The 114,935-nt window shown below is 71.2% G+C and carries 94 protein-coding genes and 5 pseudogenes (1 of these 99 running past the window's edge); 51 read left to right on the top strand and 48 right to left on the bottom strand.

What is annotated here, in order from left to right:
• Window positions 1-242: the 3' portion of a divalent-cation tolerance protein CutA gene (cutA, locus tag ACLB9X_RS27670; RefSeq protein ID WP_410363136.1), read on the top strand. Its footprint begins 94 nt before the window's first position; only the last 242 of its 336 coding nucleotides appear in the window; its start codon lies beyond the left edge, outside the window; its stop codon occupies window positions 240-242.
• 4 nt (window positions 243-246) lie between these two features.
• On the opposite strand, the gene ACLB9X_RS27665 is transcribed toward cutA, so the two are convergent.
• Window positions 247-1,491, bottom strand: coding sequence for a helix-turn-helix domain-containing protein (locus tag ACLB9X_RS27665; RefSeq protein WP_410363135.1), 1,245 nt, complete (start codon window positions 1,489-1,491; stop codon window positions 247-249).
• Between the two features lie 129 nt (window positions 1,492-1,620).
• Here ACLB9X_RS27665 and ACLB9X_RS27660 point away from each other — a divergent pair, with 129 nt between their 5' ends.
• The 5 genes and pseudogenes from ACLB9X_RS27660 to ACLB9X_RS27640 all read left to right on the top strand — a co-directional run bounded on the left by ACLB9X_RS27660 (window position 1,621) and on the right by ACLB9X_RS27640 (window position 5,377).
• Window positions 1,621-2,217, top strand: a complete 597-nt coding sequence (locus ACLB9X_RS27660; protein WP_410363134.1) for a hypothetical protein — start codon at window positions 1,621-1,623, stop codon at window positions 2,215-2,217.
• A complete protein-coding gene (locus ACLB9X_RS27655; protein WP_410363133.1) occupies window positions 2,217-2,696 on the top strand; it encodes a DUF6415 family natural product biosynthesis protein in 480 nt (159 codons plus the stop codon). The genes ACLB9X_RS27660 and ACLB9X_RS27655 overlap by 1 nt, the downstream gene beginning before the upstream one ends.
• On the top strand, window positions 2,693-3,136 hold the full coding sequence (locus ACLB9X_RS27650) for a DUF6302 family protein (protein WP_410363132.1): 444 nt from the start codon (window positions 2,693-2,695) through the stop codon (window positions 3,134-3,136). Before ACLB9X_RS27655 ends, ACLB9X_RS27650 begins: the two co-directional genes overlap by 4 nt.
• A 53-nt stretch (window positions 3,137-3,189) precedes the next feature.
• A pseudogene (locus ACLB9X_RS27645) lies at window positions 3,190-3,375 on the top strand (DUF5999 family protein); the annotation flags it as partial.
• Window positions 3,376-4,453: 1,078 nt separating this feature from the next.
• Window positions 4,454-5,377: a TauD/TfdA family dioxygenase gene (locus ACLB9X_RS27640; protein ID WP_410363131.1), complete on the top strand. Its 924-nt coding sequence runs from the start codon at window positions 4,454-4,456 to the stop codon at window positions 5,375-5,377.
• A gap of 119 nt (window positions 5,378-5,496) precedes the next feature.
• Here ACLB9X_RS27640 and ACLB9X_RS27635 read toward each other — a convergent pair whose 3' ends face one another.
• The gene (locus ACLB9X_RS27635; RefSeq protein WP_410363130.1) at window positions 5,497-6,270 is read right to left on the bottom strand and encodes a glycosyltransferase family 2 protein; all 774 of its coding nucleotides are present in this window, start codon (window positions 6,268-6,270) and stop codon (window positions 5,497-5,499) included.
• Window positions 6,271-6,336: 66 nt separating this feature from the next.
• Between ACLB9X_RS27635 and ACLB9X_RS27630 the strand changes: the two genes are divergently transcribed.
• The 6 genes from ACLB9X_RS27630 to ACLB9X_RS27605 all read left to right on the top strand — a co-directional run bounded on the left by ACLB9X_RS27630 (window position 6,337) and on the right by ACLB9X_RS27605 (window position 13,421).
• On the top strand, window positions 6,337-7,587 hold the full coding sequence (locus ACLB9X_RS27630) for a nucleotide sugar dehydrogenase (protein WP_410363129.1): 1,251 nt from the start codon (window positions 6,337-6,339) through the stop codon (window positions 7,585-7,587).
• 53 nt (window positions 7,588-7,640) lie between these two features.
• Entirely contained in the window at window positions 7,641-9,029 is a 1,389-nt protein-coding gene (locus ACLB9X_RS27625) for a hypothetical protein (RefSeq protein ID WP_410363128.1), read from the top strand.
• Window positions 9,026-10,189, top strand: coding sequence for a glycosyltransferase family 4 protein (locus tag ACLB9X_RS27620; RefSeq protein ID WP_410363127.1), 1,164 nt, complete (start codon window positions 9,026-9,028; stop codon window positions 10,187-10,189). Before ACLB9X_RS27625 ends, ACLB9X_RS27620 begins: the two co-directional genes overlap by 4 nt.
• A gap of 83 nt (window positions 10,190-10,272) precedes the next feature.
• A complete protein-coding gene (locus ACLB9X_RS27615) occupies window positions 10,273-10,653 on the top strand; it encodes a hypothetical protein (RefSeq protein ID WP_410363126.1) in 381 nt (126 codons plus the stop codon).
• A 189-nt stretch (window positions 10,654-10,842) separates the two neighbouring features.
• A complete protein-coding gene (locus ACLB9X_RS27610) occupies window positions 10,843-13,158 on the top strand; it encodes a phage portal protein (protein WP_410363125.1) in 2,316 nt (771 codons plus the stop codon).
• 50 nt (window positions 13,159-13,208) lie between these two features.
• Window positions 13,209-13,421, top strand: coding sequence for a hypothetical protein (locus ACLB9X_RS27605; protein ID WP_410363124.1), 213 nt, complete (start codon window positions 13,209-13,211; stop codon window positions 13,419-13,421).
• On the opposite strand, the gene ACLB9X_RS27600 is transcribed toward ACLB9X_RS27605, so the two are convergent.
• Window positions 13,405-14,202: a DUF5677 domain-containing protein gene (locus ACLB9X_RS27600; RefSeq protein WP_410363123.1), complete on the bottom strand. Its 798-nt coding sequence runs from the start codon at window positions 14,200-14,202 to the stop codon at window positions 13,405-13,407. The two genes, ACLB9X_RS27605 and ACLB9X_RS27600, sit on opposite strands and share 17 nt — an antisense overlap.
• A 123-nt stretch (window positions 14,203-14,325) precedes the next feature.
• Here ACLB9X_RS27600 and ACLB9X_RS27595 point away from each other — a divergent pair, with 123 nt between their 5' ends.
• Both ACLB9X_RS27595 and ACLB9X_RS27590 read left to right on the top strand, forming a co-directional pair.
• On the top strand, window positions 14,326-17,955 hold the full coding sequence (locus ACLB9X_RS27595; protein WP_410363122.1) for a hypothetical protein: 3,630 nt from the start codon (window positions 14,326-14,328) through the stop codon (window positions 17,953-17,955).
• Window positions 17,956-18,182: 227 nt separating this feature from the next.
• Window positions 18,183-21,761 (top strand): annotated as a pseudogene (locus ACLB9X_RS27590) (DEAD/DEAH box helicase family protein); the annotation flags it as partial.
• A gap of 304 nt (window positions 21,762-22,065) precedes the next feature.
• On the opposite strand, the pseudogene ACLB9X_RS27585 reads toward ACLB9X_RS27590, so the two are convergent.
• Together ACLB9X_RS27585 and ACLB9X_RS27580 are read right to left on the bottom strand one after the other, a co-directional pair.
• A pseudogene (locus ACLB9X_RS27585) lies at window positions 22,066-22,398 on the bottom strand (hypothetical protein); the annotation flags it as partial.
• A gap of 30 nt (window positions 22,399-22,428) precedes the next feature.
• Window positions 22,429-22,731 carry a hypothetical protein gene (locus tag ACLB9X_RS27580; protein ID WP_410363121.1) on the bottom strand — a complete coding sequence of 101 codons (303 nt, stop codon included), beginning with the start codon at window positions 22,729-22,731 and terminating at the stop codon, window positions 22,429-22,431.
• A 249-nt stretch (window positions 22,732-22,980) separates the two neighbouring features.
• Between ACLB9X_RS27580 and ACLB9X_RS27575 the strand changes: the two genes are divergently transcribed.
• Together ACLB9X_RS27575 and ACLB9X_RS27570 are read left to right on the top strand one after the other, a co-directional pair.
• Complete coding sequence (locus tag ACLB9X_RS27575) at window positions 22,981-23,886, top strand: LysR substrate-binding domain-containing protein (protein WP_410363120.1); 906 nt, start codon at window positions 22,981-22,983, stop codon at window positions 23,884-23,886.
• A gap of 90 nt (window positions 23,887-23,976) precedes the next feature.
• Window positions 23,977-24,549 carry a cysteine dioxygenase gene (locus ACLB9X_RS27570; RefSeq protein WP_410363119.1) on the top strand — a complete coding sequence of 191 codons (573 nt, stop codon included), beginning with the start codon at window positions 23,977-23,979 and terminating at the stop codon, window positions 24,547-24,549.
• A gap of 55 nt (window positions 24,550-24,604) precedes the next feature.
• On the opposite strand, the gene zwf is transcribed toward ACLB9X_RS27570, so the two are convergent.
• From zwf to ACLB9X_RS27555, 3 genes are all read right to left on the bottom strand, one after another.
• Window positions 24,605-26,014: a glucose-6-phosphate dehydrogenase gene (gene zwf / locus ACLB9X_RS27565; RefSeq protein ID WP_410363118.1), complete on the bottom strand. Its 1,410-nt coding sequence runs from the start codon at window positions 26,012-26,014 to the stop codon at window positions 24,605-24,607.
• A gap of 34 nt (window positions 26,015-26,048) precedes the next feature.
• Window positions 26,049-27,623: a GMC oxidoreductase gene (locus tag ACLB9X_RS27560; RefSeq protein WP_410363117.1), complete on the bottom strand. Its 1,575-nt coding sequence runs from the start codon at window positions 27,621-27,623 to the stop codon at window positions 26,049-26,051.
• A gap of 140 nt (window positions 27,624-27,763) precedes the next feature.
• Window positions 27,764-29,674, bottom strand: coding sequence for a glycoside hydrolase family 15 protein (locus ACLB9X_RS27555; protein ID WP_410363116.1), 1,911 nt, complete (start codon window positions 29,672-29,674; stop codon window positions 27,764-27,766).
• 359 nt (window positions 29,675-30,033) lie between these two features.
• On the opposite strand from ACLB9X_RS27555, the gene ACLB9X_RS27550 reads away from it, so the two are divergent.
• On the top strand, window positions 30,034-32,022 hold the full coding sequence (locus tag ACLB9X_RS27550) for an FUSC family protein (protein WP_410363115.1): 1,989 nt from the start codon (window positions 30,034-30,036) through the stop codon (window positions 32,020-32,022).
• Window positions 32,023-32,165: 143 nt separating this feature from the next.
• Here the strand turns inward: ACLB9X_RS27550 and ACLB9X_RS27545 are convergent, their stop codons facing one another.
• Window positions 32,166-35,075 (bottom strand): LuxR C-terminal-related transcriptional regulator, encoded by a 2,910-nt coding sequence (locus ACLB9X_RS27545; RefSeq protein ID WP_410363114.1) that lies wholly within the window; start codon window positions 35,073-35,075, stop codon window positions 32,166-32,168.
• Between the two features lie 294 nt (window positions 35,076-35,369).
• Between ACLB9X_RS27545 and ACLB9X_RS27540 the strand changes: the two genes are divergently transcribed.
• Window positions 35,370-35,924 (top strand): ATP-binding protein, encoded by a 555-nt coding sequence (locus tag ACLB9X_RS27540; RefSeq protein ID WP_410363113.1) that lies wholly within the window; start codon window positions 35,370-35,372, stop codon window positions 35,922-35,924.
• Window positions 35,925-35,978: 54 nt separating this feature from the next.
• Here ACLB9X_RS27540 and xylB read toward each other — a convergent pair whose 3' ends face one another.
• Window positions 35,979-37,463, bottom strand: coding sequence for a xylulokinase (gene xylB / locus ACLB9X_RS27535; RefSeq protein WP_410363112.1), 1,485 nt, complete (start codon window positions 37,461-37,463; stop codon window positions 35,979-35,981).
• A gap of 166 nt (window positions 37,464-37,629) precedes the next feature.
• Between xylB and xylA the strand changes: the two genes are divergently transcribed.
• Both xylA and ACLB9X_RS27525 read left to right on the top strand, forming a co-directional pair.
• Window positions 37,630-38,799 carry a xylose isomerase gene (gene xylA / locus ACLB9X_RS27530; RefSeq protein ID WP_410363111.1) on the top strand — a complete coding sequence of 390 codons (1,170 nt, stop codon included), beginning with the start codon at window positions 37,630-37,632 and terminating at the stop codon, window positions 38,797-38,799.
• Between the two features lie 189 nt (window positions 38,800-38,988).
• Entirely contained in the window at window positions 38,989-40,491 is a 1,503-nt protein-coding gene (locus ACLB9X_RS27525; protein WP_410363110.1) for an APC family permease, read from the top strand.
• A 128-nt stretch (window positions 40,492-40,619) separates the two neighbouring features.
• On the opposite strand, the gene ACLB9X_RS27520 is transcribed toward ACLB9X_RS27525, so the two are convergent.
• Window positions 40,620-42,287 (bottom strand): PucR family transcriptional regulator, encoded by a 1,668-nt coding sequence (locus ACLB9X_RS27520; protein ID WP_410363109.1) that lies wholly within the window; start codon window positions 42,285-42,287, stop codon window positions 40,620-40,622.
• 93 nt (window positions 42,288-42,380) lie between these two features.
• Between ACLB9X_RS27520 and lysA the strand changes: the two genes are divergently transcribed.
• The 5 genes from lysA (at window position 42,381) to ACLB9X_RS27495 (ending at window position 47,448) form a co-directional block, all read left to right on the top strand.
• Window positions 42,381-43,688 carry a diaminopimelate decarboxylase gene (gene lysA, locus ACLB9X_RS27515; protein WP_410363108.1) on the top strand — a complete coding sequence of 436 codons (1,308 nt, stop codon included), beginning with the start codon at window positions 42,381-42,383 and terminating at the stop codon, window positions 43,686-43,688.
• A gap of 301 nt (window positions 43,689-43,989) precedes the next feature.
• The gene (locus tag ACLB9X_RS27510) at window positions 43,990-44,328 is read left to right on the top strand and encodes an antibiotic biosynthesis monooxygenase family protein (RefSeq protein WP_410363107.1); all 339 of its coding nucleotides are present in this window, start codon (window positions 43,990-43,992) and stop codon (window positions 44,326-44,328) included.
• Window positions 44,325-45,227 carry an NAD(P)-dependent oxidoreductase gene (locus tag ACLB9X_RS27505; protein ID WP_410363106.1) on the top strand — a complete coding sequence of 301 codons (903 nt, stop codon included), beginning with the start codon at window positions 44,325-44,327 and terminating at the stop codon, window positions 45,225-45,227. The genes ACLB9X_RS27510 and ACLB9X_RS27505 overlap by 4 nt, the downstream gene beginning before the upstream one ends.
• Window positions 45,224-46,213, top strand: a complete 990-nt coding sequence (locus tag ACLB9X_RS27500) for an amidohydrolase family protein (protein WP_410363105.1) — start codon at window positions 45,224-45,226, stop codon at window positions 46,211-46,213. The genes ACLB9X_RS27505 and ACLB9X_RS27500 overlap by 4 nt, the downstream gene beginning before the upstream one ends.
• The gene (locus tag ACLB9X_RS27495; protein WP_410363104.1) at window positions 46,210-47,448 is read left to right on the top strand and encodes a cytochrome P450 family protein; all 1,239 of its coding nucleotides are present in this window, start codon (window positions 46,210-46,212) and stop codon (window positions 47,446-47,448) included. Before ACLB9X_RS27500 ends, ACLB9X_RS27495 begins: the two co-directional genes overlap by 4 nt.
• A gap of 115 nt (window positions 47,449-47,563) precedes the next feature.
• Here the strand turns inward: ACLB9X_RS27495 and ACLB9X_RS27490 are convergent, their stop codons facing one another.
• From ACLB9X_RS27490 to ACLB9X_RS27470, 5 genes are all read right to left on the bottom strand, one after another.
• The gene (locus tag ACLB9X_RS27490) at window positions 47,564-48,841 is read right to left on the bottom strand and encodes an ROK family protein (RefSeq protein WP_410363103.1); all 1,278 of its coding nucleotides are present in this window, start codon (window positions 48,839-48,841) and stop codon (window positions 47,564-47,566) included.
• Window positions 48,842-49,144: 303 nt separating this feature from the next.
• Window positions 49,145-50,587 (bottom strand): NAD(P)/FAD-dependent oxidoreductase, encoded by a 1,443-nt coding sequence (locus ACLB9X_RS27485; protein WP_410363102.1) that lies wholly within the window; start codon window positions 50,585-50,587, stop codon window positions 49,145-49,147.
• Window positions 50,584-51,771 (bottom strand): MAB_1171c family putative transporter, encoded by a 1,188-nt coding sequence (locus ACLB9X_RS27480; RefSeq protein WP_410363101.1) that lies wholly within the window; start codon window positions 51,769-51,771, stop codon window positions 50,584-50,586. Before ACLB9X_RS27480 ends, ACLB9X_RS27485 begins: the two co-directional genes overlap by 4 nt.
• Before the next feature lie 3 nt (window positions 51,772-51,774).
• Window positions 51,775-52,305: a toxin-antitoxin system, toxin component gene (locus ACLB9X_RS27475; protein ID WP_410363145.1), complete on the bottom strand. Its 531-nt coding sequence runs from the start codon at window positions 52,303-52,305 to the stop codon at window positions 51,775-51,777.
• Window positions 52,306-52,384: 79 nt separating this feature from the next.
• Window positions 52,385-53,017 (bottom strand): helix-turn-helix domain-containing protein, encoded by a 633-nt coding sequence (locus ACLB9X_RS27470; RefSeq protein ID WP_410363100.1) that lies wholly within the window; start codon window positions 53,015-53,017, stop codon window positions 52,385-52,387.
• Between the two features lie 254 nt (window positions 53,018-53,271).
• Here ACLB9X_RS27470 and ACLB9X_RS27465 point away from each other — a divergent pair, with 254 nt between their 5' ends.
• Window positions 53,272-54,189: a transcriptional regulator gene (locus tag ACLB9X_RS27465; protein WP_410363099.1), complete on the top strand. Its 918-nt coding sequence runs from the start codon at window positions 53,272-53,274 to the stop codon at window positions 54,187-54,189.
• A 53-nt stretch (window positions 54,190-54,242) separates the two neighbouring features.
• Here the strand turns inward: ACLB9X_RS27465 and ACLB9X_RS27460 are convergent, their stop codons facing one another.
• Complete coding sequence (locus tag ACLB9X_RS27460; protein WP_410363098.1) at window positions 54,243-54,536, bottom strand: hypothetical protein; 294 nt, start codon at window positions 54,534-54,536, stop codon at window positions 54,243-54,245.
• A 43-nt stretch (window positions 54,537-54,579) separates the two neighbouring features.
• A complete protein-coding gene (locus ACLB9X_RS27455; RefSeq protein ID WP_410363097.1) occupies window positions 54,580-55,062 on the bottom strand; it encodes an ATP-binding protein in 483 nt (160 codons plus the stop codon).
• Between the two features lie 126 nt (window positions 55,063-55,188).
• On the opposite strand from ACLB9X_RS27455, the gene ACLB9X_RS27450 reads away from it, so the two are divergent.
• Entirely contained in the window at window positions 55,189-56,049 is an 861-nt protein-coding gene (locus ACLB9X_RS27450) for a helix-turn-helix domain-containing protein (RefSeq protein ID WP_410363096.1), read from the top strand.
• Window positions 56,050-56,286 carry a DUF397 domain-containing protein gene (locus tag ACLB9X_RS27445; protein WP_410363095.1) on the top strand — a complete coding sequence of 79 codons (237 nt, stop codon included), beginning with the start codon at window positions 56,050-56,052 and terminating at the stop codon, window positions 56,284-56,286. It begins immediately after the preceding gene.
• Here ACLB9X_RS27445 and ACLB9X_RS27440 read toward each other — a convergent pair.
• The 4 genes from ACLB9X_RS27440 to ACLB9X_RS27425 form a co-directional block, all read right to left on the bottom strand.
• Window positions 56,279-58,198, bottom strand: coding sequence for a M64 family metallopeptidase (locus ACLB9X_RS27440; RefSeq protein WP_410363094.1), 1,920 nt, complete (start codon window positions 58,196-58,198; stop codon window positions 56,279-56,281). The two genes, ACLB9X_RS27445 and ACLB9X_RS27440, sit on opposite strands and share 8 nt — an antisense overlap.
• A 23-nt stretch (window positions 58,199-58,221) precedes the next feature.
• The gene (locus ACLB9X_RS27435) at window positions 58,222-59,394 is read right to left on the bottom strand and encodes an anhydro-N-acetylmuramic acid kinase (protein WP_410363093.1); all 1,173 of its coding nucleotides are present in this window, start codon (window positions 59,392-59,394) and stop codon (window positions 58,222-58,224) included.
• Window positions 59,391-60,683, bottom strand: coding sequence for an MFS transporter (locus ACLB9X_RS27430; protein ID WP_410363092.1), 1,293 nt, complete (start codon window positions 60,681-60,683; stop codon window positions 59,391-59,393). The genes ACLB9X_RS27435 and ACLB9X_RS27430 overlap by 4 nt, the downstream gene beginning before the upstream one ends.
• Before the next feature lie 111 nt (window positions 60,684-60,794).
• A complete protein-coding gene (locus ACLB9X_RS27425) occupies window positions 60,795-61,397 on the bottom strand; it encodes an NADPH-dependent FMN reductase (RefSeq protein WP_410363091.1) in 603 nt (200 codons plus the stop codon).
• A 145-nt stretch (window positions 61,398-61,542) separates the two neighbouring features.
• Between ACLB9X_RS27425 and ACLB9X_RS27420 the strand changes: the two genes are divergently transcribed.
• Window positions 61,543-62,403: a helix-turn-helix transcriptional regulator gene (locus ACLB9X_RS27420; RefSeq protein ID WP_410363090.1), complete on the top strand. Its 861-nt coding sequence runs from the start codon at window positions 61,543-61,545 to the stop codon at window positions 62,401-62,403.
• A gap of 153 nt (window positions 62,404-62,556) precedes the next feature.
• Here ACLB9X_RS27420 and ACLB9X_RS27415 read toward each other — a convergent pair whose 3' ends face one another.
• Entirely contained in the window at window positions 62,557-63,894 is a 1,338-nt protein-coding gene (locus tag ACLB9X_RS27415) for a 6-phospho-beta-glucosidase (protein WP_410363089.1), read from the bottom strand.
• A gap of 182 nt (window positions 63,895-64,076) precedes the next feature.
• Between ACLB9X_RS27415 and ACLB9X_RS27410 the strand changes: the two genes are divergently transcribed.
• Together ACLB9X_RS27410 and ACLB9X_RS27405 are read left to right on the top strand one after the other, a co-directional pair.
• Entirely contained in the window at window positions 64,077-65,441 is a 1,365-nt protein-coding gene (locus tag ACLB9X_RS27410; RefSeq protein WP_410363088.1) for an MFS transporter, read from the top strand.
• Window positions 65,344-66,603, top strand: a complete 1,260-nt coding sequence (locus ACLB9X_RS27405) for an ATP-grasp domain-containing protein (protein WP_410363144.1) — start codon at window positions 65,344-65,346, stop codon at window positions 66,601-66,603. The genes ACLB9X_RS27410 and ACLB9X_RS27405 overlap by 98 nt, the downstream gene beginning before the upstream one ends.
• Before the next feature lie 3 nt (window positions 66,604-66,606).
• On the opposite strand, the gene ACLB9X_RS27400 is transcribed toward ACLB9X_RS27405, so the two are convergent.
• Entirely contained in the window at window positions 66,607-68,400 is a 1,794-nt protein-coding gene (locus tag ACLB9X_RS27400; RefSeq protein WP_410363087.1) for an FAD-dependent oxidoreductase, read from the bottom strand.
• 114 nt (window positions 68,401-68,514) lie between these two features.
• Between ACLB9X_RS27400 and ACLB9X_RS27395 the strand changes: the two genes are divergently transcribed.
• On the top strand, window positions 68,515-68,949 hold the full coding sequence (locus ACLB9X_RS27395; protein ID WP_410363086.1) for a YchJ family protein: 435 nt from the start codon (window positions 68,515-68,517) through the stop codon (window positions 68,947-68,949).
• Window positions 68,950-69,008: 59 nt separating this feature from the next.
• On the opposite strand, the gene ACLB9X_RS27390 is transcribed toward ACLB9X_RS27395, so the two are convergent.
• Window positions 69,009-69,266, bottom strand: coding sequence for a hypothetical protein (locus ACLB9X_RS27390; RefSeq protein ID WP_410363085.1), 258 nt, complete (start codon window positions 69,264-69,266; stop codon window positions 69,009-69,011).
• A gap of 236 nt (window positions 69,267-69,502) precedes the next feature.
• Between ACLB9X_RS27390 and ACLB9X_RS27385 the strand changes: the two genes are divergently transcribed.
• Entirely contained in the window at window positions 69,503-71,419 is a 1,917-nt protein-coding gene (locus tag ACLB9X_RS27385) for an AMP-dependent synthetase/ligase (protein WP_410363084.1), read from the top strand.
• A gap of 46 nt (window positions 71,420-71,465) precedes the next feature.
• On the opposite strand, the gene ACLB9X_RS27380 is transcribed toward ACLB9X_RS27385, so the two are convergent.
• Window positions 71,466-72,536, bottom strand: coding sequence for an ATP-dependent DNA ligase (locus tag ACLB9X_RS27380; RefSeq protein WP_410363083.1), 1,071 nt, complete (start codon window positions 72,534-72,536; stop codon window positions 71,466-71,468).
• 52 nt (window positions 72,537-72,588) lie between these two features.
• Between ACLB9X_RS27380 and ligD the strand changes: the two genes are divergently transcribed.
• Window positions 72,589-73,602, top strand: coding sequence for a non-homologous end-joining DNA ligase (ligD, locus tag ACLB9X_RS27375; RefSeq protein WP_410363082.1), 1,014 nt, complete (start codon window positions 72,589-72,591; stop codon window positions 73,600-73,602).
• A gap of 75 nt (window positions 73,603-73,677) precedes the next feature.
• Here ligD and ACLB9X_RS27370 read toward each other — a convergent pair whose 3' ends face one another.
• Together ACLB9X_RS27370 and ACLB9X_RS27365 are read right to left on the bottom strand one after the other, a co-directional pair.
• Window positions 73,678-75,867 carry an OmpL47-type beta-barrel domain-containing protein gene (locus tag ACLB9X_RS27370; protein WP_410363081.1) on the bottom strand — a complete coding sequence of 730 codons (2,190 nt, stop codon included), beginning with the start codon at window positions 75,865-75,867 and terminating at the stop codon, window positions 73,678-73,680.
• A gap of 17 nt (window positions 75,868-75,884) precedes the next feature.
• Window positions 75,885-78,365, bottom strand: a complete 2,481-nt coding sequence (locus ACLB9X_RS27365) for a ThuA domain-containing protein (RefSeq protein ID WP_410363080.1) — start codon at window positions 78,363-78,365, stop codon at window positions 75,885-75,887.
• A 199-nt stretch (window positions 78,366-78,564) separates the two neighbouring features.
• Between ACLB9X_RS27365 and ACLB9X_RS27360 the strand changes: the two genes are divergently transcribed.
• A complete protein-coding gene (locus tag ACLB9X_RS27360) occupies window positions 78,565-79,551 on the top strand; it encodes a multicopper oxidase domain-containing protein (RefSeq protein WP_410363079.1) in 987 nt (328 codons plus the stop codon).
• 9 nt (window positions 79,552-79,560) lie between these two features.
• On the opposite strand, the gene ACLB9X_RS27355 is transcribed toward ACLB9X_RS27360, so the two are convergent.
• The 7 genes from ACLB9X_RS27355 to ACLB9X_RS27325 all read right to left on the bottom strand — a co-directional run bounded on the left by ACLB9X_RS27355 (window position 79,561) and on the right by ACLB9X_RS27325 (window position 86,682).
• Window positions 79,561-79,902 carry a hypothetical protein gene (locus ACLB9X_RS27355; RefSeq protein WP_410363143.1) on the bottom strand — a complete coding sequence of 114 codons (342 nt, stop codon included), beginning with the start codon at window positions 79,900-79,902 and terminating at the stop codon, window positions 79,561-79,563.
• A gap of 220 nt (window positions 79,903-80,122) precedes the next feature.
• On the bottom strand, window positions 80,123-80,812 hold the full coding sequence (locus ACLB9X_RS27350) for a response regulator transcription factor (protein WP_410363078.1): 690 nt from the start codon (window positions 80,810-80,812) through the stop codon (window positions 80,123-80,125).
• The gene (locus ACLB9X_RS27345) at window positions 80,809-82,443 is read right to left on the bottom strand and encodes a sensor histidine kinase (RefSeq protein WP_410363077.1); all 1,635 of its coding nucleotides are present in this window, start codon (window positions 82,441-82,443) and stop codon (window positions 80,809-80,811) included. Before ACLB9X_RS27345 ends, ACLB9X_RS27350 begins: the two co-directional genes overlap by 4 nt.
• Window positions 82,430-82,897 (bottom strand): hypothetical protein, encoded by a 468-nt coding sequence (locus ACLB9X_RS27340; RefSeq protein ID WP_410363076.1) that lies wholly within the window; start codon window positions 82,895-82,897, stop codon window positions 82,430-82,432. Before ACLB9X_RS27340 ends, ACLB9X_RS27345 begins: the two co-directional genes overlap by 14 nt.
• A gap of 180 nt (window positions 82,898-83,077) precedes the next feature.
• On the bottom strand, window positions 83,078-84,532 hold the full coding sequence (locus ACLB9X_RS27335; protein WP_410363075.1) for a SulP family inorganic anion transporter: 1,455 nt from the start codon (window positions 84,530-84,532) through the stop codon (window positions 83,078-83,080).
• A gap of 7 nt (window positions 84,533-84,539) precedes the next feature.
• Window positions 84,540-85,118, bottom strand: a complete 579-nt coding sequence (locus tag ACLB9X_RS27330) for a carbonic anhydrase (RefSeq protein WP_410363074.1) — start codon at window positions 85,116-85,118, stop codon at window positions 84,540-84,542.
• Window positions 85,119-85,242: 124 nt separating this feature from the next.
• On the bottom strand, window positions 85,243-86,682 hold the full coding sequence (locus tag ACLB9X_RS27325; protein WP_410363073.1) for an alkaline phosphatase PhoX: 1,440 nt from the start codon (window positions 86,680-86,682) through the stop codon (window positions 85,243-85,245).
• A 281-nt stretch (window positions 86,683-86,963) separates the two neighbouring features.
• On the opposite strand from ACLB9X_RS27325, the gene ACLB9X_RS27320 reads away from it, so the two are divergent.
• Window positions 86,964-87,269 (top strand): hypothetical protein, encoded by a 306-nt coding sequence (locus ACLB9X_RS27320; RefSeq protein ID WP_410363072.1) that lies wholly within the window; start codon window positions 86,964-86,966, stop codon window positions 87,267-87,269.
• Window positions 87,270-87,471: 202 nt separating this feature from the next.
• On the opposite strand, the gene ACLB9X_RS27315 is transcribed toward ACLB9X_RS27320, so the two are convergent.
• Window positions 87,472-87,726, bottom strand: a complete 255-nt coding sequence (locus tag ACLB9X_RS27315; RefSeq protein ID WP_410363142.1) for a hypothetical protein — start codon at window positions 87,724-87,726, stop codon at window positions 87,472-87,474.
• Between ACLB9X_RS27315 and ACLB9X_RS27310 the strand changes: the two genes are divergently transcribed.
• The 6 genes from ACLB9X_RS27310 (at window position 87,725) to ACLB9X_RS27285 (ending at window position 92,455) form a co-directional block, all read left to right on the top strand.
• Window positions 87,725-88,132, top strand: a complete 408-nt coding sequence (locus tag ACLB9X_RS27310) for a DUF6194 family protein (protein WP_410363071.1) — start codon at window positions 87,725-87,727, stop codon at window positions 88,130-88,132. The two genes, ACLB9X_RS27315 and ACLB9X_RS27310, sit on opposite strands and share 2 nt — an antisense overlap.
• A gap of 220 nt (window positions 88,133-88,352) precedes the next feature.
• Window positions 88,353-88,706 carry a hypothetical protein gene (locus tag ACLB9X_RS27305; protein WP_410363070.1) on the top strand — a complete coding sequence of 118 codons (354 nt, stop codon included), beginning with the start codon at window positions 88,353-88,355 and terminating at the stop codon, window positions 88,704-88,706.
• 183 nt (window positions 88,707-88,889) lie between these two features.
• A complete protein-coding gene (locus ACLB9X_RS27300) occupies window positions 88,890-89,684 on the top strand; it encodes a VOC family protein (RefSeq protein WP_410363069.1) in 795 nt (264 codons plus the stop codon).
• Window positions 89,685-89,788: 104 nt separating this feature from the next.
• Window positions 89,789-90,043 (top strand): WhiB family transcriptional regulator, encoded by a 255-nt coding sequence (locus tag ACLB9X_RS27295; RefSeq protein WP_410363068.1) that lies wholly within the window; start codon window positions 89,789-89,791, stop codon window positions 90,041-90,043.
• 297 nt (window positions 90,044-90,340) lie between these two features.
• Window positions 90,341-91,903 carry a hypothetical protein gene (locus tag ACLB9X_RS27290; RefSeq protein WP_410363067.1) on the top strand — a complete coding sequence of 521 codons (1,563 nt, stop codon included), beginning with the start codon at window positions 90,341-90,343 and terminating at the stop codon, window positions 91,901-91,903.
• 126 nt (window positions 91,904-92,029) lie between these two features.
• A complete protein-coding gene (locus ACLB9X_RS27285; protein ID WP_410363066.1) occupies window positions 92,030-92,455 on the top strand; it encodes a carboxypeptidase-like regulatory domain-containing protein in 426 nt (141 codons plus the stop codon).
• Window positions 92,456-92,569: 114 nt separating this feature from the next.
• On the opposite strand, the gene ACLB9X_RS27280 is transcribed toward ACLB9X_RS27285, so the two are convergent.
• The 3 genes from ACLB9X_RS27280 to ACLB9X_RS27270 form a co-directional block, all read right to left on the bottom strand.
• Entirely contained in the window at window positions 92,570-93,544 is a 975-nt protein-coding gene (locus ACLB9X_RS27280) for an acyl-ACP desaturase (RefSeq protein WP_410363065.1), read from the bottom strand.
• Window positions 93,545-93,747: 203 nt separating this feature from the next.
• Entirely contained in the window at window positions 93,748-95,394 is a 1,647-nt protein-coding gene (locus tag ACLB9X_RS27275; protein ID WP_410363064.1) for an ABC-F family ATP-binding cassette domain-containing protein, read from the bottom strand.
• A gap of 263 nt (window positions 95,395-95,657) precedes the next feature.
• On the bottom strand, window positions 95,658-95,810 hold the full coding sequence (locus ACLB9X_RS27270; RefSeq protein WP_410363063.1) for a hypothetical protein: 153 nt from the start codon (window positions 95,808-95,810) through the stop codon (window positions 95,658-95,660).
• On the opposite strand from ACLB9X_RS27270, the gene ACLB9X_RS27265 reads away from it, so the two are divergent.
• Window positions 95,809-96,633 carry an isocitrate lyase/phosphoenolpyruvate mutase family protein gene (locus ACLB9X_RS27265; RefSeq protein ID WP_410363062.1) on the top strand — a complete coding sequence of 275 codons (825 nt, stop codon included), beginning with the start codon at window positions 95,809-95,811 and terminating at the stop codon, window positions 96,631-96,633. The two genes, ACLB9X_RS27270 and ACLB9X_RS27265, sit on opposite strands and share 2 nt — an antisense overlap.
• Window positions 96,634-96,647: 14 nt before the next feature.
• On the opposite strand, the gene ACLB9X_RS27260 is transcribed toward ACLB9X_RS27265, so the two are convergent.
• Window positions 96,648-97,064: an SsgA family sporulation/cell division regulator gene (locus ACLB9X_RS27260; RefSeq protein ID WP_410363061.1), complete on the bottom strand. Its 417-nt coding sequence runs from the start codon at window positions 97,062-97,064 to the stop codon at window positions 96,648-96,650.
• A gap of 218 nt (window positions 97,065-97,282) precedes the next feature.
• Between ACLB9X_RS27260 and ACLB9X_RS27255 the strand changes: the two genes are divergently transcribed.
• Window positions 97,283-98,356 (top strand): WD40/YVTN/BNR-like repeat-containing protein, encoded by a 1,074-nt coding sequence (locus ACLB9X_RS27255; protein ID WP_410363141.1) that lies wholly within the window; start codon window positions 97,283-97,285, stop codon window positions 98,354-98,356.
• 10 nt (window positions 98,357-98,366) lie between these two features.
• Here ACLB9X_RS27255 and ACLB9X_RS27250 read toward each other — a convergent pair whose 3' ends face one another.
• Window positions 98,367-98,666 (bottom strand): YciI family protein, encoded by a 300-nt coding sequence (locus ACLB9X_RS27250; protein ID WP_410363060.1) that lies wholly within the window; start codon window positions 98,664-98,666, stop codon window positions 98,367-98,369.
• A 41-nt stretch (window positions 98,667-98,707) separates the two neighbouring features.
• Here ACLB9X_RS27250 and ACLB9X_RS27245 point away from each other — a divergent pair, with 41 nt between their 5' ends.
• Window positions 98,708-99,403 carry an endonuclease V gene (locus ACLB9X_RS27245; RefSeq protein WP_410363059.1) on the top strand — a complete coding sequence of 232 codons (696 nt, stop codon included), beginning with the start codon at window positions 98,708-98,710 and terminating at the stop codon, window positions 99,401-99,403.
• Window positions 99,404-99,692: 289 nt separating this feature from the next.
• On the opposite strand, the gene ACLB9X_RS27240 is transcribed toward ACLB9X_RS27245, so the two are convergent.
• Window positions 99,693-100,892: a saccharopine dehydrogenase family protein gene (locus ACLB9X_RS27240; protein ID WP_410363058.1), complete on the bottom strand. Its 1,200-nt coding sequence runs from the start codon at window positions 100,890-100,892 to the stop codon at window positions 99,693-99,695.
• A gap of 232 nt (window positions 100,893-101,124) precedes the next feature.
• Here ACLB9X_RS27240 and ACLB9X_RS27235 point away from each other — a divergent pair, with 232 nt between their 5' ends.
• From ACLB9X_RS27235 to ACLB9X_RS27220, 4 genes are read left to right on the top strand one after another with little or no spacing between them, the layout of a single operon-like run.
• Window positions 101,125-102,258 (top strand): CaiB/BaiF CoA transferase family protein, encoded by a 1,134-nt coding sequence (locus ACLB9X_RS27235; protein WP_410363057.1) that lies wholly within the window; start codon window positions 101,125-101,127, stop codon window positions 102,256-102,258.
• Window positions 102,255-103,397, top strand: coding sequence for an acyl-CoA dehydrogenase family protein (locus ACLB9X_RS27230; protein WP_410363056.1), 1,143 nt, complete (start codon window positions 102,255-102,257; stop codon window positions 103,395-103,397). The genes ACLB9X_RS27235 and ACLB9X_RS27230 overlap by 4 nt, the downstream gene beginning before the upstream one ends.
• 43 nt (window positions 103,398-103,440) lie before the next feature.
• A complete protein-coding gene (locus ACLB9X_RS27225) occupies window positions 103,441-104,655 on the top strand; it encodes an acetyl-CoA C-acetyltransferase (RefSeq protein ID WP_410363055.1) in 1,215 nt (404 codons plus the stop codon).
• Window positions 104,656-104,693: 38 nt separating this feature from the next.
• Window positions 104,694-106,883, top strand: a complete 2,190-nt coding sequence (locus ACLB9X_RS27220) for a 3-hydroxyacyl-CoA dehydrogenase NAD-binding domain-containing protein (protein ID WP_410363054.1) — start codon at window positions 104,694-104,696, stop codon at window positions 106,881-106,883.
• A 310-nt stretch (window positions 106,884-107,193) separates the two neighbouring features.
• On the opposite strand, the gene ACLB9X_RS27215 is transcribed toward ACLB9X_RS27220, so the two are convergent.
• The 3 genes and pseudogenes from ACLB9X_RS27215 to ACLB9X_RS27205 all read right to left on the bottom strand — a co-directional run bounded on the left by ACLB9X_RS27215 (window position 107,194) and on the right by ACLB9X_RS27205 (window position 110,183).
• Complete coding sequence (locus ACLB9X_RS27215; RefSeq protein ID WP_410363053.1) at window positions 107,194-108,249, bottom strand: aldehyde dehydrogenase family protein; 1,056 nt, start codon at window positions 108,247-108,249, stop codon at window positions 107,194-107,196.
• Window positions 108,206-108,706: pseudogene (locus ACLB9X_RS27210) on the bottom strand (NADP-dependent oxidoreductase); the annotation flags it as partial. The gene ACLB9X_RS27215 and the pseudogene ACLB9X_RS27210, both read right to left, overlap by 44 nt.
• Window positions 108,684-110,183, bottom strand: a complete 1,500-nt coding sequence (locus tag ACLB9X_RS27205) for an MFS transporter (RefSeq protein WP_410363052.1) — start codon at window positions 110,181-110,183, stop codon at window positions 108,684-108,686. The pseudogene ACLB9X_RS27210 and the gene ACLB9X_RS27205, both read right to left, overlap by 23 nt.
• Before the next feature lie 150 nt (window positions 110,184-110,333).
• On the opposite strand from ACLB9X_RS27205, the gene ACLB9X_RS27200 reads away from it, so the two are divergent.
• Window positions 110,334-110,804 carry a MarR family winged helix-turn-helix transcriptional regulator gene (locus ACLB9X_RS27200; protein ID WP_410363051.1) on the top strand — a complete coding sequence of 157 codons (471 nt, stop codon included), beginning with the start codon at window positions 110,334-110,336 and terminating at the stop codon, window positions 110,802-110,804.
• Between the two features lie 143 nt (window positions 110,805-110,947).
• On the opposite strand, the gene ACLB9X_RS27195 is transcribed toward ACLB9X_RS27200, so the two are convergent.
• Window positions 110,948-111,697, bottom strand: a complete 750-nt coding sequence (locus tag ACLB9X_RS27195) for a MerR family transcriptional regulator (protein WP_410363050.1) — start codon at window positions 111,695-111,697, stop codon at window positions 110,948-110,950.
• Between the two features lie 113 nt (window positions 111,698-111,810).
• Between ACLB9X_RS27195 and ACLB9X_RS27190 the strand changes: the two are divergent.
• A pseudogene (locus ACLB9X_RS27190) lies at window positions 111,811-112,286 on the top strand (macro domain-containing protein).
• A 99-nt stretch (window positions 112,287-112,385) separates the two neighbouring features.
• Here the strand turns inward: ACLB9X_RS27190 and ACLB9X_RS27185 are convergent.
• Window positions 112,386-113,474, bottom strand: coding sequence for a S1 family peptidase (locus tag ACLB9X_RS27185; RefSeq protein ID WP_410363049.1), 1,089 nt, complete (start codon window positions 113,472-113,474; stop codon window positions 112,386-112,388).
• Between the two features lie 135 nt (window positions 113,475-113,609).
• On the bottom strand, window positions 113,610-114,452 hold the full coding sequence (sph, locus tag ACLB9X_RS27180; RefSeq protein ID WP_410363048.1) for a sphingomyelin phosphodiesterase: 843 nt from the start codon (window positions 114,450-114,452) through the stop codon (window positions 113,610-113,612).
• Window positions 114,453-114,935 lie beyond the last annotated feature (483 nt).

Raw genomic sequence — 114,935 nt, 5'->3', positions numbered from 1 at the left:
CCTGCGCCCACATCGACCAGCCGTTCACCGCGGTGTACAGGTGGAAGGGCGCCATCGAGACCGCTCAGGAGTGGCGGATCTCGTACAAGACGACCACAGACCGACTTCCGGAGCTGGAGGCCTGGGTTGCCCAGCAGCACAGCTACGAGGTTCCTGAATGGATCACTCTTCCGGTGGCCGGTGGTTCCGAGGCCTATCTGAAGTGGGTCGTCGAAGAGTCCTCGTCGCAGTCCGGCGAGTGACCCCTCACGCTGCGAACTGCTGAAGATGCCTTGCGAGTTCACGCTCGCTGCCCGGAAGCTGCGCTGCGACGGCTTGGGCGCGTGCTCGCCCCATGGTGGTGGGGCGAGCCTCGCTCGCTGCGGCGAACTGACGTGACACGTAGACGCCTTGGTCCACGTCGCCTCCGCGCAGCAGCGCAGTCGCCAGGTCGCCAAGAACCACAACGCCTGAGTCTGGCAGTTCCCTGCCCAGTCTGTTAACTGCCTGGTCCGCGGTCTCGGCCAGTTCCTGCCTCCCGAGCTGTCCGTACACGGACAGCGCCAGGGAATCCATTCGGTAGGGGGTCACGAAGCGCACCCATGCCTGCTCGTTGGTGTGATCGGCGAAGTCGTAGGCGAAGCGGGCCCGGTCCAGGGCGCGGAGGGCGTTTTTGTCATCGCCGGCGCTCGCAGCCTCTTCCGCAAGCCTGCCGTAGATCCAGGCGGCGGCGGCCGCGTTGCCTGGGCCTCGCACATCCTTGGCGGCTTGGGCCAGCAGCGCCGCAGCCTTTTCAGGAGTAGCTGCCCCGTAGCTCGCGTAGGCCAGCGCTAGGGCCCGCAGGGGCGCGTGGCCAGTGTCCTTCGCGCAGTCCGTGGTGACCTCGTAGTAGGCGTGGGCCCGAGCTTGGTCTCCTAGGTCCCATGCCACCCATCCGGCCAAGGCTGCGGTTTCTCCGGCCGCGATCGTCAATGCTCGTTCGTTCTGGCCAGATCGCGGTAGCGCGGCCGTGATCGCGTCGAGGTGTGACTCAACTTCGCTCTGCAGTTCCCGAGCGGTCAGGTGGCCCTCTCTTACGTGAAGGGCAGAGGCGCGATCGACAAGGGTGGCAGCTGATTTCGCGTCGATCTCCTTTCCCCTGCTGAGGGCGTGCGCGAGGCGTTCCCACGGCTCGGTAGCGGCGGCTGCACCAACGACGGCACCTCCAAGCAGCGTGCGGCGTTTCACGTCGTCCTGGTCCTCCCCTTCAGGCCGGGCGCTCTTCCTGCGCCTGGCGCGGGCGGCTGTGGCCTCCCGCTGTAGGTCTTCAGGGGATAAGCCGCAAGCCACCGCGATATGCGCGAGCGTGTGGTTCGTCGGGATGTTCTCGCCGTGTTCGTAGCGGTTGATCTCCCGCCGGGTCATGGTGTCCCGGCCTGAGACCGCGTTGATCGCGGCTGCCTGCTCCTCCTGCGTCCGCCCGGCGTCCTTACGGAGCCGGAGGAGCAGCTCAGCGAACTCGTCCGTTGCCATGAGTGTGACCTCGTCCTCGGGTGGAAACCAATCATGGCCCCAACTTCCCCCGCCAGTTTCCCCCTTGACAGATTTTTCCCCCTCTGATTTCCCCTGGCAGAGCATTCGGACTCGCGAAACGGTGAGTCCATGACCACGATCCGTAAGGCACTCGTCTCCGAGAGCCCGCATGCTCTCAGCCGAGCCGACTTGGGCCGGCTCAGCCTGGCGCAGCGGATCACTGCCTTCCTTGACAGCATTCCTGTCATACCGATGCCGGGTGAGCTGGAAGGCGGCATCGACGACTCGTGGTGGGACGTCACCGAGCAGCCTCGCATCCCGGCGAATCAGCACGCCCGCCTCGGCCGACTCCGCCGTACGGCGGTGGACACGGCCATCACAAAGCCCGGCGCCCCCTTCAAAGTCGTGCTGTACGCCACGGCGCCGGCCGGACAGGACCCTGCGCCCGCCCTCACGCTGGCGGAGAGGTACTCCCACGAGCGCGGCTGGCACGTGGTTGGCCGGTTCGTCGACGAGGCCGCAGACACGCCCCCCTGGACGCGCGAGGAGTGGCCCAAGGCCCTCCGAACCCTCCGCGGCGGCTTCGCCCAGGGTCTCGTGACCATCGACCGTACAGCGGTCTCACCCGCGGACGAGCCGTACGAGAAGACCCTGCACTGGCTCCTCGACCACTTCAGCTTCGTAGCCCACGTACGGCCATACCCCGCCGTGACGGTGTGTGCGTGATGGCCACTCCCACCGGTCCCGAAGGAAGGCACCCCATGTGCCCCACTGCTAGCCACCCGACGCTCGAGACCCGGGTTCCTGACCGAACCGGTAAGAAGGTGCGCGGCGTGCGGGACTGGACGCCGCCGCACCAGCGGGAAGACCTCGAACGGCTCTTGGAACGGCTCCGGGCTGGTCTCCCGGTCGACGCCGCGTATGACGACCTGGACGCGGTCCTGGGCGGCGGGCCCATGCCTCGGGATGACGAGGTCCTGGAGCTCACGGAGCGATTCCGCGGCAACCTCATGATCCTCGTCGACCACGTGCTGGAACGTCAGTCGGGCACCGCTGAGGAGAGGGACCCACTCGTCGAACGTGCCCGAACGCTCCGCCAGGCAGAGCCCGCAGCGGGAGTCACCCCCCTCGCGTTCCTTCGCCGACTCGCCCTCACGGCAGAGAGCCTTCTGGAGCTGCTCCTGCCCGACGAGGAGTCCGCATGAGCACCGCGAGTCGGCTGGAGACCCCGAGCATCGCCGTCCTTCCCCCCGGCGAGGCCTACGACTACGACTACTTCCGGGCTCGACTCGGCGACGAGGAACTGTTGTCGCGCAGCGTCGCCATCCGGGTGTTCCGCATGCCGTTCCTGGCCGTACCCGCTGGCGGTACTCGGCGGGGCGGCTGCTTCCCCACCGACAGCATGGCCCTCGCCCTGGCCGTCCGGGACGCCCTCAAGTCGTACAACGGCTTCCCCGCGCTGCGCGTCGGCTGGCTGTGCTCCCCCGTCGCCTCGTGGGGCGTCGCGTGGGGGGACCGACCGCCCGTTACCTGGGATGACGAATCTCAGCGCCTGAATTTTTACGGACTGCACGCCCCTGCGGCCCCCGGCCGCTCACTGACGCCCTCTCCGGCCGTTCTCAGCTGTTCCCCCACGGCTTCGTAGATCGCCGGAGAGGGCCCCTCCGCCCCGTACACGCACCCGAGAGGAAGAGCTTCATGTGTCGGCACGCTCCCCCCTGTCCTACTGCCGAAGCGGCTGATGGTGACGCCGCGGCGGTCGTCGCCCGGCACGACGAGCAGGGGTGGTCGCTGCTGTGCAACGGCATCGTGCACTTCGACGACACCGGCGAGCTCCTGCCCGACGGTCGGATCGTGCCGCCTCATCGGCCCGTCCCGGCGGGCGGCTGCCGCGTGAGCGCGACACGGCCTCGCCAGTACGACTGGAGAGGCGTGCGGGTGCCGTTCATCGCGCCGTGGTCCCGCGAGTCGCAAATCCCCGTCCCTCTGGTGCGGCGCCCCGACCTCATCGGGGGTGGGATCGCGTATGCCGATGAGATTGCCAGCATGGACCGCCGCAACGGCGTGCTGTGGGTCAGGATGCCGGCGGTTCGTGGAGCCGGAGAACCGCGCCTCGCCCGGGTGCACGCGCTCCGGCAGCGTCAGGCGATGCATCACATGCTGTGCCTGGTGTGCGGGACGTCCACGTTCGGCAGGAAGGACGGCCGGCATCTGTTCCTCCTGGGCGAGCGCCGGAACCGGCCGATCGCTGAAGGAGAGATCACGGCCGTGCCTCCCCTGCATGAGGAGTGCGCTGCCGAATCCCTTCGGGACTGCCCGCACCTGGGGCGCGGGGCCGTAGCGGCGTGGGTGAAGAATCCGCTGCCCTGGGGCGTCGCCGGCATCGTCCACGACCCACGCACCCTCGCGCCGATTCCCGCCCGCAAGGGAGAGGAACTGACCTTCCTGTCGTTCGGATCCTCACAGTTGCCGTGGACCATCGCGGCCCGCGACGTCATCTCTCTCAACGGCTGCACGCCCGTCGCCCTCGACGAGCTGCTGCCCAACGGCAAGATCATCGCCCCGCAAAGGCCCGCTCATCAGGTTGGGAGCGCCGCGTGACCACCCCCATCGCATACAGCCATCCGCAGATAGGCATGTTCCTGGCCTCCCAGCTGCTACGCGAATTGCGGGACTACAAGGTCGTCAATCTGGACGATCTTGTGCCCGCCGCCTAGACGGCCGTCCGGCGGTCCTGATGTGACGGATCGGACCGTCGGACGGCTTTCCACCGGCGCCAGACGTCTCGCGCGCCGTCCGCTACGGCCCGGCGGCCCCGGATGAGCCGACGAGAACGAAGAACGCCCGCCGATAGCCTCCCCGGCCCACCGGCACGCTCATGCCGGCCCCTCGAACACGTACGACCGAAGGAACTCGTCGGCTCGCGACACCCCGAAAACCCCAAGAGAGAAGGAAGCTCCGCGTGTTCATCGACATCCCGAGCGAACTCGAAGCCGCTCTGATCGACCTTCCTCTCCCGACGTGGGAACTGGACGGTTCGTTCCTGGCGCAGCCCACCATGGAGCGGTACCGGACCGAGCTGACTGCCACCCCGCGGTTCGAGGAGACCGCCGCGACGCTGCGCCACGCGCTGACCGGGGAAGGCGGAGGATACGCCGTGCTGCGCCTGGGGAACCTCGTCAAGGCGCTGGGGACCGACGACGACCGGTTCCTGCGGCTGGTGACGGGCTTCGCGGCCGAGGTGGCGGTCCCCTTCTCGCCCTTCCCGCGGTGGCCCCTGTGGAAGGACATCGGGGTCAAGGTCGACAAGGACCCAGGCAAGTCCAGCGGCATCGGGTACAACGCGTTCCACATGGACCTGGTGAACGGGACCCTGCCCCCGGACTACACCACGCTCCTGTGCGTTCGCCCCGACCCGCTCGGCGGCGGCCCCAGCATCCTCTCCGACGCCCACGCGGCGGTGGCGCGGCTGTCGGAGGACAGCCGCGCCCTGTTGGCCGAGTCGGCCTACCACTACGGGACTTTCTTCGACCTGTTCGGCGTGGGCGAGGAGTACAAGCCGTTCCCGATCTTGGATGGCTCCGAGCCGGGCGAGGGGTTCGTCCGGTTCACCGCCAAGATGCTGGAGCGGTCCCAGCTCGGCCAGGCGCACGCCGACGCCGCCAGGAAACTCGCTGAGGAGCTTGTCCGGGGTCAGGTCTCCTTCATGCTCCAGCCCGGCGACTACCTCATCGTGAACCAGCGCCGCTTCCTGCACGGCCGGGAGGCGCTCCACAGCGGTCAGGAGACCGTTCCGGTCTCCGACCGGCGGCTGCTCCTCCAGTCGTTCCTGCGCGCGAGGACTGGCGACGGCTCGGCCCGCGTAGCCGACCGACGGAACCGGTGACCTGCCGAGTCCCGCCCCCGGGCCCAGCCCTCGAGCACCTGGCACGGCCACGGGGCGGGGCCCGGTCGGGCACCCCCGGAGACGGTCGCGCACATGGCTTCCCGCGCCCGCGCACGGACCTATATGCGCGAGTTGTACAGCGACTGCCACACAGCGCCGGCGAGCGCCCGCGTCGCCCGCGGGACCGACAGGCGCTCGTGCCGGCGGTACAGGGCCCAGTTGTATTGCACGAGCGACAGCTTGTTGGAGGAGAGCGATCCCGCCTGGTGGGCCCTGTACACCGCGAGCGGCTCAGCCAGGCCCCGGGCGTCCGCGCCGTCCCGCATGATCGACAGCCAGAGGGCGTAGTCCTGGCGCTTGCGCATCTCCGGCATCAGCCTCGTGCCCAGGGCCTTGCGGTCGTACATGGCCGTCAAGGCGCCGATGTAGTCCCGGCGCAACATCGCGCGGTAGTCCACGTGCTCCCGCGCACGAACCACCCGCCCGTTCGGGACCCAGTCGGTGCTCTCGCCGTCGTAGTCGGCGTCCATCTTGAAGTACGAGGTGAACGTCAAAGGCGCAGTGCCCTCTGCAGCGAAGGCGAGCTGCTTCTCGGTCTTCTCCGGAAGCCACATGTCGTCGCTGTCGAGAAAGGCGATGTAGTCCCCGCGGGCCCGCTGAATCGCCAGGTTGCGGGCCCGGCCCGCACCGCCCCGCTCGGGCGCCGACTCCGGCAGGACGCGCTCGTCCTGCGCGGCGAACTCGCGGAGCAGGTCCATGGAGCCATCGGAGGACTGGTCGTCGGTGACCAGCAGCTCCAGGTCGCTGTGGGTCTGCGTGAGTACCGATCGGACGGCTGCGCCGAGGGTGGCTGCCGAGTTGTACACGGGCATCACGACAGACACCAGGGGCACAGCGCTTCTCCTTGCCAGACCAAGAACGACGGTCCATTCAAGCACCGCAATCGAGTAGGAGCTGCCATGCAGATAGTTGTCGCTGGTCAGGGCTACGTAGGGCTTCCCCTGGCCGTACGCGCCGCCGAGGTGGGGCACCGTGTAGTCGGCTACGACGTGGACCCGCACCGCGTCCAGCAGCTCGCCGCCGGCCAGTCCTACGTGAGGGACGTGGACTCCTCGCGGCTGCGCGCAGTGCTGGACTCCGGGGCCTACTCCGCGACCGCCGACACTGCCGCGCTGGCTGGCTTCGACATCGCGGTGATCACCGTGCCGACCCCGCTGCGGGACGGCGTGCCCGACCTGACCTACATCGAGGCCTGCGCCCGGACGCTGGGCGAGCACCTTCGCCCTGGCGCGACGGTGATCCTGGAGTCCACGACCTATCCCGGCACCACCGAGGAGCTGCTGCTGCCGATCCTGGAAAAGGTGTCGGGCCTCAAGGGCGGGGTGGACTTCCTGGCCGGATTCAGTCCCGAGCGGATCGGAAACAAGCGATGGTCGTTCGACGGGACGCCGAAGTTGGTATCCGGAATCGACGCCAAATCACTCGATGCGATCAAGGGTTTCTACGACGGCATCTTTCAGACCACGGTACCGGTGTCCGGGACGAAGGTCGCCGAGCTGGCCAAGCTGATCGAGAACACCTTCCGGTTCGTCAACATCTCCATGGTCAACGAGATGGCGATGCTGGCCGCTTCCCTCGGCGTGAACATCTGGGAGGCGATCGACGCCGCCGCGACCAAGCCCTTCGGATTCACGCGGTTCACCCCGGGGCCGGGGGTCGGCGGGCACTGCCTGCCGGTTGACCCGATGTTCCTCTCGTGGAAGGCCCAGCAGGAGCTTGGCGTCCCTTTCCGGTTCGCGGAACTCGCCGCCGACGTGAACCGGCACATGCCCGACTACGTCGTCCGGCGTCTCGTGGAAGCACTCGACAAGCGCGGCATGCCCGTCAGCGGATCTCGGATTCTGCTGCTCGGCCTGACCTACAAGTACAACGCCACCGACCTTCGCAATTCCCCTTCCGCACGTGTCGCCGAACTTCTTATTGACCTCGGCGCTGAGGTCCGCGGCGCCGAACCCAACATCCCGGACGGCGACGACACCAAGCTGAACGTGCCCCGGGTCGATGCGACCCCGGACGAGGTAGCAGCCGCTGATGCAGTGGTTCTTCTCATGGACCACCCGCGATTTGACCTCCCGATGATCGAGAAATGCGCAACCTATGTTCTCGACTGCCGAAACCGCCTTTCCGGAGTGAATGTCGAGACTCTTTAGGTTCTCGAAATTCCCCCGGGCCCGCGGCCGATCCTCCATCTTCGGGAGTTCTCTTGCGCGACGAATGGGAACACGCCCACACGGACTTCACCGTGCCCGTGCAGCGTCGCCTTCCTGGCTCGATGGCCGAAAATGAGAGTGACTGGCGCCACTACCTGGAATGCTCAACCCCCAACGGCTGGCTGATACAGAACAACGCGATGACCGAAGCGCTCGTCAGCGGAAAGCCGATGTACCTGCTGCACACCACCAAGGACATCGACGCCATCCGCATCAGCCGGCAGTTGCACGTCTCCACCGGATGCCTGGTCGGAGCCCTGTACTGCTCGCCTCTCGTCAGTCAGCGTGAGGGACTGCGCCCCCATAACCTCGGCGCCTACCTGATGCGGACGAAGCCTTCCACCACGCCCATGGTCTTCGAGGTCATCCCGGACGCCCCGATCCGGCCCAAGGGCGTCGACTACCTTCATCTCGGTGCCATCCACCTGCGTACCTACGAGCGCTACCAGAGCTTCCTGACCCTGGCCGAGAACGACCAGCTCGACCACGCCGTGCTGACCGGGCTGCGTTCCGCGGCCGTGTTCCTCGACGTCGCCCTGCGCAACGCCGCCGGCCATGCCACTCCGGCACCCGAGTTCATCGACCAGTTGTCCGACGCCGTGGCCCACGTGCCGTTCCTCGGCTACCTGTACTTCGAGGTTCTGTCCGAATATCTGATGCTCCACTCCGTTACTCCGGAGACCAAGACCTATGCCCAGGCGGGAGAGCTGAACAACTGGCTCTACAAACGACTCGCATTCGCCGCCGTGGACGGCATGGACCAGTTGTTCGACCTGGCCCGTTTCAATCCGCGCTACCACCGGCTCGTCCAGCTCATCGAAGGCATGGAACCAGCTCTCGGCCCGGGAGTCGCCGAGTACGTCCGGCGACGACTGTCCCACCTGTTCGCCCGGACCGCGCTGCACCCGTCCCAGGACGCGGCGTCGGTCACCTTCCAGGGCACTGATCTCAGCACGCTCCGGGTAGCCGCGCCCGGACTGATCGGCCAGATGATCTTCCGCGAGATCCGGTACATGCCGCGCTACCAGCAGCTCTACCACTGCTTCGAGAAAGCCAAGGCTCTTGAGGTATGGGATTACTGGAACAGCGAGGGAATACCCACACCCTTCAATGGAATCCTCCCCAAGGGAGAGATAGGGATAAATCCCGTCTACCCCAGGTCGGCAGTCAGAGTATGGACGGCAGATCAGGACAGTAAGGGCTACTTGCATCCGGCCGAGGAGGTCTCGGCCGTCTTCACGCCGCACCTGGCGTCGTGGTGGGCGCCACCTCGTCAGCGCGAGAGGCAGATCGCCACCGCTGACTCACGAGTCGAGGTGGCCCTGAGACCCCGATCTCCGATTCAAACTCAACGGGCATCCATTGATGGGATATCCGCATGACGCCCAAACTCCTGAACATCGTGACCGGCATCAACCGCACCTCCGTGCCTTCGTCCGGGAGCATGATCCTCGTCAACGATCTCTACGGCGCGATGCCTGATATCCACACGACCTTCCTGGGCAGGGCACCGGTCGATCAGGCTTGGACGGCCGCGTTCGATCATCTGATCATCCTTTCCACGACGAAACACCCTCACGGCCCCGACTTCGACCCGTACGTTGACGAGTTGACGCGTGAGGTCGGTGTGCTCATCGAGAAGATTCAGCCGAACGCCATTCACGCCCAGTACCTCGGGTTCGCGCTCAGCCTGGCCTTCACCCGAACCGCCGGCAACATCCCGATCATCACCATCGCCCACGGCCCCGACGTGATGGCGGCCGAGCGCAGCGCATCAGAACGCGAGGCCATGAATGAAGTTGCTGCCGCAAGCGCCGCAATCGTCGCCCCGACCTCCGCCCTCGCCGACCGCATCGACCGTCTCACCGGACGCCGATTCACCGATCGACTCACCGTCATCCCGTGGGGCATCCGTTTGAGCGATGCCCGGGTACGCGATCAACCGCCTACTGGCACCGGACCCCTGTCTCTGGTGCACGCCGGTCGCCTGGACGACAACAAATCCACGATCACCGCCGTCGAAGCCCTCGCATTGACCGATCAGCCGCACCACTTGACCGTGGTCGGCAACGGACCCCTACGGGAGCATCTGGAACAGCGGGCTCTCGAACTCGGGCTGCGGGACCGAGTCCGTTTTGATCCGTTCCTGCCCCGCGCCGAACTATGGCGCCGTCTGCCGAACTTCGACGCCTTCGTCTTCACGACCAGAGGTCTGGAGGCTTTCGGGCTCGTCCTCATCGAGGCCCAAGCCCACGGACTCCCGGTCGCCTACTCCGATCTTCCCGGTGTGAGGGAAATTCTCGGGAGCGCTGGCGTTCCCTACACTCCTGGCGACCCACGCTCGCTGGCCGTGGCCCTAGACGAGATGGGCCGGGACTTCCACCGGCGCAAGGCCCTGACCAAGGCGGCTCTCAATAACGCGCGCCGATACGACATCACTACCACCGGCCGCCAGCTTCGCGAACTTACGCTCCGCGTTACCGATCCCTTCAACACGCATTCGACGACCGGCCCGCAGCAGCCTGCCGCGCCCGGGAGTTGACGTAACGGAACACGACCCTGCCGCGTCTTCCACAGTGACCACGGCCTTGGAGCGGGCCCGGATTCACAGGGAGAGACCTGCACGTGACCGACGAGTCGTCGTCCCGTTCCGCCACCATGACCAAGCACCCGCACACCTGGGTTGTCGCAGCCGAGATCGTTGTCGAGGAGGCCGTAGCCCGCGTCGCGGACTTCCGCGGCTCCTTCAAGACCAAGGTCGAGCAGCGCGTCGACGCGTTGGATACCTACTGCAGGAACTGCCGCCGCCCCTTCGCCGAGGTCTCCGCGTTCGACTGCGAAGCACTCGTCGACAACCGGCACCTCATCGGCGGCGACCAGTCCGTGCGCGCGAAGCGCAAGCCTGCCCCGACCCCGCCCCCGGGCGCGAAGCTCGTCAAGGGCGGCACCTACAGCCGGTACGGGCTCAAGGCGTACGTCGCCGGTGTCTCACGCCCGTACATGTAGGACCAGATCGGCGACCACGCGACGTTAACCAGGGGGCGTTCCTAGCTTCCGCCGGGTGAACACGACACCCAAGGACAAGCCGGCCGCCGCTTCCTTCCCGCCCTGCGCTCCCTACTGTCCGGCGGCCCCCAGCCCGCCGAGACGGAGACGAAGACGATCTCCTGGTCCGGAGGCGCGTACACGTCGACGATGTACGCGGGCACCGGCAACATCTGGGGCACCGAAGGCCGCGCGGACGGCTGGGACATGGACCGCGTCGTCACCGAGGGGTACGAACGCGTCGTCTGGGTCTTCAAGGCCGTCGACACCATCGGCAAGCACCCCTCCCGCCTCCCCCTCGAACTGGGCCGCGGCCTGACCGAAGAGGGCGAGTTCGAGGAGACATTTCCCGACCATCCGCTCCTGCGGCTGCTCAACGGGCAGGCGAACCCGTTGGAGACGGGGCCGATGTTCCGCAAGCGGCTCTCCGCGCAGATCCTGCTGAGCAAGCGCGGCGCGTTCGTCGAGAAGACCCGCAGCCGGGCCGGCACCCTGACCAGACTCGACCTCCTCCCGCCGGACCGGGTCCTGCCCATCCCGGACCCAAAGGGCGACTACCTCTCCCACTTCGAGTTCACGACCCGCGAAGGCGTCATCCGTGAATTCCCGCCCGAGCGGGTGCTGTGGATCCGCGACCCCCACCCGACCGATCCCTTCAGCGGCGTCACCCCCCTGGAAGCGGCTGGCATCAGCGTCGACCTTGACCACCTGTCGCGGCTCTACAACGTGACGTTCATCAAGAACGACGCCCGGCCGGGCGGTGTGATCGCCGTCGATGCCACATCCCTCAACCCGCAGGAGATGGATCGTCTCGAGTCCCGGTTCCTGCCCGGGTCCGAGTTCGCCGGCCATCTGTCGGTGATTGCCGCCGGGCCCGGCGGCATGAACTACGTCGACACCGCGGCCAAGCCGCGCGACATGAACTACGAGCACGCCTCCGCCAACGCGAAGCTGGAGATCCTCGCCGCATTCGGCGTGCCCGAGTCCGTCACCGGCAACGCCTCCGGGCGCACCTTCGACAACGCCGAGCAGGAGGAGCTCGGCTTCTGGCTGCACACCGAGCTCGGCCACCTGGAGCTCATCGCCAACGCGTTCGAGAAAGACGCCGGCGATGACATGCGGCTGCGCTACGACACCTCGACCGTCGAAGTGCTGGAACTGCCCAGGAGAAAGCGCCGCGCCGAGGCCCGCGAGGAGTGGAACGCCGGGCTGATCAGCATCGACGAATACCGGAAGCTCGCAGGCTTCTCGCCGTACGCCAACCCCCATACGCGGGCCCTGTGGATCTCCCCCCAGAAGGCCCCAGTGCCACTCGTCCCCGGCGACGCCGCGGCGCTCGGCATCTCTGGCGGCCCGGACCAGGGCGCCGGCCCCGGAGCCGCGCCCGGCCCGAACGCCCCGCAGCAGCCCGGACAGCCGCCGGTGGAGGGCGCAGCAGCGCAGGCCGTGGCCGAAGCGCGCGGCGAGGCGTCCGGGCTCGGTCCCGGCGCACGCTCGGGCCCGGCGGCCGCGGCAGTCGACGAGGCACGCACCATCACGTCGGACGCCCAGCCGGGCGCTGCGCAGGCTGCCGTCGACGAGGCCCGCGCAGGCTCGGACTCGATACCTGCGGAAGGGCCAGCGGCGGCCGCCGTCGACGAGGCCCGACGTATGGAGGCCAAGGCACTTTCGCTGGTCACCGAGTTCAGCGTCGGGGACGACGACTTCGACCAGGCGCGAACTGCCGTCGAGACCGCGCTCACCGCGCTCTTCGCCCGGCAGGAAGGGGTGGTCACCGCTCGGCTGCGCTCCCCGAAGGCACGCAAGGGCACCCGCTACTGGCTCGACGACGGGCCGACCGACACCCGCGGCGGCAGCAGGCCCATGGACATGGGCAAGGTCGTGGGTGCCGAGAAGTGGCAGGACGAGGTCATCACAACCCTCACCCCCGTCCTCGCCCGCCTCGCAGGCTCCGCCGCCAAGGACGCCGCCGACGCTCTCGGCAGCACCGTCAGTGGTGGAGCATCTGCCGGTATCGGAGCCGCAGTGCTCACCGCGGCGACCGTCGCCGCTGACACGATGCGAGCCTTCCACCGGGCCCTGGAACTGACGCTCGACGAAGCCCAGCAGGCTGGCGCCGGACTCGAGGCTCTGATCGGCGCCGTCACCGAGATGCTGCAGGGCGAGGAGTCGACACACGTCATCGGCTCCATCGCCGAGTCGGCCGCCACCGCCACGGTGAACGGCGCCGTCGACGCCGTCGCAGCAGCCACCAGCCCCAACATCGAACGCACCTGGCACACACGGCGGGACGACCGCGTACGGCCCGCCCACGCCGCCGCCGAGGGACTGACGCTGCCCGTGAAACAGCCCTTTGAGATGGAGGGCTGGCCGGTGCGCTTCCCCGGCGATCCACTCGCCCCACGCTCCCTGACCCTCAACTGCCGCTGCCGTCTGCGCTACCGAGCCACAGGGGTTGAGCAGTGAACACGTACCCCGCCACCGTCCTCCGCATCGCACCAAAGGAGTAACCCGCCATGTGGGCCGCATTCTGGATCGCCTGGACCGCCATGTTCGCCGTAGCCGAGGGCATCGCCCTGGCCAACAGGCGCGACGGAGACACCCTGTCCGAGAACTTCCGCCGCCTGTTCCACACCCGCACCAGCCGGGTCGGCAGAGCCATCTTCGCGGTGGGATGGTTCGGCTTCTCCGGCTGGTTCGCCCTTCACATCCTCACGGAGACGATGTGACGCGGCTCTTCTTGGCGACGCGCTGGAATGTGAACATGTCGTCCGGGACCCCCAGATCCCGCACCGCGTTCTCCACCACCTTCCGCATCGGGTCTCCCTTGATCAGGGGGCTGATGGCCTTCGCCGCCTGAATCAGCGCCACAGGCACCCACACCACGTCGGAGACCGTGTCGTGCTGGGCGGTCGAGTGGTAGCCGAGCTTTCCATCCCGCTCGGAGATGTACGCGGAAGCCGTATGCGCCGTCGTGTGCGCGTACGAGGAGTGGTGCCGGTAGACCGGATACATCGCCGGGGTCCCGTACGCGATCAGCAGGTTCTGGAAGTTGTCCAATTCGCCCACGAGCTTCTTGTGTAGCTTCTCGTCGGCCGCGTCGGCGAACACCACCGGAGTCACGTCCGCATTCACCGGCTCCGCCAACTTCCAGAAGTCGTTCATGTCGTTCGCCAGCTTCCGCTGGTTCTCCTCCGTGTACGCACGGAGCGCCCGCATGCCGTCGGTCCCGTTGTCCAGGAGCCAGTGCATCGCGTAGGCGTGCCCGATGAGGTTGCGCATCATGGGCATGGCTTCGACCGAGAACCCGTTGTCGAAGAGCAGAAGCATGCCCTCGGCGGTGCGGTTCGCGAAGCGCCACCACCCGAGCATGGTCGGGAACACCTCGATGTGCTCCACGGGTATCTCGACGCCGTCGTTCACCGCGTCGGCGGCTGCCTGGATGAGGTTCGGCGTGATCGCGCGTGCCCGCTTCGCGGTTCGCTTGTCCGGCCGAAATGCGTAAGTCATAGTGATCGACGTTATGCAGCGAACCGGCCCCCGCGCAGCCGAATAGCAGGGACGGGCCAGTACACGTCTCCCAAGGCAGTGAGGGCGCGACGCTAAGCACCACCGCTGTGCATGGTCCGCGGCATGCCCAACCGGATCATCAACGCTCTCGCCTCTGTCTTCGAGACCAAGCGCGCCCGCCGACCCTGGCGGGAAGAACTCCACCCCCGCGACTCGAAGGGGCGGTTCGTCGAGACGGGCGGCATCGCCCGCATCTGGGGCGGCGGCTTCGCCCGCGTCGTCCGAGCGCTGTCGCAGACCAAGGTGCAGGTCTCCGACCTGGACGGCAACAACCAGCGGCCCATCCAGACGTCGCGCCTGACCATGGTCGCCCGCCCGGACGGCACTGCTCCCACCAAGAGCAAGGAGAAGGTCCAGGCGGAGGAGGAACGGCGCGACGCCGACCCCCGCCGCGGCGACGGCGTCAACAGCGACGACAACGGCGACCCGGACACCTCGGACGACCCGCACGACACGGACGACGCGGGCGATCCGATCGGCGAGGACGACGACGAGGAGCCCAAGGACGGGGACGAGCCGAAGAAGGCCCCTCGGTTCGCCAGTGTCGTCGCGGCACGCAACCACCTGGAGTCGGGCACCAAGGACCCTCGGTGGAAGCGGCCGCCGCGCACCCACAACGGCGTGCATCTGCGCGGCGCCTCCAAGCAGGAGCGGGCCCAGGTCCGGATCGACACCTACTCGGCCACCCGCGGCATGGACTTCGCCCGGACATCGCAGCTCTCGTCCAACGGCAACTTCCTGGTCACCCGGCACGGCAACGGCAAGTGGGACGTGTACCACGTCGGGTCGGGCACGATCATGACCCACCAGGCCGGTTTCCGCTCCAAGCCCGACGCCCTGTACTTCGCCAACGAGCTGGAGAACGCCCGCGACGACCGCGGCCGCCCCTTCGACTGGGAAGCCCCGCACGTCGCTGACCGACTGGGCATGGCCGACGGCCGGGACGGCATCGATGCCGCCATCACCCGCGGCCGCGAACACGATGCCAGCGAGGACAACGAGCACCAGGACCAGGTGCAGCCCCGGCCGGAAGCGCAGCAGCCGCAGCTCGGCGACGACGACCAGGACGTGCAGCAGGACGGCGAGGGCGGCCAGGGCGAGCCGGCCGACAACGAGCAGCCGGAAGCTCCCGTCCAGCAGGAGGGCGACGGCGACCGCCTGAGCACGGTTGCGCAGGTTCTCGACCACTGGCGCAACAACCCCGACGTGCCGCGCATCCGCGAGACCCACAACGAACGGCAGCAGCGCGAGGCCGTCGCCCGGCAGCGCGCCGACCTCGTCATGGACCCGCAGGTCGTCGACGGCTTCCTCATCGGCCGCATGGAGGTGAGGGGCAAGGAGCGCTGGACGGTCTTCCACGCCGGCACCTCCGTGCCAATCGCGATCCTCGCCTCCGACAAGGGCAAGCCCGATGCCATCGCGCGGGCCCACGCGTACCGCGACTACCGCGACGACAGCGGGCAGCCGTTCAACTGGGACAGCGACGGTATCGGCGCACGCCTCGACTCGCCCGCGGGGAAGCGGATGCGGGAGGTCACGTCGGGCCGCACCAGCCACGAGCCTGGACGCCACGAGAACGACGTCCCCGACGGTGCCACCGAACTCGCCAGCTTCCCCGGCTACCGCATGGCCCGCGGTGAAGACGGCACCAACGTGTACGGCCCGGACGGCAAGCGCATCGCCACCGGCCAGTCGGTGTTCGACCGCAACACCCGCCGCTCCGCGTACGTCGGCGACGTCGGCGACCGGCACGTCAGCGGCCGCACGGAGAGCGACTTCGCGGTCAACGCCGCACGGCAGCACACGCTGGCCAGCCAGCCCGACGACCAGAAGGATCCGATCTGGATCCAGTACTCGCCGAGCCGCGCGGTCGTCCACGGCGTCGACCGGGACGACCCCGGCATGCACAAGCGGCTCCGCCGGGCCGGCTTCGTGTGGTCTGACGGAGCCAAGGCCTACGTCACCACCGCCAACACTCGCCCGGTGACGAGGGCTTTGGCCGTCGACGGCCTCGTGCGCGGGTTCGCCGACGAGGGCCGCCAGATCGAGGTTCGCCGCGACGAAGACCGCCTGCGCACCCCCGCGGCTCCGCAGGCTCCCGCCGTTCCGGGCACGCCCGCAGCCCCCACCGCCGACGCCCCCGAGTCCGCCGCCCCCGACCTGCAGTCGCTGGATGACACCGCGCTCGAGAACTACTTCGCCCAGGCGAACCGGGAGTTCCACGACGCCGGGTTCAGCGACCAGAACCGCATGGTCGCGGCACAGGACCGGGCCAAGGACGCGCTGCGGGAGATGAAGCGCCGGGACCGTCTGAAGTACGGCGAGAACAACGCCCGTCGCGCCCGGATCGAGCCGTTCGACGGCAGGCGCTACCCGGTCACCATCGACGGCGACGACAGCAGCGACGCCAGCCTGCAGGGCAGCGATGGCGCCTGGACGTGGAACCGGCTCGGTCGCGGCACCCGCTACAGCGCCAAGCAGTCGTTCCGCACTCGTGAGGCGGCTCTCGCCGACCTCATCGACGAGCACGACCGCGAAGGCGGCCAGGAGGGCAAGCCGAACGCGCCCGAGGCGCCGGCCACGGACGACGTCGAAGAGCAGCGCGACCAGGACGCTCCCCAGGGCGGGCCAGAGGCGGACGACGCCGACGACAAGGCGGACGCGCCGTACGGGCAGGACGGCACCAAGACCTACACGCAGGCCAGGGACGAGATCGGCGCCCTGCAAAGCGATTGGAACGGCACCAGCCTGGCCCGGGACCTGTCCAACGGGCAGGACCGGCAGCTCACCGCCGACCTGAACACCAGCTTCCGCCGGCTCGCGGCCACCACCGGCATACGCCAGCGCATCCAGGCCAGCCGCGAACTGCAGCGCTCCGCGGGAGCCGTCCTCGCCACGCTCGACGACGAGCCGGGCCGCGACCCGTACGGCAAAGCCCGCCCGGTCCTGGAAGCGATCCGCGACCGCGCGGCCCGGCACGGCGAGCGCCTGGACGCCACGCTGAAGGAACGCCGTGACAGCAAGAAGGAGCGCCCGGCGCAGCCTGCCGCCGCACCCGGGACGGATAATCAGTCCGCCCCCGACACCACCACCACGGGAGACGACAGCAGTGGCAGTGAACAAGCTCGGGCGGATCGCCGAGAAGCACTGGCGGACGTATCGGCCGAAGGCGTACGCGGAGCTGGGGACGGACGAGGAGAAGGAGACCTTCTTCGCGACGCTCGGGATTCTGGCGGATCAGGAGATCGCCGACAGGGCGGAGCAGATCCTGAAGCAGCAGACGAGCGAGAAGTTCGTGGACCGGGTGGCGGCCAGGACGCAGGCGAGGGCGCAGGCCCGGGAGATCGTGATGGACGAGCGGATCTTCCTGCCGGCCGAGCCCGGGATGGAGAACGCCGAGCTTCCGGATCACGGCAGGCTGTAGCCGCACAGGCCTTCCGCCCGGCGTCCCAGAAGGATTTGGCGCCGTCGGGTGAGAAGGCCGGGCCCGCGCGAACGTCGCGGCCATCAAGACCCTCCGGCAGATTCAGGCCGAGGACCGGCCGGCGACGCCCGCCGAGCAGAAGATCCTCGCCCGCTGGTCGGGCTGGGGCGCGCTGCCGATCGTCCTCTCCGACAAGCCGGAGCCTACGGACGGCGCCTTCCGGGACGCCGACGGTAACCCGGACCCCGCCAAGTACGCGCGCGCCCTGAAGAAGTGGGAGTCGTTCGCCCAGGAGCGGACCGCCGTACGAGAGCTCCTGAACGACGACGAGTGGGCCGCCGCCAAGGCCAACACCCTCAACGCCCACTACACGGACCACGAGCTCGTACAGCCCCTGTGGGACCTGGTCCGCGAACTCGGCTTCAACGGCGGCAACGTCCTGGAGCCCGGTTCGGGCAGCGGCAACTTCATCGGCTCCGCCCCCGACGGGGCGCGGATGACCGGCATCGAGCTGGACCCGACCACCGCGGCGATCTCCCAACTCCTCTACCCGGACGCCCGGATCATCAACGAGTCGTTCGGCGACGTCCGCATGCCGAACTCGTTCTTCGATCTGGCCATCGGCAACGTGCCGTTCGGCCGGTTCCCGATGTACGACGAGCAGGTCAACGCGGACCTGAAGCACTCGATCCACGACACGTTCATCCTCAAGAGCCTCGCCAAGGTCCGGCCCGGCGGCCTGGTCGCCGTCGTCACGAGCCGCTTCACCATGGACGGCGAGGACGACACGGCCCGCCGCGAGATGTCGTACATGGCCGACCTGGTCGGCGCGGTCCGTCTCCCGGCCGGCGCGCACCAGGACGCGGCTGGGACCGGCGTCGTCACCGACGTGCTGGTGTTCCGCCGCCGCTTCGGCGACGAGCACACCCACGACATCGACATGTCGTGGACGCGGTCGTCGAAGACCAACGTCAACGGCCACGAGATCGCGGTCAACGACTACTTCCAGCGGCACCCGGAGATGGTCCTCGGGCAGCTCACGACGGGCCGCGGTCAGTTCTCCGACCACGACCTGACCGTCATCGGCGACAAGAACGCCGGCCCCGCCCTGCAGGCGGGCCTGGAGCGCATCCGCAGCGCCTCGCACGGGTACGGCCGGGCGAACCGCATGCGGTACGTGCCGGAGATCGACGCCGTCGACCGGCGCCTGGAGCTCGCCGGGCAGAAGCACGAAGGCGCCGTCCAAATCCTCTCGGACGGCTCCTTCACGCAGGTTGAAGAGGGCGCGGTCATCCCGCTCGACGTTCACCCCACCCAGCGCGAGCAGCTGCGGAAGCTCGTCGCCCTGCGCGACCTCACCAACCGGCTGCTCCGCCTCGAAGGCGCCACCCGCGAGACGGGCGAGACCGACGAGATGCGGGCGCTGCGCCGGGAGCTGAACGAGGCGTACGACGCCTACGTCAAGCAACACGGCCCGCTCGACAAGCCGGGCCAGACCCGCTACTTCAGCCCCCCGGAGGCGAAGGACCGGGCGAAGGCCGAAGGCCTCAAGGACGTTCCCGACGCGTGGAAGCTGCCGGCCGCCCTGCAGCTCTTCGAGGACGACCCGGCGTCCGCCGTGGTGTTCGGCCTGGACAAGTGGGACGACTCCGCCAAGTCGGCGAAGAAGGCCGACATCTTCCGGCAGCGGGTCCTCGCGCCCCGCGAGATCGCCGATCGGGCCGACAGCCCCGAGCAGGCCATCGCCCTCTCCCTGGAGCTCGACGGCGGTGAGCTCCACCTGCCGACGATCGCCCGCCTGCTGGGCCGCACTGACCTGCTGGCGCTGCGCGAGGAGCTGGGCCCGCTGGTGTTCGACGAGCCGGGCTCCAACCGGCTCATCTCCCGCGGCGAGTACCTGTCCGGCAACGTCCGGAAGAAGCTGGCGCGCGCCGAAGCCGCAGCCAAGGCCGACCCGAAGTTCGCGGCGAACGTCGCCGCCCTGAAGAACGTCATCCCCCGTGATCTCGACCCGTCCGAGATCAAGGTCAAGATGGGCGCCCCGTGGATCCCGGAGACGGACGTCACGGCGTTCCTCCAGCACATCCTCGGCACGAAGGCTGTCCGCGCCGAGCGCGGCGGCGCCTCCATGTGGGAGGTCCAGGGCCCCACCAGCGGCATCGCCGCCACCTCCGACTGGGGCACCAAGTTCAAGTCCGCCCCGGAGATCGCCAAGGCGCTGCTGGAGCAGCGCACCATCGTCGTCACCCGCACCGTCGAGTCCGGCGGCAAGAAGTACACCGTCACCGACGACGAGGCCACCAGCGAGGCGCAGGCCAAGGCCAAGGAGATGGCCGAGCGGTTCTCCGAGTGGGTGTGGGAGGACCCCGAGCGCACCAAGCGCCTGGCCCGGGTCTACAACGACACGTTCAACAACCTGGTGATGCGGGAGTTCGACGACTCCCCGCTGGCCCTGCCCGGCGCGAACGCCGAGTGGAAGATGCGCCCGCATCAGAACGCGGCCATCCGCCGGATCGTCAGCGAAAAGTCGGTGCTGCTCGCGCACGTCGTCGGCGCCGGCAAGACCGCAACCATGGTCGCCGGTACGCAGGAGCTGCGCCGCACCGGCATGGCCCGCAAGCCCGCGATCGTCGTCCCGAACCACATGCTGGGCCAGTTCCGGCGCGAGTACCTGGAGCTGTACCCCGACGCCAAGCTGCTCACGGCGTCCTCCGCGGACCTCACCGGCAAAAAGCGCCGCCGGTTCATCGCCAAGGCCGCCACGGGCGACTGGGACACCGTCATCCTCACGCAGGGCGCCTTCGAGCGGATCCCCATGCGCGCGAAGGCCCAAGAGAAGTACATGCGTCGCGAGCTCGACAAGCTCGAAGACGAGATCAAGCGCGCCAAGGCCCGCGAGGGAAAGTCGCTGACCCTCAAGCGCCTGGAGGACACGCTCAAGGCCAAGGAAGCCAAGCTCAAGCAGAAGCTGGCGGCGAAGAAGGACCAGGGCGCGGTCCACTTCGAGGACACCGGCATCGACTACCTGATGGTCGACGAGGCGCACGGCTACAAAAACCTGGCCACCGCCTCGCACATCGAGGGCGCCGCCATCACCGGCTCCGCACGGGCCTCCGACCTTCACATGAAGATCGAGTACCTGCGCGAGCGGAACGACAGCGGCCGCGTCGTCACCCTCGCCACCGGCACACCGATCGCGAACTCGGTGACCGAGGCGTACGTGATGCAGCGCTTCCTGCGCCCGGACGTCCTGGAAGCCGCCGGCGTCGACGACTTCGACTCCTGGGCCGCCACGTTCGGCGAGATCGTGCAGAACCTGGAGCTGGCCCCCGACGGGTCCGGGTTCCGGATGAAGGCCCGGTTCTCGCGCTTCCACAACGCGGCCGAGTTGCTGCGCATGTACCGGCTCGCGGTCGATGTGCAGACCGCCGCCGACCTCAAACTGCCCACCCCGAAGGTGCGGGCTGGCGCGGACGGCAAGCGCGGCGAGGTCGTCACCGTGCCGATCTCCGCCGAGCAGAAGGCCTTTGTCACCGCGCTGCCCAGCCAGCCATGGATCCACAAGCAGGGCGGCGTGCTCAAGGCCATCGGCCTGGCCTCCCGCGCGGCGATCGACATGCGGCTCGTCGGCGGCCACGGCGAAGAGGGCGGCAAGATCGACGCCGCCGTCCACAAGATCGCCGAAATCTACGAGGAGAACGAGGACCGGATCTACCCGGTCTCCGACAAGGACCACACCCCGCAGAAGCTGCCCGGCTCCCTGCAGATCGTCTTCATGGACGCGGGCACGCCCGGGTCGACCGCGAAGAACGCGTGGGACGGCTACGCGTACATGAAGGAACAGCTCGTCGAGGCGGGCGTTCCGGCCAACAAGGTCCGCTTCATCCACGAGGCGAAGACGGACAAGGCCAAGGCCAAGCTGTTCGAGGACGCCCGCAGCGGCAAGATCGCGGTGCTCATCGGCTCCACGGAGAAGATGGGCACCGGCACGAACATCCAGACGCGCGCCGTCGCCCTGCACCACATGGACTTCCCGTGGCGGCCTGCCGACATGGCGCAGCGCGAAGGCCGCATCGAGCGCCAGGGCAACCTGAACATGCCGGAGATCCCCGGCACCGCGGACGACGTCCGCATCCTCTCCTACGTCACAGAGGAGACGTTCGACGCCTTCAAGCTGGGCACGCTGGAGCGCAAGGCCGGGTTCATCGCGCAGATGGACCGCAAGGACTTCGACGCCCGCGAGATGGAAGACATCGGCGACATCGCCGTGTCGTTCGGCCAGATGAAGGCCATCGCGACCGGCGACATGACCGTCATGGACTACGCCCAAGCGGGCGCCGACGTCGTCGAACTGCAGCGCGCCGACCGCCGTTGGCACCGCCCATGTACGAGATCGTGGCGCGCGTGTAGGCGGATGCGGTCAGGGTGTTTCCGTCGTGCGAGGCAGGCACCACGTCTGCGGGGAAGGCGGCGGTCGCGTCGGTCGGGGCATCCAACTGACCCCATGCCTTCACGTCAGCCGCACCCATCGTGTACGGGGCGGCCGTGCCGGTCAGCGGAACGTCGTACACGACCGAGGTGGACGCGGTGCCGGACTCGATGTCCTTGGTGCCCTGCTGAAGGCCGGAGCGGGACACCTTGAGCAGCATGCCGTCACCCACAGTGGCGGCGTTGCCCACCTTGCCGTAGGTGAACGTCCACGGCAGCTCCCCGGCGGAGCGTGCCGTCCAGGATCAGGTGCGTCATGCCTTCGCGCTGGCAGCGACCCAAACTTCGTGCAGGTCCGGGGCTTGGTTGGCGAGGACCTTGATGCCCTCGTGGAGGTAGCGGTAGCCGGTGGCCTGGGAGACGCCCGCGTCGCGGGCCAGGCAGTGCACGCAGCCGCGTTCACGGAACCAGCGCAGCACCAGCACCGCCTGCCGGAACGGGCCCAGGGCCCGAGGCCTCCTCGGGGTACCGATCCGCCGTCGGTGGGCGGCCGGCAGCCTGGCGAGGAACTCGACGACGTGGCGCGGGACGTCGAGCGTGGCAACATAGGTGACCAACGTGAAGCCTCTGGTTCAGCGGACGATCTTGTGAGAGAGACCTGTCCTACGAGGGGCTTCATGTCTGTCCGCGGCCCGGTGCCATACCAGGGCCGCCAGCGCCGCCGCCGATCGCCCCGGCCCCACAAAGATCATCTCGCTGAGAAAACCTCAGCGGCCAGCGGTGACCATGAACTGCTTGCCGGCCCGCCGCCGCCGGATCTCGCACCCAAAAATCTCTTATGGTGCGCACTCGCCTATGATGCGCCGGTGTTCGATTCTCGGCACATCAGGACGTTCCACGAAGTCGTCAGGACCGGCTCGTACTCGGCCGCCGCCCGCGTTCTCGGCTACACCCAGCCCGCCGTCACCCAGCAGATGAAGGCCCTCGAACGGGACGTCGGCTGCGCGCTGTTCGTACGGGTCGGGCGCGGCATGCGGCTCACCGAGGCCGGAGAGGCGCTGTCGCGGCACGCGAGCAGCATCCTGGACTCCATGTCCGCCGCGCAGGAGCAGATGAACGCCCTGACCCGGCTGCGCTCCGGCCGGGTCCGGCTCTGCGCGTTTCCCAGCGCCAACTCCACCCTCGTGCCCGAGACCCTCGCCCGGCTGGCCGCCTCCCACCCGGGCATCCGCGTCGACCTGCTGGAGGACGAGCCGCCCGAGTCGCTGCGGCGGCTGGCGCGCGGCGAGTGCGACGTCTCCCTCGCCTTCACCTACCCCGGACTGCGCCAGCACGTGCCCGCCGAACTGGTCGAGATCCCGCTGCTGGAGGACCAGTTGACCGTGCTGCTGCCGCGCGCCCACACCCTGGCGCGGCGGCGCATGGTGCGCCTCGCCGATCTCGCGGGGGAGCGGTGGATCGCCGGGTGCCCGCGCTGCCGTGCCAACCTGCTGCACGAGTGCGCCGAAGTGGGCTTCGTGCCCGACATCGCCTTCATGACCGACGACAACCTGGCCGTGCAGAGCCTCGTCGCGGAAGGGCTCGGGGTGGCGATGATCCCCGCTCTCGTCCTGAACTTCATGCGCCACGAGAAGGTCGCAGGCCGGCCGCTCCAGCCGTTCTCGCGCCGCAAGATCTTCGCGTACGTGCTGCGGGAGCACCTGCGGGTTCCGGCCACCTCGCTCGTCCTGGAGGAACTGCGGACGGTCGCGTCCAACAAGGTCGGCTGCTGAGCGCGCCACGCGCCACCCATAAGCGCCGCTTGGGAGAACCCAGGAGATCGTCGTTGGACGTGGGGCCGCGCGCGGCCGGACGCTGCCCGCATGACCACACCACCCACCGCCTTCACCGCGGCCCGGACCACCGCCCGCCTCGACGCGCTGATCGACGACGTACGCGAGGCGGTCGGGCGCGGGCTGCCGCAGGACCTGACGGCGCACCTCGTCGCCGAGCGCCTCGCGCCGCACCTGGGAGCGGACGACCTGCTCACCCCCGAGCAGCGCGAGAGCGATCCCGAGCGCTACCGGCAACACCTGCTGCACGCCGAACACGACGGCAGCTTCTCCCTCGTCGCCCTCGTCTGGCTGCCGGGGCAGGGCACCGAGGTGCACGACCATGTGGCCTGGTGCACCACCGGTGTGCACCGGGGCGAGGAACACGAGCGGCGCTACCGGCTGGTGCCCGCCGAGGGGCCCGGCTCGACGGCACGGCTCGTCGCCACCGCGGACGCGGTGGCCCGGCAGGGCGAAGTCTGCGGTTTCGCGCCGCCCGGGGACATCCATCGCGTACGGAACGCGGGTTCGGCGACCGCGATATCGCTCCACGTCTACGGCGCCGACATCTCCCGCCTGGGCACCAGCGTCCGCCGCGTCTACGCCCTGCCGGCCGACGCCTGACCTCGGGCCGCCCCGGGAACGGCAGTGACCCAGGGCCGTGCGACGCCCAGCGCGCTCACGCCGCCCGGGACGGGCCGGTCCCGGGCGGCCGGGGGTCGTGCCAGCGCTCACCGGGCCGCAGCACCGTCTCGGCCTCCTTCGGGCCCCATGTGGACTGCTCGTACGGATGCGGGGCTCCGTCCGTGCCGCCGAGCACCGGGTCCACGACGCTCCACGCGGCCTCGACGGTGTCCTGCCGGGCGAACAACCAGCGTTGCCCCTCCATCGCCGCGCCGATGAGCCGGTCGTACGGGCGCATGTCCCGGCCGGCGCTCTCGTGGAAGGTGAGCGCGTCGATCTGCGGCCGGGCGCCCGGGCCCGGCTTCTTGCCCACCATGGCCCATGACATGGCCGTGTCGGGCCGCAACCGGACGCGCAGGTGGTTGGAATCGAGGGCGAGGCCCAGACCGAACGTGTCGCACGGCGGGCGCCGGAACGTCACCAGGATCTCGGTGGCCGTCACCGGCAGCTTCTTCCCCGCCCGGATGTACACGGGGACCCCGGCCCAACGCCACGAGTCCACCGCGAACCGCGCCGCCACGAACGTCTCGGTGCGGGACCCCGCGGCCACGCCCTCGACGTCGTCGTACCCGTCGTACTGGCCGAACACGGTGTCGTGCGGGTCGAGCGGCCGGAGGGCCTTGACGACATGGGCCCGGGAGTCCTGCCAGTCGGCGAGGCCCGGCCCCGCCGGCGGGTCCGCGGTCACCGTGGCGAGCACCTGCAGCAGATGGTTCTGCAGTACGTCCCGGACGGCTCCGGTACGGTCGTAGAAGCGGCCCCGGTCGTCCACGCCGAACGCCTCGGCCATGGTGATCTGGATGCTCTCGACGTAGGTGCGGTTCAGCAGTGGCTCGAGAACGGAGTTCGCGAAGCGGGCGAACATGAGGTTCTCGATCTGCTCCAGACCGAGCCAGTGGTCCACGCGGAAGACCGAGTCCTCGGGGAACACCTCGTGGACGGTCGCGTTGAGATCGCGGGCGCTGCGCAGGTCCGTCCCGAAGGGCTTCTCGATCATCACGCGGGCCCCTTCGGCATGCCCGGTGGTCGCGATGCCCTGGGTGATGCGGCCGAACAGCGCCGGCGGGACCTCCAGGTAGAACAGTGGGCGTCGGGAGTCCCGTAGTTCCCGGGCCAGGGTGTCGTACGTCGCCGGGTCGGTGAGGTCGCCGTCGATGTAGCGCAGCGCGTCGAGTACCCGGCCGGCCGGGGCACCGGCCGGGTCGATGCCGTTGTTGCGGAAGGAGGCGGTCGCGTAGTCCCGGAACTGGTCCGGTCCCCAGCCGCTCTTCGCCACACCGATCACGGGCACGTCGAGCAGCCCCCGCCCCGCGAGTCCGGCGAGCGCCGGGAAGGTCTCCAGTTTGGCGAGGTCTCCAGTGGCGCCGAAGACGACGAGGGCGTCGACGCTTTCCGTTGTTGCCATGGTCTCTCCCGTGCGGTGGCGCTGGGGGTCGGGGTCATCCGAGCCGTTGGACGAGGTGGTCGCCGACGCGCAGGGCGTTGGCCATCACCGTCAGGGACGGGTTCACCGCGCCGATGCTCGGGAGGAATCCGGCGTCGACGACGTACAGGTTGTCCAGGTCGTGGGCACGGCAGTTGACGTCCAGGGCGGACGAGTCCGGATCGTCCCCGAAGCGGACGGTGCCGGCCTGATGGGCCGTGGCGCCGATCGGCATGTCCTTGTGCAGGTAGACCATGTGGGGCAGCAGGCGGTGCGGGTGCATGCCCAGGTCCTCCAGCATGCCCGCCAACTTGTGGCGAAGGCGCCGCAGGCCCTCCGTGTTGGTGTCCCTGAGCGCAAGACGCACGTGGCCGTCCGGGCCCACGGTGACCCGGTTGTCGGGGTCGGGCAGGTCCTCTGCGCAGAGCCAGAAGTCCACCGAGTGGTGGGCCAGGACCTCCAGGGGCATGTCCGGGGGTGAGACGCCCGCCCAGTGCGGGGCGTCGGCGCGGATCTGCTCCGCGTCGGACTTGCCGAGCATCTGGATGCCGCCCAATGGGTAGTCCCAGTCGTCCGCGCCGAGGTACCAGTCGTTCACCGCCAGGGTCTTCTGGAAGCGTGTGGGATTGGGTTCCCGCGACACCGCCATGAGCGCCTCGTTGTTGTGCCGGAGGTAGTGTCTGCCCACCACGTCCGAGCTGTTGGCGAGTCCGTGAGGGTGGAGCGCGGAGGCCGACTTCAGAAGCAGGACGGCGGAGTTCACCGCGCCGCAGGCGACGGCGAAGACGTCCGCCCGGAAGCGGGCGGTCGTGCCGTCCTCCAGGGTGGCCACCGCCTCGGTGACGGTCCGGCCGGTGGGATCCGTCTCCAGCCGGTCGACCCTCGCGTGCGTGAGCAGCGAGACGTTCCCGTGTCGCAGTGCCGGGGTGACGCAGACGACCTCGGCGTCCGACTTCGCGAGCAGGAGGCAGGGGAAGCCGTCGACCCGGTCACACCGGACGCACGCGCTGTCACGGGTAGGCAGTCCGTCGGGGCCCTCGGAGAGGTCGACGCCGATGGGCAGCGGAAACGGGTGGAGTCCCAGCCCGCCGAGCCGGTCGGCGAGTTGCTGGATGCGCGGCTCGTGCGTCACCGGCGGATGCGGGTAGGGAAGGCTCGCCGGACCTTCACTGGGGTCCGTGCCGTGCCGGCCGTGCACCCGGTAGAGCTGTTCCGCCTGTGAGTAGTACGGCTCCAGGTCCGTGTAGTCCAGCGGCCAACCCGGTGACAGCCCGCCGTGGTGCCGTATCTCGTGGAAGTCCTCGGGCCGCAGCCGGAACAGGGCCGCGCCGTAGAACTTGGTGTTGCCGCCGACGTAGTAGTTGACCTCGGGCGCGAAGGGCCGGCCCTCGTGGTCGTACCAGATGTCGTCGGCGCGGTAGCGCGACTCGACGAACACGGCACGGGACTGCCAGTTCTCACGCTCCCTCGGCAGGTAGCCGCCCCGTTCGATGATGAGGACCCGCTTGCCCGAAGGGGCAAGGCGGTGGGCGAGCGTGCCGCCACCGGCACCGCTGCCGACGATGACGACGTCGAAGTGCTGATCGTCCACTGGACCCTCCGTGGCGTGAGCCCCGGACACAGGACGGACTCTTTCAGGCTAGTTCCGCGCCGCTCGAACCGCATCCGCGTCACAACAGGCCCACTCGATCCGCATCCGCGTCACAACAGGCCGCTCGAACCGCATCCGCGTCACAACAGGTGGGGCGGCATGCTGCGACGGCGTTTCGGCGCCTGGCCCAGCACCAGCCGGTCGATGGCGTCGTCCAGCGTCGTCGCGGCCATGATGAGCGCCAGGTGGGTGAAGGCCTGCGGGAAATTGCCCAACTGCTCGCCGGACGGACCGATTTCCTCGGCGAAGAGTCCGACGTGGTTGGCGTAGGTGAGCATCTTCTCGAAGGCGAACCGCGCCTGTTCCAGGCGCCCGGCGCGAGCGACGGCGTCGACCCAGAGGAAGCTGCAGAGGCTGAAGGTGCCCTCGTTGCCGCGCAGCCCGTCGGGCGAGGCGTGGGGGTCGTAGCGGTAGACCAGACTGTCCGAGACCAGCGAGCGCTCCACGGCGTCCAGCGTACTCAGCCAGTCGGGATCGGTGGGGGAGGCGAAACCGACGCGCGGGACCAGCAGCAGCGAGGAGTCCAGGACATCGTCCCCGTAGTGCTGGACGAAGGCCCGGCGGCTGTCGCACCATCCCTTCTCCATGACTTGGGCGAAGACGGTGTCGCGCGCCGTCCTCCACCGTGCCACGTCGGCCGGCCAGGACAGTCGGTCCGCGAGCCGCAGGCCCCGGTCGAAGGCGACCCAGGACATGACCCGGCTGAAGGTGAAGTCCTTCCGGCCGCCCCGCGTCTCCCAGATGCCGTCGTCGGGCTGGTCCCACAGCGTGGTGAGCTCGTCCAGGACGCGGGCGACGGCCTTCCATTCGCGGGCGGACAGACGGCGGCCGTCGTCCGGGCCGTGCGCGCCCCGCCCCTGTGCGAGGGCGTAGAGGGCTTCGCCGTATATGTCCAGCTGCAGCTGGTCCTTGGCCGCGTTGCCGACCCGCACGGGAGCCGAGCGCCGGTAGCCCTCCAGGTGCCCGAGCATCTCCTCCGGCAGGTCGGGGTCGCCGTCGACGCGGTACATGATCTGCAGGGGCGTTCCGTCGGGCCCGTGCGGCAGGTCCGCTCTCTCCGAGAGCCGCCGCATCAGCCAGTCGGTGAAGGCAGTCGCCTCCTCCACGAAGCCCAGGTCGAGCAGGGCCCGTACGGACAGGGAACCGTCCCGTATCCAGGTGTAGCGGTAGTCCCAGTTGCGCTCCCCGCCGACCTGCTCCGGCAGACCCATGGTGGCGGCGGCGACCGGCGCCCCCGTCGGAAGGTACGTCAGCAGTTTGAGAGTGATCGCCGCGCGGTGCACCATGTCCGGCCAGCGGCCGGTGTAGTGGGTGGTCCGCAACCAGCCCTGCCAGAATCGGATCGCCTGCCACAGCCGGTCGGTGAGCCCGCCGACGGCGATGGGTTCGGGTGCTTCGCCGCCCGCGTCGCAGACGGTGAGGGCGACGCCCGCCGTCTCGCCGGCGTTCAGTACGACCGTGCCGTCGACATCGTCGCCCTGCCGGCGCAGAGGGAACGTCGCCTGCAGATGGGCGTCGAGACGCGCACCGCGGAACACGGCCCGCCACTCGCCTGTCGAGCCCGGCCCCTCGTCCGTGGAGAGCATGTGGCGGTCGCGCCCGAAGTCGAAACGCGGCGCGCACTCCAGACGGAAACGTATGGTGCCGCGCATGCACCGCAGGACACGGATCAGGGTGTGCCGGTCCGAGGGCGTGGGGGAGAGCAGGGGAGGCGACCAGTCCATGAGTTCCCCGACCCCGTCCGGCGACATGAACCGCGTCACCAGGACCGCCGTGCCGGGGTAGTACAACTGCTTGCTCGTCCCGTCCGGTGCGTCGGGCCCCAGACTGAAGTGCCCTCCGACGTCGTGGTCGAGGAGGGCGGAGAAGATGCCGGGCGAATCGAACCGCGGGGCGGCGTACCAGTCGACGACGCCCTCCGACGAGATCACGGCCGCCGTCTGCAGATCGCCCACCAGTCCGTGGTCCGCGATGAGGGGGTATCGCTGCACGAGACACTCCAGGTGGTCCGTCAGTGTCATTATCCGACTCCCGCCCGGATTCGTCGCCCGCGCGGCCCCGCCCCGCCGCCCCCACTGAGCCGCCCTCCGCCGGGGCGCCACGGGGCCTACGCTGGAAGACGGGCCCGCCGCCGACGGCGTGGCCCGACGATTCGCCGGCTCGTCGGAGGTGGTGTTGGCCTTGTACCGCACATGGGCAGCTTCCGGTACGCGCACGCCTTCCCACCGTGCCTGACGACCGGCCACTGAACGCACTTCGGCACCGTGACGCCCTGCGTTCGGCGGTCAGAGTGACCGTCGCGGTCTGCGCCGGCTTCTACACCTGCCGGTACGGCCTGCAACGTCCGGTCATGTCGGTCTACGCACTCTTCGGCGTCATCGCCTTCGGCGTGCTGTCCCGGACGACCGGGTCGGGTCGAGCCCGGTCGGCAGGTGTGGTGAGGGCACTGCCGGTGGCGCTCACGCTCACCGCCGTCGGAACCCTCCTCGCGGTACACACCGTGACGGCGGTGCTGGGCATGGTCGTCGTCGGTTTCACCTTCACGTTCAGCGCCGTCGCGGGACCGCGCGTCGCCGGGCCGGCCGGCGGCTTCCAACTGTGCTACATACTGGCCTGCTTCCCGCCCTACGCTCCGCAGCAGATCGGCGACCGACTCGCCGGACTGGCCCTCGGCATGGTCCTGCTCGCCGCGGTGGAAGCCCGGCTCCTGCCCGAGAAGCCCACCCGCGGATACCGGACCCGGCTGGCCCTCGCCGCCGCCGCGGCCGCGCAGCTCGCCGCCCGTCTCGCCGCCGACGGCCGGACCGGGGACGGTGCCGACGACCGCACGGTGGACTGCGTCGCCGACGACCTCAGTCCCGCGAGGCTGCCGCAGGGCGAGCGGCCCGCGGCGCCGTCCCGGACCAGCCGTGCCTATGCCCAGGCCGGGGCGTCCGCCCGGACGTTGCTGCACCAGCTGAGGGGACTCTCCCACACCCGGCCCGACCGCCCCGACACGCTCGCCGCGGCCCTGCTGGACGCGGTCGCGGACACGTGCCGGAACAGTGCCGAAGCCCTGGGCGTCGGGGCACCGCCACGACCGGGTGCCGTGCACGAGGCCATCGTCCGGTTCCAGTCGGCGCGACGCCGAGCCGTCCATGAGCGGCCCGAGCCCGACCCGCGCTTCCGAGCGGCCGTCCTCGCCGCAGCCGAGTCGGCCCGCAACGTCGAGCTCGCCGCACGGGTGGCCCTGGACGGCCGACGAATCGGCCGCGTGGAACCGCGGTCCCTGTTCTGGTACGCCGACGCACCCACCTGGCGGCTGTGGTCCCGGCGCGTCCGCGCACACCTGACTCCCCGGTCGGTCCTCTTCCAGAATGCCGTCCGGGTCGCCATCGGGCTCGGCGCCGCACGACTGGTGGCGGGGCTGCTGGACCTTTCCCACGGCTTCTGGGTCCTCCTGGCCGTTCTCACCCTCGTACGCACGACCGTGGTGCAGACCCGTCAGGCGGTGGCGCGTGCCCTCGTGGGCACGCTCGCCGGCGCTCTGTGCGCAGCGGCACTGCTCAGGGTGCTCGGCACCGACAGCTTGGTGTACGCGGCCCTTCTCGCGCCCGTCATGCTCGCCGCGTTCACACTGGGACCGCTGTGGGGCATCGCCTGGGGCCAGGCGCTGTTCACGGTCCTGGTGTCCGTCGTCTTCGCCCAACTGGCGCCCGCGACATGGCAACTGGACGAGGTCAGATTTCTGGACGTCCTCGTCGGCAGCACGGTGGGCCTGTTGTGCGGACTGGTCGCGTGGCCCAGAGGCGCGCGGCGTGAACTGCTCAACGCGATGGCCCGGCTGCTGCGGGAGTGCGCCGCCCTGGTCACGTCCGTGACGACGGCGATCCTCACCGGCCCGGGCCGGCGCACCCCCGTCGACGGCGAGCCGGCCTCCCACGCCCTGGTCCTCGCGCAGACCGCCTACGCCCAGTACCTGAGCGAGCCGGGCCCACCGGAACAGGACGGCGACGCGCCGGACTGGCACCTGGCCCTCATGGTCGGCCAGCACGCGCTGGCCGGCAGCTACTGGATCCCCCTCTACGACCGGCCGGACCGCGCCGTCCTCACCGAACAGGAAGGACACGAGGCACGGCGACAGGCCGGCGCGCTGTCACGCGCGCTGACCGCCACGGCGGCCGCTGCCGACCAGCGCGGCCCGTCGTACGACCCCGCCGAACCGCTCGCCCCCGTCGGCCCACCGGCCGCCGATGCACCCGAACTGGCCGACCTCGAGCAATGGTTGGCGGTCCTGCGCAACGACGTGCACCTGCTGCGCGCAACCGCGAGCCGACCGCACGCCGCAGGCCCGTCCTGACCCACCACACCGGTCGGTGCGCCACTCACCGCCTGTCTCCGCACGTGTGTGCCGGGCCTTGCCAAGCCGCACACCTGCAACGGCGCGCCACACCGCCGATGCACGGATACGCAAAGAAACCCACCTCCGCGCCCGCGCCCGCGTCATTCCGGGCGTGGTGAACGGGACCGTGACAGCGTCTGGCGGGACTGCGACTCCAGCTTGCGGCGTGCGCGGGCCACATGCTGTTCGACCGTGCGGGGCGACAGGTGCAGTGTCGCCGCGATCTCGCGGTTCGTGAGCCCGGTCGCCGCCAGGTCGGCGACCTCCTGCTCACGCGGCGACAACTGGTCCCCGTAGCTGGGCCGGCCCCGCGGACGCTGGCCGTCCGCCGGCTGGTGCGCGCGCAGCGTCGCCCGGATGCGCGCGGCGTCCCACACCGCCCCGAGGTCGGTCAACCGCTGTACGCAGGAGGCGAGTTCGGCGACCGCCGTCTCCGTGTCCCGGCCGGCGGCCAGCAGACAGCGGGCGGCGCCCTCGGTGGCGAGGACCGCGGAGTACGGACGCGGAAGCCCCGCGTACACGAGCGCCGACTGCCGGAACAGCTCCGCCGCCGCGCCCTTGTCGCCGTCCGCCTCGGCGAGCAGCGCACGGCACCACTGCAACGCCGCGTCGGACGCGGGTGCCTGGCGTCCTTCGAGACCCTCGGCGTACTCGGCGACCATGCTCCGGGCCGTCGCGGTCCGCCCCGCGCGCAGGGTCGCCTCCACGGCCCATGGCGCGAGCTCCGCGCCCCACACCCAGACGCCCTTGTCCCGCAGCCGGTCCCACGCCATCGACGCCTCCTCCACGGCGGTGCCGACGTCGTCGCGTACCAGCGCCATACGGATCAGGGCACCGGAGGCGGCCGCCACGTGCGGCACCGCCGTCGCGCCGCCCGCCCGCGGCCCCTCCTCGGCCACCCACGCGGTCGCCTGGTGCCACTCGCCCTTCGACAGCGAGAGCAGCCCCAGCACCGTACGCCCGTCCACGGCCATGCCGGGCATGGTGTCGGCCTCGGCGACGAACGCCCGGGCGCGGGCGGTGAGGTCCGACCAGTCGCCCGAGGCCCAGTCGATCAGCAGCGAGGTGCCGCGCGCCCCGTGTGCGACGTACAACGCGCCGCTGCGGGCGGCGAGTTCGACACCCTCGGCGAGCAGTTCGCGGGCGGGGGCGAGCTGCCCGAGCCACAGCGCGCCGTCGGCCGCGTTGCACAGGCCGCGGGCCACGTGCTGCTGGTACGCCGCGTCGTCGGTGTCCCGCGGCAGCAGCTCCAGCGCCTGCCAGGCCGACGGGTCGCCCACGTACATCAGCGTGCCGACGCGGTTGGCGGCCACCGCCGTACGCGCCTCCTCGTCGCCGCTCTCCGCGCCCGCCTTCTCGGCCCGCTCCAGCCAGTACAGATTCCGCTCCAGCGGGACCGTCGACATCAGCGGCATGGCCAGCGCGGCCATCGCCCTGGCCGCCAGCACCGGCCGCTCCTGCAACTCCTCCACCGCCTGCTGGAGTTCCAGCCAGCCCTGCGTGCCGGCCACTGCCTGATTGCACAGCAGCAGCCCGAGGTCGAGGCGGATCTGGCCGCGGACCGCGGGCGGCAGCGTCTGCTCGTCGAGGATCTGCCGCAGCACGGTCACCGTCTGCTCGGAACGCAGCCCCAGCACGGCACTGTGCGCGAGCAGCGGCGCGAGCCGGGCACGGGCCTGCGGCGGGACCGTCGGCAGGGACAGCGCCTCCTCCAACAGGTCGACAGCCGCCTGGTGGTCGCCCGCCGCCGCGCGCTCCTGGGCCGCCCGTTCCACGGCGCGCAGCCAGCCGCCGGCCTCACCGGCGTGGCGCCGGTGCCGGGCGAGTGGCACCCAGGGGACCGGCTGGCGGCGGGCGAGGACCGCGGCCGCCCTGCGGTGCATCCGGTGGCGTACGGGACCCGGCACCTCGGCGTACACGGCCCTGGCCGCGAGCGGAACGAAGAAGCCGTACCGGCCGAGTTCGTCCTCGGTCAGTACGGCCGCACGCAGCGCGCCCACCAGCGCGTCGGTGCCCTTGTCACCCGCCAGCCCCGCCACCGCCGTGAGTTCGTCGGCCCCGGCGGGCTCGCCGAGCACGGCGGCGGCCCAGGCGATGGGGCGCATCCGGGGTTTCAGCGCCGCCGTGCGGGTGAGGGCGAGCGCCGCGAGGCGGGGCGGGACCCCGGCGGCGTCCAGGTCCCGGGGCGAGTACCGTTCGCGCGGCTCGCCGGTCTCCCGCAGCAGGCGCACCAGATCCGCGACGACCTGGGGGACGCCGCCGGAACGCTGCCGGATCCGGGCGAACAGCTCCGCCGGACCGCGGTCCGTGCCGAGCCCTTCCTCCACGAGGCGGCGCACCTGCTCCGTGTCGAGCGGGGTCAGGCGTATGTGCTGGACGGCGAGTTCGGCGGGGTAGGCGGCGCCGCGACCCAGGGGGAGGCCCGGGTCGGGCAGTTCCTCGGGCCGGTACGTCACGGCGAGGGCCAGACCGCGGGGAGGGTGTGCGACGAGACGGCGCAGCAGGTCGAGGGAGGAGCGGTCGGCGAGGTGGACGTCCTCCGCGACGACGAGCGTGGGGACGGGCCCCCGGCCGGATGCGGGCACGGATCCGGATGCAGGGGTGGGCGCGGTGGCGGGGCGGCTGTCCGGTGCGCGGCCGCCCGCGTCGAGCAGCGGTGCCAGGGCGGTCGCCAGGTCGGCGGTGCGCTCGGGCGCCGACGGACGGCCGGGGCGGGCCGCGGCGGCGGGAGTGCGGGGCGCGGAGGGAGCGGGGCGGCCGTGCCGCTCGGTCCCGGACATCTCGCTCAGGGCCTCCTCGGTCACCAGGACGCCGAAGGAGGAGAACGCCACGGTGACCGTGTGCACCCGCGCGGATTCGGTGAGCCGCCGCGCCAGTCGTGACTTACCGGTCCCGGCCGTGCCCTCGATCAACACCAGGGCCGGTTCACCGGGGTGGTCGGCGTCGCTGTCGGCGGGGGTGACGACGCGCGTCAGCCAGCGGTCCGCCGCGGCGTCACTCAACGTGTCCACCGCATCACTCTCCTGGCAGGTTCCGGGGCAATTCGATTCTTTACGTATACGGGTTTCAGTGTCCCTGATTGTGCCGTCCGCGCACGGCCACCAGGGTTGGGCTGCCGCAGAAGATCTGCATGGCTGTCGACGGCCCGGTGAGGCGCGATCCGACCTCCCGGCCGCTGGACCTTGGTCAGGGCAGTGCAGCCCGACCGAACAGGAGCCCAAGTGATTGCCATAGAACGTGCATCGGACCCGGCCCCGCAACGGGCCGGACCCGCCCCTGCTCTGCGAAGCCTCGCCCACTGCGTGATGCCGTCCTCACCACGGGCCGCGCGGGCACTACGGCGCTTCGTCCGGGCGGTCGCACGTCGATGGCGGTTGCCCGATGACGTCGACGAGGCGCTGTCGGTGATCGTCACCGAGCTCGTCACGAATGTGGTGATGCACAGCGGCAGTCCGTGGGTGTCCACGGCGATCAGTGTGCGCGGTGACGTGCTGACGGTCGAGGTGATGGACGCCGGCTGTTGGAAACACCGCCACAACCCGCGCCAGGAGCCGCTGGACGCCGATGTTCCCTGCGGGCGCGGTCTGCGCCTCGTCGACGCGTACGCGACCCGCACAGTCGCGCACCGCACCGAGACGGGCAGCGTGGTCCGCGCCGAGATTACCCTGAGCGGACCCCGCCCTCCGGCAGGCGCCGTCCCGGCCCTGGACCTCGACCCGGTCGACGAGCTGGACCTGGACGAGGGCCTGGGACTGGACCAGGACCTCGGGCTGGGGGACGAGGACCTCGACCTGGACGTGGACGCGGAGCTGGAGCTGGAGGACCTGGACCTCGACCTGGACCTCGATCTCCGGCCGTGACAGTGGTGGGCGGGCGGGGCGGCCTACGCCAGGACGGTCCGGCGGCCCACCCGGTCAGGTCAGGAGCGCGGGTGTCGCGCGGTCCAGGACCGTGGAGACCCGCTCCCACGTCTCCACGTCCCGCGCCACCGGCGGCAGTTCCCTGCCGCCGCCCGTGCCCCACCCCGTCGCGACCGACACCGCGTCCTCTCCCGTCGCCGCCGACGCCGCCAGCGCCGCGGCTCCCAGGGCCACCAGCTCGGTGCTCTCCGGGATCAGCAGGGGGCGGCCCGACAGGCGGCGGACCGTCTCGACCCAGTGGCGGCCCTGCGCGCCGCCGCCCACCAGGCGCAGCGGGCGGGACGCCGCATCCGCCGCGCGCGGGTCCTCGCCGCACGCCCGCAGCACCTCGTCGAGGGCGCGCAGCACCGTGACCACCGCCCCCTCGTAGGCCGCGCCGAGGATCTGCTGACGGGTGGTGGTGTGCCGCAGGCCGGTGAGCAGGCCGGCGGCGGCGGGCAGGTCGGGGGTACGTTCCCCGTCCAGGTAGGGCAGGACCACCAGCTCGCCGCCCGCCTCGGCCGCGTCGCGGTCCAGGCCCAGCAGGGCCGCGACCTTGTCCACCGCCAGCGTGCAGTTGAGGGTGCAGGCGAGCGGGAGGTACGTGCCGTCGGCGGCGGCGAACCCGGCCAGCAGCGGCGACGCCGGGCGGGCGCGGCTCGCGGCGAACACCGTGCCCGACGTCCCCAGGCTCAGCACCGGATGGTTCAGCAGTCCCTCGCCGCCGAGACCGAGGCCGACCGCCGCGGCCATGTTGTCGCCGGTGCCGGCGGCCACGGCGATACCGGCCGGGAGGCCGAGTGCGGACGCGGACGCGGGAGTGAGGGTGCCGACGCGGGTGCCGCCCGTCTCGGCCACCTCCGGCAGCAGGGCGGCGTCGAGGCCGACGAGGCCCAGCAGCTCCGGGTCGTAGGCGCCCGTCGCCGTGGAGTACCAGCACGTGCCCGACGCGTCGCCCGGGTCGGTGGCCGCGACGCCCGCGAGGCGCTCGGTCAGGAAGTCGTGGGGGAGCCGTACGGCCGCCGCCGCCTCGGCGCGGGCGGGTTCGTTCTCCCGCAGCCACTGCCACTTCGCCGCGGTCATGGACGCGACCGGCACCGATCCGGTGCGCGCCGTCCAGGCGTCCGGGCCGCCGAGCGCCTCGGTCAGGGCCGCCGCCTGGGGCGCCGATCGGGTGTCGTTCCACAGCAGCGCCGGGCGCAGCGGGGCCCCGGCCCGGTCGAGGACGACGAGGCCGTGTTGCTGGCCGGCGACCGCGATGCCGGTGACGGCGGAGGCGTCGACGCCCGCGGCCCCCAGCTCCTTGAGGCCGGTCGTGACCGCCTCGCGCAGCGCCTGCCACCAGACCTCCGGATCGGTCTCGCGGGCGCCGCCCTCGCCGTCGACGCGATGGGGTGCGCGCCCGATGGCGAGCGGCCGGCCCGTGACGGTGTCGGTGAACAGCGCCTTCGTGGACTGGGTCGAGCTGTCCACCCCGATGACGACCGCGTTCGCCGGCATGGCTCCACCTCTCGTTCCGTCGCGGCCGCGTATTTGGCCGAGCTGGGAACAAATTACGCCACGGCCGGTCGGGTGCACCAGAGGTCGCGGGTCTTCTGTGCCGACGGCCGGGTGTGCATTATTAATACGGTAAGGAAACAAAACTGATGCGAAGGCGGGCTCGGTCATGACGGAACGCTTCACCCCCACCCCCGGCGACAGGTTCAGCTTCGGTCTGTGGACCGTCGGCTGGCAGGGCAGGGACCCCTTCGGCGACGCGACGCGGCTCCCGCTCGACCCCGCCGAGTCGGTCCGCAGGCTCGCCGGACTCGGCGCCTATGGCGTGACCTTCCACGACGACGACCTGATCCCCTTCGGGGCGAGTGACAGCGAGCGCGCCGAGCACATCAAGCGCTTCCGGCAGGCGCTGGACGAGACGGGCATGGTCGTGCCGATGGCCACGACGAACCTGTTCACCCACCCCGTCTTCAAGGACGGCGGCTTCACGGCCAACGACCGCGACGTACGCCGGTACGCGCTGCGCAAGACGCTTCGCAATATCGACCTCGCGGCGGAGCTCGGCGCACGCACCTATGTGGCCTGGGGCGGCCGTGAAGGCGCCGAGTCGGGAGCGGCCAAGGACGTCCGGGTCGCGCTGGACCGGATGAAGGAGGCCTTCGACCTGCTCGGCCAGTACGTCACCGAGCAGGGCTACGACCTGCGCTTCGCCATCGAGCCCAAGCCCAACGAGCCCCGCGGGGACATCCTGCTGCCGACGGTCGGCCACGCGCTCGCGTTCATCGAACGCCTGGAGCGGCCCGAACTGTACGGCGTGAACCCGGAGGTGGGCCACGAGCAGATGGCCGGGCTGAATTTCCCGCACTCCGTCGCGCAGGCACTGTGGGCGGGCAAGCTGTTCCACATCGACCTGAACGGCCAGAACGGCATCAAGTACGACCAGGACCTGCGCTTCGGCGCCGGTGACCTGCGGGCGGCGTTCTGGCTGGTCGACCTGCTGGAGACGGCCGGGTACGACGGCCCGCGCCACTTCGACTTCAAGCCGCCGCGGACCGAGGACGCCGACGGGGTGTGGGCGTCGGCGGCCGGCTGCATGCGCAACTACCTGATCCTCAAGGAGCGTGCCGCTGCCTTCCGCGCCGATCCGGAGGTCGCGGAGGCCCTGCGCGCGGCGCGCCTCGACGAGCTGGCCCGCCCCACGGCGGACGACGGCCTCGCGGGACTGCTGGCGGACCGGGGCGCGTACGAGGAGTTCGACGTCGACGCGGCCGCCGGGCGCGGGATGGCGTTCGAGCGTCTGGACCAGCTGGCGATGGACCATCTGCTGGGGGCCCGCTGACACCCCGGGTCGAACACGCCGGTGACCCTTAGGGGTTGAGGTACGAAGAGTCCACGTGCGGACTGGACAACCGGCGAGGAGTTTTTGTACAGACTCACGTCTTGCGAAAGTTTTTTGCGGCGGCGCACGATCACCGGCAGCCCCCGCGGCAACGCCGCAGGTGGGGGCCACGGATCTCCAGGAGGAGTCATGAGCCGCGTGATGAGTCAGCTGTGCCGCCGCAAATCGCTGGACCGCTTGATGGCCGAGGGCGACACGGCGGCGGACGGCACCGCCCTGCGCCGCACCATCGGGCTCGGGCAGTTGACTCTGATCGGCATCAGCTCGGTCGTCGGCACCGGCATCTTCTTCGTCCTCGGTACCACCGTCCCCAAGGCCGGCCCCGGTGTCGTCCTGTCCTTCGTCCTCGCCGCCGTCGTCGCCGGCCTCGCCGCGCTGTGCTACGTGGAGCTGGCCAGCGTGCTGCCGGTGGCGGGCAGCACGTACTCGTACGCGTACGCCTCCCTCGGTGAGGGCGCCGCCTATCTCGTCGCCTGGTGCCTGATCCTCGAGTACGGGGTGGCGGTGTCGACCGTCGCCGTCAGCTGGGCCCAGTACCTGGGCGAACTCACCGACGCCCTCTTCGGCTTCACCCTCCCCGACGCCATCAGCCAGCCGCCGGGGGCCGGCGGCTATGTGAACGTCCCCGCCCTGGTCGTCGTCCTGCTCTGCTCGCTGCTCCTCGCCCGCGGCACCCGCGAGTCCGCCGCCGTCAACGCGGTCATGGTCGCCGTCAAGATCGGCGTCCTCGTCGTCTTCGTTGCCGTCGCCCTCACCGCCTTCCGCGCCGAGAACTTCCAGGACTTCGCCCCGCACGGCATCGCGGGCATCGGCGTCGCCGCCTCCGGCGTGTTCTTCTCGTACGTCGGATTCGACACCGTCGCCACCGCCGGCGAGGAGGTCCGCAACCCGCGCCGCACGATCCCCCTCGCCCTGCTGCTCACCCTGGGCGCGGTCACGCTGCTGTACGTCCTGGTCGCCGTCGCCGCCGTCGGTGCCCAGCCCACCGGCCGGTTCGGCGAGCAGGCAGCCGCGGGCGAGGCCGTCCTCGCGCAGATCCTGCGGGACGTCACCGGGGCCGGCTGGCCGGCCGTGCTGCTGTCCGCCGGTGCGGTCGTGTCCATCTTCAGCGTCGTGCTGGTCACCCTCTTCGGACAGACCCGCATCCTGTTCTCCATGGCCCGCGACGGCCTCGTGCCGCAGATCTTCCGCCGCGTCGACCGCAAGCGGCACACGCCCGTGCACAACACCTGGATCGTCGGCGTGCTCGTCGGCGGCCTCGCCGCATTCGTGCCGCTGCAGTACCTGGCGGACCTCACCTCCATGGGCACCCTCGTCGCGTTCGTCGCCGTGGCGGCCGCCGTCGTCGTCCTGCGACGTATCGCCCCCGACGCCCCGCGCTCCTACCGCGTGCCGCTGTACCCCGTCGTGCCCGTTCTCGCCGCGGTGTCCTGCCTGTACCTGGCGTACCTCCTGCCCGGCATCACGTGGACCCTGTTCGGGGCCTGGCTGCTCCTCGCCGCCGTGCTCTACCTCGGCTTCGGACGGCGCCACTCGGCCCTGCGGGCCGACGAACGGCCGGAGGGCACCGAGCCGTCGGCGCCCGACGTGGCCGCCACGGAGCCGGCGGCCGTCGACCGGCCGCGCATCTGAACCAATCCGGCGCCGTACGACGATGGCGGTCCTCAAGGCCTCACACCGGGCCTCGGGGACCGCCGTCGTGGTCGTACGGGAGAAGGACTGAGCCGTCCCGCCGAGCCGGCAGTCGTACGGCGTGCCGGTCACCTTCGGCGGGGCGCCCGCGTCTGTTCGGCCCGGTGGTGCGGCTCCGGTTCGTCGGCTGCCAGCGCCAGTTCCAGCCAGGCGGCCAGCACCACGTCCGGATCGTCGAGGTCGAGACCGAACAGCTCACGGGCCCGGCGCAGTCGATAGCGCAGGGTGTTGGGGTGCACGGTCAGGGCGGCCGCCGCCTTCGTGACGTCGCCGACCGCCGCCAGCCAGGCCCTGAGGGACACCGCGTAATCCGTCCCGTGCTCGGCGTCGTGCGCCAGCACCAGCGCCAGCGCGGGCAGCCGCAGCCACGGCTCACGCCGCAGCTCCCCGCCGAGCCGGTCGAGAAGGACTTGATGGCGTACGTCCTCGGCCGTCACGGCGCCGTCGGCGTCCGTGCGGCGGGCGGCGGCCCGCAGCACGTCGTCCGCCTCCGCGCGCAGCGCCGCCGGCCGCAGCAGGTCCGGGTACGGGCGGGTCACGGCCGCCCGCAGGGGGCCGCCGACCGACGAGCGCAGCGCGGTCAGAGCCCCGTCCGCGAACCGCCGCGCGGCGGCGGTGACACCCGGGACCAGCGCGTAGACGGCCCCGGACGTCGCGGCGACCGTCGCCTCCGGCCGGTGTGCCGCGCAATGGCGCACCAGGGCCGACTCCAGGTGCGCGACGAGCGCGTGCGCGGCCGCCCCCGTGTCCGGCCCCGGCGCGAAGCCGGTGAGACACACCGCCGTCCCGGGGCCGAGCCCCAGCACGGAACCGGCCTCGTCGGCCGGGGGGCCGTACCCCTCCAGCAGCGACCGCAACGTGTCCTGGCGCAGGCGTTGTTCCGCCTCCTGCGCGTTCAGCGCGCGCAGCAGGTGAGGGGCCGCGAGCCGGGCGCCGTCGGCCAGCGAGGCGACGGCCCGCGGCGACAGCCCGTCCTCCGGCTCGATCGCCCACAGGGTGCCCAGCGGCAGGGCCCCCGCCCGCACCGCCACGGCGGCGCGCGCCAACTCATCGCCCTCGGCCGGGAACCGCACCACACCCGGGGCGGCCAGCACCTCGCGGTACTGCCGCCGCTGCTCGGGCTGGTCCGGCACGCGCCGCTGCAGAATGCCCTGTTCGCGCAGGGAGTCGATGCGCTGCCCGGGAACGTTGGAGTACGCGACGACATGCTGGTCCAGGTCCTCGACCGCGACCGAACCGCCCACCACCGCGGCCAGGTTGTCCGCCAGCGCGAACAGCTGCTCGCCGCCGACCGGGGCCGACACCGCCGTCCCGCCCACGCCGTGCGCGGCGAGCGCGCAGTTGAGCGCCGCGTCGATCTGCTGCCACGGCACGCCGTCGTCCGCCCGCAGCACGGCGATCCCGCACCGGTCGGCCTCCTCGACGAGTGGGGCCGGGTCCTGGTCCCGGCACTTGACGACCACCGCGGCGAACCGCCGCCCGGCCGCCCGGCGCACCGCCTCCCGCGCCCGCGGGTCGGCCACCTCGCCGCCGACCAGCAGCAGCAGCGCGGCGGGGGCGGCGGGCAGCGGCTCGTTCGGGTCGTGGAGCACGGTGCCGCGCACCGGGACGTCGAGCCCGGCCGGCGCGGTGACGACGCGCACCGGCACGGCCCCCGGCGCGTCGAGCAGCACCCGCAGCGTGCCCGCGACCCGCTCGTCGGGGACCGGGGTCGGCGGCCTTGTCGGATCGGACAACGGAGTGCTCTTTTCCTGAGGGGATCGGCCGGGGCGGCGACCCGGGCCGCACGCCAGGATAGGCCCGCCCCGTCGAGAAACAGGAGTCGCCCCATGACCGTGGCCCCCGCCGCCGCTGCCCCCGCCGCCGACCTGGTCGGACTGTTCCCACCCGGCTCCCACCTGGCAGAAGACGGCGAACTCGTCGTCGGCGGCTGCCGCGTGGGGGAGCTGGCCGAACGGTACGGCACCCCGGCCGTCGTCGTCGACGAGAACGCCCTGCGGGCCACGGCCCGGCGCTATGTGCGGGCCCTCGCCGGGCATTGGCCGAACGGACAAGTGGTTTTCGCCTCGAAGTCCTTCCCTTGCACGGCCGTCGTTCGCGCGATGGCCGAGGAGGGCCTCGGCGTCGACGTGGCGGGCGGCGGCGAACTGGCGGTGGCGCTGGCCGCGGGCACCGACCCGCGACAAATCGTCGTGCACGGCAACGCCAAGACCGACGAGGAACTCGCGATGGCCCTGCACGCGGGCGTGGGCACCGTCGTCGTGGACAACTTCGACGACATCGACCGCCTCGAACACCTCCTGGAGCACGACCGCGGGGCCCGCGCGCGGGCCCCGCAGCGCGTCCTGATACGCGTCATCCCCGACGTCGACGCCGACACCCATGAGGCGATGGCGACCGGGCACCGCCACTCCAAGTTCGGCCTCGCCGTGCCCGACGCCGTCCGTGCGGCGGCCCGGCTGCGGGGCAACGAGCGGCTCCTGCTGGAGGGACTCCACGTGCACGTGGGCTCCCAACTGCTGGACACCGCGCCGTTCGCCCGCGCCGTCGAGGCCGTCGCGGCCATCGGTGAACTCGGCGAGCACGCGGTGTACGACCTCGGGGGCGGCCTCGGTGTCCGCTACACGTACGCCGACCGCCCGCCCACGATCGAGGAGTACGTCCGCACCCTCACCGACGCCGCCCGCAAGCACCTCCCGGCCACGGCCCGCCTGCTCATCGAGCCCGGCCGCTCCCTGGTCGCCGGGGCGGCCACCACGCTCTACCGCGCCGTCACCGTCAAACACGGACCCCGCACGCTCGTGGCCGTGGACGGGGGCATGGGCGACAACCTGGAACCGATGCTCTATGGACAACGGTTCGAGGCGACGGTCGGCACGCGGGTCGGCGGAGGCGTCAGCTGTGACCTGGTCGGGCGGCACTGCGAGTCGGGGGACACGCTGATCCACGACGTGCCGCTGCGGGACCCGCGCGTGGGTGACGTCATCGCGGTGCCCGTGACCGGCGCGTACTGCTTCTCGCTCGCGAACAACTACAACGGCGCGCGCCGCCCGCCGGTGGTCTTCTGTGCGGAGGGCACGTCGCGGGAGGTGGTCCGCCGCGAGACGTACGAGGACCTGCTGCGCCGCGACGTCTGACGCGGGACGCGTGCCAAGCCGCACGGGGGTGCCGCCCCGAGCCCGGCGCGCCTCGGCGGGGCTCCGCCTGGAGCCCCCCGCGCGCCCGCGCCGCTGCGTCTGTGACGTCACCTGTTAGCAGCCGTCCACCGGGGTGATCGAACCCGCCTCGGCCCGGGCCTCGGGTGTCACCCGGTCGGGCTAGTCGAGGCGCAAAAGCCCTTGTCAGCACCGGGGAGTCCCCCATTTGGAGTTGCGTCGCCACGGCGCCCATGAGTCCTTGGGAAGCGTGTCCTGGCGGATCTCACCATCAGGAGGAGACATGGGCACTTCGCGCAACGGCCAAACGGCCGAACGGCTCTCCGTGGTCTTCGCGGTCCGTGTGATCGAGGGCGGCGAAGAAGGATTCCTGGCGATGTACGAGCAGATGCGGAAGTCCGTCGCTCGTACTCCCGGGCACATCGTCGAACGCCTGGGACAACCGGTGGACGACTCCCGGCAGTGGGTGATCACCAGCGAATGGGAGACGCCCGAACACTTCTTCGCCTGGCAGCAGAGCGAGGAGCACCGCGCTCTGGTGGCTCCGCTGCGCAAGTGGGTCGACTCGACGCAGTCGATGCGGTTCCGGGTCGTCAAGGAGACCGTGGAGGAGAAGTCATGACGCGCACCAACACCCCGCACACCCGCCACGGCCCCGTCGCCGTGCTCGGTCTCGGGACGATGGGCTCGGGCCTGGCCACGCGCCTGCTCGCGCAAGGAGTGCAGGTGCGAATCTGGAACCGCACTCCGGAGCGGAGCGAGCCGCTCGCCCGGGCCGGCGCCTTCGCCGCCGGCCGACCCAGCGAGGCCGTCGAAGGGACGACAGCCGCGATCTGCACGGTCGCCGACGGCGACGCCCTCGGCGCCGTGCTGCACGGCCCGGACGGCGTCCTGACCAGGGGCGCCTACCCCGGCTCGCTGATCTGCGCCAGCACCGTCGCACCCGACGAGGTCGTCCGGCTCGCCGGTGACGTGCCGTCCGTCATGGACGTCGGCATGCTCGGCAATCGCGACCACGCCCGCGACGGCGAACTGCGCCTGTTCGTCGGCGGTGAGGAGCGGGTCTTCACCGCCGGCCGGCCCCTGCTGGAGATGCTGGGCAAGGAGGTCGTCCATCTGGGCGCACTCGGTTCCGGCATGCGGATGAAGCTGCTCCTCAATCTCCTGATGGGCATAGAGGTGCAGGCGATGGCCGAGGCCGCCGAACTGGCGGCCGCCACCGGCCTCGACAAACGGCTGGTTCTCAAGACGATCGCGGGCAGCGGCTTCGCCTCGCCGGTCATGGCGTTCAAGTCGCGGCGCCTCGCAACCGGGCGCTTCGACGAACCGGACTTCCGGCTGCGCCTCATGGCGAAGGACCTCATGCTCGCTACCGAGCAGGCGGCCGCGGCGGGCCTGAGCCTTCCGCTGACCGCCGCGGCCGCAACGACCCACGTCCGCGCCACCGAGCAAGGACTCGGCGACGAGGACTGTGCCGCGGTCACCCGCGCAGTCACACCGGAACCGGGAACCCACACATGATCATCGACATCCACGGACATCTGTCCCCACCGGAGGCGGCCAGACGCTTCCCGATGCCCCCCAGCCTGACCGACGTCGACGGAATGCTCGCGGCGCGCGCCCAGGCCGGGATCGACCTCACCATCATCGGCAGCCCTGTCGGTGCCGGCGCGATGGCACGGGTCCCGGGCGTGGACAACTACAAGCAGCCGCGCGACCGGCTGCGTGGCTTCCACGCCTGGATGTCGGGTCTGGTCTCCTCCTTCCCGGACCAGTTGCGTGGCTACGTCTACGCCAATCCGTTCGGTGACGACGATCACCTGGAAGGGGTGCGGGAGACGCTGGCGGATCCCGCCTTCGTCGGCCTGATCACCACGTCCAGCGTCCGCGGCGAGCTGCTCGGCTCGCCGCGGGCGGACTCCTTCTTCGCGCTCGCCGCGGAGGCGGGAGTCCCCGTCCTGGTACACGCCCCGGCCGAACCCATCGGCACGGAGCACGTCGAGAACATGGGCTTCGTCGAGCAGATCGGCCGCTTCGGCGACGTCACGGCGGGCATGGCGATGATCGCCTTCGCGGGGTGGCTGGACAAGTACCCCGGTCTGCGGCTGATCGGCGCGACCGGCGGCGGCGCGATGGCGCTGCTGCCGGAGCGCCTGCAGACGGCGGCGCGCCCCCGGCACTGGGGCGGGGGCTCGCCGTCCTCCGCCCCGGCGCCCGACCGGCAAGCGGCGGGCCGGCCGGCGCCCGAGGCGGTGCCGGCCGACCCGGCCGCGGCCCTGCGGCGCATGTACGTCGACACCAGCCCGTTCAGCCCGGCACACCTCAGCCTCAACGCGGAGGTCCTCGGACCCGAACGGATGCTGTTCGGCAGCGACTCGCCGCCGCTGTCGGCACCGCTGGAGGACCTCATCCGCATGATCGAGAAGCTGCCCGTGGACAAGGCGTCCCAGCAGCGCATCCTCGGCGGCAATGCCGAGGCCCTCTTCGACCTCAGGAGCCGTCCGTGACCACTACGCGTGACCCCGTCACCAGTGCCGAACAGTGCACCGCCGAATTCCGGCGCAACCCGCACCCGGTGTACGCCTCCCTCCGGGACACCGCGCCCGTCTGCCCGATGACTCCCCCGCACGGCGTCGAGACGTACCTGATCACGCGGTACGAGGACGCCAGGGCGGCCCTGTCCGACTCCCGGCTGAGCAAGGACATGTACGGGGCCATGGACGCCTACCGGAGGATCTTCGGTGACTCGTCGGTCTCGCTGGACGACAACATGCTCAACGCCGACGCGCCCAAGCACACCCGGCTGCGCAAGCTCGTCAACTCCGAGTTCACCCCGCGCCGCGTCGAGGCACTGCGGACGAGCATCCAGGACATCGTCGACCAGCTGCTCGACGCGTGTCCCACCCGTGAACCGGTGGACCTGCTGCCCACGTTCGCGTTCCCGCTGCCGATCACCGTGATCTGCGAACTGCTCGGCGTGCCGACCGAGGAGCGGGCCGACATGCACCGGCTGTCCACCACGGTCGCGCAGACGGGCTTCAGCAAGGAGTCCAAGCAGGCCCAGCAGAAGGCGGAGGAGGACCTCCACGCCTATTTCACGCGGCTGATCGCGCGCAAGCGCGAGCACCCCGGCGAGGACCTGCTCAGCGCGCTGACCGTGGTCCAGGACAACGACGGCGGCCTCACGGAGAACGAGCTGGTCTCGACGGCGTTCCTGCTGATGTTCGCGGGCCACAAGACGACCGCCTACCTCATCGGGAACGCCGTGCACCACCTCCTGGTCAACCCCGCACAGCTGCGCGCCGTGCAGGAGGACCCGGAGCTGGTCGGCCGCGCCGTGGAAGAGCTGCTGCGCTACGACGGCTCGGTGGAGAGCGCGACCTTCCGGTACGCGGCCGAGGACGTGGAGATCGGCGGCACGAACATCCCCAAGGGTGCCCTGGTGCAGATCTCGCTCCTGTCCGCGAATCGCGATCCGCGGAAATTCGAGTCCCCGGACGTGCTCGACGTGACCCGGCAGGGGGCGCAGAACGCCCACCTGGGGTTCGGCCACGGCAGCCACTACTGCCTGGGCGCACCGCTCGCGCGGCTGGAGACGCAGCTGGCGCTCACCAGCCTGTTCAGCCGGTTCCCGAGGGTCGCGCCGGCCGACCCCGCGGCTGAGGCGAAGTGGATGGAGGTCCCCTTCCCCGCCTTCCGCGGCCTCGCGGAACTGCCGGTCGTGCTCGACCCGGAGCGGTAACCGGCCGGGGCCCGTCCAGTGTCACGCCGAGGACACCGCGCGGAGTGCGGTGTCCTCGGCTTGTTCCCTTCGGGGCCCGGGGCCCGGGGGACGGGGATCGGGGGAGCAGGACCCTTCAGCGCCCCCGCGCCGCGTACCCCGTCGGATCGGCCAGCGCGTCGTCGACCGTCAGCGCCGCCGCGCCGCGCGCCGCGTCCGCCGCCGGGGACGAGGCGCGCAGGCGTGTGCTGCCCGGCGGCCACAGGCCCGACACCACCCGCGTCGACAGCTCCGCGCCCGCCGCCGGCCCGAGCCACCGCAGCAGCGGGCGGTAGATCCCGCCGAGGACCACCGCGTCCGGGTCGAAGAGATTCACCGCACCGGCCAGCACTCGCCCCAGCATCACGCCGGCCTGCGTCAGCGCGGCCACCGCGCGCGGCTCCTCGGCGCGGGCGCGCCGTTCCAGATCGGCGACGCCCGCCGCGCCGGCTCGTTCGTCGATGCCCGCCGCCCTCAGCAGCGCGGACTGGCCGGCGTACTGCTCCAGGCAACCGCGGGAGCCGCAGCGGCACAAGGTGCCGTCGTCCGCGACCGACACATGACCGATCTCGCCCGCGAAACCGTGGGCGCCGCGCAGCAGTTCGCCGTTCAGGACCAGCGCGCCGCCCACCCCGATCTCGCCCGTGAGGTAGAGGAAACTGCGCACGTCGCCGAGACCGCCGAACCACAGCTCGGCCAGCGCCGCGAGGTTCGCCTCGTTCTCCGAACGCACCGGCAGCGCGGGCCCACCCGGCCGCAGTGCGGCAAGCGCCTCGGCGAACGGCGCCTCGGCCGCGACCGACGTCCAGCCCAGGTTGGGCGCCTGGCGGACGGACCCGGCCGCGACGAGGCCCGGCAGCGCCAGCGCCGCGCCCACGGGCCTGAGGTCCTGCTCGGCGGCGGAGGCCAGCGCCCGCGCCGCGATCCCCGCCGCACGGCCGAAGACCCGGTCGGGCGCGGCGCCCCGGTTGTCGAGGTGCTCCACGAGCCGTACGCGGTCGGTGCCCGCGAGGTCGACCACGCAGACGGACACGTAGTCGACGTTGATCTCGACGCCGAGGCCCGCGACTCCTGTGCGGGCGAGCTTCAGCACGGTGCCGGGCCGGCCCGCCTGTCCGCTGAACGTCTTGCCGGACTCGGACAGGAAGCCGCTCTCCAGCAACTGCTCGACCAGCGACGACACGGCGGCGCGCGTGAGTCCGACCCGCGCGGCGACGCCGGCGCGGGTCGTCTCGCCCTCGTCACGCACGGCGCGCAGAACGAGGCTCAGATTGTGCCGCCGGACCGTCTCCCTGTCGGCCTTCGGCTCCAACGGCGTCGGGGCGTGCGTGCCTCTCCCCGGCACGGGCGCCGCATCTGTGTGATTGGCGTTCATCGTGCGCCCGAGCCTAGGCGATACCCCGCGCCCCCAGCCCGCCGAGGACCCCACCACGTTCCCGCAGGCGCGCCGGCACCGCCGACGCTCCGGGCCGGAGGCCCACGGCCTGGACCGCAGCCGCGCGGCGCCGTCGCCGGCCGGTGGGCCGTCCGCCGTTCCACGCTCGTGCGCCGAGGGCGTACCGTTCGCCGCGCCCCAAGCCGCAGGCGCGTCTGGCGCCGTTGGCGTCCGGCGGGCCTTCCACCGCCGGTCGGGCCGCCGCGGCCCGAGCGCGCGTGGGTGCGGGCCCGGGCCCGGGCGTCACGCGTCCGCCGCGTTCGGCTCCCTTTCGCCGCGGGGCTCCTTCACGAGGCGCAGTTCCTCGGCCGTCAGCGGTGGACCCGGGAGCTGGGGCAGCTTGGGGCCGCGCACGACGGCCAGGGCGATCTCGGGGCGCAGCAGGGAGGTGATCGGCGCGGACAGGGTCATGACGTCGAACAGGGCCTTGGTGACGAGCGGCCGCCCCGTCGCGGTGAGCATCAGGCGGTCGACGTAGTGCCGCAGCACCCGCGAACTCACCTCCGGCTCCCGCCCTATCGCGCCCGGATAGAGGATGTCCTGCCCGGTGGCCAGGTCCCAGGCCACCGAGACCGGGCCGGCGACCGCACGCTGCACGGCGCGGGCGAGCCCCGGCGCGGCCACGCCCCTGGCGGCGACCGCCTCGCGCAGTGCCAGCACGCCCTGCGCGGCCACCGACATGCCGTGCCCGTAGACCGGGTTGTACGTGGCGACCGCGTCGCCGATCGCGACGAAGCCCTCCGGCAGGTCGGCGGCCTTCTCGTAGTACCGGCGCCGGTTGACCGTGCTGCGGTTGACGACGACATCGGTGAGCGGCTCGGCGTCGGCGATCAGTTCGCCGACCACGGGATGGCGCACCGAGCGGGCGAAGTCCTCGAACTCGTCGGCGGCGCTGGTGGGCTGGCCCCCACGCGTACCGGACAGGGTCACCAGCCAGCGCCCACCCTCGATGGGCACGATCGTCGCGGTCTGCCCCGGCCGCGGCTCGCGCGCGTTCGCCTGCACGTTGACGACGGGGAAGTCCCCGGAGCCCGTGGGCGCCCGGAAGAGGCGGCTGGCGTAGGCGAGGCCCGAGTCGACCTTCTCCTGACGCACCTCGCCGACGCCGAGCGCCCTCAGCCAGTCGGGCGCGCGCGAGCCGCGGCCGCTCGCATCCACGACCAGGTCGGCCCGCAGCACCCGCTCGTCCCCGTCCGCCGCGCGGACCCGTACGCCCGTGACGCGCGTCGCACCGCCCTCCAGGCCCAGCAGTTCGGTGCGCTGCAGTACGGTGACGCCCGGCCGCGCGGTGACCTGTTCGCGGACGACCCAGTCGAGCAGGTCACGGCTGCAGGCGATGAGGAACTGCATCTCAGGCCAGCGGCGCAACCAGCCCAGCGCCGACATCGACACCAGCCCCGTCGGCAGCGGGATGCGCCGGGCGCCCGCCGCGAGCCAGCGCTCCGTGGTTCCCGGCAGCAGTGTCTCGATGGCCCGGGCCCCGCCCGACCACAGCAGATGGGCGTGGTGCGCCTGCGGCAGGCTCCTGCGGGCGTGCGGCCCGCCGGGCAGGGTGTCGCGGTCGACGACGGTGACCTCGTCGACGTGCGGGCGCAGGACGCCGGCCGCCAGCATGCCGGCCAGGCCGCCGCCGATCACGACCGCTGTACGCGGCGCGCTCCGGCCGGTTCTCAAGGGATCGCTCATCGGGTGCCGCTCTCTGACCGGGCCGCGCGCACGCGCACTGCCGCGACGACGGGTGAATGGCGCAGCGCCAGGGACATGCGCACCAGATCGCGCGGTCCCTGCGCGGCCTCGGACGTGTAGGACTGAGCCGACCTGATGATCTCGCCCTCCGGGTCGTCCGCGCGGCAGCGCAGCGCGGCGGCGACCATCGCGGCGTCGGCGACGGCCTGCGCCTCGCGCGGCTCCGCCCCGGCCGCGACCGCCTCCTCGTACGCATCCGTCCGTACCCCGCGGTCGAAGTACGGGTCGAGCTGCAGCAGGCCGTCGTGGATGTCGGACTCGCGCTGGGTGACGCGCAGTTCGACGGGCGAGAAGAAGGAGATGCGTACCGTGGGCGTGCCGGGGGCGGACGTGGCGCGCAGCTCCCGCCACAGCGTGCCCAGCTGCCGGTAGGCCGCCCAGTCGTGCCAGGTGTCGGACAGCCGCTGCCCGACGAGCGGCAGGATGAAGCCGATCGCGCTGAGCAGGGCGCCGACGGAGGCGAGGGGCGGCGCGGCCAGGGTGCTCAGCGCGTCCCAGTCGAGACCGGCCCAGCGCGCGAAGACGGCGGCGAACTTGCTCACCCCGTACCCCAGGTTGAACAACGACCCGAACACGATGATCACCAGGCCGCCGCGCAGCCAGCCGCGCACCTGGAGCGACCACCGCCAGCACAGCGCCGTCATGCCGACGGCCGCCACGCTGTGCGCGATCAGGTACAGGACGATCATCTCGCGGATGTACGGGGTCGTGGCGTAGTACGTGTCGAGGTCCCGCAGCCGTTCCTCGGGCGCCTCGCCGAGCAGGAACAGGACGACCAGCAGCCCGACCACGACGCCGTAGCCGACGACCCAGCGCGTGGACACGCGCCGCGTCTCGTCCGGCGGGCCGCCACGCCAGTTGACCAGCAGGACCAGGCAGGAGGCGCTGAACGCGGTCAGGATGCAGTACACCAGCGGCGCCGAGAAGTTGGCGACGCCGGTGAGGCGGTTGACCGCGGCGATGGTGGGCGGCGCGGCGAAGAAGAAGGTGCAGGCCGCGAGGACCAGCAGGGCGCACACCGAGCGGAGCAGTGGATCGCGCCAGTCGCGCAGCATCCCGGGCAGCTTGAACGCCAGTGCGACGCCCAGGGCGGCGGCGGGAATGTAGTAGTCGGGTCCGTCCACGCATCAGCCCTGTGGCCCGCGGTACCCCAGAGAGGCTTCGATACGTCCGGCGACACATTCCCGGTGCGCCGGGCCGCGCCCGGTCGAACCGGTGAGCCAGGGACGGCACTTGCTGCCGAGCAGCAGGCCGAAGCTCTCCGCCTCGCGCTCCTCGGCCTGGTCGGACCGGGACCGTGCGGCGACCTTCAGCACGGTCGCCTGCAGATCTGCCTCGTCGGTGAGCAGGCGTGCCGCGACGGCGGCGCCCTCGACGTGGTGGCTGCAATGCCCGGCCTTCATGTGCCACAGCTCATGGCCGAGGATGACCAGTTGGTGGTCGGGTGGGGTGCGCTCCTCGATGACGATCAGGTCCTGCTCCGCCATGTCGAGCCACAGGCCGCTCGCGGTGCCGGGCGGGAACGAGGCCATGCGGTAACGGACCGGCCTGCCGCGGTGCCTGCTCATTCCGTCGCACAGCGCACGGTAGAGATCGGCGGGGGCGGCCGGCGCCGGCAGGTCGATTCCGGCGACCAGTTCGGCGCACAGCCGGCGCATGTCCTTGCCTATGCTCACCGCTCTCCTCTCCCCGCGGGCACGCCTCGGGACACGTCCTGACTCGCAGCCTGTCCGGAAATCAGGGGTCCGTCGGCTTGACGCTCTCGAGGAGCAGGTCGAGCCACTCGGTGACCTTGTCCCGGTGCTTGTCGGTGGGCAGCTGCGCCGCCCGCCAGGCGATGCCCCGCACACCATGATCCTGCAACAGCCTTTCCAGCGGATCGCTTTCACCCACGAAGTCCTGAAGCAGACGCTGCTCGGTGCGATGCAGGGCGCCGACGAGGGCGTCACGGTCGCCGGCGGTCAGGAAGCCCGCGTGGACCTTGAAGAACCGCTGGATCGCGTCACAATGCTCCATGGTGGGCCGGCGGTCGCCGTTGATCAGCGCCCCGGCCTGCTGGCGCGACATGCCCGCGCCGTCGGCGATCTCCTGCTGCGTGTACCGGCGGCCGTTGGGCTTGAGCCGGGTCCTGCGCAGCAGGTCGAACCGCTGCAGGAAGCGTGCCTGGAGGTCCGTCTCGCCGACCGGGCGCCCGTCGAGCAGGGCGCTGACCACGTCCGCCGGCACTCCCGAGGCTTCGGAGAGCGTGTCGACGTCGAAGACCTCGTCGTGGCCGATTCCGAGCTTGTCCGCGAGGTCGGCCACCCGGGCGACCGATGCCGCCAGAGGGTCGTCCGCGGCCGGACCCGGAACCGAGAAGCCGTCCGTCACCAGTAGGTCTCCTAGATCACGCGAGGCAGCCCCGCACTCAAGGGGCTGCCGGGAGATTAACCGTTTCGAGTGAATGCAACCAGGTCATGCCACAGCTGTGGCGGAAATCGCGCGTTCAACGGCACTGAATGCCACGATAGTTGACATAGTCGCCTCGTCGGTAAGAGGATCGCCAGGCAGGCTGATGATCCAAAGGGGCTGCCACAGCGGGACTTGGCAGGTCTTCGAGAAGCTTCGGAAAGGCGGCGTTCTCGATGACGTACGAGGCGGGCGTCGAGCCCCCGGGAGGCCAGGGACGCCCCGGCCGCGCCAAGACCGCCCGCGGCAGCGCCCGTACGAAGCGAATCGGTGACGCCCTGGACATGGAGACCACGCAGCGCGGCCGGCTGCGCCGGATCGGCGGCGACCGCGACGGCTTTCGCGAGTCGGGCGCCCCGCTGCGCCCGTCCGGCCCGGTACCGCCCTCCGGGCCGGTCCGCAGGCCCGTGCCCGTACGCCCGTCCGGACCGCTCCACCCGCCCGTTGCCGTGCACCCCCCGGTGCCCTCGTCGCCCGCCCGGCCCCCGGAGCCGGCCGACCCGGCCACCCAGGCCTACCTGCGCGACTACGCGGCCCTGATGGACGCGGTGCCGCTGCCCTCTCTGCTGTTCGACCGGCGCTGGGACGTGGTCCACACGAACCCCGCCTTCGACGCCCTCTTCCGCAACATGGGCCCGCACCCCACGGCCATGCCCCATCAGAACTTCCTGCGTTTCGCGCTCTTCCACCCCGACGCGCCCACGGTGCTCGCCGAGCACGAGACCAGCTGGTGCCTGCCGCTGATGGCCCAGCTCGCCGGCGCCCTGGAGGGTGACGGCGAGGACGACTTCCTTTCGGCCATTCGGGACGACATCGCGCTGGACCCGATCATGGACGCGGCCTACCGGTGCGGACTGCCGCACTGGATGAGGGCGGTGGGCGCGGCGGCCATCCACCACGACGGAGTCGTGCGGCCGGTGAACCACCCCGACCCACGGTGGGGGCGCACCGACTGCCGGATCGTGGACGAGACCCCCGTCTCCCTGCAGGGCAAGGGGTACACCCGCCTCACGCTGGTGCTCCGCGAGAGCCGCTCGGCGGCACCGGGTGTGCCGCGCGGCAGGGCGCACCTGCGCGCGGTCTCCGGGGGCTGAGCGGTGCCCGGGCACTCCGCCCGGGCACGAGCCCTTGCTTCTCTCACGTGGCCTCAGCGCATCGCGGCCACGGCCCACTCCGCGACGATCGCCACGGCCACACCGATGCCCAGCACCAGCGTGGCCCAGCGGGTGCGGCCCGCGCGGCTGAGGACGAGCGCGCTGCCGGAGAGGATCAGCGCCATGCCGTAGAAGCCGAGGGTCAGTACGGAGTGCGTACTGCCGAGCCGCAGGACCAGGACGGCGCCGACGGCGATCATGATGCCCGCGGAGAGGGCTATGCGGACGTGGCGGGCCTGGCGTGGTGTGAGCCCCTGCCGTTCCGGGCTCGTATTGGCTTCTGACATGCCGGAAAGCCTATCGGCAGCGGCACGTGTGCCGTCCGCCGGATCACACAGCGCGTGTGCTGCCGGCCGTGGCGGGCCACGGCTTTACCGGGTACGGCAGTTCGGCCCATACGACACGACCCGTGCCGCGCTCGCAGTCGTACGTTCCCCACGCGGTGCTGACCGCTTCGACCAGCAGCAGGCCGCGGCCGCGTTCCTCCTCCAGCCCGTGGCAGACCCGGGGGCCGGTCCCGGTGGAGCCCTGGTCCTGCACGGTGACGCGCAACCGCCGCTCGACGTAATGCAGTTGGCAGGAGACCAGGTGTCCGCCGCTGTGCACCACCGCGTTGGTGACCAGTTCGGAGACGATCAGCAGGGCCGTGTCGCGGGTGTCGCCGTCGATGCCCCAGAGTGCGAGCCGTTCGCTCACCAGACGTCTTGCACGGGAGACGGATTCGACGCGTGCCGGCACCTCGAAGCCGCAGTGGGGAGTTGTGGTGTCCGGACTCGCGTCCAGGAAGGGCGTGGTGAGCGCGTCACGGTTCACATCATGAGTCTCCCGCTGCAACCGTCACGTTGGCAAGGGCCACTCTGGAAAATGCAGAGTGGGCATATTCATGGTTGGACCGCCGTGGCACACTGCTCGCAACACAGCACGTGGGGAGGTCTCGAAGTGAGTGAACCGCGGTCCGCCCCCACCGTGGGCCAGGTCGTTCTCGGCAAGCGACTGCAGGATCTGCGGGAGCGCGCCGGTCTCAAGCGCGAGGAGGCGGCGAAGATCCTCCGCGTCGCCGCGGGCACCATCCGCAGGATGGAGACCGCCGAGGTGGCGCTGAAGATTCCGTATGTGCAGCTGCTCCTCGGCGCGTACGGGATCGGCGACGAGGAGGCTCGCGGTTTTGTGGAGCTGGCCGAGGAAGCCAACAAACCGGGCTGGTGGCAGCGTTTCCACGACGTCCTGCCGGGCTGGTTCAGCATGTACGTCAGCCTGGAGGGCGCCGCGAGCCTCATCCGTGCGTATGAACCGCAGTTCGTGCCCGGACTGCTGCAGACGGAGGACTACGCACGGGCGATCATGCGCGGCGGTGCCATCGGGCAGACCGATCCGGAGGACATCGAGAGGCACGTGGCCCTGCGGATGGAGCGTCAGGCACTGCTCACGCGGCCCGACGCGCCCCGCCTGTGGGTGATCATGGACGAGACGGTGTTGCGCAGGCCCGTCGGCGGCCCCGGCGTGATGAAGGAGCAGATCGACAAGCTGCTCGACAGCGCCCGGCTGCCCCATGTGACGCTGCAGATCGCCGAGTTCGCGAGCGGCCATCACCCGGGCACCTACGGGCCCTTCGTCCTCTTCCGGTTCGCCATGCCCGAACTCCCCGACATGGTCTACAGCGAATACCTGACCGGTGCCGTCTATCTCGACGCGCGCCCCGAGGTCGCCACGCATCTGGAAGTCATGGACCGCATGGCGGCCCAGGCCGCGACGGCACACCGCACGAGGGAGATCCTGAATGGTCTCCGTAAGGAGCTGTGAATGACGCGTATATACAACGGCATGCCCGCCGCCGAGCTGGGCGAGGACGGCTGGCACAAACCCTGGAGCGGCGGAAACGGCGGCAACTGCGTCGAGACCATGAAGCTGGCCGACGGCCGGGTCGCGGTCCGCCAGTCCGCCGATCCCGACGGTCCCGCACTCATCTACACCACCAACGAGATCGCCGCCTTCATCCAGGGGGCGAAGTCCGGCAAGGCCGACTTCCTGGTCAGCTGACCTGCTGCCGCGGGGGCAGCAGCGTCACCAGGAAGCGCTTCGCGGGGGAGACGTTCCCGGCCGCGTCGACCGTGCGGTACTCGATGGTGTGGGTGCCGTAGTCGGGTGTGGCGTCGTCCCAGGGGACCACGCGGGGCGTGCCCAGCTTTCCGTACACGAGATCGTCGATCACGGTGCCGTGCGGAGTGAACCGGTACGGGGCGTCGGCGTCGGTGGGCCACCCGTAGTACGTCTGCCAGCCGTCGCCGTCGACCCTGAACTGCCGTACCACATAACCGTCCTGGTCGTCCCGGGCGGTCAGCCCCATCGTGAAGGGGCCGTCGTAGACGTACTCCACCGGCCTGCCGGGCCGGTGGACCGTCCGCAGCGGCTCGGACATCTTGTGGGCGGCCGTGGCCGGCGAGGCGTCCACGGCCCAGGTCAGTCGCTCGCCGGTGCCCGCGATGCGGGCCGTCAGCTGGTGGGCGCCCGGCCGCAGCCGCAGCGCGCCCAGGTCCAGGTCACGGTCGTTGCCGGGGTTGGCCACGGGACGTCCGTCGAGCGTCCAGCGCACCGCGAGCGGGCGGCCCACCGGGTGCGTGGTCTCCGCGTACACCACCGAGGTGGCGCCGACGGGCGTCCCGGTCGCGGTGTGGTCGGTGAACGCCGCCGCCACGTCGTCCGGCGCGGTGTCCACCGCGGTGTCCACGATCCAGGTCACCGTGCGCGTCAGCGCCGTCGACGCGCGCACCGCCGGGTCCCGTACGAACGGTGTGGGGTCCGTGACCGTCGCCGTGAGCGTATGCGTGCCCGGCGTGAGGCCGAGGCGGCGTAGGTCGACCGTGCGGGCGTCACCCACCCCGCGCAGCCGGTCACCGTCCAGCCGCCATACGACGTCGAGTTCGCCGCCGACCGGGTGCAGGGTGTCCACCCACACCGTCCGGTCGTCGCCGATCGGGGCGGTGGCGGGCGTGTGGCCCTGGACGAGGTTCACCTTGGCCGAGATCTTCTGCACCATCACCTCGCGCTCGACCTGGTCGAAGGCGTACCCGAGGGTCTTCATGATCGAGTGCTTGCTGGGCCGCCACACGCCCTTCGTGCTGTACATCCCGCCCTCGTGGCGCCCGATGACCCCGCCCGACTCGCTCTCCTCGCCGAGCCAGCGCCACCACTTCGCGCGCTGCTCCCGCATCTGCTCCTCGGTCAGCAGGGTGTGGTGCGCCGACGCCGGCTCGCCGCCGCTGTAGGTCCCGCCGGGCACGCCGCGCGCGTAGTAGTCGTACTCGTCCTGGAGCTTGCCGAGCGAGTGGCCGATCTCGTGCGGGGTGATGAGCGAGGACAGGGCGTTGCCGCCCGACGCGGTGGCGTAGGTGCCGCCCGCGCCGCCGTAGGTGTCGCTGTTGGCCAGGGCCACGATCTGCCGGTTGGCGGCCGACGAGCCCGGCACCAGATCGGCCAGCGCCGTCGCCGCGCCGCTGTCCACGGTGAGCAGCCGCTGCACGCTGTCCGGATTGCAGCCGCCCCAGAAGCCCATGCCGAGCGCGGTGTCCCGGCGCGGGGCGTCGAGGCCGGGGTCGCAGTCGACGCCGGACTCGGCGGACGCGGTCTCCACGGCCCACACGTTGATGTACGAACGGTAGGAGGCGAACGGCTCCGTCGACCACAGCACGTTGAGGTGGGTCTCGACGTGCGCGCGGAACTCCGGCAGCTCGGCGGCCGTGTAGCCGTCGCCCAACAGCACCAGATTGAAGCGCTTGTCGGCGGGGCCCGTCGTCTGCACCGGCACGACCTTCGCGGTGTCCGTCACCTCGCCCGGCACCACCGCGCCCGCCGCGGCCGCGGGGACGCCCGTACCGAACAACAATGCGGCGAGAACGGCGCCCGCGGTCGCGAACAGCGCCGCCCCGCGCACCCGTGTGACGGATGTGGTCATGGTGATGCAGCGTACGCGTGGGATCAACGGACGGTAAAGACGAGTGACTTGACGAAATCCTTTTCGGGCGGCGGGAGACGCAGCGGCCCGCTCCCCGGCGTGACGGAGCCGAGCACCCGGGCCGACCGCGCCCCCGTGCACGACGGCAGGCTCCCGGGCAGTCCGTGCGCGGTCAGGAATCCCAGTACGGCGAACGCGTACGCCTCCTTCGCCGCCGAAGGCAGTCCCAGCTCGTCGGAGGTGCACAGGGGGATACCCGCCAGTTCGGCGCGGAGCGTCGCCATCAGCGCCGGATTGCGGGTGCCGCCGCCCGAGGCGATCACCTCCGTCGCGCCCAGCGGGCGGATCGCGTCCGCGACCGTGCGCGCGGTGAGGAGGGTGAGCGTCGCGAGGACGTCCTCGGCCGCGAGCGCGCCGAACTCCGCCAGCGCGGCCCGCAGATAACCGGCGTGGAACAACTCCTTGCCGGTGGTCTTCGGCGCCGGCATCCGGTAGTACGGCTCGGCCAGCAGCCGCTCCAGCAGCGGGCGGTGGACCCGGCCCGCCGCCGCCAGCGTGCCGTCCGCGTCGTACGCCGCCCGCCCGCCGGTCAGTTCGGCGACGGCCGCGTCCAGGAGGGCGTTCGCCGGGCCCGTGTCGAAGGCGACCGGATCACCCGAGCCCGGAGCGGCGGTCACGTTGGCGATCCCGCCCAGATTGAGCGCGACCGGAACCCCCGGCCGCCCCCGCAGCCACAGCACGTCCACCAGGCTCACCAGGGGGGCGCCCTGCCCGCCGGCCGCGATGTCACGGGGCCGGAAGTCGGAGACGACCGGACGGCCCGTCGCCTCCGCGATCCAGGCGGGCTGACCCAGCTGCAGCGTGCCCAGGGCTCTGCCGCCGTCCACCCAGTGGTGCACGGTCTGGCCGTGCGAGGCGAACAACTCGGCGCGCCCGTCGCACAGTTCGCGGTCCGCCCGCTCGGCCACCGCCGCGAAGACCTGCCCGATGCGGGTGTCGAGGCGGCAGACGTCCCCGAGCGTCGTCGTCGCCGGAGGCAGCGCACCCGCCAGCGACGCCCGCAGGCCGGGGTCGTAGCCGCCGCTCACCATGCCGAGCGGTGTCACGGTCAGGGCGTCCCCGGCGAAGCCGATGTCGGCCGCGGCGGCGTCGACGGCGTCGTGGGACGTGCCCGACATCAGGCCGACGACCCTCACCGCAGCGGCCCGCGGTGGTCGTCGCCGCGCAGGCTCAGCAGCGCGACCACACTGACCGCACAGGTCGCGGCCGCGTAGTACGCGGGGATGTCCACGTTGCCCGTCCTCTTGATCAGTTCGGTGATGACGAGCCCCGCGCAGCCGGAGAACACGGCGTTGGACAGCGCGTACGCGAGACCGAGTCCCGTGTAGCGGACCCGGGTCGGGAACATCTCGGCGAGCATCGCGGGCCCCGGGCCCGCCAGCAGCCCGACCACCGCGCCCGCCGCGAACACCGCGAGACCCTTGAGCGGCGTCGCCGTGTCCGGGTCCTGCAGCAGGTTGATCAGCGGCAGCGCCAGCACCACGACGAGCACGGCGCCGGTCAGCATCACCGCCCTGCGCCCGACCCGGTCACTGAGCGCGCCCGCCGGGACGATGGAGACGGCGAACCCGAGGTTGGCGAGCACGGTCGCGACCAGCGCCTCCTGGAACGAGGCGTTCAGCGCGGACTGCAGGTACGCGGGCAGCACCACCAGGAACGTGTAACCGGCGGCGGCCCACCCCATGATCCGTCCCGCGCCCAGCAGGATCGCCCGCACCACCTCGGTGGCGGGCGGCGCCGCCACCGGCTCCGCGTCCACCCGCCGGAAACTCGGCGTCTCCTCCAGCCGCAGCCGCAGCCACAGGGCGACCGCCCCGAGCGGCAGCGTCAGCAGGAACGGAAGCCGCCAGCCCCAGTCGTTCAGCGCCCCCTCGGACAGCACCGTCGCCAGCAGCGCCGCGGCGCCGGCGCCGCCCAGCAGACCCAGCGCCACCGTGAACGACTGCCACGACCCGTACAGGCCGCGCCTGCCCGCGGGCGCGAACTCGGTCATCAGCGACACGGCGCCGCCGAACTCGCCGCCGGCGGACAGCCCTTGCAGGATGCGCAGCAGGGTCAGCAGCCACGGTGCGGCCGCCCCGGCCGTCGCGTACGTCGGCAGGAGTCCGATCGCCGTCGTCGCCAGTGTCATGAGCGTGATGACGAGGATCAGGGTCGGGCGGCGGCCGATCCGGTCGCCGATCGTGCCGAACAGCGCGGCGCCGACCGGCCGGAAGAAGAAGGCCAGCGCGAACGACGCGTAGGTCTTCACCAGGGCCTCGATGTCGCTGCCGCCCTCGGGGGTGAAGAAGTTCGCGGCGATGATCGTCGCGAAGTAGCCGTAGACACCGAACTCGTACCACTCGACGAAGTTGCCGACCGAACCGGCCACCAGCGCGCGGCGGGAACGGACGGGCGGGACGGCCTGCTCGGCGGAGGTTGTCATTCCCTTTCTCTGCCCGCCGGCGCACGCTCGAACGCGTCGCCGCCCCGACCCGATGCGGGGCAGCCGGGACGGCGTCGCGCCGGCCGGACCGGCTGCCGGGCGACCGCCGTCTCAGGCGGTGACCAGCGGGCGCGCCCGCCGTGCCTCGTTCAGGGCCGATGCCCACCACTCCAGCTGGTCCAGCAGCACCTTCGCCGCGCCGTTCGGGCCCGCGGGCTCCCGCAGCGTGCCGTCGGGGGCGAAGAGCTCGTAGTAGCGCGGGAAGCTGACGTAGTCGCGGACCGTGTGCGCGTGCAGCTCGTTGAACACCTGCCGCAGCTGCTCGATGGCCAGCAGCCCGCCGCTCGCGCCGCTGTAGCCGACGAAGCCGATGGCCTTGGCCTGCCACTCGGTGTAGTGCCAGTCGACGGCCGCCTTCAGCGAGGCGGGGAAGCTGCGGTTGTAGTCCGGCGTCACGACGACGACCGCGTCGGCCGCGTCGAGCCGCCGCGTCAGCTCCGCCATGCCGGCCGGGCGTTCCATCGCCGGCTGCACGGCGGGCGGCACGGGCGGCAGCTCCAGCGGCAGCGTGGTGTCCGCCAGGTCCACGACGTCGACGGTGAACCGGCCGTGCTGCTCGGCCTGTTCGGCGAACCACTTGGCGACCACCGGGCCGAAGCGGCCCTTCCGGACACTGCCGATGAGCACGGCGAGACGCAGGGTGTTCTCGGACATGGTGATGCTCCTCAGGGGATCGGATTGGGCGCCCGAAGCGGCGCGGACACCACGCTGCCGGGTCGGCGGGGGAGCAGGAAGGCCGGGCCGAGACTGGTAGTGACAGGGCCACGATCCGCGCAGGCCCGGCTGTTACGTTCGAGGAGTGAGCGACAACGAGCTGGGACTGTTCCTGCGCAACCGCCGCGAGGCCCTCGCACCGGCCGACGCCGGTCTGCCGGCGGGCCCGCGCCGCCGTACGCCGGGCCTGCGCCGCTCCGAGCTGGCGACCCTCGCCGGGGTCAGCGTCGAGTACGTGACCCGCCTGGAGCAGGGGCGCGACCGCAGGCCGTCCCCTGCGGTGCTGTCCGCCCTGGCCGACGCACTGCGCCTGGCCCCCGCCGAGCGGGTCCATCTGCACCGGCTCTCCAAGGGCGCGGACGGGAGCTTCAGCTGCCTGGGCGGCGCCCTGCCGGGCCGGGAGGTGCGCCCACCGGTCCGCGCGCTGCTCGACCGCCTCGAACCGGCCCCGGCCGTCGTGCTCAACCGCCTGAGCGAAGCGCTCGCCTGGACCGAGGGCTACGAGCGGCTCGTCCGACCGCTCGGCCTGTTGGACGGCGATCCGCCGAACCTGGCGCAGTGGGTGTTCACCGACCCGCGGGCGAAGGAGGCGTACCCGGACTGGGACCGGGTGGCCGACGAGCAGGTGGCGGCGCTGAAGCAGGGGCCGTTCCGGGCGGACCCCCATGTGGCGGCGCTGGTGGACGAGTTGACGGTGACGGCCGGGGCGGTGTTCGCGGACCGGCTCGGTACGGTGTCGGGTCTGCCGCGCGCGAACGGCATCACGCGCCTGACGCATCCCGGGGCGGGGACGCTGCGGCTGTCCTACGAGACGCTGGAACTACCCGCGGACGACGACCAGCGCCTGCTGATCCACCTCCCGGCGGACGCCCCCACGGCGCGCGCCCTCGACACCCTGACAGGCCGCCACCCGGGCGCCCTCCGGATCCTCCCCACGGGAGCGTAAGGCGGGGACGCTGGGCACTGGGCTCGTGCGGGTGGCGCACGCGCCGGGGTGAGCGCTCGGCCACTGCGGGCGGCGCACTCGGTCGGGCCGCGCCGAAGCCGCCGGCTCGAGGCACGGACATCGATGCGGCACGGGCCCGTAAAGGCACCGCCCTTACGGGCGGCGCAGATACGCGAGGCCCGCGTGTGTCGCGCGGTAGGCGTCGGCGAGGCGGCGGGCGGCGGGCACCGAGTCGACGAGCGGGTGCAGGGCGAACGCCGTGACCGCGTGTGACAGCGATCCGCTGCCGGCTGCCGCCAGCACCTCGCGTTCGACCGCCTTCACGGCGGTCACCAGACCGGTCGCGTGGTGGGGCAGCGGGTCGACGGCGACCGGATGCGCCCCGTTCGCGTCCACGAAGCAGGGCACCTCGATGACGGCGTCCGCGTCGAGGACGGAGAGCGTGCCCCGGTTGCGGACGTTGAGGATCAGCGTGGTCCGCTCGTCGCGTGCGACGGCCCGCATCAGCGCGAGGGCCACCTGCTCGTAGCCGCCGGGCTCCGCATCCCGCTCGCCCGCCCCGGCGGCCTCCCGGTTGGCTGCCATGTACGTGGCCTCGCGCTCGGCCAGGGTGCGCCGCCAGGCGGCCAGCGCCGGCGTGCCGGGCCGCTTCATCTCCTCGTAGAAACCGGCCTGTTGGGCCAGCAGGAACGCGCCTCGTGTCTGTTGCGCCTCCTGGTGGGCCCGTACGGTCTCCCGGTTGAAGTAGTAGTAGTGCAGGTACTCGTTCGGGATCGCGCCGAGCGAGCGGAGCCAGTCGGGGCCGAAGAGCCTGCCCTCCTCGAAGGAGCCGAGGGCCTCGCTGTCGGCGAGCAGGTCCGGCAGCCGGTCGCGTCCGCCGACGCGGAGCCCGCGCAGCCAGCCGAGGTGGTTGAGCCCGACGTAGTCGGTCCACGCGGTCGCGGGATCGGCGCCGAGGGCCTTCGCGACCCGGCGGCCGAGCCCGACGGGCGAGTCGCAGATGCCGATGACCCGGTCGCCGAGGACCCGGCTCATCGCCTCGGTGACCAGACCGGCCGGATTGGTGAAGTTGATGACCCAGGCGTCCGGGGCCAGTTCCGCGATCCGCCGGGCGATCGCGGCCGCCACCGGTACCGTGCGCAGCCCGTACGCGATCCCGCCCGCCCCCACCGTCTCCTGCCCGAGCACCCCCTCGGCCAGCGCGATCCGCTCGTCGGCCGCGCGCCCTTCGAGCCCGCCGACGCGGATCGCGGAGAAGACGAAGTCCGCGCCGCGCACGGCCTCGTCGAGATCGCGGGTCACCGAGACGCGCGGGGCGTCCGGGTGCCCGGCGGCCTGCTCGGCGAGCACCCGCGCGACGGCGTCCAGCCGGTGGGCGTCCACATCGTGCAGCGTGACGGCGGTGACCCGGCCCTCGGCGCGATCGCCGAGGAGTGCCCCGTACACGAGAGGCACCCGGAATCCGCCGCCGCCGAGAATCGTGAGCTTCATGCCCGTACGGTACGTCGCGCGCCGACCACCGCAGCGAACCCCCCGCGGGCGCGCGCTACCTGACGGATCCCTGCCGGGGAACTGATGAAGTCCCGTGCCGCCCGTTCACCGGCCCGCCGGGCGCTGCTTACGGTCGTGCGCGTCCCCGGCCCCGTCACGAGGCCCCCATCAAGGAGCGCCCCATGCGCGTCTACCTCGACCGCAACTTCCTGCTGACGTACGCGGCGTCGTTCGTCTCGCTGTTCGGCTCGAAGCTGCTGATGATCTCCTACGTGGCCTTCGTCTACGGCGAGACCGGCAGCGCCACCCTGGCCTCCGCCGTGTTCGCCGCGGACTGGGTCGCCAATCTCTTCGTCGGGCTGTTCACCACGCACTACATCGACCGCGCGGACGCCAGGAGGCTGCTGCTGCGGCTCAACCTGGCGGCCGCCGCCGTCACGCTGCTGTTCCTGGCCTGTCTGTCGCCGGACCAGTTCCCCGTGGCCGTGGCGGTGATCTTCGTCCGCGCCCTGCTGAACAGCGCCGTGAACGCGGCCCGGGTCAAGGCGCTGGTGCAGTTCTTCGACAAGCGGCAGACCGACCTGTATTCCGCCGTGCTCAACTCCAGCCTCTTCATCGCGATAGCGGTCGCCGGCGCCGCCGGCACGGTCATCCTCCGGTTCGTCGGGATGGGCACGGTCGTGCTCGTCGACGTCGCGACCTTCCTGGTCTCCGCCGCGCTGTTCGCGCTGGTGCGCCCCAACAGGGCCCGGATCGAGGAGGCGCGCCGCGCGGCGGGCGACCTGCGGGAGGGCGTCGCGGCGCACGTCCGCTCGGCGGCCCGGATCATCGTGCGCACCCCGGTGGTCTCCACCGCCGTGTTCTACATCGTGCTGACGGTGACGGCCTTCCAGGCGACGTACCTGGTACTGATCACGGCCGTGCCCGACCTCTGGTTCTCGCTGGGCGAGCCGGGCACCGCGATGTTCTTCACCGCCGAGTCCCTGGCCGTCATCGCCGGCCTGTTCCTGTACCAGTACCTCAGCCGCCGGGAGCTGGTGCCCGAGACGCGCCAGCGGCGCCTGAACGCCGCCGTGACCGGCTTCGCCGTGTGCATGTACGCGGCGCTGCCCGCGGCGCGCTCCAGCCTCGCCCTGGCGCTGGCCGCGTTCGTCGCGATGGTCCTCGCGGTGGAGATGGTCTGGGCCCACCAGTACAAGCGGCTGATCGCCCACACACCCGAGGCGAAGGTCTCGGCCGTGGTGGGCCTGCTGTCGGCCCTGGGCTACAGCCTGATGGCCGTCTTCGGGTCCGTCTTCTCCTGGGTGATGGACACCCTCGGCGCGGAGTGGGCCGTCACCCTCGATCTCGTCCTCATCGCCCTGCTGGTCACCGGCTGGGAGGCACGCGCACACCGACTTGGGAGTCGTCATGCGAAAAGCATTCGTCCTGCTCGAACTCGTCAACCACGTGGCACTGGTGGCCAAGGCGGCGAAGGCCCGCGGTCTGACGGTCGTGGTCGTGGGGCAGAACCCGCTGCCGCGGCAGGGCCCGTTCGCCGTTCCTGACGGAGTCGTCGACGAGCTGATCCCCCTCGCCTCCTGGTCGGACGCGGACACCGTACGGGCCGTGCTCGACGACCTGTACGAGCGGTACGAGATCGCCGGCACCTACGCGGCGTTCGAGGCGGCCCTGCCGTACGACGCGGAGCTGCGCGCCCGCGCGGGCCTGCCCACCAGCGGCGCGGATGCCCTGCGCGCGGCGCTCGACAAGGGTGAGGCGCGCGACCGGCTGCGCGCCGACGGCCTGTCCCGGCTGCGCTCGACGACCCTGGCCGGCGCGTTGCTCTGGGACACCTGGGGCTTCGACGGCCCGGCGATCCTCAAGCCGGCGCACGGCACGGGCAGCGCCATGTGCTTCACGGTCGGCTCCCTGGAGGAACTGCGCGCGGCGGCCGCCGAGATCGAGCGCACACCGCTGGCGGCGGGGATGACCCGCGACTACGTCCTGAGCGGCGGGTTCGTGCTGGAGCAGAAGGCCCGGGGCGAGCTGCTGTCCGTCGAATCGCTCGTGCACGAGGGCGAGGTGAAGGTCGTCGGGCTGCTGGGCCGGTACCTGCTGGCCGACGACCCGGTGGTCGAGCAGGCCGCGGTCTTCCCGTACCAGCACCCGCGGTACGCCGAGATCGCCGAAGCGGCGGTGGCCTTCCACCGGTGCCTCGGCATCACGCACGGGCCCACGCACCTGGAGGTGATGGTCCCGGACGACGGCCCCGTGGAGCTGATCGACTTCAACCTGCGGGTGGCGGGCGCCGGGGCCGTCCTGCTCTTCGGGCTGGTCCTCGGGACGCCGTACGAGGAGCTCCTGACGGACCTCGGCTGCGGGACGGCCCCCGACCTCGACGCCCTGAGCCCGACCCGGGGATGGGCCGCGGAGTGCCTGACGCTGCCGCGACCCGGGACGACCGAACTGCGCGACCTCGCCGTCCCCGAGATCGCGCGCTTCGTGCGCCCCACGAAGGAACCGGGGCAGCGGCTCACCGGACGCTCGGACCAGCTGGACAGCGTCGTCATGTTCGTCGTGACGGCCGCGTCCCCGGAGGAGCTGCACGAGGCGCTGCTGGACGCCCGCCGGCGGACCGTCGTCAACGGCGAACCGCTCGGCGACAACCCCAACAACCGGCTCATCGCGCCCCAGCACCTGCGTACCCCGGCGGGCCTGGCGGTCTGAGTTCTAGCCGAGGTCGAAGGCGTTCGGCAGGCCCCACCGGAAACGGTCCCGGTCGTGCCGCTTGAGCGCCTCGAACTCGGAAGCCCGGAACAGCGGTGTCACTGTGCACCGGGCAGCGGCCGAACCGGTCCGCTCCAGCAGGGCGTTGACGGCCTGGCGCGCCGAGGCGTTGGCGCCCTCCATCGTCGCCAGGTCGATGTCGACGCTGACGTAGTCGCCGGCGAGGTAGAAGTTGGGGATCGCGGTGGCGGCCGTGGGGCGGAGGTGGAAGGTGCCGACGGGGTGGATGAGGAGTTCGTCCTCGTTGGTGGGGTTCGGGGTGCCGAGACCGTCGACGCCCGGGTCGAGGAACCAGGAGTGCAGGGCGCTGTCCTTGAGGACCGTCCGGCCCGTGTCGTTGAGCGCGGCCTTCAGTTGCGCCCACACCTCCTTGGCCACCTCGGCCCGGGTGCACTGCTTGGCGGTCCTGCCGTACAGGATCCCGGGCCGGTCCCACTCGGAGATGTCGACGGAGAGGCAGTCGACCACCGTTCCGTCGCCGTAGTCGGCGGGGAAGTCGCGGTCCGGCCAGTGACCCGCCTGCTGGATGGCCGTCAGGGCCCACGGCGAGTCGACGCAGTTGAGATGACCGTGCAGCAGGGGCGCCCGCTCGGTCAGGTAGAACTGGATGCCCGTCATCCAGTCGGTGTGCAGCCTGTCGCAGCGGGCGAGCTGCGGGTCGGCGGCGCGCAGGGCCGGGCCCCAGGTGCGCCGCGCGTGTTCGACGGGCATCGCGGAGACGTAGTGGTCGGCGGTCGCCGTACTGCGCGTCCCCTGCGGGTCCTCGACGACGGCGGCCGTGATCCTTCCGTCGCCGTACGCCATTTCCCGTACGGTCCAGCCGACTTCGAAGCGGACGCCGAGCGACGTCAGGTGCGCCACCCAGGGGTCGATCCACGCCTCGTTGGTGGGCGCGTCGAGGATGCGGTCGAGGGGGCCGTCGGCGCCGCGGCCGAGCGCGTTGAAGACGAACGCCTCCAGCAGTGTGGCGACCGTGCGGGTGCTCGCCTCCTCGGCCTTGGTGGCCACGATGTTGCGGGTGAGCCCGATCGCGAGTATGCGCTGGTAGTCGTAGCTCATCCGCTCCGCCCGGATGAAGTCCCACCAGGGCGTGCGCTCCCAGATCTCGTTGCGCCGCTCGTCGCAGCTGGTCAGGAAGACCAGCACGCGGCCTACGAAGGAGGCCGTCTCGTGGGCGGGGATGCCGAGCGCGGTGTCCACCATCGCCGTGAGCGCGCGGCGGATGTCGTCGAGCGTGAGCCGGGCGGGCCGGTGGCCCGGCCAGGGGAGCGGGATGCGCAGGTCCTCGCGGCCGGTGCGGGCGAAGGACATCTCGGGTGGTGCGACCAGGTTGTCCCACACCCCGTTCGCGTTGCCCGGGAAGGGGATGCGCCGCATGGTGTCGGGGAGGTTGTGGTAGATGCCGGGGATGAAGCGGAAGCCGTGCTCCGCGGGTAACGGTCTGCGCCCGCCCCGGGCACTGCCCGGCACGTCCATGCTGCGGGCCTTGCCGCCGAGCGCCCGGCGCTCGTAGACGGTGACCGCGAAGCCGCGTTCGGCGAGTTCGTGGGCTGCGGTCAGCCCCGCCACACCGCCGCCCAGCACGGCGACCGACCCGGGTGCCGGGGCCGCGGCCGCCGCGGTGCCGCCGACGGCCGAGGCGAGTGCCGCGGTGCCGCCGACCGCGGCCGCCCCTGCCATGAACGTACGCCGTGAGGTGCCTCGTGCGGTGCCGTGCGAGGTGCGCGAGCGGTCCATCCCATCCCCTTACCGACGGTAACTACCGGCGTCCGGCGCAGGAGCATACGGAGAACGCACGTGACCCGGAAGCCACGCGTGGGCCCATTCCCGCAATGGCTGGAAAATGGAGTCATGGCACCACGCATCAAACGCCCCGGGCGCACCGCACAGCCCGCCCTCACCGCCGCATCGCCCTGCCCCTGCGGCCTGGCCGCGACGTACGGGGAGTGCTGCGGCCGCTTCCACAGCGGCGAGGAGACGGCGCCCACCGCCGAGCTGCTGATGCGCTCCCGCTACAGCGCCTTCGCCGCGCACGACGCGAAGTACCTACTGCGCACCTGGCACTCCTCGACCAGGCCCCGGCACCTGGAACTCGACCCGGGCATGCAGTGGTCCAGCCTGGAGATCACCGATGTCACCGACGGCAGCGCCTTCCACACCGAGGGCACGGTCACCTTCCGGGCCCGCTACCGCCACCACGGCAAACGCGGCGAGCTGCACGAGCGCAGCAACTTCACCCGGGAGAACGGCGCGTGGGTGTACGTGGACGGCACCTTCATCGAGTGAGCCGCCCTCGGCCGTCAGGCGCACCGGGGACGATCGAGGGCACTTTCCGTGCGGGCGCGTCAGTGGGCGCGGGAGGGCCTGACGGTGAGCCGCGGGTCGTACGCGGCCAGCACCTTGTTCGCCCGTGCCAGCGCGGACAGGGCCTGCTCGCGGTCGGCCCGGTCCTCGGCGCACAGCGGCCCGCGGAAGCGGTACACCTCGCGCGCGGCGCACTCGGCCTCGATCTCGGCGTGCAGGACGTGGGCCGGCATGCAGGAGCCGATCATTACGGCCACGCGGTCGGGGATCGGTACCGGGACGAGGTTGGAGGCGGTCACGTCATGTCCTTGTCTGCTTTTCCGTCGGGAGGCCGTCGGTCGGTCGGCCTCCCACCCCTCCATGACTACCGGAGCGGTCGTCCGGGTTCCGTGGCGGGGGTCTCTTTGTGCCGCAACGGTTGTCGGTGGTCCCGTTGCCTTCTGGATACGCGGGAGTAAGTTGACTCCCGCGTAAGTGCCGAGGTCCCGTCAACTCCCCGCCCGCGTCACGCGCGAACCGCGAACAGGAGCCGACCATGGGCGTACACAAGGATCTGAAGAGGGCGAAAAAGCGAAGCGATCTCGCCGGTCGCGTCCCGGTCGAACTGGTCAGGGAGGACGGCGTCGTACGAGAGGCCCGCACCGCACCTCTCGCCCGGCCGTCCGTCTCCGGCAGCACCGCCGACATACCTTACGCGAACGCCGCGGAAGCACCCGCATCGGTGGTCCTGCGGCGCAAGGACGACGACGGCAGATGGCGTCCCGTGACCGCCGCCGACTTCGCCCGCCAAGTCACCAGGACCGCCAGGGGATTGATCGCCGCCGGGCTCGAACCGGGCGGCCGGGTGGCCGTGATGTCCCGCACCCGCTACGAGTGGACCGTGATCGACTTCGCGATCTGGGCCGCCGGCGGCCAGAGCGTCCCCGTCTATGCCACGTCCTCCGCCGAACAGGTCGCCTGGATCCTCCAGGACAGCGGCGCGCGGTACGTGGTCACCGAGTCCGCCGAGCACGCCGGGACGGTGGCCGACGCGGCACGGTCGCTCGGCGTCGAACCCCGGGTGTGGATCATCGACGACGGCGCGATGGAGACAATCGCCACACTCGGGCGGGACGTCCCCGACGGGGAGATCACCAAGCGGCGGGCCGCCCTGACGCCCGACACCATCGCCACCCTCTGCTACACCTCCGGCACCACCGGGAAGCCCAAGGGCTGCGTCCTGACCCACGCGAACCTGCACGCCGAGGCCGCCAATACCGTGGAGCTGCTCCATCCCGTCTTCCGGGCGGTGACCGGGCAGACGGCCGCCACGCTCCTGTTCCTGCCGCTCGCCCACATCCTGGGCCGGACCATCCAGATCGCCTGTCTGATGGCCCGCATCGAACTCGGCCACTGCCCGGGCATCAAGCCCGACGAGCTCCGGCCGGAGCTACGGAGCTTCCGGCCCACGTTCCTCGTCGGCGTCCCCTACCTCTTCGAGAAGATCCACGACACCGGCCGGGCCACGGCCGAGAAGATCGGCCGCGGCGCGTCGTTCGACCGCGCGCACCGCATCGGAGTGCGGTTCGCCGAGGCGTATCTCGCTGCGTTCCTCGGCACCGGCAAGGGGCCGGGAGTCGGCCTCACCCTGGCCTGGGCGCTGTACGACGTGCTGGTCTACCGGCGCATCCGCAAGGAGCTCGGCGGCAGGCTGCGGTACGCGATCAGCGGCGGCTCCCCGCTCGACCGCGAGCTGAACCTCTTCTTCTGCGCGGCCGGGCTCGTGATCTACGAGGGATACGGCCTCACCGAGAGCACTGCCGCCGCGACGATCATCCCGCCGCTGACCCCGCGCCCGGGGACCGTCGGGCAGCCGGTGCCGGGCACGGCGATCCGGATCGCCGAGGACGGCGAGGTGCTGATCAAGGGCGGCATCGTCTTCGGCGCGTACTGGAACAACGCGGCGGCGACCGGTGAGGCCCTCGACGACGGCTGGTTCGCCACCGGAGACCTCGGATCGCTCGACGAGGACGGCTACCTGACGATCACCGGGCGCAAGAAGGACATCCTCGTCACCTCCGGCGGCAAGAACGTCTCGCCCGCCGTCCTGGAGGACCGGCTGCGCAGCCGCCCGCCGGTGGGCCAGTGCGTCGTGGTCGGCGACAACCGGCCCTACGTCGCGGCTCTGATCACCCTGGAGCCGGAGGCGATGGAGCACTGGCTCGCCGTACGCAAACGCCCGAAGGACACGCCGCTCGCGCGGCTGTGCGAGGACCCCGAGCTGATCGCGGACGTCCAGCGCGCCGTCGACCACGCCAACGCGGCGGTCTCCCGCGCCGAGTCGATCCGCCGCTTCCGCCTGGTGCCGGGCGACTTCACGGAGGAGAACGGCCTGCTGACCCCCTCCCTGAAGATCAAGCGCCACGCGGTGGTGAGGACGTACGCGGCGGAGATCGAGTCGCTCTACGTCTGACGGCACCAATGGGCGGGCGGGCCGCGCATCGCGCGACGGCCCCTGTTCACCGACCGGGGGCCGACAGCACCTCGTCCAGGTCGTACCGCACCGGCTCCTCCAGCTGCTCGTAGGTGCAGCCGGCGGGCTCCCGGTCGGGCCGCCACCGCCGGAACTGCGCCGTGTGGCGGAAACGGTCGCCCTCCATGTGGTCGTACGCCACCTCCACCACCCGCTCGGGCCGCAGCGCCACCCATGACAGGTCCTTCTTGCCCGACCAGCGGCTCGGCGCGCCCGGCAGCCGCGCGCTCTCGTGCGCCGCCTCCTCCGCCCAGCGCGCCCACGGATGCTCCGACACGTCCTGCATCCGCAGCGGCTCCAGCTCCTCGACCAGCTCCTCGCGCTTCTTCATGGAGAACGCGGCGCATACGCCGACGTGCTGGAGCGCCCCCGAGTCGTCGTACAGCCCGAGCAGGAGCGAACCGACTACCGGGCCGCTCTTGTGGAAGCGGTAGCCGGCTACCACCACGTCCGCGGTCCGCTCGTGCTTGATCTTGTACATCAGCCGCGTGTCCGGCCGGTACGGCAGGTCCAGCGGCTTGGCGACGATCCCGTCGAGCCCGGCGCCCTCGTACTGCTCGAACCACTCCTCGGCCAGCGCCACATCCGTCGTGGACGGCGCCAGGTGCACCGGCGGGCGAACCCCCGAGAGGGCCTCCTCCAGCTTCTCGCGGCGCGCCTTGAGCGGTGCGTCGAGCAGCGACTCGTCGCCGAGCGCGAGCACGTCGAAGGCGACGAAGCTCGCCGGGGTGCGCTCGGCGAGCATGCGGACTCGGGAGTCGGCCGGGTGGATGCGCTCGGTGAGACGGTCGAAGTCCAGGCGGCCCTCGTGCGCGATGACGATCTCGCCGTCGACGACGCAGCGCTCCGGCAGCAGCTCGAGGAACCGGGCGGCAAGCTCCGGGAAGTACCGCGTCAGCGGCTTGCCGGTGCGCGAGCCGATGACGACCTCGTCGCCGTCACGGTGGACGATCGCCCGGAAGCCGTCCCACTTCGCCTCGTACTGCATTCCGGGCGGGATCTTCGTCACGGACTTGGCCAGCATCGGCTTCACGGGCGGCATCACGGGCAGGTCCATGGCCCGATTCTCCGGCATGCGGCCCCACTCGGCACGGCCTACGCTGGCGGGCATGGCTGGAGCGGTGGAACTGGAGGTGGGGGAGCGCACCGTCCGGGTGTCCAATCCCGACAAGGTGTACTTCCCCGAGCGCGGCTGGACCAAGCTGGACATGGTCACCTACTACCTCGCCGTCGGCGAGGGCATCACCCGGGCCCTGCGCAGCCGCCCCACGACGCTGGAGCGCTACCCCGACGGAGTGACGGGCGAGTCGTTCTTCCAGAAGCGTGTCCCCAAGTACCTGCCCGACTGGATCCCCACCGCCCACATCACGTTCCCGTCCGGACGTTCCGCGGACGAGATGTGCCCGGACGAACCCGCCGCCGTCATCTGGGCCGCCAACCTGGGCGCCGTCACCTTCCACCCGTGGCCGGTACGCCGCGACGACACCGACCACCCCGACGAGCTGCGCATCGACCTCGATCCGCAGCCGGGCACCGACTACGACGACGCCGTACGCGCCGCCCACGAACTGCGCGCCGTCCTCGACGAGGCGGGCCTGCGCGGCTGGCCCAAGACGTCGGGCGGCCGCGGCGTCCACGTCTTCGTGCCGATCGAGCCCCGCTGGACCTTCACGCAGGTCCGGCGTGCCGCGATCGCCTGCGGCCGGCAGCTGGAGCGCCGCATGCCGGACCGCGTGACGATCAAGTGGTGGAAGGAGGAACGCGGCCGGCGCATCTTCGTCGACTACAACCAGACCGCCAGGGACCGCACCATCGCCTCCGCCTACTCGGTGCGTCCCCGCCCGAACGCCCCCGTCTCCGCCCCGCTGCGCTGGGAGGAGCTCGACGACGCGCGCCCCGAGGACTTCGACATCAAGACGATGCCCGGCCGCTTCGCCGAGGTCGGTGACGTCCACGCGGACATGGACGACCACCGGTTCAGCCTGGAGACCCTGCTGGAACTCGCCCGCAAGGACGAGGCCGACCACGGGCTCGGCGACCTGCCGTACCCGCCGGAGTACCCGAAGATGCCGGGGGAGCCGAAGCGCGTCCAGCCCAGCCGGGCGAAGAAGGCGGCCGACTGACCCGTCCCGCCGCACGGCGACGGCGGCCCCCTCCGGTGTCCCGGGGGAGGGCCGCCGCTCACTGCCCGGTGAGGGCTACAGCTCCTTGATCCTGATGTCGCGGTAGGAGATCACGTCCGTGGTGCCGTGGACCTGGAGCCCGACGTACCCGGAGGCGTAGCGCCGGCCGTCGGTGCCCGGGTCGTCGGAGCGCGGCGGCTCGAAGACCTGGCCCCCGGTGTTGTCGAACTCGTTGATCAGCTTGCCGTTGCGGAACACCGAGTAGTGCTGGCCCTCCACCCTGATCTCGTAGTCGTTCCAGGTGCCCTTGGGGGTGACCCCGGCGCCGCCGAGGCCCACACGGTCGAAGCCGTAGATCGAACCGGACTTGTACATGTCGCCGTCCGGCCGGTCCAGGATCTGCACCTCGTGGCCGTACTTGATGGCGACCCACTCCGGACGCGACTCCTCCGGGTTGTCGTGGACCCATGGGAAGCGGACGAAGACACCGCCGTTGGCGTTGCTGGAGCCCGGCGCGTCGTCCCGCCACTGGAGCTTCAGCGAGAAGTCGCCGTACTGCCGCTGCGGATACCACAGCATGCCCATGCCCGGCACCGTGGTGCTGCTGGTCATGGCGCCGTCGGCACCGAGCCCGAACCTGCCGCCGCCGACGTGCTGCCACTTCGAGAAGGTCTCCTCGGTGCCGTCGAAGAGCTGGCGGTAGCCGGTCGTCCGGCCGGGCTTGCCGATGCCCGACTCCTTGGCCGCCCGGTAGATCGTCCGGTGCTCGCGCGCGTCGATGACGCCGTCCGCCAGCAGCCGGTCGATCACCCCGTCCACGTGCTTGAGGAACAGCGCGTGCGAGGACCAGTCCTTCTCGTCCTCGATCAGCTCGTTGATCGTGCAGCGGCTGCCCGTCATCCGGTTGGGGATGCCGGTGTCCACCGTGCCGACGATCACCGTCAGCCGCTCGTCGTGCTCGGGACAGGTGGGCGCCGGCACGCCGCCGCCCTCGGCCACCGAGAACGCGACGCTCTTCGCCCCGGACGTGTTCCCCGCCTTGTCCGTCGCCCGGTACAGCACCGTGTGGTAGCCGACCCGGTCGACGATCACGGGAGCGGTGTACGCGAGGTAGGGGCCGCTGTCGAGCGAGTACTCGATCCGCTCCACACCCGACCCGGCGTCCGTCGCCGACAGAGCCACCTCGGCGCGGCCGATGTACGCGCCGTCGGAGTTCTTGTCGCCGCTGACGGTGGCCGAGGTCTCCGGTGCCGTGGTGTCGTCGTTCGGCGGGGCGACGACGGTGAAGCCGACCGCCTTCTCGGCGGCCGCGTTGCCCGCCTTGTCGGTGGCCCGGAAACGCACCGTGTGGGTGCCCGTCTCGTGGACCATCACCGGCGCCGTGTACGGCTGCCAGGCGCCGTCGGCACCGAGCGCGTACTCGATCGTGTTGACGCCCGAACCGGCGTCGGACGCGGTCACGGTGACCGTGGCCATGCCCACGTAACGGCCCTGTGCGTCCTTGTCGCCGCTGACGGTGGCCGAGGTGTCCGGTGCGGTGGTGTCGTCGTTCGGCGGGGCGACGACGGAGAAGTCGACCGCCTTCTCGGCGGCCGTGTTCCCGGCCTTGTCGGTCGCCCGGTAACGCACCTTGTGAGTGCCCACCTGGCCGACGACCACCGGGGCGGTGTACGGCTGCCACGGGCCGTCGGCACCGAGCGCGTACTCGATCCGCTCCACGCCCGAGCCCGCGTCGGTCGCGCCCACCGTCACGGTGGCCTGGCCGATGTACGCGCCGTCGGCGTTCCTGTCGCCGTCGACCTTCACCGTGGTCTCGGGGGCGGTGGTGTCCGCACCGCCGCCCTCGGTCACGGTCAGGATGCCCTGCATCAGGCTGTGGCCGGGGATCGTGCACTTGAAGAGGTAGCGGCCCGGCGTCAGCGTCACCTCGGCCGTGTGCCGGCCGCCCATGTCGTCGTTCGGGTTCGCCAGGATGTTCAGCGGTACGTCGTTGTTGTACTCGGGGTCGGACACGTCGAACGTCAGGGTGTGCGGCATGCCGGTCGTGTTGCCGGTGGCCGCGCTGTTCTCGAAGAGGATCGTCGTCGGTCCCGCCACCGCCGTGGTGGGGAAGGAGAGGTAGCGGTCGGTGGGGTCGCCGGCCGTCCAGGTCAGCACCTGGGCCGCCGCGGTCACCCGGTCGTCGTCGGTCCTGCCGTAGGCCACCGCCGACGTCAGGCCGAGCACCATGGCCACCGCGGCGAGCAGGGTCGTCCAGAGTCTCATCGATGAGCGCCGTGCTCTCACTGCGCCGCCTTCCTCGCCAGCTGGTCCGCGGCCGGGGTCGCCCCGCCGCCCTTGTAGGTCACGCGCCACAGCGCGGAGTTGGAGTCGGACGTGAAGAAGCCGCGCCCGTAGTCGAGCACGTACAGCGATCCGTCCGGGGCGAACTTCCAGTCCATCAGGTTGCGGATGCCGCCCGTTCCGACCGGGACGATCTTCTTCAGCGACTCGGCGTGCACCGGGAGCCCGCCCTGGCCCACGGTCCGCGGGTCGGTCAGTACCGCGTGCCGCGGCTGGTCGCCGTCGTAGAAGTCGCCGACGAACCACTTGCCGTCCCAGTACGACGGCCACTTGACCGTCGAGTCGCTCGCCGCGTCGTAGCGGTAGACCGGGCCGTTCATCGTCGCCTGGCCGCCGCCCCTGAGCCACGGAAGCAGCAGCTTCTGCTCCTCCTGCTGGTAGCTCGGGACGCCGTTCGCGTCGCGCGGGTAGTCCACGCCGCCGCCCTGCGGCGAGTACCAGATGGTGTTGGACGTGACGGGCGGCAGGTTCACGAGGCCGTCGTTGTTGGGCGACTCGTTCTTCGGGGCGTCGCAGTCGTACCAGCCGAGCGGCACGCTCGGGTCCGGCAGGTTCCGGTCGCGGTAGGGCTGCTTGTTGCCCATGCAGTACGGCCAGCCGTGGTTGCCCGCCTTGGTGATGGCGGCGAACGTGTCGTACTTGGCCGGACCCCATGTCGTGGACGGCGCGCCCGCGTCCGGGCCGACCCAGCCCGCGTAGAGGATGTCCGTCTTCTTGTCGACGAAGATCCGCGCCGGGTTGCGCACGCCCATCACGTAGATCTCGCCGCGCGTCTTGCCGCCGCCCTCGGCCGTCTCCTTGCCCGTGAACAGGTTGCCCTCGGGGAGGGTGTACGTACCGTCGTCCTCGGGGTGGATCCGCAGGATCTTGCCGTTGAGGTTGTTGGTGTTGCCGGCGGTGCGGCGCGCGTCGGCGAACGACACGCCCTTGTAGTTCGGCTCCGGGTTGTTGCCCGAGTAACCGCTGCTGAAGCCGGAGGAGTTGGTGTCACCGGTGGCGATGTAGAGGTTGCCCTTGGAGTCCCAGGACATGCCGCCGCCCGCATGGCAGCAGCTGTGGATCTGCACCGGCCAGCTGAGCAGCACCTTCTCGCTCGCCAGGTCCAGCTTGTTCGTCGCGAGGTCGAGCGTGAAGCGGGAGACGCGCCGCTCGCCCATGTGGGTGTCGCGGTTGATCCGCGAGTGGGGCGTGTAGTGCAGGTACACCCAGCCGTTGGTCATGAAGTCGGGGTCGAGCTCGATGCCGAGCAGCCCTTCCTCGTTCTTGACCAGTTCGTCGCCGCCGCCCTTGTTGCCGAAGACCGTCAGCGCGCCCGCCTTGGTGACCTTCCCGGTCGTGGGGTCGTAGACGTGGATCTCGCCGTTGCCCTTGCCGATGTCGGGGTTGTTCCAGTCCCGGACGACGGGCACGCTCGCGTCGGCGCCGCCGCGGCCGATGTAGAGCACCCGGCCGTCGGGGGCGACGACGAGACCGTGCGGTTCGCCGATCTGGTCGTTCTGGCCGGGCTGGTTGGGCTTGGTGACGCGCTCGGCCGTGTAGTTGGCGTTGATCGTGGCCTTGCAGTCGGCCTGCGAGAGCCGCGTCGTCCAGGCGAGCGCGCCGCGCAGGTGGTCGCGGAAGTCGGTCTCGGAGAAGCTGTCGGCCGTACCGCCCATGCCGGTGTAGAAGGACCGGCCGCCGTCGTAGTCACGGCACCAGGAGATCGGGTGGTCCCAGCCGTTGGGGTTCGCCGCCGGGGTGTACGAGCTCTCCTTGAGGCGGGCCACCGTGTGGACCGTTCCCGAAGGGTTCTGCGCCCAGTTGAACCACCGGTCGGGCCGCTTCCAGTTGAGCGGCAGGGACCGGGTGGCCGGATGCTGACGGTCGCCGACCTCGACGACCGCCCGCTGGGTGCTGCTCGCCGCCCCTGCCGGCCGGGCGCCGATCAGCCCGGTGAACCAGTCCGAGTACGGCTCGGTGCGCGCGGCGTCGTGGATGCCGACGAATCCACCGCCCGCCTCCAGGTACGACTCGAGTCCGGCCTCCTGCTCCGGGTCCAGCACATCCCCGCCGCCGGTCAGGAACACGACCGCGTTGAACCGGCCGAGCCGCCTGGCGTCGGTGAACATCGAGGCGTCGTCCGTCGCCACCGTCCGGAACCGGCCCGCCGTGGGGCCGGTCTGCCCGATCGTCTCGATCGCGGCGATGCCGGCGTTCACGGTCGGCGACTCCTGGGTCGCCGAGGCGTGGAAGACCAGCACCCTCACGTTCGCGCCCCCCGGCGGCGAGGGGAGGGACAACGTTGTCGGCGGTGGCTCCGGGTACGGGCTGGCCGAAGCGGCATTGCCGCCGAGGAGGGAAGCGGTCAGGGCTCCGACGCCAAGTGCCGCCGTCAACAGCCCTCTTCGGGATCTCGACCGGTGATGTGGTGCGCGCTGCATGGGTCACCCACCCCTCTGTGGTCACAACAACAGCCGTTGAAGCTAGACCTCTTTTCGTGGTTCGCCAATAGGTATGACCGCCAAAGACCGAACTTTGTCCTGACTGTGGATAAACAGAGGTGCTCCCGCTACCGTATGGCCGTCCCCGGGGGCGCCGGCCGCGCCCCGTCAATCTCCGCCTACGACTGGAGAGTTCGGCATGGACAGACGCAGCTTCAACCGGCGCATGCTCGCGGGCGGGGCGGCCGCGGCCGCAGGCATGACATCGTTGTCCCTCGCCCCGGCCTCCCAGGCGAGCCCCGCCGCGTCGGCGTCACCGAAGACTGCCCCGGCAGGCGGCCTGGTACGCCATCTCAAGCTGTACGCCGAGAAACTGGCGGACGGTCGGATGGGATACGGCCTGGAGAAGGGCAAGGCGACCGTCCCCGGTCCGCTGATCGAACTGAACGAGGGCGACACGCTCCACATCGAGTTCGAGAACCTGATGGACGTCCCCGTCAGCCTGCACCCGCACGGTGTCGACTACGACATCAACAACGACGGCACGAGGATGAGCCGGAGCCACGTCGAACCGGGTGCCACCCGCACCTACACCTGGCGCACCCACGCCCCTGGCCGGCGCGCCGACGGCACCTGGCGGCCGGGCAGCGCGGGCTACTGGCACTACCACGACCACGTCGTGGGCACCGACCACGGCACGGGCGGCATCCGCAAGGGCCTCTACGGGCCGCTGGTGGTGCGCAGGAAGGGCGACCTCCTGCCGGACAAGCAGTTCACGATCGTCTTCAACGACATGACGATCAACAACCGGCCTGCGTCCGACCCGCCCGACTTCCTTGCCACGCTGGGCGACCGCGTCGAGATCATCATGATCACGCACGGCGAGTACTACCACACGTTCCACCTGCACGGTCACCGCTGGGCGGACAACAGGACGGGCCTGCTGTCGGGCCCCGACGACGTCAGCCCGGTAATCGACAACAAGATCACGGGCCCTGCGGACTCGTTCGGCTTCCAGGTGATCGCGGGCGAAGGCGTCGGCGCGGGTGTGTGGATGTACCACTGCCACGTCCAGAGCCACTCGGACATGGGCATGGCGGGACTGTTCCTCGTCGCGAAGGCGGACGGCACGATCCCGGGCCACGAGCCGCACCACCCGGCGTCCGAGGGAGGGCATGCCCACTAGGGTCGTGCGTCAGGAGGCGCGGGCGGCCAGCCACTTGGTGAGGTCGCCCGCGATGTGGTCCGTGCTGGTCGCGACGACGACGTCGTGTTGGTGGCGGGTGCTGTCGCGGCGGACGATCTCGTATCCGCCGTTCGCCAGGACGGCGACAGAAGCGAACCAGGTGGGGTCGTCCTGGTCGGGTTGGATGACGACAAAGGTGTTGTCCGTGTCGTTGAGGTCGTCGATCAGCAGGAACAGGGCGTCCTCGGACGGGTCGTCGACGTGGTCGCCGTTCTCGCTGTCAGCGCGGTAGTGCCTGGCGGCCACTGGACTCTCCCCACGCGTGTGCTGCTGATTCCGGTGGCCCAGCATGGCACGGCGGGACGAGGGCGGGCGGCTCACGGCCACTGGTGTCTCACGGCGATCTGGCCGGCGGCCGTGAAACGGAGGGCGAGCGTGTCACACGGGGTCGCGACCGGCCCGGTCCGTAGCTCCAAATGAGGAGGGCCAACCCGCATGTGCGGGCGGCCGCCACCTCGCTCCACCCGTACGTCGGGCAATCCGGCAGGGAAACCGTCGTGTCCCTGTCCCGTCACGCGTGGTCGTCGCCCTCCAGGCGGTAGCCCTGTCCCCGGACGGTGGTGATCCTGGAGGCGCCCAGCTTGCGGCGGAGGTAACGGACGTACACGTCGACGATGTTGGAGCCCTCCGACGCCTCGTACCCCCAAACGTCGGAGAGCAGGTCCTCGCGGCTGAGCACGCTGCCGACGTTGCGCATGAGGTGTTCGAGCAGGGCGGTCTCTCGGGCGCTGAGCTGGATGATCCGGCCGTCGACATATGCCTGGCGGGTGCGGGTCTCCAGAGCGATTCCGGCACCTCGCAGGACGGAGCTGTCGGTTGCGCGCAGGCGTAGCCGCAGGCGGACCCGGGCGAGGAGTTCCTCGAAGCTGAAGGGCTTGGTCATGTAGTCGTCGGCGCCGCCCTCGAGACCCGTCACCGTGTCGGCGACGGTGTCCCGGGCCGTGAGGATGATGATCGGCAGGGCGCTGGACGCGGCGCGGAGGCGGGACACGACGGTGAATCCGTTCTCGCCGGGCAGGCCGATGTCCAGGACCATCAAGTCGTATCTGCCCGACATGGCCGCGCGCCGGGCCGTCTCCCCGTCGGTGACGACGGTGGTGCGAAAGCCCTGGGCGGTGAAGCGTTCCGAGAGGTAGGAGGCTATGTGGGCCTCGTCCTCGGCGATGAGGAGGTGGCGGCGGGGCTGTCTGGTGCGGCTCATGGTCTGTGGGGGCCGCCGTGCAGGGCGTGCGTGACATAGGGGATGCGCAGGGTGAAGGTCGCCCCCCGGCCGGGAGAGCTGTCCAGCCGGATCTCGCCGTGGTGCGCCTCGGCTATGGCCTTGACGATGGCGAGTCCGAGGCCCGCTCCGGTTCTGCCGCGGCTCTCCTCGGCGCGGACGAATCGCTCGAAGATGCGTTGCTGGTCGGCGAGCCGGATGCCGGGGCCGGTGTCCTTGACCCATAGTTCGACCCTGTCCGCTCCGGCCCGTCCGCCGATCCAGATCCGGCCGTGTTCCTCGGTGTGCTGAGCGGCGTTCTGGGCGAGTTGGATCATGGCCTGGGTGAGGAGCTGGCGGTCGGCGTGGAGGGTGTCGCGGTGCGGGTTGTCCGTGAAGTCGAGGAGCCAGCGGCGTTCGGCCAGAGCGGCGGCCTTGACGTACACCTCCTCGATCAGTTCGGCAAGGCTGAGGTCCTCGGGGCGCAGGGCGTCCGGGCGGCGTGCCTTGGCCAGCACCAGGAGTTCCTCCGCCATGCGGTGCATGCGGTGCAGTTCGTCGGTGATGACCGCGACCGTCGGGGCGCGGTCACCCGGAGCGTCGGGGAGCGTCTCCAGCTGGCTGAGCACGATGGTGATGGGGGTGCGCAGTTCGTGACCCACGTCATCCATGAACTGCCGCTTGGTGGCGAAGGCGTCGTCCAGACGGTCGAGCATGTCGTTGAAGGTGCCCGCCAACTGGTTGATCTCGTCCCGGTCCTGGACGGGGATGCGGCGGGTGATGTCCGACTCGTGGATGGAGCGGGCGGTGTCCCGCAGCAGCCGCAGCGGCGCGACGATACGGCTCGCGAAGATCCAGCCGACGCACGCGGAGAGCAGCATGGTGCCGAGGCCGAGATAGATCTGGATGCGGATCGAGTCGTTGATGTGGTCGCGCTCCTGCTGGGTGAAGGTGGCGATGACGAGCACGCCCCGCGCGGAGTCGCCCGCCACCGCGACGGGCACGGCCACGAACCGAACGGAGCCCGCCGGGGTCCTCGCGTCGCCGTAGGAGGGCGAGCGGACCGCGGCGGCCCGGGTCATCAGCGCGCGGTCGGTGTCCAGGCGGGCCGGCGGCTCTTCGGCGGAGCGGCGATACGGCTCTCCGTCGACCAGGGTGACCAGAGTCTGGCCGTGCTCCGGTATGTAACCCTCCAGATAGGAGACGAAGAGCGCACTGACTCCGCCGGGGGCCCGCCCCGCACTGCCTGCGGTCGCGGCCTCGGTCGCGAAGGAGCGGAACGCCTCGATGTCGTGGGCGAGTTCGCGGTCGACGCGTTCGTTCAGGCGAGCCGTGAGGATGAACGACTCCGCGCCGGTGAGGCTCGCCAGGGTGAGTCCGACGAGCACCAGCATCCGCCCGAGCAGGCGTACGCGGATCGACCGGAGCGAGTAGCGCCCCGGCACGCCGACGGCCTGCCTCGGCGGCGCGGGCCCGGTCATCCGCCCCGCCGTCGTCGTCTCGGCCGTCCCCACCGGCGTCATCGTCGTCTCGGCCGTCCCCACCGGCGTCATCGTCGTCTCGGCCGTCCCCACCGGCGTCATCGTCGTCTCGGCCGTCCCCACCGGCGTCATCGTCGTCTCAGCCGTCCCCACCGTCGTCATCGTCGTCTTCGTCGTCGGACACGGGGGCGCTCGGTGTTGCGGACCCGGCCGTCGCGTCGGGCGTCGACGCGGAAGTCGGGTCGGCGTCGGTCTCCGTACCAGCGGGGGACTTGGGTGCCACCGGCTGCGCGGTGTCCGTCCGGTCGGTGTCCGCCCTGTCGTGCCGGGTGCCGCTGGCAGTGGCGTCTTCGGCGTCGTCTGCGTCCCCCACACGGGCCGAGGGGTGTTCCGTCGCGCTGGGGGACGGTGGGCGGGTCGGGGTCCGCTCCCTCGCCCGGGAGTTCGAGGACGGCGCGGAACTGATCGTGGGGCCGGGATCGGTGCGGCCGACGACGACGGGCTCGCCGAGATCGGGAGGCGGTGCCTGCTGGGCACTGGCGACGGGGATTGCGACGAGCAGAATCGCGCCGGCCGCGAGGGTGGCGAGACGCTGGCTGCGGGTCACGCGGGTACGACCTCCTCGGTGTTCTGGGGCGGGGGTGCGCCATCGGACCCGGCTTGAAGAAGTATCAGCGGGGTCCGGCGGCGGCTTGCAGGGCGCATGACCTGCTCTTGAACTTTGTGTGTGGGCGATGCGCCGATGTGTGTGCGGGGGCGGCACCCGTGGGCCGCCCCCGCGTCCCGTTCAGGCGGCCATGATGAGCTTGGCCGACGCGGTGTCAGCCGCTCCGTGCCGCTCCGCCCAGTTCTCCAGGGCCGTACGGCAGGCGTGGTCGAGATGGTGCACCTGGGACAGGTTGAGCTCGACGGTGCGGTCCTGCGGGATGGCCTCCAGGGCGTCGAGGATTTTCGGCAGCCGCAGGAAGGTCGCGTTGCCGCTCAGGTGGGCCTGCACCGGGCCCGCCCCCTTGTCGACGATCTCCAGCTTGACGTGGGACGCCTCCCAGGCCGTCTTGATCACGGCGAGCGCGAGGCCGATCAGAACGCCCTCGAACATGCTGATCGCGACGATGGACACCGCGGTGACGATGAGGATCACGGCCTCACCGCGGTGCCCGCGCCACAGGGCGACGAGACCCTTCACGGGGATCAGCTTGAAGCCGGAATACACCAGGACCGCCGCGAGCGCCGGAATCGGGATGACGCCCAGCGCGGCCGGGAACAGCGCCGCGAACAGCAGCAGCCAGGCGCCGTGCATGACCCGGGAGGCCTTCGTCCGGGCTCCCGCCTGGACGTTGGCCGCGCTGCGCACGATCACCGCGGTCATCGGCAGGGCGCCGAGCACGCCGCAGACCGTGTTGCCCACGCCCTGGGCCATCAGCTCCTTGTCGTAGTCGGTACGCGGGCCGTCGTGCAGTCGGTCCACGGCGGCCGCGCTGAACAGGCTCTCCGCCGAAGCGATCAGCGTGAAGGCCAGGATCGTGGTCACCAACCCGATGTCCGCCAGCCCCGCGAACGCGGAGGGTGCGGGCGGCTGGATCACCGAGAACAGGCCTTCCACGGTCACCTTGGTGACCGGGAGCGCGAAGGCCGGCGAGGCGACGGTGGCAAGCGCGACGGCCGCGAGCGGGCCGGGCACGAGGCGCACCTTCTTCGGCAGCTTGGGCCACAGCACCAGGACGGCGATGGTGCCGACGCCCAGCAGCAGCGAGACCACTGCCGAGGAGGAGTGCAGGGAGTCGACGAGCATCTCCGGAAGCCCGGCGATCTTGTCGATGCCGGACGACGGAGCCTTGCTGTGCGTCATCGCGTACAGCTGGCCGGCGATGAGTACCAAGCCGATTCCGGCGAGCATGCCCTCGACCACGGCGACGGAGATGGCCCGGAACCAGCGCCCCCAGCGCAGCGCGCCCATGCCGAGCTGCAGCAGACCCGTGGACAGCACGATCACGCCGAGCGCGCCGAGCCCGTGCTCGTGCACGGCCTCGAAGCACAGCACGGTCAGACCGGCGGCCGGGCCCGACACCTGGAGGCTGCTGCCCGGCAGCATGCCCGTGACGAGACCGCCGACGATGCCGGTGACGATGCCGAGTTCGGCCGGCACCCCGGAGGCGACCGCCACGCCGACGCACAGCGGAAGGGCGACCAGGAACACGACGACAGAGGAGGCGAAGTCCTGCTTCAGATATCTGGTGTTCATCGGTCACTCACAGCTTCTCGAAGGAGTCGGATTCGGCCCGGTACGCCAGCACGCCGCCGGTGTGGACCTCGTAGAACCAGGCGTGGACCCGCAGCCGCTCGTCCCGGAGGCGGCTCTCCACGCACGGGTACGACTGCAGCCGGAGCACCTGTGCCAGGACGTGGTGCTGGACCGCCTCGGCGACCTGCGGGTCGTCCTGCGCGCCGGCCGGCTGCCGGGCGGCGTGGCCGAGCCAGTCGCGCACCGCGGGTGCGGCCGACAGGTCGTCACCGCGTACCAGCGCGCCGACCGCGCCGCAGTGGGAGTGCCCGCAGACCACGATGTCGGAGACACCGAGCACCTCGACGGCGTACTCGATCGTCGCGGCCTCGGAGGTGGGGCCGGCGTCGTACGCCGGGACGATGTTTCCCGCCGTACGCAGCTCGAAGAGCTCACCGGGGCGGGCACCGGTGATGAGCGAGGGGATGACCCGGGAGTCGGAGCAGGTGACGAAGAGGGCGTACGGCGACTGCCCCGCGGCGAGCCTGCCCAGTTCGGCGCCCTGGGAGTGGGCGAAGGTGCGTGCGTGTGCGATGAGGGTTTTCATGTCAGCTTCCTCGTGAGGAGAGGCATCACTGGCAAGGGGCGGGCAGTGGCTCGTCGTTGAGCCACTGCCGTCGAACCGGTGGAACCGTGGGGGACGGAATCTGAGGGGAGGGGAACCGGCAGAACTAGTCGTCGCCGTCGTCGCCCGACCACGGGCCGGTGATGGCGAGCAGGATGCCGGGGTCCTGGATGTTGGCGAACAGCGTCTTGCCGTCCGCGGAGAAGGTGACGCCGGCGAACTCGCTGCACTCCGGGGCCTCCGCGGTACCGACGTTCAGCTCGTTGCGGGCGATGGGGTAGGTCCGGCCGTCGGCGGTGGCACCGAAGAGGTGGGAGACGCCGTCGCCGTCCTCGGCGATGACCAGGCCGCCGAACGGGGAGACGGTGATGTTGTCCGGGCCGTCGTAGGCGCCGTCCTGCGAGGGGTCGGTGTTGACGGCCAGCAGGACCTTGAGGGTGATGGTGCCGCCGCGCGGGTCGTAGAACCACACCTGGCCGTCGTGCGGGGTGCCCGGGCTCTCGGTGCGGGCGTAGCTGGAGACGAAGTACGCGCCGCCGTCGCCCCACCACATGCCCTCGAGCTTGCGGGAGCGGGTGATCTCACCGGCCAGGAACTGCTTGCGCACGGACGTGGTCACGGCGTCCCGGTCGGGCACCTTCACCCAGTTCACGCGGTAGACCGTGCCGACCTGCGTGGCGCGGGACAGGTCGTCGACGTACAGGCCGGCGGAGTCGAAGCACTTCATCGCATCCAGCACGCCCGCGTTGTCGGCCAGAGCGCGCAGCTTGCCGGGGCCGTGCGTGAAACCGACCGGCGGGGTCCAGCGGTAGAGCAGGCCGTTGGGCTTGGAGGCGTCCTCGGTGAGGTAGAGGTGGCCGCGGTAGGAGTCGACCACGACCGCCTCGTGGGCGTAGCGGCCGAGGGCCTTGATCGGCTTGGGGTTCAGGTTGGCCGCGCTGCCGTGCTCCGGGTCGACCTCGAAGACGTACCCGTGGTCCTTGGTCATGCCGTTGACGCCGGCCTTGTCCTCGGTCTCCTCGCAGGTGAGCCAGGTGTCCCACGGGGTGACGCCACCCGCGCAGTTGGTGGAGGTGCCGGCGATGCCGACCCACTCGCGCACGGAGTCGTCGGCCACCTCGACGACCGTGCAGCCGCCGGCCGCCGCCGGGTCGTAGACCAGGCCGTCCAGATGCGGCACCGGGTCGTCGGCCGCGCTCAGCGGGTCGTCGATGTCGTGGTTGTTCACCAGCAGGGTCACGGCGTCGTCGTCATCGCCGCCGGCCGAGAACGCGCCCGTGCCGTCGTGGTTGCTCGGCGTGGTCTGGCCGGACTCCAGCGTGGTGACGCCGGTCCGGGGCAGGATCCGGTAGGAGAAGCCCTCGGGCAGGGCGAGGATGCCCTTGGGGTCCGCGACCAGCGGGCCGTAGCCGACAGCACCGCCGGTCGCGGCCGTGTCGGCCATGGCGCCGGGGGCCGCGAGCAGCGCCTCCATGCTGCCGACGAGCATGATCCCGGCGCCGGCCAGCGCCGATCGGCTCGGCATTTGCCTGCGGTTCAGTGGCATCTCGTCTCCCGGGCGGAGTGGTGAGCGGAATGTCGGCCAGGCCTTGGAGGCCGACGCTCCGCCATGTTCACCAGCCGGGAAGAACCTCAGCGGAAGTCAAGAAGAAGTCATGAAGGTGCTGTTCTCATGTTTCTCATCTGCGCGACAGGCGCCCGCCTCCGCGCCGACCAGGGGTACGAAGGCGGCGTCATGGTCTGCGTCGGACCCGGTGCATGATGGCGGTGATCAGCACGATCAGCGGCCCCGCGTATCACTCGGGCCGGGAGAAAGGACCATCTGTCATGCGATTCCCTGCCCGCAGCACACTGTCCCTGGGCACGCTCGCCTGCGGCGGCCTGACGGTCTGGGCGGCGGCGACGCAGTACAAGGCGAAGCAGTGCCTGGACGGGGCACTGCACCCCGCTGCGAGCAGTGCGTCGATTACCGATCAGGGCTGCGAGATGACCACGACATCCGGTTCGACGGTCCTCGTGGCAATCTCCGGCCCACCGTTCGAAGCCGGCGTAACGAGCGCATTCGGCTTCGTCGTCCTCGGGATAGCGGCCTTGGTCGCGTTTCTGCGCCCTGCGCGCCGTTCGTCGCAGTGAACCGGCATGCGACCGTCACAGCCACGCGTCATGGCCGCGACGAGCCTGACGGCCCGGTGATCAGGCCGTGTGCCCGTGGAGGGAGAGCACAGCACTGAATGCGGCGGCGCCGTCGAGAAGGGCTTTGGACCGAGCAGCGATGCCGGCGTCCCTGGCAGCCAGTGCCGAGGCGACATCCTCCGATCGGCGGGTGCGCCGCAACTCAAGGCATGAGGGCCCGAAGGGGCGTGATGCGGTATCCGTGCGCCGCGTCGAGAAGGGCAAGCGCCTGCGAGGCAGGAAACCGGGGGAAGGCCCGAATGATCTTCTTGGCCTCAACCGGCCCCGTACCCGCGGCGAGAGCTCGGTAGGCCAGTGCGGACTGCAGATGTACCTCTCCGTAGATCCGGTACCCCGTGGCCGTGCGCGTCGCAGGCGGAAGCACAACGTCGCGCTCAAGATTGCGGACTTGCTGAATGAAGTACCCGGCGCGCCGCGCGACATCAGCGGTGCGAATATTCTTCTACTACGCACCCGACGGCGCCACCCCGACGACGGCCCAGCCGTTCGCGACTGTCGCGACCAAGAACTGTCCGGGCGACGAGGCATCGCGGCTGGACCGGCCGGACACCTTCCGCGTGAACGTCGCCGCCGGCAAGGAAGCGTTCGTCCAGTGGACCGGTCACGCGCCACGCGAGCCGGCCTCCGCCGATGTCGACCCCAGCGCCACCGACACCGTGATCGCGCACCCCGTCTACGGCACCGCCGGCTGGCTGGCAGTGGTGAACCCGGGCGAGCGCACCGAAGCGGTAACCCGTGAGCTGCTGCGTGCGGCCCATCACCTCGCACGCTCACGCCATGAGCGACGCGCTCGGGGTGCCTGAGTGGTGGGCCCCCCGGTGCCGTCGTAGCGTCGATAAAGGAGCAGCCGTTCGAAGGGGGTCGGGAGCACGCTGGGCGGTAGAGGGAGTCAGGTGACTCGGGGAGAGACGGCTGGGATCAGACATGCAGAGACGAAAGCTGAGGACCGCGGCCGTGATCTTTGCCGCGACGTCGCTCGCAGCGGGCCTTGTACCGGCAACCGCCTCGGCGTCCCCCACCGTGGTGGCACAGCCCGCTGACCAGGTCGTGGCCGTGGACTGCTTCATGGAGGGGCAGGTGCGCCCGAGCGAGTTCCTGATCGCCTGCGGGGACGGCAACAGTGTGCTGACCGAACTCAACTGGTCGTCGTGGGGGCCGACGTCCGCCGTGGCCACCGGCCTGAACGCGGTCAACGACTGCAAGCCCGACTGCGCCGCGGGCACGTTCCACTCGTACCCCGTGGACGTCAGGTTCGAGCGCCCGGAGGTGTGGGAGAGGAACCCCGATCAGCAGCGGTACGGGCAGCTCCGCCTCACCTTCCCCGACAACAGGCCCGAGTACCTGCCGCCCGAGGTGACGTACGAGTTGTGGGACTGACGGACGGCGAGGTGCGTTCCAGACACGGGGGAGCGGGGGCAGCGCCTGGTGATGCGAGCAACACGCTTGTGCCCGGCGCGAATCGCCGGGGAGCCGGAACTGCGTGCGTCCGGCGCGGTTCGGTAGCAGACTCGGCACGGACCGCGGTCGCAGGACCGTCGCCGGGGGCCGCGAAGGAGGGACATGCTCAGCACCGCCTACGTCACCGGTTCGCCGAACTGGATCGACCTCGGCACCCCCGACCTCGATGCCGCCGCCTTCTTCTACGGCAGGCTGTTCGGCTGGGAGTTCGCATCCGCGGGACCGGACGCGGGCGGCTACGGCATGTTCCGCCTCGACGGCAGGACCGTGGCCGCCGGCATGACCGTCCCCGCCGACCAGGCGCCCGCCGGCTGGAGCGTCTACTTCCAGACACCGGACCTCGACGCGACGGCCGAGGCGGTCGAGGGCAACGGCGGCACGGTGGCGTACGAGCCGATGGACGTCTTCGACCAGGGCCGTATGGCGGTCTTCAGTGACCCGTCGGGCGCCGGCTTCTCCGCCTGGCAGCCGCGGAAGAACAAGGGACTTGACGTCGTGGGCGACCCCGGCACGCTGTGCTGGCTCGAGTTGTACACCCCCGAGCCGGACTCCGCGCTCGCCTTCTACTCCACCGTCCTCGGGTGGGAGACGTCCACGATGCCGCTCCCGGACGGCAGCGGCGACTACACCCTGATCCGCCCGGGCGGCTCGGACCCGGAGGCGGCGTTCGCCGGAGCCGTACCGCTGACGGCGGACCCGTCGGAGAAGGACCTGGGCCCGTTCTGGCTGCCGTACTTCGAGGTCACCGACTGCGACGCGGCCGTGACCACGGCCCAGGAACTCGGCGGCGAGATCAGGATGCCCCCGGCCACGATGGAGGGCGTGGGCCGCTTCGCCCGGCTCGCGGACCCGGCGGGAGCGCGGTTCGCGGTGCTGCGGGGCCGGGAGCAGGGGTAGCGGGGTGCGCGGTTCACGGTGCTGCGGGGCCGAAAGCAGGGGGAGCGGGGGCCGTTGACGCGTCATTGATCGGCTGTTTATCACCACGGGGCAGGGTGATGCGCATGGCGATCAACACCATCACCGACCCGGAACTGGCCTGGCAGGAGACGGCCCTGTGCGCCCAGGCGGGCCCGGAGTTCTTCTTCCCGGCCCCCGGCTCCTCCACCCGCGAGGCGAAGCAGCTGTGCGGCGCGTGCGAGGGGCGGGTGGCGTGCCTGGAGTACGCGCTGACGCACGACGAGCGATTCGGGGTGTGGGGCGGCCTCTCGGAGAAGGAACGGCTCCGGCTCCGGCGGACCCGCGACCAGGCCGGCTAGCTGAATCACCCTCCACGACGCACAGCGCTTTCCACGTGCTCAGCATGTTCGCCGGACGCCCGGTGCCGGCCGCGGGCCTCGATCCCGTACGGCGGCGGAGCGGCGTCCCAGGAGCGCGTTTCCCGTTGCGCGCGGCATACAGGTGATGTTCGGCGTGTCCCGGCCTTCCGGTACGTCGGCCGACTGCACACCCTCTCCATGATGGCCCGGGATTTCCGACATCGGCCTTGCGGCTGGCATCAGGGAAAGAGGGTCATCTTGACGACCAGACGAAGTGTCCGTCGAGTCCTGCCACTTGTGCTGGTCGCACTCACGCTGGGCTTCGGCATGCCCGCGACGTCTCCGAGCGCCCAGGCGCGGGACCACGGGGACGCCGTGGTGGCCACCGACCACATCCGGCTGCCCGCGGCGAAGGCCGTGACGCCCAGGGGACACGCCGAGTCCGGGGACCGACGTCAGCCCCCGGGGCCGCTCCCCACCGACGCGGAAGCGTTGCGTGCCACGGCCCGAGAGCTTCCTGCGCTGCAGCGCCCGAGCGTCGGCGGCGCACGGTCATCCGCGCCCTTGGCGCCGCCCGCGGGTCAATTCGGCTTCGAGGGCCTCGACCAGGGCAGCACCGGCGTCCGGCCCCCGGACCCGCACGGCGCCGTCGGCCTGAACCACTTCGTGGAGGTCACCAACGGCGCGGGCATCGGCATCTTCAACAAGTCCAACGGTGCCAACGTGGTAACCGTGACGTTCGCCAGCTTCTTCAGCTACACGACGACGTTGATCTTCGATCCACGCGTCGTCTACGACAAGAAGTGGAACCGATGGGTCATCGTCGCCGAGGCGCTCCCCGAGCCGAGCAACCCCTCGGTCCAGTACGTCTTCGTCGCCGTGTCCACGACATCCGACCCGACCGGCTCGTACTTCCGCTACAGGTTCGACCTCCCGGAGGGCACCGACTTCTTCGACTTCCCACAGCTGGGCCTGGACCAGGACGCCGTGATCATCACGGGCAACGTCTTCAACGCGTCGCTCACCGCCTACCTCCGTACGCGTGCGCTGGCCTTCGCCAAGGCGGACCTCTACAACGGGCGCGCCACCACGTTCCCGTACTTCAACCTGGGGGCGGTGGGTACGGTGGCCCCTCCCATCGTGGAGGACAACAACGCCAATGCCGTCCTCCTTGCGGCCAGCCCCTCCGGTGCCCTGAGGCTGTTCCGGGCCACGGGCCTGGGCCGGAGCAACGCGAGCATCGCCGCGCCGGTGAATGTGCCGGTGCCGGCGTACGCCCTGCCTCCGGACGCGCGCCAGCCCGGAGTCCCCGACCGGCTCGACACGCTGGACGCCCGTTTCCAGAACGCCAGCACACAGATCGGCAACCAGCTGCTCAACGTCCACACCATCGCGGTCTCCTCGCGCCCGAGGCCGAAGTGGTACCAGATCAACACCAGTACCAACGCCCTGACCGCGTCCGGGTTCGTCTTCGAGACGTCCGACTCGGACGACTTCAACCCCGCGGTGGCCGGCTCCCCGGTCGGCGGCACCGCCGCCAACCCCATCGGACGCATGTTCTTCACCTGGTCGTCGACCGACGTGGTGGGCTCCGGCCAGCACCACGCCGCGGCCAAGGGCAGCGGACGGTTCGCGACCGATCCCACGACCGTCACGGGAGGCGTGACCTTCGCGGTGGCGGCCGGCCCCTACAACCCGTCGTCGGCCGCCGTCGAGCGCTGGGGCGACTACTCGGCGGTCACCATCGATCCTGTCGCCGTCAGCGGCTGTCCGGTCGGCCAGCGTGCCTGGCTCGTGAACGAGCGGCACGTGAGCACGACCATGTGGGGGTCGCGGATCGGACGTCTCGGTTACTGCTAGGCGAAAAGAGACCGGACCGCCATGCGAGGCGGAGGGGCGCTGTGTCGCCCCTCCGCCTTTGCTCTTGCCCGTCAGCCGCGGCGGGTGGCACAGGCGCTCCTACAGTGGAGGTCGAGGAGGAGCACTGTGCGTTCCCGTCTCCTGACCGTGCCCGCCGCCGCATCGCTGATCACGATGGCGGCACTCGCCTCCTGCGAGGACTCGCCGCACCAGGACCCGGGCACCGGGCCGAGGGGCGCCCGGTCGGGCGTGGCGGGTGTCGTCGTCCTGTGGCCGGTGTGCCCCGTCGAGGGAGCCCCGGAGCAGCGCCAGGACGACTGCCGGGGCGAACCGACCAAGGCGACCGTGCACATACGCGACCGCACCACGGACGACGTTGCCGCGACGGCGCGCGCGGGGCAGGACGGCCGCTTCCGGGTCACTTTGCGCCCCAGCGAGTACACCGTGACAGCCGAGGTTGCCGGAACGGCGGTCTGCAAGCCGATCGACGTCACCGTGCGTCCCGGCATGTACGCGGACGTGACGGTCAGGTGCGACACAGGTCTGCGCTGACGGGGCGCAGGACACCGTGTGATCCGGTCGAACCGCGGGCCTCTGGCGCCGCGGTTCCGGGGGAGAGCGCGTGGTGGGACCGGGCCCGCGCGCCCGGGCCGGCCGCCCCCGGCGTCACCTGCCGGCGCGGGCCGCCATGCGGGCCTTGCGGGCCGCGAGCTTCTCGTCGAACTTCCGCGCCTCGGAGTCCAGCCCGCCCATGTACAGGCCGAGCTCCTCCTGGGCCTTGAGGCCCTCGGGACCCAGGCCGTCGATCTCCATGATCTTCAGGAAGCGGAGCACCGGCTGGAGGACGTCGTCGTGGTGGATGCGCAGGTTGTAGATCTCGCCGATCGCCATCTGCGCGGCCGCGCGCTCGAAGCCGGGCATGCCGTGTCCGGGCATCCGGAAGTTGACCACGACGTCGCGGACAGCCTGCATGGTCAGGTCGGGGGCGATCTCGAAGGCCGCGCTCAGCAGGTTGCGGTAGAAGACCATGTGCAGGTTCTCGTCGGTCGCGATACGCGCCAGCATCCGGTCGCAGACGGGGTCGCCCGACTGGTGGCCGGTGTTGCGGTGCGAGACGCGGGTCGCGAGCTCCTGGAAGGCGACGTAGGCGACGGAGTGCAGCATCGAGTGGCGGTTGTCCGACTCGAAGCCCTCCGCCATGTGCGCCATGCGGAACTGCTCCAGCTTGTCCGGGTCGACCGCGCGCGAGGTGAGCAGGTAGTCGCGCATGACGATGCCGTGCCGGCCCTCCTCCGCGGTCCAGCGGTGCACCCAGGTGCCCCATGCCCCGTCGCGGCCGAAGAGGGTGGCGATCTCGTGGTGGTAGCTGGGGAGGTTGTCCTCGGTCAGCAGGTTCACCACCAGCGCGATCCGACCGATGTCGGTGACCTTGGACTGGTCCGGCTCCCAGGCCTCCCCGTCCTCGAAGAAGCCGGGGAAGTTCCGGCCGTCGCCGAAGGGCACGTACTCGTGCGGCATCCAGTCCTTGGCGACCTTGAGGTGGCGATTGAGCTCCTTCTCCACGACCTCTTCGAGCGCGTACAGCAGCCGGGCGTCGGTCCACGCTTCCGAACTGCCGAGGTGGGGAGAGGTGATCGTCACGAGTGCTCCTGGGGACGGGAGAGGTACCTACGGACTCGTAGGTTACGAAACCGTAGGTTAAGTGCGCGATAAGCCCTCGTCCAAGCCCGGATCCGCAATGGGCCCTTACGTTCGGTTATGTGGCCAGGTAGCACGGCGAGGAGGGGTCGGAGAGAGAGGAACATCACCTTCCGCTCCGGCCCCAGGGCCCCACCGCGCCGTCCTCAGCCGGCCGGGAACACCTCCGCCCCCAGCTCGTCGGCCGAGATGTCCCGCAGCCCGTCGCGGTCCAGCAGCAGCCGGCGCGAGACGCCGATCGCCTCGAGGAACGCCACGTCGTGACTCGCCACGATCAGCGCGCCCTCGTACGACTCCAGCGCCGCCGTCAGCCGCCGCACACTGGCCATGTCGAGGTTGTTCGTCGGCTCGTCCAGCATGAGCAGCTGCGGCGCGGGCTCGGCCAGCAGCAGGGCGGCGAGGGCGGCCCGGAAACGCTCACCGCCCGACAGCGTGCCGGCCGGCTGGTCGGCCGGCGCCCCGCGGAACAGGAAGCGCGCGAGCTTGGCCCGGATCGCGTTGTTCGTCGCGCCCGGCGCGAAGCGGGCCACGTTCTCGACCACGCTCAGTCCGTCGTCGAGCAGATCGAGGCGTTGCGGCAGGAAACGCATCGGAACCTCCGCGACCGCCTCGCCGGCGACCGGCGCGAGCTCCCCGATGATGGTGCGCAGCAGCGTCGTCTTGCCCGCGCCGTTGCGCCCGACCAGGGCGATCCGCTCGGGCCCGCGCACCTCCAGCTCGCCGGGGATCTGTGCGCCGTATCGCAGACGCAGCCCGCTCAACCGCAGCACTCCGCGCCCGGGGTGGACGATGGTGTGCGGCAGTTCGATGCGGATCTCGTCGTCGTCGCGCACGGCCTCCACGGCCTCGTCGAGGCGTTCCCGCGCCTCCGCGAGCCGCTCCGTGTGCATGATGCGGTGCTTGCCGGCCGACTCCTGGGCGGCGCGCTTGCGGGCCCCCATCACGATCTTGGGCTCGCGCTTGCTGTCCCACATCTTCTGGCCGTACCGCTTGCGGCGCGCCAACTTCACCTGCAGCTCGGCCAGTTCGCGCTTCTGCCGTTGTACGTCGGCCGCCGCCACGCGCACCATCCGCTCGGCCGCCTCCTGTTCGACGGCGAGCGCCTTCTCGTACGCGGTGAAGTTGCCGCCGTACCAGCTCACCTCGCCGTCGCGCAGGTCGGCGATCTGGTCGACACGTTCGAGCAGTTCGCGGTCGTGGCTGACGACGACCATGACCCCGGACCAGGCCGTGACCGCGTCGTAGAGCCTGCGGCGTGCGTACAGGTCGAGGTTGTTGGTCGGCTCGTCGAGCAGCAGGACGTCCGGGCGGGCCAGCAGCAGGGCCGCCAGCCGCAGCAGCACGCCCTCGCCGCCGGACACCTCGCCGATGGTGCGGTCCAGGCCGATGTGCCCGAGGCCGAGCTGGTCGAGTGCGGCGCGTGCGCGCTCCTCCGCGTCCCAGTCGTCGCCGACCGCGGTGAAGTGCTCCTCGCTCGGGTCGCCGCCCTCGATGGCGTGCAGCGCCGCGCGGGTCGCGGCGATGCCGAGCACCTCGTCGACCCGCAGTCCGGTGTCGAGGACCAGGTTCTGCGGCAGGTACCCGACCTCGCCGGCGACCCGGACGGTGCCGGAGAGGGGGACGAGGTCACCGGCGAGCAGCTTCAACAGGGTGGACTTCCCCGAGCCGTTGAGGCCGATCAGGCCCGTACGGCCGGAGCCGACGGCGAGCTGGAAGTCGTCGAACACCTGCGTGCCGTCCGGCCAGGCGAAGCCGAGGGAGGAACAGGTCAGGAAGCTTGGGGTGAGTGGCATATACGGGTCTCCGGTCGCATGGCAGGGGCGGGGGCAACGGGTGGAGACACCGGGACACGTGGCGACGGAGCCGTACGGGAACGAGAGGAGGTCCCGGTCGGGCGGAAAGGCGGACGGCAGAGCGTCGAGGTCGCACACGTGCGCGCGGGCAAAGCCCGGCCGCACGGTGTCTCGTGACCTCAGACGAGCAACGTCCTACTCCGATCGACGACTACAGAACCGTCGAACACGGTAGGTACCGGCCCGAGAGGCCGTCAAAGCATTTACGGGCGGCCGGGCGGCCCGGCGCTGATCCCGGAAACCGGCGAGGCGTCGATGCCGGAGACATGCGAGGCGTTGACGTCGGAAACCGGCCAGGCGTTGATGTCGGAAAACTGCCAGCCATGGGTCGGCAGACAGTGATGGAGTACGGGCATGACGAACCTCCGCGATCTCGCCCTCCGCTTCCACGCCCTGCACTCCACCGGTCGCCCGCTGCTGCTCCCCAACGCCTGGGACACGGCGAGCGCCCGGATCATCGAGGACGCGGGCGCCACCGCGATCGCCACCACCAGCGCCGGCGTCGCCTGGGACCTCGACGCCGCCGACGGCGACCGGCTGACGGGGACCGAGGCCCTCGCCCAGGTGGCGCGCATCGCCTCGGCCGTGGCCGTGCCGGTCTCGGCGGACATCGAGGGCGGCTACGCGCCCGACGCGGACGGCGTAGCCGCGACCGTACGCGCCGTGCTGAACGCGGGCGCCGTGGGCGTCAACATCGAGGACGGGCCGCGGCCGGCCGACGAGCACGTCCGCCGCATCGCGGCGGCACGGGCCGCCGCCGACGCGGCGGACGTCCCGCTCTTCGTCAACGCACGCATCGACGTCTACCTCGCGGGAGTCGGCGCGGAGGCGGACCGGCTCGACGAGACGCTCCGGCGGGCCGCGGCCTGCGTCGCCGCCGGAGCGGACGGGATCTTCGTACCGGGCGTCGTCGAGCCGGCGATCGTGGAGGCGCTGGCCAAGGGGATCGACGCGCCGCTGAACGTGATGGCGGGCCCAGGCGCGCCCGACGCCACCGACTTGGGCCGGCTCGGGGCGGCGCGCGTCAGCGTCGGGTCGGGGATCGCCCAGGCCGCCCACGCCGTGGTGCGCCGCGCCGCCGCCGAACTGCTGGAGAGGGGCACGTACACGGCGCTGACCGGCGGTGAGGACTACGGGCGGCTCAACGCCCTGATGGGCAAGCCCCGGAGCGATCGCTAGCCGGCACGGTCGGGTCAGCGGGCGTCGCGCAGCAGCTCGGCGACATCGTGGTCGAGGTCCAGGTGCAGATGCTCGCTGCCCGCCGGCACGAGGTTCTGCGCCCGGTCGAGGAAGCGGAGCAGCTCGGCGGTGCGGATGTGCACCATCGCGATGCCCTCGGCGGCGCGGAACTCCAGCACCGTGCGGTCGTAGCCGTACGGCCGTACGCGGACGTCGCCGACGCCGGCCGCCGCGCGGACGCCCTCGGCGAGCAGCTCGCGCGAGAACGCCCACGAGATGTCGGTGCCCTCCAGCGTTGCCGGAGCCGGGAAGTCGATGCGCACGGCGAAGGGGTCCCGGCGGTCGTAGTGCAGCGTCGCGGCAACCGACTCCGTACGGGGTGCGGAGGCGACGAGGCGGGCCTGCACGGCCTGCTCGATGACGGTGGACAAGGCCCGCTCCTTCGTGTGCGGCTCGGTGGGACAGCCCGGCCCGGGGCTCCCCGGCACCACGGAAGACGCCGGAGCAACGGAATCCGTGCATCCGGGGGCCGAGTGAGCTGTGTCACCGCCCCGGCCCCGGGCGGTGCGGCGTCTCGCACTCTGGACGCCACTGTGCCCGTGGGCTAGCTTCCAGCGCCATGACGTCCAAGGGGAAGACGAGACGCATGATGTCGGTGGGGCTGTGCGTGGCTGCGGTTTCCGCAGCGGTCGCCGCACCGGCACAGGCGGCCCGGCCGGCCGCGGAGGCGGACGAGCGCCCGGCCGCGGCGACGCCCGCCTGGAAGCTGACGGACACCGGGACCGACGTGCGCTTCCGGGGTCTCGCGCCGGTCAGCCGCAAGGTGGCGTGGGTGGCGGGATCCAAGGGGACGGTACTGCGCACGAGGGACGGCGGCCGCAGCTGGCTCGACGTCTCGCCGCCCGGGGCGGGGGAGTTGGAGTTCCGGGACGTCGAGGCGTTCGACGCCCGCCGGGCCGTCGTCCTCGCCATCGGCGAGGGCGAGGCGTCCCGCGTCCTGCGCACCGACGACGGCGGCGAGACCTGGACCGAGTCGTTCCGCAACACCGATCCGCTGGCCTTCTACGACTGCATGACCTTCTTCGACCGCCGCCACGGACTCGCCATGAGCGACCCGGTCGACGGCACGTACCGGATCCTGTCCACCGGTGACGGCGGCCGGTCCTGGAAGGTGCTGCCGAGCGACGGCATGCCGGCCGCCCTGCCGGGTGAGGCCGGCTTCGCCGCGAGCGGCCAGTGCCTGGTCTCCTCCGGCCCGAAGGACGTCTGGCTGGCCACCGGGGGAGGCGCGACGGCCCGGGTCCTGCACTCCGCCGACCGCGGACTGAACTGGAGCGTCGCCGAGTCGACCGTGCCGGCCGGGGACCCGGCGCGGGGAGTCTTCGCCCTCGCCTTCCGCGACCGCGAGCAGGGCATCGCCGTCGGCGGCGACTACCGCAGCGGCCAGGCATCGCCCCGGGCCGCGGCCGTCACGGCGGACGGCGGGCGCACCTGGCGCCAGGCGGCGGCACCGCCGCCCGCGTACCGCTCGGGCGTCGCCTGGCTGCCGCACTCGAGGTCCGCCGCCCTGGCCGTCGGCCCGACCGGTACGGACCTCACGGTCGACGGCGGCCGCACCTGGCGCACCGTGGACCGCGGATCTTTCGACACCGTCGACTGCACGCCCGACTTCGGGTGCTGGGCGTCGGGCGAGAAGGGCCGGGTCGCGCGCCTGGAGTTCTGACCGGGCGCGGCTACGAGGGCAACTGCTGCCGGTACGGGGCGAGTTCCGGAGCGGTCTTGGTCGCGATGAACTCCGTGATCCGGTAGGTGCACACGTCGCCCATGACGAAGGGGTCGGCCGCGGCGATCTGCTCGATCCGCTCGCGGTCGTCCCCGACGGCGAGGATCACGCCGCCGTCGCGCGGGTTCTTGCGCCCGGAGGCGATGAACACGCCCTCCTCGTACCACGCGTCCAGCCACTCGACGTGTGCGTCGAGAAGCTCCTCGACGCGTTCGACGGGAGCGGTATAGGTCAATTCCATGACGAACATGATCGCCAGGTTACCGGGGGGCGGCATAGGCTGATCGCACCATGGAGATCGTCGACATTCCCGCGGGCTGGCCCGAGACCGAGGAGGCGGCCCTGGCCGTCCAGGACGAGCTGCGCACGCGCGTCGTCCTCGACGAGGCCGGGCCGCCGCCCGGCACGGGACCGGTGACCGGTGTCGACGTGGCGTACGACGACGAGCGCGACATCGTGGCCGCGGCGGCCGTCGTCCTCGACGCCGCGACCCTGGAGGTCGTCGCGCGGTCGACGGCGATCGGCCGGGTCTCGTTCCCCTACGTCCCGGGGCTGCTCGCCTTCCGCGAGATCCCGACGGTGCTGGCCGCGCTGGAGTCCCTGCCGGTGGCACCCGGGCTGGTCGTCTGCGACGGCTACGGCCGCGCCCATCCGCGGCGCTTCGGGCTCGCGAGCCACCTCGGGGTGATGACGGGGCTGCCGGTGATCGGGGTCGCGAAGAACCCGTTCGTCTTCTCGCACGGCGAACTGGGCGAGCGGCGCGGGGACTTCGCGCCGCTGCGCGCCGAGGACGGCGAGGAGGTGGGGCGGGCGCTGCGGACGCAGCCGGGTGTGAAGCCGGTGTACGTCTCGGTCGGCCACCGGGTGACGCTGGATGCGGCGTGCGCGCATGTGCTGGGGCTGGCGCCGCGCTTCCGCGTCCCGGAGACGACGCGCCACGCGGACGCGCTGTGCCGCGCGGCGCTGCGAGAGGCGACGTCCCGGTAACGCATGGGCTCCGCTGCGCGGGGCGTTTTCCCCTACCCGCCCCTTCCCGAACCGGGGGCTCCACCCCCGGGCCCCCGCGCCTCCATCTCCCCCTACGGCCTGGCGGCCGTGGGTGGGGGTTCCCCCCGCGAAGCCAAGGGGAGTGCCCCCAGCGAGGCTGGATTTCGCTGAGCGAAATCAGCCCGGCCGGCGTTTGAGGCCACCGCGCGAAGCGCGGTTCGGGGTCTGGGGCGAAGCCCCGGTTACGGGAAGGGGCGGAGTGGGGGCAAGCCCGCGCAGCGGTCCCCACCTACCGCACCGATGCCACCCGGAACCGCACACCCCGCACCCGCAGCCGGTCCGTCAGCGCGTCGCCCATCGCCACCGCCGTCGTCAGCTGGCCCGCGGCGGCCGGCAGTTCGTCGAAGGCCAGACAGAGCGCCGACTCCGCCAGTATCTTCGCCGTCTCGTCGTACCCGGGGTCCCCGCCCGACACCTCAGTGAACACGCGGCGGCCACCGCCCTCACCGACGAAGCGGACCGAGAACCAGCTCTTCGCGCGGCGCTGCGCGCTCGGGCCGTCGCCGGGCGCGTAGCGGGTCATCAGCCACCGGCGCGCCGCCGGGACCTGGGCGAGGGCGAAGCAAGCGCCCACCGCCGCCGGGCCGCCGAGCGCCACCGGCAGCGACGCGACCGACGCGTAATGCCGGTAGCGGAAGTCGGGGCCGTAACGCTCCAGCGCCCGCGCCGAACGCGCCACGATCTGCCGGTCGATCGTCGGCAGCGGCAGCGCCCACGCGCCCGTGTCCCGGTTGAAGTGCGGCGCCCCCAGCGGCGCGCGGGCGCGCCGCCCGACCAGGCGCGGCTCGTGCAGCCGGCGCTCGTGCGCGGCGCGCAGCGTCTCGCGGCCGCGTGCCATCGCGGTGAGCGCCGAGGCCATGGTCCCGCCGGAGAACATCGCGTGGGAGCTGACGAACCCGTCGACCGTCAGCGGCACCCCCTCGGGCAGCTGCCGCACGGTGAAGAGGGCGCCCAGGTCGTGCGGGACCGAGTCGAAGCCGCACGCGTGGACGAGGCGAGCGCCGGTCTCGCGGGCGCGCGCGTCGTGGTGTACGAACACCGCGTCCACGAACTCCGGCTCGCCCGTCAGGTCCGCGTAGTCCGTACCGGCCTCGGCGCACGCGGCCACCAGGGCCTCGCCGTACAGGACGTAGGGTCCGACGGTCGTCGCGACGACGCGCGCCGACTCGGCCAGTTCGCGCAGCGCGCGGGGGTCGTCCGCGTCGGCCTCGACCAGGGGGAGGCCGGCGCACGCGGGGTCGATCACGGCGAGGCGCTCGCGCAGCCGCTCGAGCTTCGCCCGGCTGCGGCCCGCGATCGCCCACCGGCAGTCGGCCGGCGCGTACCGCGCCAGGTACTCGGCGGTGAGCTGCCCGACGAATCCGGTCGCCCCGAAGAGCACGATGTCGTACGGGCGCTGCGCGCGACCGGTCCCGTTCTGGCTGTCCAATGGCTCCTCCACCGTGGGGGCTGTGCGGCGGATCAGGGCCCGGGGCCAGAACGCCGTTGTCGGTGGCTGAGGCTAGCGCCCCGCGCGGCCCCGCAGAAGAAGCGTTTCCCATCGGTAACCTGGCGTTGCCCGCACCTCTAAGCGCTTGCTCGCCCGAAGCCCTTGTGCGGAGTGGAACACGTTCTTACCATCACTGGTGTTACATCAGTTGTGTCACACTGCTGGGGGCTGGATGGCAGCGTCAAGGAACGGCCCGCTGGCCGGGGTTCGCGTGGTGGAGCTGGCGGGCATCGGGCCCGGCCCGTTCGCCGCCATGCTCCTGGCCGACCTCGGGGCCGACGTCGTGCGGATCGACCGCCCCGGCGGCGCGGGGCTCGGCATCGATCCGGTCTACGACCTCACCAATCGCAACAAGCGCTCGGTGCTCATCGACCTCAAGGCCGAGCACGGGCCCGGCCAGGTCCTCGGCCTGGTCGAGCGGGCCGACATCCTGATCGAGGGCTACCGCCCCGGCGTCGCCGAACGGCTCGGTGTCGGCCCTGACGCGTGCCTGGCCCGCAATCCGCGGCTGGTCTACGGGCGGATGACCGGCTGGGGACAGGAGGGACCGCTCGCCCACCGGGCCGGCCACGACATCGGCTACATCGCCCTCACCGGCACGCTCTCCATGATCGGCAAGGACGGCGAGCCGCCCGTCGTCCCTGCCAACCTGGTCGGCGACTACGCGGGCGGCTCGCTCTACCTCGTCATCGGCGTGCTCGCCGCCCTCCAGCACGCGCGCACCGAGGGCGGCACGGGCCAGGTCGTGGACGCGGCCATCGTCGACGGCGCCGCCCACCTCGCCACGATGATCCACGGCATGATGGCGGCCGGTGGCTGGCAGGACCGCCGGGGCGCGAACCTGCTCGACGGCGGGTGCCCCTTCTACGGCACCTACGAGACGGCCGACGGCGAGTACATGGCGGTCGGCGCGCTGGAGCAGCGGTTCTACGACGAGTTCACCGAACTGCTCGGCATCAGGGACGAGATCCCCGCCCGCAAGGACTTCGACCGCTGGGGCGAGCTGCGCGAAGCGATCGCCGCCCGCTTCCGGACCCGTACCCGCGCCGAGTGGACCGCCGTCTTCGAGGGCTCGGACGCCTGCGTCGCGCCCGTCCTCTCGCTGCGCGAGGCCCCCGCGCACCCCCACATCGCCGCCCGCGCCACCTTCACCGACCACGGGGGCATCACCCAGCCCGCGCCCGCGCCGCGGTTCTCCGCCACGCCCGGGGCCGTCACCCGGCCGCCCGCGATGCCCGGCGCGGACACGGCGGAGGTCGCCCGCGACTGGGACGTACCCCTGACCGACCCGCAGGAGGACCGTTGAAGCGCCAGATCTTCACCGCCGAGCACGAGGCGTTCCGCGAGACCGTCCGCACCTTCCTCGCCAAGGAGGTGCTGCCGCACTACGAGCAGTGGGAGAAGGACGGCATCGTCAGCCGGGACGCCTGGCTCGCGGCGGGCCGGCAGGGCCTGCTCGGCCTCGCCGTGCCGGAGGAGTACGGAGGCGGCGGCAACGACGACTTCCGCTACGCCGCCGTGCTGCACGAGGAGTTCACCCGGGCCGGCGCGCCCGGACTGGCGATCGGGCTGCACAACGACATCATCGGCCCGTACCTGACCTCCCTCGCCACGGACGAACAGAAGCGCCGCTGGCTGCCCGGCTTCTGCACCGGCGAGACCATCACGGCCATCGCGATGACCGAGCCGGGCGCGGGCTCCGACCTCCAGGGCATCCGCACCACGGCCGAGGACCGCGGCGACCACTGGGTGCTGGGCGGCTCCAAGACCTTCATCTCCAACGGCATCCTCGCCGACCTGGTCGTCGTCGTCGCGAAGACCACCCCCGAGGGCGGCGCGCACGGCCTGTCGCTCCTGGTCGTCGAGCGCGGCATGGAGGGCTTCGAGCGCGGCCGGAACCTCGACAAGATCGGCCAGAAGTCCCAGGACACCGCCGAGCTGTTCTTCCACGACGTACGCGTCCCCAAGGAGAACCTCCTCGGCGAACTGAACGGCGCCTTCGTCCACCTGATGACCAACCTGGCGCAGGAGAGGATGGCGATAGCGGTCTCCGGTATCGCCGCCGCCGAGCACCTGCTGGAGATCACGACCGCGTACGTCAAGGAGCGCGAGGCGTTCGGACGGCCGCTCGCGAGGCTCCAGCACATCCGGTTCGAGATCGCCGAGCTCGCCACCGAATGCGCCGTCACCCGCGCCTTCCTCGACCGGTGCATCACCGACCACGCGGCCGGCGAACTGGACGCCGTGCACGCGTCCATGGCCAAGTGGTGGGCGACCGAGCTGCAGAAGCGCGCCGCCGACCGGTGCCTCCAGCTCCACGGCGGGTACGGCTACATGAGCGAGTACCGCGTCGCAAAGGCGTTCACGGACGGCCGCATCCAGACCATCTACGGCGGGACGACCGAGATCATGAAGGAGATCATCGGCCGCTCCCTGCTCAGCTGACTCCACTTCCGCACCGGCCCACCCTCGTCGAAAGGCTCAGACAGTGAGCACCGAAGCGTATGTGTACGACGCCATCCGCACCCCTCGGGGGCGCGGAAAGGCCAACGGCGCCCTGCACGGCACCAAGCCCATCGACCTCGTCGTCGGCCTGATCCACGAGATCGAGCGCCGGTTCCCCGGACTCGACCCGGCCGCGATCGACGACATCGTGCTCGGCGTCGTCGGCCCGGTCGGCGACCAGGGCTCCGACATCGCCCGCATCGCGGCGATCGCCGCCGGACTGCCCGACACGGTCGCCGGCGTCCAGGAGAACCGCTTCTGCGCCTCCGGCCTGGAGGCCGTCAACATGGCCGCGATGAAGGTCCGTTCCGGCTGGGAGGACCTCGTCCTCGCCGGCGGCGTCGAGTCGATGTCGCGTGTCCCGATGGCCTCCGACGGCGGGGCCTGGTTCGCCGACCCGATGACCAACCACGACACCGGCTTCGTCCCCCAGGGCATCGGCGCCGACCTGATCGCCACCCTCGGCGGCTGGTCGCGCCGTGACGTCGACGAGTACGCGGCGCTGTCGCAGGAGCGGGCCGCCGCCGCGTGGAAGGACGGCCGCTTCGAGCGCTCGGTCGTCCCCGTCCGCGACCGCAACGGCCTCGTCGTCCTCGACCACGACGAGCACATGCGCCCCGGCACGACCGCCGACTCCCTCGCCGCGCTGAAGCCGTCCTTCGCGGACATCGGCGAGCTCGGCGGCTTCGACGCCGTCGCGCTGCAGAAGTACCACTGGGTGGAGAGAATCGACCACGTCCACCACGCGGGCAACTCCTCGGGCATCGTCGACGGCGCCGCCCTCGTCGCCATCGGCACCAAGGAGGTCGGCGAGCGCTACGGCCTGACGCCGCGCGCCCGGATCGTCTCCGCCGCCGTCTCCGGCTCCGAGCCGACCATCATGCTCACCGGCCCCGCCCCCGCCACCCGCAAGGCACTCGGCCGGGCCGGCCTGACCAGCGACGACATCGACCTCGTCGAGATCAACGAGGCGTTCGCCGGTGTCGTCCTGCGCTTCGTCCATGACATGGGCCTCTCCCTCGACAAGGTCAACGTCAACGGCGGCGCGATCGCCATGGGCCACCCGCTCGGCGCGACCGGCGCGATGATCCTCGGCACCCTCGTCGACGAACTGGAACGCCAGGACAAGCGGTACGGCCTCGCCACCCTGTGCGTGGGCGGCGGCATGGGCATCGCCACCGTCGTCGAGCGTCTCTGACCACCCGTCCTTCCCCGCCTTACGGAGCAGCCACCACCATGAGCGAGTCCACCACCATCCGCTGGGAACAGGACGAGACCGGCGTCGTCACGCTCGTCCTCGACGACCCCGACCAGTCCGCCAACACCATGAACGAGGCCTTCCGGACCTCCATCACCGCGATCGCCGACCGCGTGGAGGCCGAGCAGCACTCCATCCGCGGCATCGTCTTCACCTCCGCCAAGAAGACCTTCTTCGCCGGCGGCGACCTGAAGCTGATGATCCAGGCCGGCCCCGACGACGCGCAGTCCGTCTTCGAGGGCGGCATGGCCATCAAGCGCGCCCTGCGCCGTATCGAGACCATCGGCAAGCCCGTCGTCGCCGCCATCAACGGCGCCGCGCTCGGCGGCGGTTACGAGATCGCCCTCGCCTGTCACCACCGCATCGCGCTCGACGTCTCCGGCTCGAAGATCGGCCTGCCCGAGGTCACCCTCGGCCTGCTGCCGGGCGGCGGCGGCGTCACCCGCACCGTACGGCTCATGGGCATCGCCGACGCCCTGCTGAAGGTGCTCGTCCAGGGCACCCAGTACTCGCCGAAGCGCGCCCTGGAGAACGGCCTGGTCCACGAACTGGCCGCCACGCCCGAGGAGATGCTGGCCAAGGCCCGCGCCTTCATCGACGCCAACCCCGCCTCCCAGCAGCCGTGGGACGTCAAGGGCTACAAGATCCCCGGCGGCACCCCGTCGAACCCGAAGTTCGCCGCCAACCTCCCCGCCTTCCCGGCGAACCTGAAGAAGCAGACCGCGGGCGCCCCCTACCCCGCGCCGCGCAACATCCTCGCGGCCGCGGTCGAGGGCTCCCAGGTCGACTTCGAGACCGCGCAGGTCATCGAGTCCCGGTACTTCACCGAGCTGGTCACGGGCCAGACGTCGAAGAACATGACGCAGGCGTTCTTCTTCGACCTGCAGGCCGTCAACGCGGGCCGCAGCCGTCCCGACGGCATCGAGCCGCGCACCGTCCGCAAGGTCGCCGTCCTCGGCGCCGGGATGATGGGCGCGGGCATCGCCTACTCCTGCGCCCTCGCCGGCATCGAGGTGGTCCTCAAGGACGTGTCGGCCGAGGCAGCCGCGAAGGGCAAAGGCTACTCCGAGAAGCTGTGCGCCAAGGCGGTGGCGAGGGGCCGTACCACCCAGGAGAAGGCCGACGCGCTGCTCGCCCGCATCACGCCGACCGCGGAGGCGGCCGACCTCGCGGGCTGCGACGCCGTCGTCGAGGCGGTGTTCGAGGACACCGCGCTCAAGCACAAGGTGTTCCAGGAGATCCAGGACGTTGTCGAGCCCGACGCCCTGCTGTGCTCCAACACCTCCACGCTGCCCATCACCGTGCTCGCCGAAGGCGTCTCGCGGCCGGACGACTTCATCGGCCTGCACTTCTTCTCGCCGGTCGACAAGATGCCGCTCGTGGAGATCATCAAGGGCGAGCGCACCGGCGACGAGGCACTGGCCCGCGCGTTCGACCTGGTCCGCCGGATCAACAAGACGCCGATCGTCGTGAACGACTCCCGCGGCTTCTTCACCTCGCGGGTCATCGGCCAGTTCATCAACGAGGGCGTTGCCATGGTCGGCGAGGGCGTCGACCCGGTCTCGATCGAGCAGGCCGCGGCCCAGGCCGGCTACCCGGCCAAGGTGCTCTCGCTGATGGACGAGCTGACCCTCACCCTGCCGCGCAAGATCCGCGACGAGACCCGGCGCGCGATCGAGGAGGCGGGCGGCACCTGGGCGGAGCACCCGGCCGAGGCGGTGATCGACCGGATGGTCGACGAGTTCGGCCGCACCGGCCGCAGCGGCGGCGGCGGATTCTACGACTACGACGAGGAGGGCAGGCGCACCGCGCTGTGGCCGGGCCTGCGCGAGCACTTCACCCGGCCCGGCACCGAGGTCTCCTCCGAAACTGTGCCATTTGAGGACATGAAGGAGCGGATGCTCTTCTCCGAGGCGCTGGACACCGTCCGCTGCCTCGAGGAGAACGTCCTCACCTCGGTCGCCGACGCCAACATCGGCTCCATCATGGGCATCGGCTTCCCGGCCTGGACGGGTGGCGTGCTGCAGTACATCAACGGCTACGAGGGCGGGCTCACCGGCTTCGTGGCGCGCGCCCGCGAACTCGCCGACCGGTACGGCGAGCGCTTCCAGCCGCCCGCGCTGCTGCTTCAGAAGGCGGAACGGGGCGAGGTCTTCACCGACGCCTGACACCCCCTGCTCCGATGAGGGCGGTGGAGGCCCACGCCCGGCGGATCGCGCCCACGGCCGCGATCCGCCGGGCAACAGCTGCGGAGCGTCTCCCTCATCGATCTCGTGGCAGGGAAATGTCCATGTGCTCGTGGCCGGAGACCGGGAAGACTGCCCCCTGAGGGCGCCCGCCGCGTCGAGGAGCGCGTAGTTCCGCCGGCCGAGCCCGTGCAGGACGTGATCACCCCTGCGATGGTCCGGCGGGGGAGCCATCGCCCACGGCGACGCCGACCGCACTGTTTCTTCGTGTTCACATACGGCTGAAGGGGGATCAGCCGAGGGGCTTGGCGAGGACGGCTTTGCGGTGGCTGAAGGTCTCGAGGGAGTAGCGGCCGTGGTAGTTGCCCATGCCGCTTTCGCCGACGCCCCCGAACGGCAGGTCCGAGATGGTGAGATGGGCCAGCGGCAGGCCGAACCCGAGTCCTCCCGAAGAGGTTTCGGTGGCGAGCCGCTTCCGGGTGGTGTCGGACTCGGTGAACGCGTACAGGGCCAGCGGCTTTTCACGGTCGTTGATGAAGTCGATGGCCTCGTCGAGCCCCGCCACCTCGACGATCGGGAGGATTGGGCCGAAGATCTCCTCCTGCATGACGGGCGCGTCCGGTGACACCTCGGCCAGGACGGTCGGCGCGATGTACTTGGAGTCCCGGTCGTACGTGCCGCCGGTGACCTGGCGGCCGGAATCGAGGAGGGCGGTCAGCCGGTCGAAGTGGCGCTCGTTGACGATACGGCCGTACTCCGGGGAGCCGGACGCGACCGGTCCGTACAGCTTCTCCACGGCCTTGGCCAGTGCTCCCTCCAGGGCGCGCGCGGTCTCACGGTCGGTGAGCACGTAGTCGGGGGCGACGCAGGTCTGTCCGGCGTTGAGGAACTTGCCGGCCGCGAGGCGGGCGGCGACGGTGTCCAGGTCGGTGCCGCGGTCCACGAACGCCGGGGACTTGCCCCCTAGTTCGAGGGTGACGGGAGTGAGGTGGCGGGCGGCTGCGGCCATCACGATGCGCCCGACCGTGCCGTTGCCGGTGTAGAGGATGTGGTCGAAGCGCTGCTCGAGCAGGGCGGTGGTCTCGGGGACCCCGCCTTCGACCACGGCGACCGCGTCGGTGTCGAGGTACTGCGGTACGAGGCCGGCGAGGGCGGCGGAGGTGGCCGGGGCCAGTTCGCTGGGCTTGGCGACCACGGCATTGCGCGCGGCCAGGGCACCGGCCACCGGGGCCAGCAGCTGCGCCGGGTAGTTCCAGGGGGCGATGACCAGCACGACGCCCAGGGGGTCGTACTGCGTCCAGGGTGCCGAGCGCTCGGGCGATCTGTACGGCCAGGGAGCCGACACCACCCGCCGCGGCGTGCACCAGCACGGTGTCGCCGCTGCCCACGTTCAGGGCGCGGGTCAGCGACTGGTAGGCGGTGAGACCTGCCAGCGGGACGCCGGCGGCCCCCTCGAAGGAGAGGTTGGCGGGCTTGCGGGCGAGCGTACGGATCGGGGCGGCGACGTATTCGGCGAAGGTGCCGCGGGAGACGAAGTCCTCACGGACGTAGCCGATCACTTCGTCGCCCGGGGCGAGCTCGGTGACCCCGACGCCGGTCTCCTCGACGACGCCCGCCACGTCCCAGCCCGGGATGACGGGGAAGACGGTGTCCATGACGCCGTCCAGGTATCCGGCCTGGATCTTCCAGTCGACCGGGTTGACGGAGGCGGCCTTCACGCGGATCAGTACGGTGTCCGGGCCGAGCTTCGGGTTGGGGACGTCGCCGTATTCGGGTGGGTCGTCAGGCAGCCGCAGTGGCGGCAGCCGGCTCGGGGGCCGTGTCGGGGGCGGGCAGGTGTTTCGCACGGGGCGCCTGCCGCTGCCGCTTCAGGCCGACCAGTGCGATGGCCAGGACGAAGGCGAAGGCGACACCGGCGATGGTGAAGCTCAGGGTGAACTGGCTCTCGGCGGGCAGCGGGGGCACTCCGGCCGGAAGGTGCTCGATGGTCCGGGAGGCGAGCAGCGTCGTGATCAGCGCACTGCCGATCGAGCTTCCGACCGAGCGGGAGATGGAGTTGATGCCGTTGGCGACGCCGGTCTGGTGGGGCGGCACCCCCGCGACGATCAGTGCGGGCATCGCGGCGTAGCCGAGGCTGATGGCCGTTCCGACAGCCATTCCGGCGCCGATGACCGAGGGGGTCGAGGAGTGTGCGGCGGCCAGCCACGCGAAGCCGGCGATGCCGGTCACCGCGCTCAGGGCGAGAGTGAGACGGGGGCCGATCCTGCGGATCAGCAGGCCGCCGAACTGGGCGGCGACGAGGGAGGCGATCGTACTGGGCAGCAGGTACTCGACGGAGGCGCGAAGCACGGATGCGCCGAAGCCGTAGCCTGCGACGTCCTGTGGTACCTGCGCCAGGTAGGAGACGCCGAGGAACTGGGCGAACATCCCGAATCCGACGAACAGGCCCGCGAGATTGCTCAAGAGCACCGGGCGGTGGAGGAACATCCTCATGTCGACCATCGGTTCGCGCACGCGGCTCTCGGTGAAGGCCCAGACACCGGCCATGACGACCGCTCCGGCGAAGCTGCCGAGGGTACGGGCGGACGTCCATCGCCACTCGTGGCCCTGGGAGATCGGCAGCAGCAGCAGGACGAGGAAGAGCGCGAGGGTGAGCGCGCCGAGGAGGTCGGTGCCCCCGCCGGTCCTGGTGCGGCTTGCCGGTACGAGGAGCACGACGGCGAGGAGTGTGACCAGGGCCAGCCCGGCGGCCAGCCAGAAGACCGGGTGGTAATCGGCGTTGTCGCCGCGGGTCAGCAGGCCGGTGGTGACCAGGGCGAAGCCGCTGCCGAACGCCAGGGTGCCGCTGACCAGTGACATCGCTCCGGGCAGACGGTGGGCGGGGACCTCCTCGCGGAGTACCGACAGCGCGAGCGGGAAGATCGCTGTGGCGGCACCCTGGAGAACTCGGGCCACGATCAGCCAGAGGAGCGAGTCGGTGGTGGCGGCCAGGACCGAGCCGGCGATCATCACCACCAGGACGCCGATCAGGGTCGGCTTCTTCCCGTGCTGGTCGCCGAAGCGGCCGAGCAGGGGAGTGAAGACGGCTGCGGAGAGCAGGGTCGCGGTGGTGACCCAGCTGACCTCGGCCGCGCTGCTGCCGAGGCTGCTCCCGATCAGGCCGAGGATCGGAATGACCAGTGTCTGCATCATCGACACGACCATGGCGGCGAGGCTCAGGACGAGGACCACTGCTGTCTCACGTCGGCGTCGGCCGGGCGGCGGGGCAAGGGTTTGGGACACGGGCGCTCTCTTCGGGGCGGGGCGAGGGCCGGAGCCTGGTGGAGGGACTCAGCTCGAACAGGTAGATGCTTGATGCACTCAAGTGATGAGATCGACCGCAGAGGTCAATGGTTGAGGATGTCAAACTTTGGTTCTCACCTGACTGGAGTCATGTCCCGCACCCCCGCCGCGCACCCGGCCTCCGCGACCCCAGCCCCGCAGGGCGGCGACCCCACCTACGTCGAGCTCCTGGAGCGCCTGGCACGCACCGCCGCCGGCTACTACCGGGATCTCACCGCGGCGGCCGCGGTACAGGGGCTCACCATGACGCAGGCCAAGATGCTCATCCATCTGCGGCAACCCACGCCCATGCGTGCACTCGCCGGGCTGCTCTCCTGTGACGCCTCCAACATCACGGGGCTCGTCGACCGGCTGGAGGCCCATGGACTGGTCTCCCGGCAGCTCGACCCGGCCGACAGGCGGGTCAAGAACGTGGTCGCCACGGAGGAGGGCAGGGAGGCCGTCCGGCAGATCCGCGCCGATATGCGGGCCACGTCGGCGGCCTTCGCCCGCCTCGACGACGAGGGCCGCCGCAGCCTCTACGAGCTGCTGGGACGCCTGCACCCCGACGAGACGGCCTGATCACGGCCTGGATGCCACGCGCCCGATTCCGTCGCCCACACGGAGTGGCGGCAATGAGCCGTCCATGCCCTGCGCGGGAAGCCGGCCTCGCGGTGGGTGACTGGCGACTCCAGGGACGCCTGACTGAACGGTGGCGACAGACCCTAGCGGCCCCGCCGGTGGCCGGGCCCGCCCGTGCCGAACGCCTCGCGCAGTTCCTCCCGCAGCGAGCGCTGGAACGCCGTCACCAGCGCCTGGACCACCATGGGCTGCATGTGCGCGGACAGCGACTTCATCGCCGCCACATGGTCCGGATCGGACGCGCGCTCGCGGTAGGGGCCCCAGACCTCGTCGCGGAACAGCCGCGTCAGGTCCTGCGCCGCGGCCCGGGCGTGCTCCAGCAGGACGGTGCGGGACGCGAGGATCGTCTCGTGCGCGATGGGGACGTCCAGCAGTTCGACCCCGAGGCGCAGGAGCGAGCCGTCGAGCCGGAACGTCTCCCCGTCGGTACGGTCCAGCACGCCCATCGCGGCGAGCCGGTCCACGTCCTGCTCCGACAGCGTCCGGCCGGCACGGCGCTCCAGCTCCCGCCGGGTCACCTCCTCGGCCGACTCCGGCGCCCACGAGGCCACCAGAGCGCGGTGGATGGCGAGGTCCTGGGCGCTCAGGTCCGCGGGCAGCTGCTCCAGGTAACGCTCGATGGCCGCCAGCGTCATGCCCTGGTGCTGCAGCTCCTCGATGAGGGCAAGCCGGGACAGGTGGTCGGAGCCGTAGTGGCCGACGCGCCGCGGGCCGATCACGGGCGGCGGCAGCAGACCCCGCGTGCTGTAGAACCGAATGGTGCGCACGGTGACCCCGGCGCGCGCGGCCAGTTCGTCGACGGTGAGCGTCGGTTCCGCGGTCTCGGTCGCCATGACCCTCCTTCTGCTGAACCGCACCGGTACAACAGTATTGCTGTCTCACCATCGTTGTGAAAGCCGGATGTCTGATGCGGGGCACTGTCAGTGGTGCATCGTACGGTTGTGCCATGTCCGAGATCAGGTACGTCCGGGGGGACGCCACCGCGCCGCAGGGTAAAGGCGTCAAGCTGATCGTGCACGTGTGCAACGACATCGGGGGCTGGGGCAAGGGCTTCGTGCTCGCCCTGTCCCGCCGCTGGCCGGAGCCCGAGGCGGCCTACCGCCGCTGGCACCGGGAGCGCGCGGGGAACGACTTCGGGCTCGGCGCGGTCCAGTTCGTCCAGGTCGCCCCGTACCTCTGGGTGGCCAACATGGTGGGGCAGCGGGGCATCCGCACCGGAAGCAAAGGCGTCCCCGTGCGCTACGAGGCCATCGACACGGCGCTCGCCGCCGTCGCCGGGCAGGCGCTGAAGCTGGGCGCCACGGTCCACATGCCGCGCATCGGCTGCGGCCTGGCGGGCGGCAGGTGGTCGCGGATTAGCCGCTGATATCCGCCCGGCTCGCGGCACGGGGCATCGACGTCACGGTCTACGACCACGACTGACCGGCGGCGTCGGGCAGCCGGGGGAACGGCTCAGCGCGGATGCGACGCGGTGCGTGCCCACCGGCCGGTGGGCACGCCCGCTGTGACGTGACCGGGGGGTCAGTAGACCGCGACCCCGTAAGCGCTCAGCGCCTCGCGCACCGGCTGGTGCAGGGCCGAGCCGTTGGTGCCGGTGCAGCCCGAGCTGCCCGAGTGGATGCCCAGTGCCGTCGAGCCGGCGAAGTGGGCGCCACCGCTGTCACCGCCCGCGGAACAGGCCGTCGTGCGGACGAGGTTGTAGACCGGGCCGTCGCTGTAGTTCACGGTGACGTTCACGGCGGTCACCGTGCCGCTGGTCACCTTCGTGGTGGAGCCGGACTTGCGCAGGGACTGGCCCACGATGGCGTCGGCGGCGGAGCCGATGTCCTGGTAGCTGCCGTTGTACAGATTGACGTTCCCGGCGGGCTCCGAGCCGTTCGTGTAGCGGACGATGCCGTAGTCGTTGGTCGGGAAGCTGGTGCCCTCACGGGTGCCGATGGACGGCCCGCCGGAGGTGGCCGACCAGCTGCTCGCCGCGTTGGTGCAGTGTCCGGCGGTCAGGAAGTAACGGGTCGTCCCCTTCGAGACGTTGAAGGCCGCCGAGCAGCGGTAGCCGCCGCCGTAGATCGCGTCCCCGCCCGCGACCTCCTCGGTGAAGACGCCGGGCACGCGCGTGATCCGCACGCTGTCGCCGAGCGTCGCGGCGACCCGTGCGAGCCGCGCCATGTCACTCATCGAGACCGACGAGTCGGCCTCGACCGCAACTTGGTTCGTGCGGGGGTCGATGCCCCACGACGTGCCGGTGATCCGCGCCTTGGCCTGCAGCGTGTCCATCGCGGACCGCAGCTGCGCCGCGCTGCGCGGGACGAGCTCGGCGCGGGCGCCGGTGGCCCGTACCTGCTCGGCGGCCTCGGCGTCCGTCACCGTCACCACCAGTTCGCCGCTCGCGGCGTCGAGGTAGGAGCCGGCGGTGCGGTCGCCGAGGTCGCGTTCGAGCGCACTGTGCCGGGCGTACTGGACGGCGGTCGCCGCGACGCCCGGCGCCGGGGCGGCGCCCGGTGCCGGGTCGGCGGCCGCGGAGGCGGGTCCTGCCGTGGCGGAGCCGAGTCCGACGGCGGTCAGTGTCAGAAGGGCGGGAAGGCAGATGCGCGCGCGGAGCGTGCGTCTCATCAGGGCTTCTCCTTCTACGAGTCCGTGGGGGGATTGCCGTTGGGGGGACGGCAATGTGGACTGGACCAGTCCGGAGTGCGACTCAATGTGACATGACCCTGACATCAATACAAGGGTGCCGTCGCGCGCTTGCGCCTACTGGCCGGAGGCAATCACCGGATAGTGGTCGGACAGGTTGGTGTACGTGTACGTGGTGCCCCAACTGGAGACCGACCAGGGCGCACTCTGCTCCTTGACCACCTCATTGGTCCACCCTCCGGGCCGTACGTGCCCCGCCCGGTGCAGCACGTAGTCGAGATCCTCGCGCGGGTCGTCCGGGTAGCGCTCGGCGGCGATCGAGTTCTCCTGCGTGTCGAAGGAGTACGGGTGCCCGGTCCGCGCGTCCGCCCCGGCGAGAGAGCCGTCGGCGAGCATCTGCGCGTACTCCGGCGTGCGCGAGTCGACGTTGAAGTCGCCTGTCACGACCACCTGTTCGGAAGCCGGGATGTTCTTGTCGTCCAAGAACGCGTCCGTCGCGCGGAACTGACGGCTGCGCACGGCCGCCGCCTCGCCCGGGTCGCACCCCGGGTCCGTCGACTGCGCGTGCGTACCCACGACATGGACCCTCGTGCCGTTCACGTCGAGGACGGCGTAGACGAACCCCTTGTTGGAGTACCAGTCGGCGCCGCATGCGTCCTGGTAGACGTACTGCTCCTTGCGTACGATCGGCCACTTGCTCAGGACCGTGACACCGCCGTCCTCCGGCGTCGTCGCCGAGTACGCGCCGCTCGTCGCGTCCCAGCCGTCCCTGCTGCGGCCCATCACCGGCGTCTGGTGCGGATACCGGTCCGACGCCCTGCTCTTGAGCGCGTCCGACGAGGAGTTGTCGAATGCCTCCCGGAGCACGACCACGTCGTGCCCCTGGAAGAAGGGGGCCGCGGGGATGGCGGCCGCCCGGTGCCGGGGGTAGAGCGACTTGCTGAACAGAGGGGGTCTCACGTGGCTGGATGCCTGTACAACCTGATCTTGAACGGGCGGGCTGCGCCGGTGACGTCCGCCCCGGGCCAGCTATGCCGGAAGGATGAGGTCCGCGCACGGTGGCAGGCTGACCGCCGAGGAACGCAAGCGGCGCGACCAGGTCCGGCTGCGGGCAGCACAGCTGTTTGCGCAGGGGGTGGCGCCGGTGTGGAGGTGGCCCGCCGGTTCCAGGTGACCGGGATGTCGGCCCAGCCGGTGGTACGGGGCCTGGCACCGCGGGGTGCGGCGGCGCTGGCCGCGAAGGGGCCGGCCTGCCGGGAGCGGCTGGACCGTGGGCAGTGCGCGAGGTTGGGGGTGGCGCTCCGGCGGGAGACCGGCGGCGCACGGCTAGGTCGATCAGCGGTGGGCGCCGACGCGGGTTCGAGCCGGTCCGGTCGGCCTGAGCCCGGTGTTTCCGGTGCTCCCCGTGGAGTGGGGGGGGGGGGGGGGGGGGGGGGGGGGGGG

The sequence above is a fragment of the Streptomyces sp. 5K101 genome (genome assembly GCF_046506645.1).
In the GTDB taxonomy this organism is placed as follows: Bacteria; Actinomycetota; Actinomycetes; order Streptomycetales; family Streptomycetaceae; genus Streptomyces.
This window is presented reverse-complemented; position numbering and strand designations above follow the sequence as displayed.

Bases quoted from the DNA above. Each gene is read 5' to 3' on its own strand.
- ACLB9X_RS27665 (WP_410363135.1), bottom strand. From the start codon at position 1,491: ATGGCAACGGACGAGTTCGCTGAGCTGCTCCTCCGGCTCCGTAAGGAC.
- ACLB9X_RS27660 (WP_410363134.1), top strand. From the start codon at position 1,621: ATGACCACGATCCGTAAGGCACTCGTCTCCGAGAGCCCGCATGCTCTC.
- ACLB9X_RS27655 (WP_410363133.1), top strand. From the start codon at position 2,217: ATGGCCACTCCCACCGGTCCCGAAGGAAGGCACCCCATGTGCCCCACT.
- ACLB9X_RS27650 (WP_410363132.1), top strand. From the start codon at position 2,693: ATGAGCACCGCGAGTCGGCTGGAGACCCCGAGCATCGCCGTCCTTCCC.
- ACLB9X_RS27630 (WP_410363129.1), top strand. From the start codon at position 6,337: ATGCAGATAGTTGTCGCTGGTCAGGGCTACGTAGGGCTTCCCCTGGCC.
- ACLB9X_RS27620 (WP_410363127.1), top strand. From the start codon at position 9,026: ATGACGCCCAAACTCCTGAACATCGTGACCGGCATCAACCGCACCTCC.
- ACLB9X_RS27610 (WP_410363125.1), top strand. From the start codon at position 10,843: ATGTACGCGGGCACCGGCAACATCTGGGGCACCGAAGGCCGCGCGGAC.
- ACLB9X_RS27605 (WP_410363124.1), top strand. From the start codon at position 13,209: ATGTGGGCCGCATTCTGGATCGCCTGGACCGCCATGTTCGCCGTAGCC.
- ACLB9X_RS27600 (WP_410363123.1), bottom strand. From the start codon at position 14,202: ATGACTTACGCATTTCGGCCGGACAAGCGAACCGCGAAGCGGGCACGC.
- ACLB9X_RS27595 (WP_410363122.1), top strand. From the start codon at position 14,326: ATGCCCAACCGGATCATCAACGCTCTCGCCTCTGTCTTCGAGACCAAG.
- ACLB9X_RS27570 (WP_410363119.1), top strand. From the start codon at position 23,977: ATGACCACACCACCCACCGCCTTCACCGCGGCCCGGACCACCGCCCGC.
- zwf (WP_410363118.1), bottom strand. From the start codon at position 26,014: ATGGCAACAACGGAAAGCGTCGACGCCCTCGTCGTCTTCGGCGCCACT.
- ACLB9X_RS27550 (WP_410363115.1), top strand. From the start codon at position 30,034: ATGTCGGTCTACGCACTCTTCGGCGTCATCGCCTTCGGCGTGCTGTCC.
- ACLB9X_RS27540 (WP_410363113.1), top strand. From the start codon at position 35,370: ATGCCGTCCTCACCACGGGCCGCGCGGGCACTACGGCGCTTCGTCCGG.
- xylB (WP_410363112.1), bottom strand. From the start codon at position 37,463: ATGCCGGCGAACGCGGTCGTCATCGGGGTGGACAGCTCGACCCAGTCC.
- xylA (WP_410363111.1), top strand. From the start codon at position 37,630: ATGACGGAACGCTTCACCCCCACCCCCGGCGACAGGTTCAGCTTCGGT.
- ACLB9X_RS27525 (WP_410363110.1), top strand. From the start codon at position 38,989: ATGAGCCGCGTGATGAGTCAGCTGTGCCGCCGCAAATCGCTGGACCGC.
- lysA (WP_410363108.1), top strand. From the start codon at position 42,381: ATGACCGTGGCCCCCGCCGCCGCTGCCCCCGCCGCCGACCTGGTCGGA.
- ACLB9X_RS27510 (WP_410363107.1), top strand. From the start codon at position 43,990: ATGGGCACTTCGCGCAACGGCCAAACGGCCGAACGGCTCTCCGTGGTC.
- ACLB9X_RS27505 (WP_410363106.1), top strand. From the start codon at position 44,325: ATGACGCGCACCAACACCCCGCACACCCGCCACGGCCCCGTCGCCGTG.
- ACLB9X_RS27500 (WP_410363105.1), top strand. From the start codon at position 45,224: ATGATCATCGACATCCACGGACATCTGTCCCCACCGGAGGCGGCCAGA.
- ACLB9X_RS27490 (WP_410363103.1), bottom strand. From the start codon at position 48,841: ATGAACGCCAATCACACAGATGCGGCGCCCGTGCCGGGGAGAGGCACG.
- ACLB9X_RS27485 (WP_410363102.1), bottom strand. From the start codon at position 50,587: ATGAGCGATCCCTTGAGAACCGGCCGGAGCGCGCCGCGTACAGCGGTC.
- ACLB9X_RS27475 (WP_410363145.1), bottom strand. From the start codon at position 52,305: ATGCGCCGGCTGTGCGCCGAACTGGTCGCCGGAATCGACCTGCCGGCG.
- ACLB9X_RS27465 (WP_410363099.1), top strand. From the start codon at position 53,272: ATGACGTACGAGGCGGGCGTCGAGCCCCCGGGAGGCCAGGGACGCCCC.
- ACLB9X_RS27460 (WP_410363098.1), bottom strand. From the start codon at position 54,536: ATGTCAGAAGCCAATACGAGCCCGGAACGGCAGGGGCTCACACCACGC.
- ACLB9X_RS27445 (WP_410363095.1), top strand. From the start codon at position 56,050: ATGACGCGTATATACAACGGCATGCCCGCCGCCGAGCTGGGCGAGGAC.
- ACLB9X_RS27440 (WP_410363094.1), bottom strand. From the start codon at position 58,198: ATGACCACATCCGTCACACGGGTGCGCGGGGCGGCGCTGTTCGCGACC.
- ACLB9X_RS27430 (WP_410363092.1), bottom strand. From the start codon at position 60,683: ATGACAACCTCCGCCGAGCAGGCCGTCCCGCCCGTCCGTTCCCGCCGC.
- ACLB9X_RS27425 (WP_410363091.1), bottom strand. From the start codon at position 61,397: ATGTCCGAGAACACCCTGCGTCTCGCCGTGCTCATCGGCAGTGTCCGG.
- ACLB9X_RS27415 (WP_410363089.1), bottom strand. From the start codon at position 63,894: ATGAAGCTCACGATTCTCGGCGGCGGCGGATTCCGGGTGCCTCTCGTG.
- ACLB9X_RS27410 (WP_410363088.1), top strand. From the start codon at position 64,077: ATGCGCGTCTACCTCGACCGCAACTTCCTGCTGACGTACGCGGCGTCG.
- ACLB9X_RS27400 (WP_410363087.1), bottom strand. From the start codon at position 68,400: ATGGACCGCTCGCGCACCTCGCACGGCACCGCACGAGGCACCTCACGG.
- ACLB9X_RS27395 (WP_410363086.1), top strand. From the start codon at position 68,515: ATGGCACCACGCATCAAACGCCCCGGGCGCACCGCACAGCCCGCCCTC.
- ACLB9X_RS27385 (WP_410363084.1), top strand. From the start codon at position 69,503: ATGGGCGTACACAAGGATCTGAAGAGGGCGAAAAAGCGAAGCGATCTC.
- ACLB9X_RS27380 (WP_410363083.1), bottom strand. From the start codon at position 72,536: ATGGACCTGCCCGTGATGCCGCCCGTGAAGCCGATGCTGGCCAAGTCC.
- ligD (WP_410363082.1), top strand. From the start codon at position 72,589: ATGGCTGGAGCGGTGGAACTGGAGGTGGGGGAGCGCACCGTCCGGGTG.
- ACLB9X_RS27370 (WP_410363081.1), bottom strand. From the start codon at position 75,867: ATGAGACTCTGGACGACCCTGCTCGCCGCGGTGGCCATGGTGCTCGGC.
- ACLB9X_RS27365 (WP_410363080.1), bottom strand. From the start codon at position 78,365: ATGCAGCGCGCACCACATCACCGGTCGAGATCCCGAAGAGGGCTGTTG.
- ACLB9X_RS27360 (WP_410363079.1), top strand. From the start codon at position 78,565: ATGGACAGACGCAGCTTCAACCGGCGCATGCTCGCGGGCGGGGCGGCC.
- ACLB9X_RS27355 (WP_410363143.1), bottom strand. From the start codon at position 79,902: ATGCTGGGCCACCGGAATCAGCAGCACACGCGTGGGGAGAGTCCAGTG.
- ACLB9X_RS27350 (WP_410363078.1), bottom strand. From the start codon at position 80,812: ATGAGCCGCACCAGACAGCCCCGCCGCCACCTCCTCATCGCCGAGGAC.
- ACLB9X_RS27335 (WP_410363075.1), bottom strand. From the start codon at position 84,532: ATGAACACCAGATATCTGAAGCAGGACTTCGCCTCCTCTGTCGTCGTG.
- ACLB9X_RS27330 (WP_410363074.1), bottom strand. From the start codon at position 85,118: ATGAAAACCCTCATCGCACACGCACGCACCTTCGCCCACTCCCAGGGC.
- ACLB9X_RS27325 (WP_410363073.1), bottom strand. From the start codon at position 86,682: ATGCCACTGAACCGCAGGCAAATGCCGAGCCGATCGGCGCTGGCCGGC.
- ACLB9X_RS27320 (WP_410363072.1), top strand. From the start codon at position 86,964: ATGCGATTCCCTGCCCGCAGCACACTGTCCCTGGGCACGCTCGCCTGC.
- ACLB9X_RS27310 (WP_410363071.1), top strand. From the start codon at position 87,725: ATGAAGTACCCGGCGCGCCGCGCGACATCAGCGGTGCGAATATTCTTC.
- ACLB9X_RS27300 (WP_410363069.1), top strand. From the start codon at position 88,890: ATGCTCAGCACCGCCTACGTCACCGGTTCGCCGAACTGGATCGACCTC.
- ACLB9X_RS27295 (WP_410363068.1), top strand. From the start codon at position 89,789: ATGGCGATCAACACCATCACCGACCCGGAACTGGCCTGGCAGGAGACG.
- ACLB9X_RS27275 (WP_410363064.1), bottom strand. From the start codon at position 95,394: ATGCCACTCACCCCAAGCTTCCTGACCTGTTCCTCCCTCGGCTTCGCC.
- ACLB9X_RS27265 (WP_410363062.1), top strand. From the start codon at position 95,809: ATGACGAACCTCCGCGATCTCGCCCTCCGCTTCCACGCCCTGCACTCC.
- ACLB9X_RS27270 (WP_410363063.1), bottom strand. From the start codon at position 95,810: ATGCCCGTACTCCATCACTGTCTGCCGACCCATGGCTGGCAGTTTTCC.
- ACLB9X_RS27255 (WP_410363141.1), top strand. From the start codon at position 97,283: ATGTCGGTGGGGCTGTGCGTGGCTGCGGTTTCCGCAGCGGTCGCCGCA.
- ACLB9X_RS27250 (WP_410363060.1), bottom strand. From the start codon at position 98,666: ATGTTCGTCATGGAATTGACCTATACCGCTCCCGTCGAACGCGTCGAG.
- ACLB9X_RS27245 (WP_410363059.1), top strand. From the start codon at position 98,708: ATGGAGATCGTCGACATTCCCGCGGGCTGGCCCGAGACCGAGGAGGCG.
- ACLB9X_RS27235 (WP_410363057.1), top strand. From the start codon at position 101,125: ATGGCAGCGTCAAGGAACGGCCCGCTGGCCGGGGTTCGCGTGGTGGAG.
- ACLB9X_RS27220 (WP_410363054.1), top strand. From the start codon at position 104,694: ATGAGCGAGTCCACCACCATCCGCTGGGAACAGGACGAGACCGGCGTC.
- ACLB9X_RS27200 (WP_410363051.1), top strand. From the start codon at position 110,334: ATGTCCCGCACCCCCGCCGCGCACCCGGCCTCCGCGACCCCAGCCCCG.
- ACLB9X_RS27195 (WP_410363050.1), bottom strand. From the start codon at position 111,697: ATGGCGACCGAGACCGCGGAACCGACGCTCACCGTCGACGAACTGGCC.
- ACLB9X_RS27185 (WP_410363049.1), bottom strand. From the start codon at position 113,474: ATGAGACGCACGCTCCGCGCGCGCATCTGCCTTCCCGCCCTTCTGACA.